The organism is Candidatus Nebulibacter yamunensis, from assembly GCF_024208055.1.
GTDB classification, from domain to species: Bacteria; Pseudomonadota; Gammaproteobacteria; order Francisellales; family Francisellaceae; genus Caedibacter; species Caedibacter lacustris.
Map to the genome: position 1 here is coordinate 1 of NZ_JAMBMW010000006.1, position 102,377 is coordinate 102,377.

Below are 102,377 nucleotides of genomic sequence, written 5' to 3' on the forward strand. Positions count from 1 at the left end.
CTGTTAAACGACGAAACTCATCTGCTGCTAACTTGTTTATCGTTTCCCATCTCATTGATCATATCCACCTTTAATTTTTAAATAGCTATTTTGCTAGATTAAATACGGTTTGGAAAGAACTCTAATGCTTAAAAATAAGCAACATTTTGTCCTTTTTCAATTCCTCACCTTTAAATTTAGATAGAATACAATAATAATTCTGCATGAAAATTCAAAATAATTATTTGAAATAAAAAAGGTTAATCATATGAATGATATTAAAAAAATACAAGATGAAATCAATCAAGTAGTGCACTTTCACCATAAAAAGACATACAGCAAGGATGAGGTCATCACCGGTAGTGCCTTAGTGCAGTTTAATACTTTGTGTGATAATTTAATCAAAGCAGAAAATGACTTAGAGAAAATTAAAGCGTTATATAAGGAATATTATAATAAAACAAAAGGTACCTCATCCTTTTTGACTATGAATCCCGAATCAGAAATTAGTAAGGCTATTTTAAAAATTACGGTTGATATTGCTGACAAATTTAAGATTTCGCCTTTATCGTTACTTTTACCTAATACGCAAATACACTTTGTCTCTGACGATCGGTACAATATAGAGGATAAAAAGAATTGGGATGAATATGTTTCTTATAAAGGATATAAAAATTCTTTACAAACACTTATCGCATTTTATCAACAGCATTTTTATGGTGCGGACAATTTAGTAAACGTTGATAACATAATAAGTTTCCCTATTAAGAATTTGAAACAAGTATATGAGTATAAAGAAACCTATGATCCGAAAAGGATTACAGTTAATTCAGATTTTTTTGAGCGTATCTTGAACTCAAACTCTTTAATCAGAGAAGCATATAATTTAGAAAACGAGATAAAAGAAGTAGAGGAAAGTGGGCACTCTCTAAAAGCAGAGCTTATTAAACTTGCAAATGCTTTATTTGATAATGGTGTAAATGGTAGATATGGTTCAGAAGGGTATGCAGGAGTTGGTGCATCGATTGCAATTGGTGAATTTAGAGGAAAGTGGGAGAGTTATTATAAGGACGATTTTTTAAATTTAATAAGCATTGGAACTAGTGAAAATAGGCAGGCGATGGAAAAACTTGTAACGCAAATACGCCAACTTGATGATGGTAGTTGTGTTGATTTAAAATCAAAAGCGCTCAAGGCAGTTATTAAAGAATTAGAATCTATTTTAGATAAAGAGTTTATAGAAACAAAAGATTCTAAAAGGAATGAGGAGACGTTAAAAAAACTTAATAATCGATATAAAGAAATAACAGCGGAAATAGGAAAACTACAAAATGAAGGAAAAATAAAAACAATAGACGCCCTTCCCTTGGACCTTACATGCTTTTTCCAAAATGGAAAATTAATAATGAAGTCTGTTTATGACAATGCGGAAAGTATTAATATTTCTGACTTAGAAACTATATTGCAGCAAGTTTCTGATATATCTGTTGATGAAATGAATCAAGAAGATATATTTGGCAATATATTGTTGTACCCAAAACATTTTTTAGCGATTTGGAATAGGTTGAGTGATGAGGCGAAACAGGAAATCCAGAAGCATATAAAAGAAGATGAAAATATATATAAAGCGATTGCTAATCAAATAAACGATCCACATACCACTGGTGACCTAAAAGAAAGATTATTAAATATAACTATAAACGTTCTTACTAAAGATGGAGATAGTTTTTACAAGATTTATAGCAATTTAGATGATAGTAATAAAAACAATTATTTCGAAGCTGTTAAGACCAAACTACCTTCCATAACTAATACTGGAGATGACTTTAAAAATATTTATAAACTTTTAGATACTTTTTTTTGGAAATCAGAGCGAAACAGCTATTTTGAGGCTGTTAAGACCAAACTACCTTCCATAACTAATACTGGAGATGACTTTAAAAAAATTTATGATCTTTTAGATACTTTCTTTTCGAAATCAGAGCTGATTAGTTATTTTCAAACTACTAAATGTAGGTTACCTTCTATAACCAATACTGGAGACGACTTTAAAAAAATTTATAATACCTTATCTGATGGTGTAGATTTATCTAGTATCTTTAATGGTCAGCTGCCCACCAGTGATAGAAATCGTTATTTTAATGCTGTTAACAATAACTTAGCATCTATAACTAATACAAGAAATGACTTTGAGGATATTTATAAACTTTTAGATAGCTTTCTTTTTAATAGCTATACAAACAATTATGTCGATGCCATTAAAGATAAACTGCCATCTCTAACTAAGACAAGGTTTGACTTTTGCCGCTTTTATGAAACATTGGATGTTAGGTATAGGAACAACTATGTCAACGCTATTAAAGATAAATTGCCATCGCTAACTAAGACCAGGGTCGACTGTTATAACATTTATAGTACTTTAGAGGCTGAGTATAGGAAAGAGTATCTTCGCACCTTAACCTTAACTACACTGAAAGATAGTAATTGGTTTGAAAGTGTTCTACAGGATATAGAGTTGCTAGATAAGAAAACAGCTTTATTGGAATCTTTGTGTAATAAGTCATCTCAAAATGTGAAGAAAATATTTGGCTATGGTGGTACAAATATTCAGTTTAATGGTCAGGTTTATAACGTTACAGACGAAGTTGCAGAAACATTAAATCAAGATTTTTTAAACCTTGTTAAAAACAAAGACGTCAGTTATGAGGCATTTCAGGGTTGTCTAAGGGCTCGTTTAAAGGAGTGTGCAAGTAATCAATGTACACTTAAGTCATCCGTTTTGAGATCCTCGGAAGATGAAATGCTGTATCAGGCTCTTGAAAGAGACGAAAATCAACATAATCCAATGAATAGCTATCTTCGTGTAAGCTAAGAGAATTAGTTTGTGTTTGAGTTCCATGAACCAATTTTTTTACCGTAACTATATCAAACTTCCAGCAATTTCGTACCCTGCTCCAGGAAAATAAAACTTAAGGTGATCTAGAAAACATTATCGTAGTGTGGTAGACATTATTACTCAAACCTATCAGGAATTTATAATCAAGGAAAAAATTATGAAACTGTATTTAGTTCAGTTAGGTTTTTATGATGACAGATATAGTGTATAAAATTCATATTAATAAATTTGACAATAATATTAGTCAATATTATTGTTGCCCTCCAATAGAGTTAAATCAGAAGGTTCAAAAAAATGCCTATTAGGCATAGTTTTTTTTATCTTCCAACATTTAATGGCGGTTGCTTTACTCCTATCAGGATATGCATTAAAAAAATCACGAATATAAGTCATGTATTTAAACTGAGGAGAAATGTTTTCATTTTTCATATTTACCAATTGATGATACATAGCAATCGCTTCTTTATAGGTTTTAATCCCCTTATTTTCTTTCATCCAAGCATTAAAACGAATATTGTATTTAAAAGCTGGAATATATTTTGCAAAAAAACCTCTTTCCCGGAAACCTATTTTAAAATTAGGAGAAATGATTGCTTCTAATTTTAAAGGAAAATCACCGGCTATTTTATTTGTCTTTCGTCTTATATCTAGTACCTTCCCTGTTTGTGCAAAATGTTTTAAAACATATTCTAATTCAAGTTTGGAAAGATTCATATAAGGAATATTTGCCTGCTTACAAAATTCAATCAATTCCACTTTATGATAATAAATTCCTTCTTGAAACATTTTATTCCTTCCAATTACCACATTCTACTTGTATTTCCATTCTAAGTTTATACAATTTTAATTTTCAAGGAAAAAGCTCTGTTTGATAGGCATTAGCAATCATGTCGAAGCCATAACGAAAATAGCTAAACTCTTTTTACACTATCTTGGCGTCTTTGTATTCACCAACTTTATGAACCGACACAACGCCGACAGTAAGCAGTGCCATTAACTTTGAAATCTTATTGAAGTCGTTCAAATGCGTATCTTCAAAATTAAAACCTCTGCCTTTAAGTGCCTGAAAAAGATTCTCGATTTTTCAGTGCATTTAGAGTTACTTTTATACGGTAGCATTTCCCAAAACAGTGGGATAGCCAAGGCAAGAAAAACTATCTATTTCTCAAAAAGTGAACTAATGCATAATACTGTAATTGGTCTTTATCTCAACCGAATTGAATGGGGTCGGACATATAAAATGATAAAGTAAAACACTACCTAGATTTCTTTTTCAGATGATTGTTATGCACATACAGTATTATTGGATTTGAGAAGAAGGTTTCATTACTTTGCGTTTTGCCAAAAATAGTGATTTTGTTTTTGCCTGGGTATTCTGGTCGTGGTATGTTCCATGTGTTGTTTTGATAGACTGCATAAAATTGGTTGTCATTAATGGTGACATAAACTTGATCGTTTTTAGATAAAGTTGGAGTGGTAGTTAAAGAGATAATGGAATTAAAGTTATGAATGTGGGCATTATCCTCTGGGGATATGATAGTAATATTGATGGTTTTAAGGTTTTCATGATCTTCTTGTTTTGGTTTATCTATTAATATAGAACTTGTCCTAAGCTCAATATCATTCATTTTATTTTTATTGTCACCTTTGCTACTGTTTTTTGAGGGCTTTTGGGGAGAGATAATGTTTAAATCATCAGTAAAAACCGTATGGTGTGGTTGGTCTTCAGTAGGCGGGGAGTTTGAGAAAACAACATTGCCACCGCTGTCGTGCCATTGATAGATTTCACCATGACTTAAAATGCTGAAAAAAAGCAAAAATAGCATAAAAAAATACTGGTAAAATCTGTGTTTCTTCGTATATACTTGCACCCGTCTTAACTGCTTAAGTTATTCAAATCCGGTGCATACAATTATAGGAAAAAAAATCGATGAAAAAAAGTTGATTTTTAAAAACTAAACCCCTATGATTGGTCCCAGCACGCTGGAGGGGTTCCCGAGCGGCCAAAGGGATCAGACTGTAAATCTGACGGCTCAGCCTTCGCAGGTTCGAATCCTGCCCCCTCCACCACGAATTTCTTCCCATTTGCGGGTGTAGTTCAATGGTAGAACTTCGGCCTTCCAAGCCGATAGTGTGGGTTCGATTCCCATCACCCGCTCCAAAGGGATTTGTAAGGTGTATAGTTAATTAAATTAAAAAATATTGAAGCTCGCATAGCTCAGTCGGTAGAGCACTCCCTTGGTAAGGGAGAGGTCACCAGTTCAAGTCTGGTTGTGAGCACCATGTTGGGTTTGTTAATAAAACGTTGGAGTAAATAATGGCTAAAGAAAAATTTGAACGTAAAAAGCCGCACTTGAATGTTGGTACAATTGGTCATGTTGATCATGGTAAAACAACATTGACCGCTGCGATCACAAAAGTGCTTGCAGATGCTTATGGTGGTCAAGCTAAAGCATTTGATGAAATCGATAATGCTCCAGAAGAAAAAGCACGTGGTATTACTATTTCAACTTCTCACGTTGAATACGAAACACCAAACCGTCACTATGCACACGTAGACTGTCCAGGTCACGCAGACTATGTTAAAAACATGATCACTGGTGCCGCTCAGATGGACGGTGCAATTTTAGTATGTTCAGCTGCTGATGGTCCAATGCCACAAACACGTGAGCACATTTTGTTATCACGCCAAGTAGGTGTGCCATACATCGTTGTATTTTTGAATAAGTGCGATATGGTCGATGACGAAGAATTGCTTGAGCTAGTTGAGATGGAAGTGCGTGAGCTTTTAGATCAATATGAATTTCCAGGTGATGCGACGCCAATCATTAAAGGTTCTGCAACGGGTGCTTTGGCTGGTGAGAAGAAGTGGGTTGATGCTATTCTTGAGTTAGGCAAAACACTTGATGAATACATTCCTGAGCCTCAACGTGAAACAGATAAGCCATTCTTGTTACCGATTGAAGATGTGTTCTCGATTTCTGGTCGTGGTACCGTGGTGACTGGTCGTGTTGAGCGCGGTATTGTTAAGGTTGGTGATGCGGTAGAAATCGTTGGTATTAAGTCAACTCAAACTACTACTGTAACTGGTGTTGAAATGTTCCGTAAGCTTCTTGATGAAGGTAAAGCGGGTGAAAACGTTGGTATCTTGATTCGTGGGATCAAGCGTGAAGAAGTTGAGCGTGGTCAAGTTTTATGTAAACCAGGTTCAATTACACCGCATACTAAATTTGAAGCTGAAGTGTATGTTCTATCTAAGGAAGAAGGTGGGCGTCATACGCCATTCTTCAAGGGTTATAGACCACAGTTCTATTTCCGTACAACTGATGTAACGGGTTCTTGTGAATTGCCAGAAGGAGTTGAGATGGTCATGCCTGGTGATAACATCAAGATGACTGTTACGTTGATCAATTCTATCGCGATGGAAGAAGGCTTGCGCTTTGCTATCCGTGAAGGTGGTCGTACAGTAGGTGCGGGTGTTGTGGCTAAAATTCTTGCCTAATATCAACACTTCAAAGGTCTTGTAGGTCAGTAGTTCAATTGGTAGAGCAGCGGTCTCCAAAACCGCAAGTTGGGGGTTCGAGTCCCTCCTGGCCTGCCAAATAAATTGACTTGAACGGCGTGTTAATCTGTGTTAAGATTGCACGCCGTTTTTGTTTGTAGTAAAAGATGAGACGATTAAATGAAGGATCCCGTAACGAAAAAAGTGTGGACAACCACGACAAAAAAAGCTGGTTTGCGTGAGATTAGCAGTACTGCAAATAAGTTATTGTGGTTGATAATGATTGTTATTGCCGCAATCATCGTTTTTTCGAGTATGTATTTCTCGCTATTCAAGGATTCATCAGCGTTGATGGCAGTGCTTATTATCGTTGGTATAGTCGTGCTGTTGGTGATTGCTAAGCAGACAAATCAAGGTGCAAAGGGTTGGCAATTTTTGCTTGAAGCACGCTTAGAGATGCGAAAAGTTGTGTGGCCAACGCGTCAAGAGACAATTAACTCGACGTTGGTGGTGCTGGTTATTGTTGCCATTGCTTCCATTATTATTTATTTTGTTGGGTTGCTGTTTATGCGCCTGATCCAAACAGTTTTAAGTTAAGAGGTTATTATGTCTGCTGATGATAAAGATTTTCACAGTGAAAATGCCGAGATGAATAAATCGCAAGCGATTAACGAAACTTCAGCAAAAAATGCTATTGACTCAAAAAAAAGATGGTATGTGATTCAGGCGTATTCAGGATATGAAAAGCGTGTTAAAGCTCAGATTGAAGAACGTATTAAATTGGAAGGTTTAGATCATTTTTTTGGCAAGATATTAGTGCCAACTGAAGAAGTGGTTGAGATGAAAGCTGGCCAAAAGCGCAAAAGTGAGCGTAAGTTTTTCCCAGGTTATGTCTTGATTCAGATGGAAATGAGTGAACAAGCATGGCAGTTGGTGCGTAGAACTCCAAGAGTCAGTGGCTTTATAGGAGGTACAAGTGAGCGTCCAATGCCAATTAGTGATAAAGAAGCAGAAAGAATCTTGGGTTCACTTAAGGTGGGTGCAGATAAGACAGCGCCAAAACCAAGGACAACTTTTCAAGTTGGTCAGGTTGTGCGTGTGCTTGAAGGCCCATTTGCTGATTTTACAGGTGTTGTCGAGGAAATTAATTACGAGAAATCGCGTGTACACGTTGCAGTTTCTATTTTTGGGCGTCCAACGCCTGTTGAGCTTGAGTTTTCTCAAGTAGAGAAAGATGCTTAAACGGTTTGCTGTTTAAGTTTTAGGTGTCTAGCAGTTAGTTAGATGTGAGTAACGGGGAGCTATTAAAAATAGCGTTATACCCAAAAAGGAGTAAATAATGGCTAAGAAAGTGCAGGCTTATATTAAGCTTCAAGTTAAAGCTGGACAGGCAAACCCAAGTCCACCGATTGGACCGGCGTTAGGTCAGCATGGTGTTAACATTATGGAGTTTTGTAAGGCGTTTAATGCGCAAACACAGAAGATGGAGCAAGGTGCGCCAGTGCCTGTTGTTATTACTGTATATAGCGATAGAAGTTTTACATTCACTATGAAAACACCCCCTGCTTCATTCTTGCTGAAGAAAGCAGCAAAAATTAAATCTGGCAGCTCTAAGCCCTCTAAAGAAGTTGTTGGTACAGTGACTCGTGAACAATTAGAAGAAATTGCTAAAACAAAAGAACCCGACTTAACGGCAGCAAATATGGATGCTGCTGTTAGAACGATCGCAGGATCTGCGCGCAGTATGGGGCTTAAAGTTGAGGGGGTTGTGAGTAATGGCTAAGTTATCAAAAAGAATGAAAGGTTTATCTGAAAAAGTAAATAGATTACAGGTTTATCCTGTAACTGAAGCCTTTAAGCTTTTGAAAGACCTTTCAAAAGTTAAATTTAGAGAGTCAATTGATGTTGCTGTTAATTTAGGTGTTGATCCACGTAAATCAGATCAAGTTGTGCGCGGTGCTTCTGTGTTACCAAACGGTACTGGTAAGGTTGTGCGTGTTGCGGTATTTACTCAAGGTGATAACGTAACAAAAGCAACTGAAGTAGGTGCTGATGTTGTTGGCATGGATGATTTGGCAGCTGAAGTTAAAAAAGGCAATATAGATTTTGACGTTGTAATCGCTACCCCTGATGCGATGCGTGTTGTTGGTCAGTTGGGTCAAATCTTGGGACCTAAGGGTTTAATGCCTAACCCTAAGGTTGGCACTGTAACAACTGATGTAGCGCAAGCGGTTAAAGATGCAAAAGCAGGTCAGGTACGTTACCGCGTTGATAAAGCTGGTATTATTCACACCACCATTGGTAAGGCTGACTTTGCACCACAAGCGTTACAGCAAAACTTAGAAACGCTTTTAACTGACTTGAAAAAGCTAAAGCCAGCAAATGCAAAAGGCGTGTACATCAAAAAAGTGACAGTTTCTAGTACAATGGGTCCTGGTCTTATGCTTGACATGAGCACAATTGAGGTTTAAGATAAGCAGCCTTTTTCTCATCAGGCAGAATGTATGCGTGTGCAGAAGCTTTGCTTGAATATTAAGTTTCTTTGGGTCAACTGCTTAATATCTATTGAGTTAGTGATGTCAAAGACCGTAGGTGTAACTGAAAGGTTGCTTAATTTCCTACGCAGACGGTGAATGTGACCTAAAAGAGAAATTTTTATTTGGTTTCAAACATCGTATTAAATAACGTAGACAAAAACAAGAGGATTAGCTAATGGCGCTAAAGCTTGAAGATAAGAAAGCGATTGTGGCAGAAGTTGCTGAACAAGCATCCTTGGCATTGTCTGCAGCGGTGGCTGATTACCGTGGTTTGACTGTGAATCAAATGAGTGATTTACGTAAGCAAGCTCGTGAATCAGGTGTTTATTTAAAAGTTGTTCGCAATAATTTAGCAAGAATCGCGATCAAAGGAACTGAGTTTGAGTGCATGAGCAATGCACTTGTGGGTCCTTTGGTTTTGGCTTTCTCGAAAGAAGAGCCAGGTGCGGCTGCTAAATTATTCAAAAATTTTATGAAGAACAATAAAACTTTTGAAGTGAAGAACTTAGCAATGGGTGGCGAATTATTCGGCGCCAACAAGTTGGAAGAAATGTCTAAGCTTCCAAGTCGCAACGATGCACTTGCATTGTTGTGCAATGTATTGCAAGCACCTGTTACCAAGTTTGTGCGTACGCTTAATGAAATTCCAGCGCAAGCTGTTCGCGTATTTGCTGCTGTTGGTGATGCAAAATAACCACTTTTCGTTTTTGAAATAAATTATTTAATAGGAGTTATATAATGGCTATTACTAAAGAAGACATTCTAAATGCAGTTGCTGAAATGAGCGTTATGGATGTTTGTGAGTTAGTTAAAATGATGGAAGAGAAATTTGGTGTTTCTGCTCAAGCTGCTATTGCAGTTGCAGCTCCAGTTGCAGGCGAAGCTGCTGCTGTTGAAGAGAAAACTGAGTTTGACGTTGTTTTAGTTGATGCAGGTGCTAATAAAGTTGGTGCGATTAAAGCAGTTCGCGCAGCAACTGGTTTAGGCTTGAAAGAAGCAAAAGACGCAGTTGAAGGCGTTCCTTTTACAATCAAAGAAGGTGCTTCTAAGGCAGATGCTGAAGCACTTAAAAAGCAGCTTGAAGAAGCTGGTGCTAAGGTTGAGCTTAAGTAATTTTTCGATTACATTAAGTTAAAGCAAAAGGCTAACAGGTATATTTTACTTGTTGGCCTTTTCTGCTATGTGATAAATATGATTTGTGGCTGAATCTGTGGTCGCAGATAAATAAAGTTTTTTCAAACTTTTGGCATGGTTTAGTGGTTAAAATGAATGTGATCAGAGGAAGTGCCTGATGCCGTACTCATACGCTGAGAAGAAAAGAATCCGTAAAGAATTTGGGAATCTTCCTAATATTCTAGATGTTCCATATTTGCTTGCCATTCAAGTAAATTCATACAAAGAATTTTTACAACAAGAAGTTAAGCCGCAAGTGCGTAAAAATATTGGCTTAGAAGCAGCGTTTAAATCTGTTTTTCCGATTGCTAGCGCTTCTGGCTATTCCGAACTTCATTATGTAAGCTACCGTTTAGGTGAATCTACATTTGATGAAAATGAGTGTAGCATTCGAGGGGTAACTTATGCTGCGCCCTTGCGTGTAAAATTACGATTGGTTGTTTACGATAAAGATGCACCGGTAGATAGTAAGGCGGTGAAAGATGTTCGTGAACAGGAAGTTTACATGGGTGAAATTCCGCTTATGACGGAAAATGGGACCTTTATCATCAATGGTACTGAGCGTGTTGTGGTGTCTCAGTTGCACCGCTCACCAGGGGTATTTTTTGATCACGATAAAGGCAAGACCCATTCCTCAGGTAAGATATTGCATTCAGCACGTGTTATTCCATATCGTGGTTCATGGCTAGACTTTGAGTTTGACCCAAAAGACTTGCTTTATGTGCGTATAGATAGACGTCGTAAGTTACCAGCAACAGTTTTGTTAAAGGCTTTGGGTTATACTAACGAAGCATTATTAAAGATTTTTTATGAGCCAGTTGACTTTGAAGTCCAGGATGGTGTGTTAATGATGACGTTTGACCCTAATTCATTAAAAGGCACAACGGCATCGTTTGATATTTTAGACCAAGACAATAAGGTGCTCGTTTCTGAAGGCAAGCGCATCACAGCGCGTCATACTAAGGTCATGAAAGAGCAAGGGCTTGACCGAATGGAAGTCCCTGTTTCTTACGTAATTGGCAAAGTATTATATGGTCGTATTGTAGATGAAACTTCAGGTGAGTTGTTGGCTGAAGCAAACGAAGAAATTACTCCGGTATTGTTAGACAAATTGTCTGATCGTGGCGTTAATAAATTCCAAACGCTCAACACCAATGATTTAGATCGTGGGGCTTATATTGCCGATACATTGCGTAGTGATATTTGTCGCAATCGTGATGAAGCGCTTGTTGAAATTTACCGTATGATGCGCCCAGGTGAACCCCCAACAAAAGAATCTGCTGAAAACTTATTTCAAGGTTTATTCTTTTCTGAAGAGCGTTATGATTTATCAGCAGTTGGTCGGATGAAATTTAACAATCGTTTGGGACGTAAATCCGACAAAGGTGAAGGGATATTAAGCAAAGAAGATATTATCGACGTTGTAAAAACCTTGATTGATATTCGAGATGGTCGTGGTGAAGTTGATGATATCGACCACCTAGGTAATCGTCGTATTCGTGCGGTAGGTGAGATGACTGAAAATCAATTTAGGGTAGGCTTGGTGCGTGTTGAGCGTTCCGTGCGTGAGCGTTTATCTTTAGTTGATCGTGAGAGTGCAATGCCACAAGATCTGGTCAATGCTAAACCAATTACCGCCGCGATTAAAGAATTCTTTAGTTCGGGTGCGTTATCACAATTTATGGATCAAGATAACCCGCTATCAGAAGTTACGCATAAACGTCGTATATCTGCATTGGGCCCTGGTGGTTTATCAAGAGATCGCGCTGGTTTTGAAGTGCGTGACGTACACACTACACATTATGGTCGTTTGTGTCCAATTGAAACGCCAGAAGGTCCAAACATTGGTTTGATTAATTCTTTAGCGTGTTATGCGCGTACCAACCATTATGGTTTCTTAGAAGCCCCATATCGTAAAGTAATGGATGGTGTTGCAACGGATGAAATTGAATACTTGTCTGCAATTGATGAAGGCAATTATGTGATTGCGCAAGCATCTGCTTCAATGGATGATAAAGGTCGTTTAACAGATGAGCTTATTCAATGTCGCTCAAAAGGTGAGGCAATTTTTACAACAGCAGATCAAGTACAATATATGGATGTATCTGCCAAACAAATGGTATCCGTGGCGGCAGCGCTTATCCCATTTTTGGAACACGATGATGCTAACCGTGCACTCATGGGATCAAACATGCAACGCCAAGCTGTACCTACATTAAAAGCTGAAAAGCCACTCGTTGGTACTGGAATGGAGCGTATCGTTGCAAGTGATTCAGGTACTTGTATTGTTGCTAAACGCTCAGGTGTTGTTGATTCAGTAGATGGTGGTCGTATCGTTGTTTGTGTGAACAATGATGAAATTGGTGAAAGTGATTCTGTCGTTGATATTTATAATTTGACCAAATTCCGTCGTTCTAATAAAAATACGTGTATTAACCAGCGCCCAATTGTAGAACCTGGTGATGTAATCAGAAAAGGTGATATCTTAGCAGATGGTTCTTCAACGGATATGGGCGAATTAGCACTAGGTCAAAACCTACTTGTTGCATTTATGCCTTGGAATGGTTTTAACTTTGAAGATTCTATTCTTTTATCTGAGCGTGTTGTAGAGGATGATCGTTATACTTCTATTCATATCGAAGAGTTAACTTGTATTGCACGTGACACTAAGCTTGGGGCAGAAGAAATTACAGCCGATATTCCAAATGTAAGTGAGTATGCACTTAATAAACTTGATGCCTCAGGTATTATTCATATTGGTGCAAACGTTGTTCCAGGGGATATTTTGGTTGCTAAAATTACACCCAAAGCAGAGCAACAGTTAACTCCTGAAGAGAAGTTATTACGCGCTATTTTTGGTGAGAAGGCTTCTGATGTTAAAGATAGTTCATTGAGAATGCCAACTGGCATGTACGGTACGATTATTAATGTGCAAGTCTTCACTCGTGATGGTGTCGAAAAAGATGCACGTTCAGTTGAAATTGAAAAAGAGGAACTGGTACGCATTCGTAAAGACTTGCGTGACGAATATCGTATTGTTGAAGGTGCTGTACGCTCTTATCTATTTGAACAGTTAAGTGGTAAAAAAGCATTAGCTGGTCCAAATAACTTAAGGCGTGGTCAAGAAATCACAAAAGAATATTTGAAAACCATTGAGTTTATGCAATGGTTAGATCTTCGTGTTGAAGATGAAGCGACAACCGAAGCTATCGCTCGTTGTAAAGCGCAAATTGAACAGGCTCGCAAAGATTTTGAGGTAAAGTTTGAAGTTAAGCGGAAAAAGCTAACTCAAGGAGATGATCTATCGCCTGGAGTACTTAAAATTGTTAAGGTGTTTGTTGCCGTTAAACGTCGTATTCAGCCAGGTGACAAGATGGCAGGGCGTCATGGTAACAAAGGTGTAGTATCTCGTATTCTACCTATTGAAGATATGCCATACCTTGCAGATGGCACGCCAATGGATATCGTTCTAAATCCGTTAGGTGTTCCTTCTCGTATGAATATTGGTCAGGTGCTGGAAACACATATGGGGTTAGCTGCACGTTCTCTAGGACACAAAATAAGTGATGCGTTAGAAGCTAGCCAAAAAGTACAAGATATCCGCAAAGTTTTAGAGGAAGTCTACAACACCATTGGTCATAAAAAAGTGGATTTCAAGCAATTAGATGATGATCAAATCGTTGAGATGGCATATAACTTAAAAGCAGGTGTACCTATTGCAACGCCTGTGTTTGATGGTGCAAAAGAGAAAGACATCAAAGATCTTTTAAAACTTTGTGATATCAACGAAAGCGGTCAGATGCAGCTATTTGACGGTCGTACTGGTTTGGCATTTGATCGACCTGTAACCGTGGGATACATGTACATGCTGAAACTAGATCACTTAGTAGACGATAAGATGCACGCACGTTCGACAGGTTCGTATAGTCTGGTAACACAACAGCCGCTAGGTGGTAAAGCCCAGTTTGGTGGTCAGCGTTTTGGTGAGATGGAGGTGTGGGCGCTACAAGCGTATGGTGCAGCATATACATTGCGTGAAATGTTAACCGTGAAGTCAGATGATGTGAATGGTCGTACCAAGATGTATAAGAACATCGTTGATGGTAATTTCAGGATGGATGCAAGTATTCCAGAATCGTTTAACGTACTAATGAAAGAAGTACGTGCATTAGCTATCGATATTGATCTTGAGTCTGACTTGAATAATTAATCTTATTGAGTCGCAATTCATTAAATCGTTGCAGAAAGCATCTCTGTAACATGTAATCAAACTTTGCAAAGAATAGGAGTAGAAGCCTTGAAAAACTTACTAGGCGGTATGAAACAGCAAGGTAAAGATTTAGAGTTTGACCGTATTCGAGTCGCTCTTGCTTCCCCTGAAATGATCCATTCATGGTCATATGGTGAAGTGAAAAAGCCAGAAACAATTAATTATCGTACTTTTAAGCCAGAAAGAGATGGTTTATTTTGTGCTAAAATTTTTGGTCCAATTAAGGATTATGAATGTTTGTGTGGCAAATATAAGCGTTTAAAGCATCGCGGGATTATCTGTGAAAAGTGTGGCGTTGAAGTAACGCAAGCGCGTGTACGACGTGACAGAATGGGGCATATTGACCTTGCTTGTCCAGTGGCACACATATGGTATTTGAAGTCATTACCATCTCGTATAGGGTTACTGTTGGATATGACCTTGCGTGATATTGAGCGCATTTTATATTTTGAAGCCTATGCCGTAACAGATCCTGGGATGACACCATTTGAAAAGGGTCAGCTGCTAAATGAAGAAACGTATTTGGATGCCTTAGAAGAATACGGTGATGAATTTGAAGCACAAATGGGTGCCGAAGCGATTCAAAAACTATTGATGGATACAGACTTAAATCATGAGATTGAAGTGATTCGAGAAGAGATTCCAACAACAAACTCAGAAACCAAGCTTAAGAAACTCACTAAGCGTTTAAAATTATTAGAATCATTCCGTGATTCGGGTAATAAGCCTGAGTGGATGATTATGACGGTTTTACCAGTATTACCCCCTGATTTACGCCCATTGGTGCCACTTGATGGTGGACGTTTTGCAACCTCAGACTTAAACGACTTATATCGTCGTGTCATTAACCGTAACAATCGTTTAAAACGTTTATTAGAGTTAAGTGCACCTGATATTATCGTTAGAAACGAAAAACGTATGTTACAAGAAGCGGTGGACGCGCTATTAGATAATGGGCGCAGAGGGCGCGCAGTTACCGGTTCAAATAAGCGTGCGCTTAAATCACTTGCTGATATGATTAAAGGTAAGCAAGGCCGTTTCCGTCAAAATCTTCTTGGTAAACGTGTAGACTACTCTGGTCGCTCTGTGATTACAGTGGGACCAACTTTGCGGTTGCACCAATGTGGTTTGCCAAAGAAAATGGCATTAGAATTATTTAAGCCATTTATTTATTCTAAACTTGAACACTATGGTCATGCGTCAACAATTAAAGCAGCCAAAAAAATGGTTGAGCGGGAAGAAGCTTTAGTTTGGGATATTTTGGAAGAAGTGATTCGTGAGCATCCGGTGCTTCTAAACCGTGCGCCAACTTTGCATAGATTAGGTATTCAAGCATTTGAACCGACACTGATCGAGGGTAAAGCAATTCAGTTACATCCATTAGTGTGTACGGCATTTAATGCAGACTTTGACGGGGATCAAATGGCAGTTCACGTGCCATTAACGTTAGAAGCTCAGCTTGAAGCGCGTGTGCTGATGATGTCAACCAATAACATTTTGTCTCCTGCTAGTGGTACGCCTGTGATTGCACCAACACAAGATATTGTGCTTGGTCTTTATTACATCACACGTGAGCGGGTAAATGCCAAAGGTGAAGGTAAATTATTCGCTGATCTATTGCACGTTCAGCGTGCATATGATGCGGCAGTGGTTGATGTGCATGCTAAAATAAAGGTGCGTTTGAATCATAAAGTATTGCTTGAATCTGGCAAATATATCGATGAAAAGGGTGTCGTGGAAACAACCGTAGGACGTGCACTATTATCCAGTATTTTACCAGAAGGTTTGCCATTTTCGTTGATTAATCAATCTTTAACTAAGAAGGTAATTGCCAAAATTATTGATCAGTGTTATCGTCGTTTAGGCACAAAGGCAACAGTTATTTTTGCTGACCAGCTAATGTATGCTGGTTATAAGTACTCAACGAAATCAGGCATTTCGATTGGGATCGATGATATGATCATTCCTGATGCCAAAGAAATGATCCTCACTGAAGCAGAAAGTCAAGTCAAAGAAATTTCTGAGCAGTATGCCAGTGGTTTAGTGACTGCGGGTGAGCGTTATAATAAGGTTATCGATATTTGGTCGCGTGCTAATGAAAAAGTTGCTAAGTCGATGATGGAAGTGATCGCAAAAGAAAAAGTCCAGGATAAAGTAGGAAATGAAGTTGAACAAGAGTCTTTCAACTCTGTATATATGATGGCAGATTCAGGTGCAAGGGGCTCTGCAGCTCAAATTAGACAGCTTGCAGGGATGCGTGGACTCATGGCAAAACCAGATGGTTCCATTATTGAAACGCCAATTACTGCAAACTTCCGTGAAGGTTTGTCAGTATTGCAATACTTTACTTCAACCCACGGTGCGCGTAAAGGGCTTGCCGATACAGCATTAAAAACAGCAAACTCAGGGTACTTGACACGTCGTTTGGTTGATGTCGCTCAAGATTTGGTTATCGTTGAAGAAGATTGTGGTACAAACAAGGGTCTGACAGTATCAGCGCTGATTGAAGGAGGAGACGTTGTTGTTCCATTGGGGGAACGTTTATTAGGTCGAGTCAATGCAGAGGATATTTATAACCCAGGTGAAGATGAGGTCTTGGTTGAAGCTGGCACCTTGCTTGATGAAAAAACTGTAGAATTGATTGAGCAACATGGCGTCGATCAAGTCGTTATTCGCTCATCTATTACTTGTGAAACTCGTCGTGGTTTATGTGCTAAATGCTATGGTAGAGATTTGGCAAGAGGTCACTTGGTCAATATGGGTGAATCTGTTGGTGTTGTAGCGGCACAATCCATCGGTGAACCAGGAACGCAGTTGACGATGCGTACCTTCCATATTGGAGGTGCGGCATCTCAAGATACGGCTGAAAATAATGTTCAGATCAAGAATGGTGGCAGAATCAAGTTCAACAACATTAAAACAGTTAAGAATCGTGAAGGTAACCATGTGGTGGTGTCACGCTCAGGTGAAATCGGTATTATCGATAAGTTTGGTCGTGAGCGCGAAAAATATAAAGTGCCATACGGTGCAGTGTTACCAGTCAATGATGACACTCAAGTAAAAGCTGGTGCTATCGTTGCAACCTGGGATCCACATACCCATCCCGTTGTTGCCGAGGTTGCAGGTCATATCAATTTCGTTGACTTTATTGATGGTGTGACCATGAAGCATCAAGCGGATGAAATGACTGGTTTGTCTAGTATTGTTATTACATCTGATTCACAGAAGAGTGGTAATAGAGATATAAGACCACTTGTACGCTTGATCAATGAGGTTGGTGAGGAGCTATGCTTTCCTAATACCAATATTCCTGCAAGTTATTTTATGCCGATTGGTGCGATTTTAAATATTGAAAATGGCACGCAAATTGAAGTGGGTGATGTTATTGCACGTATTCCACAAGAAGGCTCAAAAAACAAGGATATTACCGGAGGTCTTCCACGCGTAGCTGACTTGTTTGAAGCTCGCCGTCCAAAAGATGCCGCTATTTTGGCAGAAGTTTCTGGAGTGGTGAGTTTTGGTAAAGAAACAAAAGGCAAGCGTCGCTTGATTATTTTGCCTGAAGAAGGTGAGCCAATTGAGATTATGATTCCTAAATGGCGTCATATTAACGTATTTGAAGGTGAGCATGTTTCACAAGGGGAAATTATCTGTGATGGTCCGTTTGATCCGCATGAAATCCTACGCTTGAAAGGTGTACATGCGCTTGCTGAATATATTATCAATGAAATTCAAGAAGTTTATCGCTTACAAGGTGTCGGCATTAATGATAAGCATATTGAAACCGTTACCCGTCAAATGTTGCGTAAGGTAAACATCCTCGCCTCAGGAGATAGTAAATTTGTTGATGGTGAACCGGTTGAGCTTGTGCAAGTACTGGAAGAAAATGATAAGCTTCTTGCAGAAGGCAAGCTTGTAGCAGTTTATGAGCCTATTTTATTAGGCATCACGAAAGCTTCATTGTCAACGGAGTCATTCTTATCAGCAGCATCTTTCCAAGAAACAACACGTGTCTTAACAGAAGCTTCGGTGAGTGGTCAGCAAGACTATTTACGTGGCTTAAAAGAAAATGTTCTCATCGGTCGTTTGATTCCATCTGGAACAGGACTTGCTTATCACCAAGAGCGTAAGCGTAAGCACATCGAAGAAATGGAAACATTGGAATCAGGACCATCTATGGATGAGTTGGAAATGGCACTAAGTGCTGCGTTAAATGCAGATAACGAGGAAAACAGCGTTGACTTGGAGGATCTGTTTGTCATAAGTGACGATGATTTTAATGTAGCCGAGTCAGAAGATGATGAAGATGATGAATAAGTGGGTACATTAAAATAACTGTGTAAATTTTTTCGTAGGTTATAATGGGTACAATGTATAATCTACGAATGAAAGATGAAACAGGAACAACAAACTGAAGTACTAGGATAAGGACTTGATTTTACTATCAAATCAAATGCTGATTTATCAAACTTGTTTAAATCTGCTTTTCTATTAAAGCAATTAACAAAAGGATTAGTTTAACCTGCTTTACAGGCTGAAATAAAAGATTATCTAATCTGAATTAAATGCTTACATTTTAATATGGGATAGATAATAGTAAAGAAAGGACAAATAGGGATATGGAAAAAATTATTTTTGGACAACGTTAGCGTTTTTAAGTAGCCCCTAAAAAGGGAGAGCCGCGGTAATGTAGCTCTCTTATCCAACTAACATTTAATTTCAAGGAGAAAAATGAATACGATTACTCATTTTGTAACGAGCATAAGTATTTTTAAGCAGTCACAACCTATTGAAATTCACAAGGAGTAGTGTCCCATGATTCGTAAGTTCTTATTCAACTGTCTTTTGGTCCTGACTGGCATCATAGTCCTGCTGGGAGGTATTTTCTCACTATATGCTCATAATACTGACGAGGTTGACGCTGATCCTGCCTTGGTTTTGACCAATAAGGGTGCTGTACGGGGCGTCATCCGCAATGGTGTGCGGGAGTTTAAGGGTATCCCCTATGCCAGACCTCCAGTTGGTGATTTGCGTTGGGCTATGCCGCAACCTGCAGAGGCGTGGAGTGGCGTACTGGATGTCTCTCAATATAAGAGCATCTGTCCGCAGGTTGAGCGCTATGGCATCCCCGAATCCAGTGAGAACGAGGATTGCTTATATATCAATGTCACAGCGCCTTACAAGGAAGCATCGGATCTGTCCCGTAAGCGCCCAGTAATCGTCTGGCTGCATGGCGGGGCGTTTGTGGGCGGATCAAGTACCCTCTATCCGCTGGATTATATGTCTAAGAGCGGTGACGTGGTCATGGTTTCGATGAACTACCGGATCGGCGTGTTCGGATTTATGGCTCATCCCTCCTTAGAGGCGGATCACAACGGCGGTTACGGTCTAGAGGATCAGCGCGCTGCGCTGCGCTGGGTGAAGGCGAATATCGCTGCCTTCGGAGGAGACCCTGATAACGTGACAATCGCCGGCGAATCGGCCGGCGGTGCTGGCGTCTGTATGCACATCCTAGCGCCAGATGAAACCTCCGGCTTATTCCACAAGGCTATTATTGAGAGTGCCGGCTGCGCTACCCCACTGCCGAGTGTCGAGGACGCCAACAAGATTGGTCTGCAAGTAGCCCAACAGGTTGGCTGTACGGATGAGGCAACAGCACTGTCTTGTTTGCGCAACAAGCCGGTCAAGGATCTTCTCAACGGGGCGGTGAAAGTTTCGGGCTCGAATATCCTTACTTATATGCCGATCATCGGTACCAAAACGAACCCGCTACCAGGGGCGGAGGCATTCCCTGCAGGCAAGTTCGTCAAGGTGCCTGTGATGTATGGTGGCACGCGTGATGAGTTGCGTCTGTACGTTGCCTATGCCATGCAGGCTGGGCAAAGCATTACGGCAGATAACTACGCCGAACTATTGAAACAGACCTATGGCGACAAAACCGACGCTATTGTGAAACAGTATCCGGCAAGCAATTATTCCTCGGTTGCTTCTGCGCTGGGCACTGTTTGGTCAGATTTCCGCCCGGATGTTGGTATCAATCACTGTATCTACCTGGAAAGTGCCAAGTTGATGCGCAAGTTCGTACCAGTTTATCAGTTCGTGTTTGCCGATCGCACCGCACCGCCGGTAACAACCAATCCCGGTTTCGAGATGGGCGCGGTCCACTCTTCCGAACTGATCTATCAATTCCCTCATTACGATAACACTCGTATGCTTGCAGGTCCCAATCTCTCACCCACCTCGCAAAAGCTCTCTGAACAGATGGTAGCCTACTTCACGAGCTTTGCCAGAACTGGTAAGCCAAGCGCACAGGACGCACCGGTCTGGGGTATTTTTGATCGAGAAGACAGGGTCATGAACTTCGAACCGGGCAAGCTTGGTTATTTCAATTCAGGTGTTTCGCACCACTGTGAGTTTTGGAAGACTCAGTATCCGTCTATCCTAACCCAGTGATATTCTGTACGGGGTGGAATTGGAGGCATCGTCTGTCTGTACGCATAAGGATGAGCGATTTATCAGGTTTTAAAGAATTGGAAAACTCCTAATGAACAAATCAATTACGAGTTTTTTTGGACTTGAATTTGCTTTATCCTCATTTCTAGCCATGCTCAACAAAATAATATGTTATGACAGAAAAGTAGTGATTAGGTTTTGCTTAATGACAACATATAGCTCAAAATAAGCATACTTTAAACGAAAAAAAATAAGTGATTTTATGCTTGTAACAAATGAAGATATAGCTATGAAAAAGCATAAGGACTTGTATTCAAGACGTGAAGAATTATTGAACACGTTAACTCATGCGATTGGAGCAGGATTTAGTATCATTGCACTTATTTTGATGATCTTGCGTGCAGCAGATACGGGGTACATGGTCAATGTCATAGCAGTTACTATTTTTGGCTTAACGCTTATTTCAATGTATGCTGCATCAAGCTTATATCATGGTATTACTCATCCAAAATGGAAAAAAGTGTTACGAAAAGTTGATCATTTAAATATTTATTTACTTATTGCTGGTACTTATACTCCTATTGCACTTATCGCTTTATCAGGCGTTAATAGTTGGTTGATTCTTGCTATTTTATGGGGATCTGTGATTGCTGGTTTTATTTATAAAATATTATTTTTTGGTGATGGTTGGTTATCTACTGCGTTATATGTCATTATGGGCTGGACGGCACTAGGATTTATTGTGCAGATTGTAGAAGCATTACCAGGAGGTTGTCTCATGTGGATTGTGCTAGGAGGGGCGTTATATACCAGTGGCGTTGTCTTTTATATGCTGGATGAAAAAATTGAGTTTTGTCACTTCTTGTGGCATTTATTCGTTTTTGCTGGCAGTCTAGCCCATTTTTTTGCAATCTATTTATACGTTGCTAGGATGGACTAGAAATCGGAAATAAAGTACTTTTATCTGCGTAAGTGATATCAAAAATGAACAACATTAATCTAAAAAACAATATGAAAAAACAGGATAACAAGCATAATATCAGTGCGATGATTTTAGCAGCAGGGCGTGGGCGTAGAATGCAATCACTTACGGATCATACCCCTAAGCCCTTAATAGAAGTAAATGGCAAGGCATTGATTGAGCATCAAATAGAAAATTTGGCTGATACGGGTATAAGCCGTATCATTATCAACGTTGCGTATCTTTCTGAACTGATTGTTAAGCGCATTGGCTTTGGTGAGCGTTGGGGTATTACAATTCGGTATTTGTATGAACCACTGGGTGCTTATGATACAGGTGGTGGGATTATACGGGCATTACCTTGGTTAAGCGATCCTTTTATCGTTGTAAATGCAGATATAATAAGCAATTACAACTTTCATTCAATAGTGGAACATAGTAAATTGATGAGTGAATTAGCACATTTAGTGCTTGTGCTTAATCCAGTGCATAATCTAAAAGGAGATTTTTGTTTAACAAGCGACAAGAAAATTATAGTGATTAATGATAATTGCCAAAGTTACACTTATACGGGCATTAGTGTGTATAAAAAAGCATTATTTAAAGGTATCCCTGTCGGTTCTAAAATTTCTTTACCACGGATTTGGCAACCTTTTATTAAACAAAAGCTAATTAGTGGGGAATTATTTCATGCGAATTGGTGTGACGTAGGAACTCCTGAGCGTTGGCAAGAAATCAACCGTGCCTAGATCTTGGTGCTTGTAAAGATTGTGTTTTTCAAGCCGATAAAAAGGGTGATAACAATAAACAATAAGCTCAGGAATAAAATTGGCAAAAGACCATATTTCATCCAGGGGGTATTGCCTTGTATGGCTTTGATATTACCCTTTAATACTGCTTGCTTGTTTCTTGGTAAGCTTACAATAGTTTGACCTTTTGGGTTAATGATTGAAGTGACACCATTGTTGGTTGCTTGAATAACAAAGCGACCTGTTTCAATAGCGCGCATTTGTGAAATCTCTTCATGTTGCCAAGGTGCCAGCGAATCACCAAACCAAGCGTCATCACTGATAACGGTGATTAAGTCAGCATTTTGTAATTGTGCACGTACTTCAGAGGGATAAGCGATTTCATAACAGATAAACAAAGCAATGCTGACGCCATTCATATTTAATAGCGGTTGTACTTTAGCACCTTTAGTAAAACTAGACATAGGAATGTTGAAATAAGCCATAAATGGCTCAAGAAAATAAGAAAAAGGATAATATTCTCCAAAGGGAACCAAATGACGTTTATGGTAGTAACCAGAACCTAAACCATAAACAAATGCTGAGTTAAAGTATTGATCTTTGTGATTAAGTGCCACGGTTCCAACTAAGATTGCACTTTCTTGATTTTTTCCTAAATCATTAATTTGTGCTAAAAAAGGCTCAATAAAAGGTTTGAAGGTTGGAATAGCGTTTTCTGGCCAAAAGACTAAGTCTGCAGGGTTGTTACGAGTTATTTTGTAGTAATGATCGATAATTGTTTGTAACGTGCTTGGATCCCATTTTTGATCCTGAATATAATTGCCTTGAATAATGGTGACAGTTTTATCAATGCCATCACTATGTGTCCATTTTATTTGCCTGAGACCCAAGGCACTAATAAAGCACAGCGTAATAAGCAACAACATGCTGATAACGGTTTTAAAATGACGTAGATTTAACAAAATTTCTGTTAAACAAAGTGACATAAAACATACAATAAATCCTACTAAGAAGACACTTCCAACTGGTGCAAAAGCTGAAAAAATGGTATGGGTTTGTGAGTAGCCTAATAAGACCCAAGGGAAGCCAGTAAATAAGTAGGTACGTAACAACTCAAGTAGAAACCAGCAAACTGGGAGAATCAACAGGCGATAACTCAAGTGTTTATTATTTAGTTTGCCAAAACAATAGCCAAAAATAAGGAAAAAAGTGCTTAAAAATAGAATAAATATCGTCGTTAAGCTGATACTCAAGAAAATCGATTGACTAAAGGCATAAATGCTCACATAGACCCAAGATATACTGGTACTAAAAAATCCCACACCATAGCAGTAACCTAACCATAACTGTTTTTTTATTGTTTTCTCTTGAGCAATGAGATAAAAAAAACCTACGAGTGAGACGAATGCAAGGCTGGCAATTCCAATAGGTGAAAAGGATAAGGTTAGAATCGCGCCACACAAAAGAGCTGAGAAATTAATCAGAAATAAGCGCATGTGAATTAAGCATTGTTTTTGCGTATAACGTGCAAGGTACGTACACGACGTTTATCAGCAGCAGTAACACGGAAGGTAAAATCACCAAATACGATTTCTTCGCCAACATCAGGTAAATGCTCAAGTTGATTGATTACTAAACCACCGATTGTGTCAACTTCATTATCATCAATCGCACAGTCAAAATAATCATTGAAATCTTCGATTTCAGTAAGTGCATCAACACTAAATTCATTATCATTAATTCGCGTGATTTGTGTATTTTCTTCATCAAATTCATCTTCAATGTTGCCAACGATTTCTTCAAGAATATCCTCAATAGTGACTAGCCCCGAAATAACGCCATATTCATCAACAACGATTGCAAGGTGATTATGGCTTGATTTAAACTCTCGCAATAGTGAATCCAATTTTTTGCTTTCAGGTACAAAGATAGCAGGGCGCAGTGCTGATTTTAATTGCTCAAGGCTTAAGTCTGTGTATTGAACGACAATTTTTAATAAATCTTTTGTATGTAGGATCCCCAAGACATCTTCACGATTTTCCGAAAAAAGTGGTAAGCGTGTGTGGCTTGAATTAATGACAGTTTGAATGATTTCTTTACTTGTCATCCCCGCATGAATTGTTGCCATTTGCGTGCGTGGAATCATAATATTACCCACTGAAGAGGAAGCAACATTTAAAACCCCTTTAATCATATCGCGTGAATCTGTATCAATCGTACCTTTTTTAACAGCAAGATTAACAAGACCAAGAAAATCGGAAGGGCTATGTGGCATTAAGATAGTAGCAGCAATTTTTTCTAACCAGGTTTGCCCCTGTCCTAAGTTTTCATTCTTTGTCTGTTTTTCGTCCATTGTCCATTATTTCTCAACATAAGGATTATCAATACCAAGCTGTGCTAACAAAGAAATTTCAAGGTTCTCCATTTTGTCAGCATCGGCCTTTTCAATGTGGTCATAGCCGAGTAAATGCAGTATGCCATGTATTAATATATGACACCAGTGATGATCGAGCAATTTACTCTGCTGTGTTGCTTCACTTTCTAAAACAATAGGGCAAATAATTAAATCCCCTAGAAAACTCTCCATATCTGCCTCTTGTGGTAAGCCTGGTGGCTGTTCAAAAGGAAAAGATAAGATATTCGTAGGCTTATCTTTATGGCGATAGGTACGATTGAAATACTGCATATCGTCCGTATTGACAATCTGTATGCTGATCATAGCTTGTTTAATATCAAGTGTATTAAGTACAACTTTGCACCAAACAGATAGTGTTCTTTCATCTGGGACGTTTAAACTATCAGGGTTATTAATATCCAGTATCAGCATTGTTCTAGTAATCTTGGCTATGGCTTTGCTCATAGAAATCATATGCAGCAACAACCCGTTGCACAATTGGGTGACGCACAACGTCCGCAGTTTCAAAGAAGGTCATACTAATCCCTTCAACTCCTGCTAAGACTTCAATTGCATGACGAAGCCCTGGAGTAATCCCCTTGGGCAAGTCTACTTGCGTGATGTCGCCTGTGACGATTGCAGTTGAGTTAAATCCAATGCGTGTTAGGAACATTTTCATTTGTTCTTTGGTCGTGTTTTGGCTTTCATCTAAAATGATGAATGAATCATTGATTGTGCGCCCACGCATGTAGGCTAAAGGTGCAATTTCAATAACTTGTTTTTCGATTAATTTGGTTACTCGCTCAACACCCATCAAATCATATAAAGCATCATACATAGGACGCAAATAAGGGTCTACTTTTTGTGCCAAATCGCCTGGTAGAAACCCAAGCTTTTCCCCAGCTTCAACTGCAGGGCGAACAAGTACCAAGCGCTTAACTAGTCCTTTTTCAAAAGCAGCAACAGCACAAGCCATTGCAAGGTAGGTTTTACCGGTTCCAGCCGGTCCTATGCCAAAATTAATATCATTTTCATGAATACGCTTTAAATAACGTTCTTGATTTATTGTGCGAGGATTGATCGGACGTGGACCAATCATAACAATAAACTCAGGAATAAATTTTTCTTTTTTGTCGTTTGGATTGCTCTTTGACATTTCATTTAATGCAATATTAAGTTCTTTGTTATTAAGTTCAAAATTTAGATCGTTAACCAGCTTTTGATATATCTCTTCTAAAAATGCTTTAGCGTCTTTAACGGCTGTTTTGGGTCCGACGATGCGAAAATTATTGCCTCGTTGGATAATTTCAACTGCTAAGTATTTTTCAATTAAATGTAAATTTTCATTTAGATTGCCACAAAGCTTTACCAGCATTTGGGCGCTATCTGGCTCAAGTTCGAATTGTATGGTTCTCATGAAGTTAAATTATCTCTCCGCGTAGTGAGTGTGGCAGGGCTTCAACGATTTTAACATCAATTAATTGTCCAATTAAACTAGAATCGCCAGCAAAGTTAACGATACGATTATTCTCTGTGCGCCCGGCAAGGATGTGTCGATCTTTCTTAGATATCCCTTCAACTAAAATGCGCTGAGTTGCCCCAACCATTTGACGGCTGATAATCATTGCATTGTGATTTAATTGATCTTGTAAACGCTTTAGACGTCCTTTTTTAATTTCCAGTGGAGTATCGTCTAACAAGTTAGCAGCGGGTGTGCCAGGGCGTTTGCTATAAATAAAGCTAAATGACTGATCAAAGTGAACATCTTTAACCAAATCCATTAATTTTTCAAAATCTTCTTCAGTTTCACCAGGAAAGCCAACAATAAAATCAGATGAAATCGTGATATCTGGACGCACTTTTCTAAGCTTACGGATTTTTTGTTTAAACTCTAGAATCGTATGATTACGTTTCATAGCGGCTAAGATACGATCAGAACCATGCTGAACTGGCAGATGTAAATGGTTGGCAAGTTGTGGTACTTCAGCATAAGCATTGATGAGATTATCCGAAAATTCAACAGGATGAGAAGTTGTGAAACGAATGCGTTCAACACCATCAATATCGGCAATAAAATGAATAAGAAGTGCAAGATCTGCGGTGTCACCCGAGGACATTTTACCAAGGTAGTGATTCACATTTTGACCTAAAAGTGTAATTTCTTTAACCCCTTGTTCGGCAAGAATGGCGCATTCAGCTAATACATCTTCAAACGGGCGGTTTACCTCAGGACCACGTGTATAAGGTACAACACAATATGAACAGTACTTGTCACAGCCTTCCATTATTGAAACAAAGGCCTTAGCACCTTCTGCTTTAGGTGCAGGAAGGTGATCAAACTTTTCAATTTCAGGAAAGGAAATATCAACTTGTGCAGTTTGCGTGATTTGTTTTTGTTTAATGAGCTCAGGCAAACGGTGAATGGTTTGTGGCCCAAAAACAATATCAACAAATGGTGCCCGCTTAATAATATTTTCACCTTCTTGTGAAGCAACACAGCCGCCTACGCCAATCACAAGGTTAGGATTTTTGTTTTTCAGGTATTTCCAGCGACCTAGTTCGTGAAAAACCTTTTCCTGTGCTTTTTCGCGAATTGAACAAGTGTTGATCAAGATAATATCTGCTTTACTGTAATCATCTGTTTTTGTTGTATTAAAGTGTTCACTTAGTACTTCATTCATGCGTGATGAATCATATTCATTCATCTGGCAACCCAGTGTTTTAATAAAAACTTTTTTATTCTGCTTTATTTCAAGTGCAGGTGTTTCAATCACAGTTGCTGTCATAGTTATTACCTAAGGTTTATTGAATTTCTTTTTTTTGCGTATGTATCTTTATCTTTTCAATGGTAAGTAAGCATATGGAGATAACCTACGTCATACCATCTATTTAAGAATAAAGAATACCAAGGCTAAAAACTGGCATTAGGGTAACGGGTTTTACAAAAAAATGCTAGTAAAATGTACAGCCATTCATAGGCTGTGTGCAATGCAATAAGTTAGTGAAAAATATTTTTTCTTAGTGCTTGACAAGGGTATCAAAGACCAATAGAATGCGCTCTCAGTTTTGAGATGAAATTCAAAAAACAGTAAAATTTTCCTTGTCCCCATCGTCTAGAGGCCTAGGACATCGCCCTTTCACGGCGGTAACAGGGGTTCGAATCCCCTTGGGGACGCCAAATTTACTCTCGACCAATCACTTCAAATTATCCTTTCTCTTGTTAAGAGAGAAGTTCACAGAGTCTAGGTGGAAAAATTGGTTTTGAAAGTATAGTTGGGCATGGCACAAAGTTTTGGGTAATATTACCGTTTCATAAATATGAATATTTAATCTGACACTCAGTTATATTCCATTTGATATCTACTACCAACCCTCTTTTGTCAGGATGGTTATAAATTTCTAAGTGAGCATTATTATGCTCTACAATTTCTTTAACGATAGATAAACCTAAGCCAAATCCTGGTAAATTATGACTTCTTGCTTGATCCATACGAAAAAATGGATCACATAGTTTCTCTATGAATTGTGGATCTACACCTGGTCCTTCATCTGTAAACCTTACACAAAGCACATTTTCGTTTGGTATCTTTGTTACTATAACTGTTACACCATTTGCATACTTAATTGCATTGTCAATAAGGTTTTGAACAGCTCGCTTAAATGCTTTTCTTTGTAAAGGAAGTACGACAGAAGTAAATTCAGACTCAAATTTAACGTTAAAAAAATTAATTTGATACTCATGACAAGTTGCATCGATAAAATTGACTAACTCAACAAGTTGAGTTTTTTCAATTTTATGTGCCTTTTCATTGTACACATTCATTTGGTTAAGCAAATATTCCATATCCGCATAATATTTCAGTAATTCTTGATGATAGACTTCCGGAATAGAGTTTTGCATATAAAGTTTTGCTTTTGTCAGTGGAGTTTTTAAATCATGTGACAACGCTGCTAAAGTATGAACAGCTTCATCTAACATCGTTTGTACTTTATCACTTACTTGTACCATAAGATCTGCTGTATCTTGCATAAAGAAAGGGGTAAATAGTGAATGTTTCTTTACTTTTAAACCTAAATTTTCAGCTAATTTTTGCATTTTGATATATGGTTTTAATAGCTTTTGAGTATAAGCAAAATAAATTGGAATCATGAAAGCGATAAATAATAATGAAACAACAAGTAGAAGATATAAGTAAATTCTATTTGTGTTTTCAACAACAAAATCAACGCAAAAGTCTATATCTTGATAACAAATCGACACCCCATTTTTTCCATATCCATATTCTGACTTTGGTAAAAGTTCTTGTATCCTTTTACGAACTTCTCGATAAGTTTGTGACTTATAGCCTTGCTGTAGCTCAGCTATGTTAAGCATTAGTTTTTTACTAAATATACCATTATCGGATAAATTATATTTTATGTAATCTGGCCAGGTATTAAGATATGATGATTGCTTATTTTCTGCATTAGGTAAGGCATTATAATGTAAATTGAATACGGCATTCGTTAATGAATAAATCGTTTGAGAATATCTGTTATCGTAGTAGTTAAAATATGAAATAATAATAAAAGTCGCATTGAGCAATAAAAAAACAATAAATAACTTGGGGATAATCCAGAAGTAAATCTTTGTTTTAACTTTTATTTTCATCGTAGGTATTTTGCCTTAAAATTGTGTCTGAGTAATGCACATCAGCAACCATAATATATCCAACTCCATGAATTGTTTTTATGATTTTGGGGTTAGCCGTGTCTTTTTCTACCTTTTTCCTGAGTCTACCAATAACAACGTCAACTGCGCGATCACAACCGTCATACTCACGATTATAAATTGCCCTTGTCACGTCATCCCGGGAAATAATATTTCGATTATTTTCTATTAGTATTTTAAGTAAGTCATACTCAGAATTCGACAGTTCAATACTAATGCCATTTTGATCTATTAATACGCGGTCAAAGAAGTCTAAAACTAAATTTTCAAAGTGTATATATCTTTTGTTAGAAGCATCTTTATAGTCAACAGAATATGTTCTCAATGCGCTTTTAATTTGCGCAAGTAACACCTCTGCATTAAACGGCTTAGTAATATATTGACACGCTCCAAATTCATATGAAAGTATCTTTTTCGTATCGCTATCAATCGCTGTGAGCATTATGATTGGGATATTGTGTTGACTGCGAATTTGACGGCAGATATCAATTCCATTACCATCAGGCAACATTACATCAAGAATAATAATATCAGGTATTTTTTTTAATAAAATTGATAATGCTTCTGATAAACTCTTTGCTGTATCAACAAGGTAGGCGTTGTTGATCAGTAAATTTTTTAATAACGTTATCATTTCATTATCATCATCAACTATAAGCACATTTTTTTTAGCAATTTTTGTTAACTCATTTAACTTATCTAGCATAGTAATTTGCCTTCTTTTTTCCAAATCTTATTTACATCTGATACCTATTGCAAATCGTTTTATGGGTTTTATAACACAGAAATTTATACTGATTTTGAGCGAATTGAATTGCAAACGATAGTATTCCTCTTATCAAAATTTAATCGGTGAAAAACATATAAAACTCAATGTCAGCAAGTTTGCAAAATGATTCACAATATTTATATAACATATCTATGACAGCAAACTCAATATTGCTAGTCACTTTAATACAATTGGATACATATTAATAAATAATGCCAGAATAATTATTCTTGATGTTCTAATATTACATTCCCTAACTTAGGCTTGTATGTGTTCATAAGAAACACGTACAGGCTTTAAATCATGTTGCTTAAGAAGTTGTTTAATTTCTTTAAGTAGTTTTTCCTTTTGTTCTTCTTTTGAAATATCAAGACGAATTTCACCTGTTTTATGATTAATACTGGTGTTATATGCATGTAACTCATTAGCAATTTCAGGTGTACTAAAAAGAACTTTACCTAGCGCAACATAGGCTTTATGTGAAACGTTTTCACTGGTTGCCGAAGTAAAAACAATGTTGAGTTGGTTCTTAGCTGAGCACGCTAAAGTGAAACTAGCTGCCAACATAAGCGATGTGAACGTAATAGTTTTTTTCATAATGGATTTCCTTTTGGTGAGATAAAGGCATAATTCGGTAGAATTATAAATGCATAATTATCTAATAGCATCCATTTTTGGTATTCAAGATATAAGGTGATTAAATATATAGGTATGGATTTACATAACACAGCTAACTGTATTTTTGCTTAATATCATCAAGGTGTCTGAAAGTCTGCTAAAAGATTGTAGTCTTGAAATTAATCTAATAAAGTAAATTTTATAAAATCACAAGAGATACAAATATCAAGTTTTAAAGGTTAATAGGTGAAGAATATGCCAGATGTTTATATTCAGAATTTAACAAAACGGAAAGAGACACAAGAAGTAGCATTAAAGACTTTACGGAAAAATGGTATAGATGTTCAACTAAATGGTAGTGAAGTAACGTCTATAAGCGTTATTAATAAAGCTAAAATGAAAAATCATTGCTTTGTTTTTGAGGAAAGTTTATTGCAAGATTCATTTTTTATTAGACTTTTAAAGGAGTTGATCAACTGTGGTATTAATTGTGCATTACAAGTGGGAGACTTTATTTACGAATACGTTTTGAAGCCATTTAGGCGTGAGGAAAACAATAAGGTAAGTGACCCTGTTGAGAATAAAAACAATCAAAATGAATGGGAAACTTTGTCTAAAGCTAATTCAATAATCAACTTAGAAGAAATTGAAGCAAGTGAGGTCAATAGTAAGATTGAAGTAAATAAGGTGAATAACGAAGACGATGAGTTTTGCATTATTAATAAAACTGATTGCGAAGGTATGAATAAAGAATTCTCAATTAAAAAATCTGAGGTGAATAGCTTTGAAGATACGTTAACAAGTAAAGTAAATCTTGCTAAATTTATTAAAGATAAAATATTAGGGCATTTACCTCAAACTGTTCGTAATGGAGGTCTTGGTGGTGGATTTGAAAGAGGAACAATATTAATAAAGGGGTTAACTCAGCAAGAAGCTTGTGCAATATATGAGTTTCTTAAGCCTAATGGAGCAGCAGCTTCATACCAACGTTTATCGACACATGGCGATTTGGTTTGGGGAGTGGACTTAGATCAAAATCAGTATATCTTAACCAAAGATGGTCGTAAGTTTAGACATCTCTTATTTTCTATGCCACAACCATATGAAGGAGAGATTCATGATGCCAGTGAAGCACCTATACTAGAAAAAGTTCAACATTATGTCACAGATTCAGAGTATAAAGATAAGCCTTTTTATATTCGGCTTAAACCAGAGTCCTATGGAATGAATGATGTATTGAGCATAATAGGACATTCTGTAGGTTACCTTCATACCAGAATATTTTCAGGTTATAAGCAAAAGCCTGGTTATTATGGTGAAGGTGAAAAGAGTAAAAATGGTGAGTTTGTAATTGACCTTAGAAACCCAGCAAAACAGGAAATGATTGAGCCTATATTTAATAAAAATAAAAGTAATTTAAAAGTACAGAATCTAGATATAAAAAATAGTTAAATCATTTAGGAATTAATTTATAAAGTGTGATGAAAGCCACACTACAGAACATTAGTGCCTCATTATAATAATTAAAAGGGGTGGAGCTATGCCAGATCATCAAGAATTACTAAATCAGCTAGAAGAGATAAAAAGTAAGACACTACTTATCGAGATTTCAAAGGATAGAGGGAATCTTAGCTTATTGCAACGTTATGTTGATTCCCGACGTTTAGAAAAAGATCGTGATGCACGAGGTAATTTTAATGACTATCTTCAAACGAAAATAGCAAAAGGGGAATTACAGCTATATAAAGAAAATGGTAGTTTGGTCGTTAAAGAGAAAAATGCTCAGCCCTCTTCTTTAGAAGCTTATCCATACCAAAACGGTGAACTTGTTGTTGCTAATATTTGTAATGTACAGATAGGTTTAGATCCTGAACACCCTTCTTCAGAGTATGATGAGGAAAACATAGACATTGCCGATGGAGATTTTTCTGGTAGTACATTTTCAAGTGTTTATTTTTATCCTGGTTGGAAACAAGAGTGGCAAGTAGATAAAAACGAATATCGTATTGATACTCAAACTCAAAGTAGCCTTCAAAATGTAGTATTACGTGATTGCCTTTTTGATAAGGTTACCTTTAAAAATGTAGATTTGAGTAAAGTTGATTTTCGTGGTACAAAATTGAAAAATTGTTCTTTTTATGGTTATGAACGAAATAGCCGATTATTAGATCATTTATATCTAGATTATTATGATCCACAATTTGTACATAAGCTTGGTATATTTACAATCAAACAGGAAGCATCACTAAAATGGTATAGTGAGCATGAGCAAATTGAAAATAAGTTCAAAAAAGAGCTAAATCAGAAAGTTCAAACCTTAGAAAGTGAACAGGCAAAAAATAAGAGCTTTTGGGATAAGGCTGCCAATAAATTCGTAGGTATATTTTGGGAAACTGAAGAAAACCGAAAATTCAAGGAGAAAATAAAACACGAAACACAAGAAATTGAAAAACAAAAACAAATAGCATTGCACGCACATGAGCAAAAGTTACTAATTAATTTAAAGGAGAGAGTACAGTCTGATCCATGTTATATCCCTATGGACACTAAAGTTGTTAACAGTAAAAAGGTGTTATTAAAAGCGACAAAAGAAGATTTGCAATCTTATGTAAATGCTTGTAAACATTCTGAATCAGTTATCCCTTTAAACAATTTTATTTTGGAGCAGCACAAAGAGAAGTCTAACGGTAATCCTTTAGGTGGTTCGCAGGAAAAGTTGACTTATCACGCTAATTTTAGTGATGAAAACTTGGTTATTGAAAATATGGACTTTTCTGGTCTTGATCTTTCTGGTGTGATTTTCGCTAAAGTGACATTTAAAAATTGCAAGTTTGATCATGCTAATTTAAGTGCAAGTTGTTTTGAAGGGGTAAAATTTGATGGTGATAATTCATTTAAAGATGCCACATTGAATGATGCTAATTTAATTGGAGCTCGAGCTATCAATGGTGCAAAAGTCGATTTTGAAAATGTCAAAATGATTAGAGCACGTATGATGAAAAGTGAATTCCAGGGTAGTAATTTTAATGGCGCTATAGCTTATGCTGCTGATTTCACCCATGCGAATATTGATAAAGCAACTTTAGATAAAATAAATTTGAATTATGGTGATCTTGAGCATGCTAATTTAAGAGCTGTGACAGCTCGTTTACAAGCACAATTTAAAAACGCAAATTTGACTCATGCGATATTAGATCGTGGTAAGTTTGATGGTGCTGACTTTAAAAATGCAGTTATGCGATATACGCATGCTGTTCATACTGTGTTTGATGGTGCAAACATGCCAAACGTCAATGCAGAAAACGGTAATTTTTCTTATGCTCACCTAAACAAAATAAAGGGCAAGAATATCAACTTTAGGGGTACGAAGTTGATTTATGCCTATCTGCGTGATAGCGATCTAGAAAATGTCAAATTTAATAAAAACACTCTTCTGTTAGGAGTAGATCTAAAAGATGCAATAGGTGTAGAAGGTTTACGTGAGTTGCTAAGGGAACAAGAAAAGATTCAAAAGCGATTTTTGGGTAGAAGTCGTTATGCAATATGCCAAAATAATGAAGATGGGAGCAATGATCGTTATACATGCCAAAAGCTTGGTGCAGCAGTATTATCTACTGTTTTGGCAGGGGGGAGTGCTTATTCATTTGCAGGAATATTTGCAGGTCTATCAGCAGGAGCACTTGCTGGCTATATTAGTCAAACTGGTTTAGAGCGGATTAAAGAATCTTATTTCAAAGAAAGAGGGTACATCGACAATATTTTGGGTGATAAATTGGCAGAGCTAGGTGCAATTGCCTGTGCAGCAGGTGTGAATAGTTTAGATAAGGCGGTGATCACGTTGCCTTTGGCCGTTGCATTGTGTACTGGTATAAGTATATTGTCACCAGGTGCGAATATGGCTTGGCTTGTAGGAGGGGGTGCTGCTCTGTATACAGGTGCAAACTTATATACAGGGCAACAAGAAGGAAATCGGTTTAAGTATCTTATCAGTAAAGGGTTAACTTGGTTAGGAGGTGCTGCAACCTTTGTTGGGCTAAGCTCAATGGGTAATTGGTTTAACCAAGTGTCAAATATGATATATTATGGGGCAATTTATGGCGCTGTGAGTGGAGCATATAAGGCTTATCAACGATTGTTTAATGAAGAAAACATCACCCCTGAACAGATATATTGTGAATCTCGGGATCAGTTAGAGCAAGTTAAAGGAAAGATTCAAGGAACAGGGCAAATATGGTCTAATACACGTGAATTTGTGCTGCAAAAGTTCTATGAATGGAAGCGCACGTTAATCATTGGATTGGCTGCGTTGTTAGCAATTTTAGCAACACCATTACTTGGAGAGTTGATAGGTGTAGCTATTGCAACTAATGTCTTAATTGGTTTGGCATTAGTAACAGCAACATTGGCGATAGGATATTTATTTTTTTATGATTCATTGTTTTTCTCAAACTTAAAAACAAAATTGATAAATCTTACAACAGATAAGCCAGATAATGAAAAGCATTTTGATATTGAGCAAGAGCAAGATACAAAAGATAAAAATCCTGGGAAAAATAATTCCTTAGAGATTCAAAATTCAAGTGAAAAAGGGAATAGTTTAAACGTTATACAATTACCAAAAACATCTAACCTGCCAGTTCAAGAAACAAAACAAAATATAAGTTTTACTGAAGGAAACTTGATATTTAATAATGAAAATACTCAGTCAGCAGGATTAAATAAAGAGCTTTAGCTAGGCTGAATTTGTATTGTTCAAAACTAACTAAAATTTACTATTCGTAAAGTCTATTTATTTAAGGCATAAATATTAAGCAGATTGTGTCATTTGAGTGTGTTTGATTTGAACATAAATAGTACTTAACTAGACATCTATTAACATTTCAGTACATTTTATACAGTGATAAGAATTTTTTTTATTTAGATAATGTCATCCAAGCTTAATTTTGAGTCCAATGAGTTAGTTCAGTAAAGATTTCTCTAGCTAAATTCTTGATTAATAATCTATCAAGCTAAAGATGAGAAGAGATAGAAAGAAAATAAGGAGTACTGAGCGGAGCATTGTAAGTTTTCTATTGTTTGTCTTACTGATCAGCTATTGCAGCTCAAATTCTTCTTAAGGAATTATCTTGCAGCAGACCATATCGATGTCTAGCTCATGGGGGATAGAGAGTTGGTTAAAAATAATATCTTAATAGTGGGGGTTGATAAATATTATGTTAATCAATTAAGTAATCATTTAAAAAATTGCCAAATTATTAAATGTAACAATGTTTTACAACTAGATAAGTTTTTGATAACTCAAAAAGTTGATCTATTAGTTCTTTCAAGTGTTATCAATGGAGCATTGACTAATACATTATGCTATGAAGTTTACCAAAGCCGATCTGAGCTGCCTATTATTGTGATTAGCGATAAGTCAGATATTCAGTTAGAGGTAATGTTTTACCAATCTGGTATTATAGATTACGTTGACAAGGGAACAGATATAAAGATTGTATCAGCAAAAATAAGTGCAATATTGAGAATCCTCAACAACAAAGATGAAAAATATAAGCATATTTTTTTTAATGATATTTGTTTGGATATAGATCAAAAATGCCTAATTGATGTGAGAAAACATCCTCATAAACTTTCTTTGTCTGAGTTTTTAGCATTAAGTTTTTTTCTAAAACAGTCAAATAAAATTGTCTCAAGAGATGAGCTTTCTTGGTGTGTATATGATCGACCATATGATGGTATGGATCGAACGATTGATGTATTAATTAGCAAGCTTAGAAAAAAGTTGAGTATAGCAACAACTAATGGTTCGTTGATTAAAACGGTTAATAGAGCGGGTTATATGTTTTGTGCAGATAATCATTCTGATCGGTAATCCAATTTCTGTATTAATAAACAATAAGTTATATTAAAACATAAATTGTAAGCTTGACATACAGACTGTTACCTTATAAAGAATGACATGAATTACTTCCTATGGTTTAATTTTGGACATCTTTAAGTTAAAGATGTTTTGCAAAAATGGGGAATAAATTGAAAATGTTCATATTGAGCGTTCCATAGCTCATATTCGTTAATCTATCAGCATGTTGATAAATTTAAAAGCATAAGAAGTTGATGCAGGTTGTGCGTTTCTGATGTGTAAGGTCATGCAAAGTTTTAGAAATCTTTTTTGCCACTAATAATATAAGCCTTATACAGGCTTATGGATGGGTTTGTCTATGTCAAAAAGATTAAATGGGGGAGTGTCTACATGGAATAATATTAAAGAGTTTTTATGGGGTAATCGCCAATCAATTTGTCCGATAAAAGTGCTAAATATTGTGACCTAAAATTAAATCCTGTAATTTTGTCTCAAAGCATCAGGTTAAATACTTAATGCTGTAATAAACAATAAAAAAGCAATAAACAACAAAAAATCAAACCAACGTAATAAACAACAAAAAAGGAGAAAAAATATGAAGAAAATAAATACATCAGCAAAACAAAAAGGGTTTTCATTAATTGAGTTGATGGTAGTACTCGTTATTATTGGGGTGTTAACAGCGATTGTGATTTCACAGTTTGCTAAAGCTGCGCAAAAAAACCGTATTCTAGAAACAACGGGTTTAATAGGTACCGTTCAGTCAGCCATACATGATGTGACTCAAATGGATTTAGGACGAGCAATTGACGCTAAGTTGTTAATAGACAGTGATCGTGTTGCAAAGAAATATATCAATCAGGATAAACTTGTTACGCCATTTGGAGGTGAATTTAAGGTTAATGGGATAGCTAATGGGACTGAGTATACTATCGAATTTGACAGTATGTCCCAGCAAGCGTGTGATTCATTGGCAAATGCAGTAGCTATGTCTGATGCCCTAAAAATAAAAATAGGAGCACAGGCAGAAAGAAACTCTCCAATTACTTCTACTGAAGTAGCGGCAGATTGTGTAAAAGAGACTGCAACTGTTGGGACTAAATATGCGTTGAAGATTATATTCAAACGCTAATATGGTTCCACATGAGTGTGTTTACTAAATAACTATTAAAAAATAACTTCAACAACACTATGTGTAACACCCTCTTTGACCTTGTTTTGTCAAAGGGAAGGTAAAAAACAAAAAATCAACTTAATATTTTTGTGTTTATTGCTAAAAAAATAATAGAAATTTAAGTTAGGAAAAACCAAATGTATATATTCTCAAAAAAACTAAATTGCGTCCGCGTAAGGCATAAAGAGCAAGGCTATATCTTAATTTCATTAATGGCATCATTAGTAATTTTGGGTCTTATTGCAATTAGTGAATATATGCAATTGGTCAAAAAGCAACAGCTTGAGAGAGCCGAGACTGCTGCCAACAATATTATACACATTGCTTACACAATTGGTGATGCGATTTATGAGCCAATGCAACTTTTTGAAGAGAGTAAAAAGGACCCATCTAGCAGAAAACATAGTGATCTAGCTCGGCAAGTTAAAGATGTAAGTAAAGAATGGTCAGATCAATACGGGTATAATGGTGAGATAAGTTTAGCGAGGTTTTATCATACAGATAAGTTGTTTGCAGTGTGTGGAATAACCCACCCGTTAGATCAGAAGACAAAGCTTTTCAGTGAATCATGTGTAGAACATAATCGTGCAAGGAGTGATGATAAAAGTTGGGCGTGTCAATGTGCAAGTCAACGTATTGAAAATTTCCCATTTTCTAACATGAATAAAAGTGACATTATTGTTATGCAGCCACTAGGATTAGCTAAGGATGAAACACCGAAATCCGTGTTATTACGTGTGCCTTATCCTAAGCTTGGCGGTAAAGTGGACACAGGACTCGCTCTAAAAATGGTGGCATCTTTAAAGAAAAACCTAATCAATACGCCAGTATCTCAATTTGCAATTTGCGCAGGAAAATTTAAAAGCCATGGTATAACACTTACCAGATTTAGTTGTGAAAGAGATATTGATTCAAATGATGCACTCGATCCTAGCGCTTCCAATCAGTTTATTTATATCGATATTGCAAGAAGGTAAAAACAATATGAATAAGAAAATTAATTATAAGCTAAAGTGTTTTATTAGCTTCCCAGTACTTTTATGCACGGCTATGTTGCCTTATCAACTTGCTGTGGCAAATAAATTAGCAGTAGATGATCACTTTAAGCTGTTAAATCCTTATTGTATTTCAGATAAAGCTTGTGCTGATGCTGATCTTACGAAAACACATGGCATGGCTAAGATTTCTTCTGATGATGAATATAATGGTTTTGCACTCATCGTGGCTGACAATTTATTAGATCAGACGTTTTCTAGCAAACAGGTATATCAGATTTTTAGCCAAGAAAACAATGATTATGCCATAAGTATTAATCTAGACGATAAAACAGTTGCGATTGCTAAAACACAAAAAGAAGCTGATTTACTAGCAATGCGCCCAAGACAATTATTTTATGCTGAACAAGGGCAAACTTTAAAACAGACAGTTGAACGATGGGCCTCTTATCAAGGTATTAAAGTGATATGGGAAGCATCTGTTGATTATAAGCTTGCCGCTTCGGCACAGTTTGAGGGACAACTGTTAGCAAAAAATGGAGCATTAAACAATTTGCTAAAAGCATTTGAAGATGCTGATCATCCACTGGAAGCACAGTTAAAGACAAATAACGTTTTGCTAATTAAAGCAAAATCATATTCTGCAAACATGGTCGTCATGCAAAAGTAGTTAAGGTTGTGGATAATGAAAAACAATAAAAAGATATTACGTGTGTCGCTGTTGAGTAGCTTGGTGCTATCGATGGCTGGTTGTAGCACTGCTATATATAAAACTGTTGATGAAAATGCAGATGCGAATATTGAGAAAACTAAGGCAATGATGTCAAACTTGAAAAAGCCAGAATCAGAGAGTTTTGTGACGATTAGTGATGAGCCTTACGTTCAAGGAGATTTAATTGATATTCAAGCACAAAACGCCTTGCCTGAAATATTTCAACGGTCATTTGCTTATAACAATACAGCAACAGGAGTAACACTTGAAACGCTGATAGCAAAAATACAGCGAATTACTCAATCTAAGGTTGTTTTTTCGGAAGGTGCTATTGAGTATATTTCTCAGCGAGAACATCTAGCGATGCCAGAGTCTGATATGCTAAAAAAAGAGCAGGTAGCGTATGAGATGTCGGATATTCATGATGTGATGATTCATTGTGACTATGATGGCAATATTGCCGGATTTTTAGATTACTTTGCTTTTAAGCTTGGCATTTTTTGGAAGTATGATCAAAGTAGAAATACAGTTGAATTTTTTAGAATGGAAACAAAGACATTCCATGTTGATATTTTGACTGACAAGATTAAGACAACAGCGAAAGTCGGTAGTAACTCCAATACAGGGGTTAATCAATCTGCATCACTTCAAACTGAAAACCAAGCAGAATATGACAATCCTTGGGCAGCAGTGATTAAAACTATTAAATCTATTATTGGTAAATTGGGTACTGTGGATGAAAACTCGACACTTAACCTAATCACGGTAAAGACAACGCCACTATTAATGCGTCAAGTATCTCAGTATTTAGAAGAAATTAACCGTACAGCCAGAAAGAAAGTAGTGATTAGACTAGATGTCTATGATGTAGATCAGAAAAATTCTTCTGGTTATGGTTTTAATTGGGATGCTGTATATAAAGCAACAAGTGGTAAAATTTCTTGGAACACTCCGACATTAACCGATAACATTACTGGAATTAGTAATTATGGTACCCTAACAGGTGCTATTTCTTCAGGACCTTGGAGTGATTCGAAATTAATTATCAACGCTTTGCAAACGATTGGTAAAACAACACACGTGACAGGAACAACGCTTTATACGGTTAGTGGTCGTCCTGTGCCTATTCAAGTATCAACGACAACGGCTTATATTAAAAAAGTGGATGTTGTGGTCACGGCAAGTGGCAGTGGACCAGGAGCTGTGCAACGATCAGTAACGCCTGGTGAATACACTGAAGGTTATGAAATCAAAGTCTTGCCGATTGTTGTCAAAGGCAATGAAGTACTGGTTGATTTAAGTGTTAATTTAACGAATTTGGTACGTATGGATGAATCACAAGTTCCTGTGGATGGTAGTACACAGCCACAGACGATTAAATTGCCGTCAATACGTAATAAAAGTTTTATGCAATCTGTGCCGCTAAAGTCCGGACAAACCGTGATTTTGGCTGGTTTTGAAGACACTAAAGATAACGCACAAACCGATAGCATTGGACCTAAAAGTACTTGGATGTTAGGTGGTTCACAAGCAGCTATAAACAACTCGACGATTACCGTTATTGTTGTAACGCCTTATTTAATACGTTAGGGGCTATGGAGAAGTTAATATGATCATTCATATAAATAATAACCATTATTTGATAGGACTGACGTGGCTGATGCTTGAAACAGAAAGTGCAATGATGCAAGAGTTTGAGCGTATGCATTGTGATGGCTTTCTTGTCGATACTAAGCGCGGAATTGCTGCGGGGGTGTCGCCTGATTTATCTTTAAACAAAAATGATGTAATTGGTGCTATATCACTTGCTGCTGTGGTAAGTGAGTTATCAAAAGATGCTATTTATGTTTTCCCTTTGACGAGTAAAAGTGGCGAATATACAGGAAAATATTGGTTGTGTTCTATTAAAAATGGCATTGTTTTGCCAACAGCATTACTTCCCGTTACTAAAGAAATAGAGTCTAAGATCTCTACTGTTAACCAATCACACGACCATATTCAACTATCAGGGGATATGATCGTTGATGAGGGGTCTTTGCATAGATTTTTGTTATATTTAGAGAAAGTTTTTTCATCAAATATATTTAGGCAAGTTTTACATTGTGATAAGGATAGTAGTGCCTTTTTTATCAATAAAATAGAATCAGATTTTGGAATTGACAGAACAGCTATTAAAAAAAGCTCTTTAACTGAACTGCTTCTTAATGTGCCAGATCAACAACGATTTTGTATTAAGCCATTGCTTAAAAATATTAAAAAGATAGCGCCAAAAAAAGGCACTGCTAATAAAAAAAGTCTTCCTATGTCACGGCGTAAGCTGATTGGATATGGAGTTTTATTATTATCATTGATGGTAGGTGGTTACATGTATTTTTTTAATGATTCGCCTTCCCAGCTTTCAGCTATAAAAGGAGAAGATAAGATTAAAAAGCAGCAAGAAAAAGAAGAATTTTTTAACAAAATAAATAGTGAAATTAACAATAAGAATGCATATCCACTTATTATTAAATTTATTAATGCTATTAGCAATTTGCCTGTTTCTATTTTACAGTGGCATATCCAGAAAGTTTATTATGATGCTAGTGTATCGGATACTGTTGATGCTACTTATGTTTTATCTAGTAAAGATCATATTGTTTCACTGACTCAAGCGTCATTTAACAGTATTCAATCATTGCAAGTAGCCTCAGTAACCGCTATAGCTGATAATATAACCAGTGCTCGTTTTAAGTTTATTTCTGATAAAAATACTTCAAAAGATCAATCAACGTTTAACTTAAACAGTGCGGGACCCAAAGGTCGTTATCGTTTTGATAAATTTATTGAAGAACTAAAACTCAGGGGGATGAACTTTAACTTGGCAAAAGCTCAGGTGTTGTCTTATGAGCTTCGCAAACACCCATTAACCATTTTAGGTCAGGGAATGCGGGAGCTTTTGTCGATAGCAGCAATGGCAAAAGAGCTTAATACATTTGTTTTAGTAAGTGTTGAAATACAAAATCATCAAAATACACCCATATCATGGGTTGTTAAAGGAGAGGTATATGAAGCATAGAATGATACGCTGTGCGTTGTTTTTTGTTGCACTAAACTCGGCAGTAGCAATGGCTTATACACAAACAAATTCATCGCAAACGTATGCAATTGATTCAACACAGGAATATTATAAGAGTATTCAAGCGCAAGATCATTTGCATGCACAGATTGAACAGCAAGCACTTGAGAATAAAGCCATGCAGCAAAAGATAGATAGTTATAAATTGCAAAGGCAGCTTGCTGCCATTGGCAAATCGAAAGCATCATTAAGTGGAGCTTCGGCTAAGCAAGGTGACTATAGTATTGAAGTTGCTGAAGTATCAAAAGAAGATGGCATTTGGGAAGCAGTGATTTGGTATCATGCCAAAAAACATGAGCTTAAGGTTGGTGATATGCTGGAGGGTCGTTATAAAGTCGCTTCAATTAATGCCAATAAAGTGATACTCCTTGATGCTACAAGTCTTGATAAAGAGAGATACTTGACGATTGATGTTGGCTAAATTTAGTTAGGATGTAAAAGTATTTATGAGTAGCAAATATCAAACAGTAGGCGATATTTACGGCAATATCTATCAGCCACAAAGTACCGGTGCGTATAAGCATATTGGTTCACTAAATGAGTTAGACTTTAGTATTCAAAAAGTAATTAGTGAGTCGATTAGAAAAGAACAATACGTTTTTGCTAAGGCACTCAAAGATGGTCGTCAAGAGATTATCGTAGCCTTTATTTCAACAGACGTACCTGAAGCACGCTATGAACATATTAAAAAACAAGTAAAGAGTTACGTTAAAGGCGATATACCGATTGTTGTCCAGCCAGTTTCCCCCCTATTGTTAGATGATGTTATTGCGTTAGCATCAGAAGATGAAATTGATACAGGCATTTTAAGTGAATTTTATAACATTGTGAAAGAGGCGGTAGACAACCATGCCTCAGATATCCATATTGAAGCAACTGCCACAAAGGTTGAATTAAAGCATCGCATTAATGGTTTGGTATATTTACATAAAGAATATGATGCGGATGTGATGCTTAAGGTGCTTCGTGCTATTTATAACACCAAAGGACATTATGGTACAGTTGATAAACAACTAGATTTATACAATAAAGCACAGCAAGCAGTAATTGATCAAAATATTGCTGGCATGGTATATCGACTAAGGTTCCAAAGTACTCCTTTATATCCTTATGGTTATAATGTTGTTATGCGTGTATTATCGATGGGTAAAAAACAAAGCCAAACGATAAATTCATTAGGTTATTCCTCTCAACAAGTTGAATTAATAGATAAAGCCTTGACTGCACCGGAAGGAGTGATTATTTTTTCTGGTGAAATTGGTTCGGGGAAAAGTACCTCTTTGTCAGTGGTATTGAAATTAATGGTTGATCGCAGTCGTCGACAGAAAAAAATCCTTACAATCGAGTCACCTCCTGAGTATATTATTGATGGTGCTTGCCAAATTCCTGTTCATGAAACGGCAGATGATACAAGTCAGATGACATTAGAAAAGTTTAATCATACTTTTAAAGCAGCAATGCGGCTTGATCCTGATGTTATTATGGCAGGAGAAATTCGTGATCGCTCATCTGCGGCATTGTTGCAACAGGCAGTGCAATCGGGGCATAAGGTGCTAACAACATTACATGCGCAAAATGCTTTTTTATGTATTGATCGTTTAATGGGAATTGGTATTGATAGAGATGTTTTATTATCACCTAAATTTTTATCGCTGATTGTTCACCAAACCCTTATTCCAATTGTATGTCCTCGGTGTGCTTGGAGTTATGATAAATATCAATCCATATATCCTGATTGTCAGATATTGCAAAGGTTGCAAAATATTAATCGCTATTATGGTAATGATGACCATCGGTTAGCCGATGTGCATTTTGCCAACCCAGATGGATGTATTCACTGTGATCATAAAGCGGCGATTGGTCGCGAGGTGGTGGCTGAAATATTAGCACCAACGGAGAAAATATTAGAAAAAATTAATTTAGGTAAGCATCAACAAGCAAGAGAAATATGGCATCAAAATGGTGGTAAAACGATTAGCTACCATGCCTTTGAAAAAGTGTTATCAGGTTTGCTTTGCCCTGTTATTTATGAGTATAAAATGGGTCGCTTAGATCAGTTGGAGGGGGTTTTATGATAATATCTTCATTAAAATCAATGATTTTACGCTTGCGTGGAGTGCGTGAAAGTAAAAAGCAGGATACCTCCAAAAAGTACAATATGTTAATGGTTTTTGTTTTACGTCTATTTTTTTCTAACCGTGTGCGTGCATCATTGTATCAAAATATTATTTTGGTGATGAGTAACAGCAGCTTGAGTATCTATGGAACACTGGTGGCATTAAAGGAAAAATATCAATATTATCGATCATTTAACAATAAAGTTTTGGCAACAATTTTACAAGATTGGATTACTAAAATTGAATACGATGGTATGACGTTTGATGAAGCGATTAAGCCTTATATTCCAGAAAATGAACATATGATGATTAAGGCAAACTTTGATAATCCGATCAATGCGCTTGATTATGCTAGCTCACTCACTCAAAAGTTTGCCTTGTTAGCCAAGAAAATTGCCATCGGTATGATTATGCCAACAATTTCAATATTAGTTTTAATTGGTGTTATTGTTGGTTGTTCATTGAAGGTAATTCCGATGTTATTGGAATCGTTACCAAAAGAGAACTTATCAGGAAACATAGCAGATTTTATTGCGTTAAACGATTATATTACAGGTCATACTTGGCATATTATTTTGCTTGCTATTGTACTTTTTATTATGCTTCCTATTATTGTTAAGCGTTGGACTTTTAATATACGTTACCATTTGTTTGATAAATTATGGGGATTTGCTGAGTATAAAAGAATACAGGCAACAAGTGTCCTTATTTCCTTAGCATCATTACTTAGCTCAGGAAAGAGCTTTAACATGGCATTTATGTTAATTGAAAATAACTGCTCTCATTACTTAAAGCAATATATTAGCAAGATTAGATTGATGATGTCACAAGATGGAGTTTCTGCTGGACGTGCTTTAGCAAGTGTTAACCTTTTTAACAACAATACATCATTGCTTTTGGATATTTACACCGATACAGGTGCAATTGAACAAGGGTTACTTGCATTAAGTGAGCGTGTATTGGAAACGGAGATTGAAGCAATTGTAACAAAAATGAAGATGATTGGTTTTATTATCTTAAGTTTATCAATGAGCTATATTGGCTTTTTTTATTTCTCAGTTGCTACTTTGTCAGACAGCATGAAATAAATTAGATTTTGGATACAAAACGGAATGCACGCTAACGCTTGGTCTAGGCATTAAATTGACTGTTTAGAGGGTATACAAATAACAAATTTGTTGTCCTTTCTAAGGAGTTTCATTTTTTGCATAATTGTACATTTTACCGACTTTCGTTTGCATGATGGTACTATAGTCTGAAACATATATTCCATCTTTTCGCTCATTCTTACTCCATTGACCGATAATTGTCTTTAATTGTTGTTGTCCATTTGGCGTGTTTGTCCATATTTCAGCAATAGGAGTATCAAACCACTTGATTGCATAGTTTTTAAATATCCAAGAATTTTTAAGGTTATCCTTTAACCACTCTTGCCACCGTGAGTGTTTTATCCATCGTTGTCCCTCTATTGTGGTAATCCAGATACTACCAGCTTTTGAAGATAGAAAATTAGCAAACTCTGAATCGAAATACCAGTTTGAGAAGTCATGGTTATCCATGATGATAACATAATCAAAAATTAAACGCTGTAATTCCGCACTTTGCTTTATTGCTTGTAAACCTACATCTTTATTTAACCAATTGATGAAAATTGGTTTCATTCTACCATTCCTATCCGATTGCCATAGTTTGCCTTGTGGAGTTTGTAGCCACTTAATTCCAGTTTCAGTGGCTAACCAGACACCCCCCACATAAGATGATAAAAACTGATCTAAGTCGGAATCGTACCACCAGCCAGATATGTGATTAGCATTTTCTACTTTTTGAAGAAAAACTTTCTCCATTTTGTTTGCTATATCATGTGCTTGATTGAGATTCTCTTTATGAATAAGAGATTTTGCAATGGTATAACCATTTTTGTTTCCTTGGAAAAAATGTAAGTAATCCTGACCTTCAGAAAACTCTAACCACTTAAGTCCAGATGGCGTTAATAACCATTTAATTCCAGATTCTGTATACAGCCAGGTATTTCCTGCTTTCGTGCTTAATAGTTTATCTATAGGGGATTGAAAACTGGTAAAAGAATAAGCAATACCTTGAAGGATATTTGCCGCCATAACAGAAATAGTCAGTACAGCAGGTATTGTTAATACATATTTAAATCCATTTTCATTAGTGGGAGTGCTTTTCTCTGGGAGCGGTTCTTTCGCCTTTGGGTTATTATTGGCTCCGGCATTAGCAACCGTCTCTTCTGTCTTCACGGAATCAATGTTGCGACCAAGAACAATAACGATCGCAGTTAGTGTTGTATAGGCAAAAAGACTCGATATGCCGGGCCAGCTAAAATTATTTGTTAAGGTTAGTATTTTGTTATCTGAAAGGGAATTTGCTGCAAGTAACATTGCTTGCTCACCTTGAGGACTAAGCACCCAAGCTTGTGCATTGTCTGTGCTCAACCATTGACGAACAATGGATGAATCCGACTGAAGCCAATTTTTCCCTTCATTTGATGCTAACCAGGTTTTACCTTTATTTGACTTTAACCATAATAAACCTTGATCACTTGATAGCAACTCACTCACGTTTTCTTCACGGTAAATGGCATTTTGGATTTTGTCGTAAAATTTTTTATCTATGATTTGTTCATACGGATCATTAAATTGACTTGTAATATTTAGGTTATTTTCAATGTCAGCTTGTTGTAAGTTTTTAGGATTGGCTATTACAACTTCAATAACCGTTTGCTGTGAATGTATAGAAGGAATGGTTATGATATTTTCAGTAACTTGTTGTGGATTTGTAGATTGAGAGGTTCTGATATCTTCAGAGTCTATGTGCTGTCGAGTTAGAGGTGAGACGTTTAGCTCGTTTTCAGCCACTGGTTGCTCTAGATTAATAGAGTTCTCTAACTCGTTTTCAATTTGAATATTGGGTTGTTCCTCTGTTTGTGCATAGCTTAGGTTAACGTTACTTATGAATACAGCAAGAAGATAAACGATAATTTTTTTAGAAATCACTTTTGATTGAGTTTTATTGATTTGAACATTACTTCGTCGTGTAATATTTTCTAATTCCATATTTATTTACTCCTTAAGTTTAATCAACCAATTCCTTTCCGATAGTATTCAAAATATGTTATTACTCATCGCAAATCTGTAAAACTATCTGGGACAAGTTAGTTAACTTCATTATGAACACAAGTTGATTATCAAAACCAAATGATAAAAAATCACTGGTTTTTGTTGTATAAGAGTATAAATATGAAACAACTATTGAATGTTTTTAAAGATCTTGATTTATATGTGAAACAGACAGCATGACGTAGAGAATGCACGAAATGTTATTGTTGAACATTAACATAGGCAATCCATTGCCTATGTTAAATGTATTTTTTTACTGTTTACTTTGTTGCAGCTGAGTATTATAGGTTTTTCCTGCTAGAGTACGCTGCAACACAACACAATCAGAACTGTAAACTTTCTGTATGAAGTGACGATTATCTTCTTGTCCACACCCTTTACTGTTCAACAAATCTTGAAATTGTTTTTTGCCAGCATCCTTTTGCACCCATTCTTTAGCAGCACTGCTATTAAGCCATGTTATAGCAGTGTTTTCCCATAGCCACGTATTATAAGCATTCTGGGTTAGCCATTCTCCCCATTTACTTGTTTTCATCCATTGTTGACCTACTTCTGTTGCTAGCCATACACCACCTGCTTTTGAGGCTATAAACTGAGAAAATTCTGAACTAGAATACCATAAATCGCTATTATCCATTATATTCACATAACCAAGGATAAAATCTTGCAAGATACTTTCATTTTTAATCGATTGTAAGCCTGCATTTGTATTGAGCCAATTGATAAAAACTTTACGCATTTTACCTTGCTCATTAACTTGCCATTCTTTACCTTCATAACTTTTTAGCCACTCTATACCTGTATCACTAGCTAGCCATAAACCACCTAAATAAGATGATAAGAATTGATCTAAATCAGAAGCATACCAATACCCTGCTATCGTATTTGCATTTTTGACCTTTTCAAGTAACACTTTTTCCATTTTTTTTGCTACTTGATCGATTGCATTAAGGTTTTTGCTATGAATAATATCCCTTGCAATACTATGGCCATTTTTATTTCCTTCCAAAAAGCTAAGCCTGTCTTGCCCTTCTGAAGATTCTAACCATTTAAGACCGCTAGGACTTAATAGCCATTGAACACCTGATTCTGTATACAGCCAAGCTTGCCCTGCTTTGGTAATTAATACTTTATCTAAAGGAGATTGAAAACTGGTAGAAGAGTTAATAGCCCATTGCCCTATATTTGCAGTTGCCAGCCCAACAATAGCTAGAGCTGTTGTAGTGACAGCTCTGTTTGCTACGTTTTTGTAACCGACTATGCCTGCGCCTATAACTACTGCATGTACACCAATATTTGTAAAACTTGGCCATTCAAGACGATTGTGATAGGTCAATTCTTTGTTGTCTGAAAGAGACTGGACTTTTAAAAAGAGTGTTTTTTCTCCTTCAGGAGTTAATGCCCAGCTTTTTGCATCTTCAGTATTAAGCCACTCATTTACAATAGACGAGTCTGATCGAAACCAGTTTTGTCCAACGTGACTTGTTAGCCAGTTTTTTCCTTCTGTTGACCTTAACCATAAAAAGCCTTTATCGCTTGATAATAAGTTATCCAATGTGTTCTTATGGTAAGACTCTTGTGTTATTTTTTTATCAAGATCGCGATCTAACGCTGTATTATGCAACGTATAATTTGTTGGGATCTGGATATCTGTATTGTCAGTTATATTTTCCGCATAGCTTACATTGGTAACACCTACCAGCCCTGCTAGCAAACAAATAAACGAGGTTTTTATAGAATATTTCAATTGATTTTTCTCCTTTTTAGTTTCAAGGCTTTGTTTTATACATTTTATTGTCATGTGATTAACTCCTTATTATTGTTGGTTGATTAATTGAATAAGAATTTACTTAAAAATATATTTCCGCACGATTAAAATTTAAGGTTTCTATATTTTATTTTTAATATATCGATGCAATTTGATGATCATAAATTATACAAAACATAGATCACTTTAAAAAATTAAAAAGAGGCAGTAAAGGTTATGCTAAAACTTCCATTAAACTTTTCATTCTGATTGCTTGGTATAATAGAGTCATTCCCATCACCTTTGATATAAACCTCAAAACCTATAATACCTTTATTCTGACTAATTGTGATATCACGACCAACACCATCATTTTCACATATTGGTTGTTGTAAATTGACCTCTATACACATTTTATATTGGATAGTACATGCAGGGCACGCCCCACCTGTATTTACAGCAGATAGAATACAATTTCCTTGTTGATCTTTATTATTACATTGAAGTGAAGCTGTAAGCTTATCAGTATTATCCCAATTGACCTTTCCTGATAGTTTGTCAGACTCAAATCTTGGAAGACGATTATTTTTATCAAGCTTAAGTTGTGGGACTGTCAAATTTGTATTTAGCATATCAAGTTTGACTGTTGGGCTGTTAGTTATATCAAGCTGTAAGTCAAACTGAAGGTTTTGTGGTGTAGGTGTTGTGGCAAAACAAGAAAGTGTTACCAGTAAACCCATTAAAAAAGTTGTTACTTGTCTTATCATTACTTTCACCTAAATTAGGACTAAAAATTAACCGAAACTGTGCAAATAAGTTGACCACGATATTGACCCTGTGGATACGCAGTGCCGCTTTTTTGCTTGACCAAAAGCAAGAGATTAAACTTTTGGTTTGGTACTTGAGGGGGGAGGCGTACAGGTGCAGTACCTAATGCTTGTGCCGTGCCATTTATACAAAGATAACTTTCTGGGATAATTTGTTGTGAAGTTGTAGAACCACTTAATGTCATCATGCCTTTATTACATTTTATTGTGTACTGTGGGTTAGCAATGTTACTCAAGAATCCTACTTCTTGAGATTTCCCTGCATATATATAATCATGATTATTATTAATCCCTGTTATGCCTGAGAGCACCGAACTAACGTCATTCCTAAATACGATATTATGATCATTAGCATTAACCTCAATAGAAAACCAAGGCTTTACCACAAGGGTGGCGTCAATTTCAACCTCGACATTTTCTCCGGTACTTGAGGCAAAGCTGATCACACTATATAAAGCAAGTAGTAAGGAGGACAAAAATTTTAACATAACTATTCCTTCTCTAATTAAAAGATGCCGTTAACAAAAGGATAACCTTACTCTTATAAGTGCCCGGTTTTGCGTGTTTGACTGTATTTTCATCTGCACTTAAATTAACGTTAATCTCATTGGACTGTTGTGTTATAGCAATAGGTTGTTCTTGTCCGATTGTTGTAACCAATTGTTGATTTATTTTTAACTGAAACGGAATTGTGTTACTTCCATCTCTTTCATCTTGTAAAACACAAGCACTATTCGATTGTGTACAGCTTTTAAGTTTTACTTTAATATTATTTGCATTGGTAGCATAGGGAATGGTTACTATTGCGCCATAATCATTACCAAAATGATTATTCTTAGTTAGTGTGGCTTGGTAATTTGCTTGTCCTGTTAGTTTGATATAAGGATCAAAGTTAAGTGTTATATTCAAGTTATTATTAATGGGAATATCTATATCATTTCTTATTGACCGCGGTGTTTTTGGATCATATTGAGTAAGCCAATATACCCCCTGTATATTAACACTACCTGTACAATTTGAAATACCAATTGTATCAGCAAGATTAATGCTATCAAATGTGAAACTCAACTGCCTAATATGATATCTATCAGAAGATTTGATATTAAAACGAAAAGGACTGCTTGTTGATGAAGGAATGGAGGAATTGTTAAGATGGAAATTATTTCTATCCCCTGCCACAGTAACAGAGCCTTTCAAGCTAATACTATTAGTGCACTGTAAAGTAAAAGGCGATACAATATAGTTTACATTATCTCTGTTACAGTAGTAGTTCAAATAGCCACAATAGTAAGTGAAGTTACCAGTTAATGTTTTTCCTATCGCTCCAGTTAAATCAATTCCACTAACATTAAAATTTAATTTATTGTTAGCGATCAAATTATTTGTAAAGTCAATGTTGTTAATCAATCCCCTTGATGATTTAATCGTTTTATTAGCTAAATCTACCTTAAAAGTTAAATCAGTTGTCTCTGCATAACTAAGTGTAATTGAGATATATCCAATTAAAATTGTTAACCATTTTTTCATTTTATACCCCTTCACATTTTAGCGTGCCAACCCAATACCCAGGCTGTGCATTTTTAATTTCTGTTGCATCAAAGTTATAAATACAGCTTTGATCGTTTGTTGTAATTTTTAATGTGGGTTTTGTTTTACTAATACTTACAACAAAAAAGCCAGACTCATCGCTATAGCTTGTAGTTTCCACATGGTTTTGCACTTTGGCATGTGCAATAGGATTGCCCTTACTATCAATAATTTGTCCAATGACATCAATGATTGGGAAAGCTTCGCGTGTCATATAGTAAACAGAGCCAGGATATAGGCTTACGAATTCACTTTTATCTAAGTATTGCAATAACTGTGCTTCATCGGGATGATCGCTTAAAGAAACGCTATATTGCTTGTAATGAGGTAATGAGATAAAGTTATCCCCTTTGTAAATCGGATAACGTACCCCATTGATTTGTGTGGACATTTTATGCTTTTTATCTTCCGTATCTAAATGAATAACCACACCTGATTTGCTACGGTGATCGTTATGAGCTGTGATGCTTTGAGGTGTTAAGCTTATGCCACCATATAAGCTACCAGAAGCACCATAATTTTCTTGATTGTTTTGACTAACCACTGATGTTGATAAATCACCTTGCATGTAATCCGATTTAACACTAGTCGAGAATAGACCATTAACATAGTCTTTACGATAATCTACATTGGCATTTACATACCGTATATAAGGATGATCTAAGTTTGGTCTAAAGCTTAGACCATTAGAGACTTGCTTATCTGTTGGTGAATAGCGTAGATAATCACTTAATGTATTACCATTGCCAAAAGTATAAGAAATATTGAGCATAAAGGCGTAGTTGTTTTGTTTATCTTCATTGCCTGAGAAAGTTTTGTTGTAACTAACAGAAGCACTAACATTCCAGTTGTTCCGATAATACAAATTATGAAAATAAGATGTACTTAGGCTATCTCTGCTGTTATGAAAACTATAGCTATAAGTGGCAGAAATTGAACCAAGTTTAATTGGGCTTAAGTTTAAGTAAGATGAAATCCCTATCCTATTATAACGTGATTTAAATGGGCTATATGGGTTGTCACTTTTACTGTTGGTGTTATACCAAACGTTGGTAGAAAAATAGTTAAACCACATATTGGATAGCTGCAAGTTATAGCCATAATTTAAGCGTGAATCTAGCGCAACAGTTTGAGTAATTTGTGTATTTAACGGTAAATAAACTTCCGTATCCCATTCACCAAGGGCTAAATTATCAACACCATAGCCCCCAAAATTCATGACTGTTTGTTTGTTTATTACGCTAGCAAAGTTACCACCAAGGTAAGGAGCTTTAATTGCTGAATTTTGATCTTTAGCAACCATTCCTAACCAAAGCCGGTAATTCCTATTATTATCGTGCAACTTTCCTAATGATGAAGGTTTATTAATCATGGCGGTTTCTGTATTAACCACTTGACCACCTTGGGGAATTTTAATTTGAATTGGATAAATACCATCAGGAAAGCTCTCAGTTTGTAATATATGATTACCCGCACTAAAATTTTGTACCGAAATTAACCGCCCATCTTTATAAACGTTGACAACTGAATTTGCATTAATAAATAAAGGAATAGGAATCAGGGATGCTTTTTGCGAAGATAAAGATAGGTTATCTGAACTACCTAATTCCGCAATAATACCTTTTCCATTAAAAGCATAATTTAAATTATAAGTATTCTGTCCACTGTAAAAATTGGCATTATTAAAATAGCCTAACCGTGAATACAGCTTTTCTTGATCATATTGCCAATAAACGTTATTAATACGAATATCTTTTTGGTAACGACTTTGTTGTAAAAAAACACTACTATTTAGATGATTTCGTCCAAAACCAGTCACATTATCCAACTCTAAATAGTAGTTTGTATCTCGTCGATCTGCATAATCAAAGTTAAATCGATAGCCTAAAAAAGAGCTAATATGACTAACATTTGGTGCACTGAGATATTTATAACTTTGTTGAGATTGATAGTTAAATGCTTCACTGGGTAACCATAATTTTAAGCGCATACTGTTTAAATCTAATTGGATCATAAAAAAAGGCACATCAGCTTGGCAAAGCCCATTTTTTTCCCACTCTGGCAGACACTCAATAATTTGATTTGGATCAACGCCTTGACTAAATAGTTCATTTAGAATCTTTCGAGCGTTGTCTTTTAATTCAATTTTACTATGTTGAAATACCTCGACAACATCTAAAAAAACCTTACTACCACGCAAACTAATGATATGTTGCCCTAATTCAATACCCAAAAGAGAGACTTCAACTTCAATGGCATCAGATAATTGTGGTATAAAATCTTCAGGAATACTCTCTAAGCCTTCAACACCTGGTTTAAGTTTTGGATCAGTTGCAATGGATGAAATAGCTTCTATTGGCATACAGAGCAAATTCATCCACAAAAGTGGTAAAAGCTTTTTTAGCTTTTTTGATTTCATAAATAATACCTAAATTTCATCGTAGCATTTAACTGGAACAATTTGACTTTGTCTGATCTTTATATAACTAAATTCTTCGTGATCTCATTCTCGATATGACAAGAATGAGATTAAAAACTTACTTTAATTTAGCTGGACGGTTGAGTTATCAAGACCGACCATACTTGAGATGCTGGCACTTTTCTGCATGTTTAAGAAAAGTTTTCTTTCTAAACGGATTCCCATGAAGTGTTTAGACTTATCGTGAAAATCCCGCCAGCGGCAGTATTCAACTTCGCATGGCAAGTGATTTGCCATAATAATTCTTAGCGTAGGATAAAGTTCTACACTTTAATTATTAATTAAACTAAAAGGTTGCTTCAATCTTAAAGTCAAAATCGCCTGTATAGTTTCCTGATGGATAGCTATTGCTTCCATCACCATAGATTATTTTTAAATCTTTTTTATCATTAGCGTTTAGGTTATCAATGGTGAAATTTGAGTTGGGAGAGATTTTTTGACCACCAATCTCAAACTCTATTGGCATTGTGTCACTACTTGATTTGATTACATATGTACCACTTTCTTGTGTTCCAGTAACAGAGATGTCCAGTTTCCCTGTAGCACCATCACTCCACTCTAAGAAGTCGTGAATTTCAGAAGTTCCTTTACTAGTATCTAATGCTGCTCTTTTTGTCGCTTTTGTTGATGTATCTGGTGTCAACTTTAATACATCTTTTAACACTTTTGCTCCTACTTCTATTTCAACTTTAACTGTTTTTGTATCAGTTACAGTAGCAGCATAGGAAGCCGCAATACCGCCCAATAAGCTTGCCATTACGGTTGTAGCTAAAATTTTTTTACTTTTTATCATTACATACTCCTTTTTTGGTTGTTGACTTGAGTTTCAATTACTAATTGGCTTAAATTTGTGTCGAAATAGGTTCTTAGAAGTAAATAATTTGTAACCTTTCCTAGCTCAATCTAAACAAGAAATAATTAAATCATTTAGCTATTCGCATTTTTATTTTTGTCTTTTTTTGTAAATTTAGGTTTAACTTTTTACTTTTTGGTTACGCAAGGAAATAGCGCTGTTTTTGGGTATTCTTACCATTTTCAAAAACTTGAATTTCAATGTTCTCTTTAAGAAAGGATGTATCTATGACACGATTTTTTTGTGGATAAACTTTATATTTTTGTTCAAACACACCTTGTTGGTTACAATATGAATGATTGACAGTAACACCGCCTGTTTTCAATGAGTCATTTGTTTTACATTTTGCTTTAACTTCTGTTTCAATAACGGCATTACCATTGTTGTAAATATAAATAGCCTCATCTTTTTGCGAAACGGTTGTTTTGTAAAAGGCGTTTTGTGGTTGAACGGCTAAAATACTGGAAAAACCTATCGTAATTCCTACACCTGCGGATATTCCGTCATTATCTGAAAGTTCTTTATCTGAAAGCGCAAAACCATCTTCTTTTTTTGGTGCAACAGGTGTCATATTGACACGATAATAAGAAACCTCATCTTTATTTCTGCCTTTTGGATAGTAAAAACGAATATTTTTTGACTGTCCAGGTGGAATAATTAACCTACTTGGTGTCACGAATAATGATTCTGACATTTCTTTTGGCAGAAGTGTTTTTTCAGTTTTATTATCAGATAGTGGATTTTTTACTTCCACTAGTTCAATTTTGACATAAGCTGTTTTATTGGGATCATCATTATGAATTGTTTTAGAAAAAGTGACTTTATCTTCAGATCAAATATCATAAAGATCATCAATAGCAATATTTGCCATTGATAAGCTGTAAAAACCACATAACATCGTAATTGTTAGTGTTATAACACCCTTCACTTTGTTCTCCTTCTTCAATCTCACCCCAACAAGTAAATCATACGAGTTTATTGATGTCATGGTTTATAATGTACCCATTTGTTAACATTAGAAATAATCTTCTTTATGGATTGATGTCTCCCTTGTTAAAGATGTCAATGCAGGAGTGTTATAGATCTGGCTAAATATGAAATCAAAGTATACAGCAGACTTAACTTGACTTAGCGGGAACTGCTAATGTTGTTTTGATATTCGTGAGTACGTATGAAACAATTTTCTAGTTCTTTAGCATTAATCTTACAAGGAATATGCCCATTTACTGCGTCATGTAATTCCTTAGGATTAAGGTTTTTTAGATTTTTAAGCTGATGGGTGTTTAGATTATTGTAATACTCCTGTCCATCGTCATTTAAATGTAAATTTTTTTCTTTAAGGTATTTGTCAATATAAGAAGCTCTATTTTCAGGATTATTAATTGGCATGTCTTTAATCATAGTAAATAATATATCTTCATTTTTATTTGCTGGAGAATTAAAAACTTCTTTTTTGCTTTCCAAAAGGGTATTCATTTTATTAAGCATTTTTGAAGAATTAGTTTCCATTGAAAACGCTGCTTTGAAATTGCCATTTAAAACGTTTCTAAAAAATTTAATAATTTGATAATGTGAATCAACAGTATTCCTGTGCTTGATAAATTCCTTATTATTACTTAAGACGTCTAATTCTTTTATTGCATTTTCTCTAAAATTTGAGAGTATATATTCGATTTGATATTTAGGTTCAGCTTTAAACTGGGATAATTCGCCCTCTGTTCTAGTTACTATCTTTTTTAGATTATCTATAGTATTGAGTTTGTTATTTGCAAGTAATGAATTTTGAGATTTTAAATTCTGTATATATGATTTTAATAGATTTTCGAATAAATAAAATTTTTCTATTTCAATAAGATAATGAGGATGCGTCTTTAAATAATTTTGATTACTACATAAATAATTAGGTAGTTCATCCATGGAACGATTTAAGAAAGTAGACTTCGACATGTAAATATTCTCTTTTTTATCTTTCTTACAATTATGCTGGTCAAATTATAACAATCCAGTCCAACATAAAATTTAGGACAAATAGGCTGATTTATTGTCAAAAATTGGGTTTTATCGCAAACTTTACAATAATTAATGAAACTAATATTGTTTTTGCATTCAAACTCAAACATTTGATCAAATGTTGAATTTTATCGGTTGCGATTATTCAAAAGAGATCATTATGCAAGCTTTACAATTGTACCTATCCTATCCATTAAGCTATAGGCATGTATAAAATAACTTACTAAAACTGTTGACAGTATCTATGCCAATCTCTTTACAAACGGCGATATTTACTTTTTGATAAGGTGGAGAGCATACCGACTCATACTGCTTTGATTTTAGTGATTTTTAAAATCTCTAACTCGTATCCCAAGCAGAAAAATAGACATAAAATAACAGGCAATCCCTAGTATGATAAGCCAAACTAAACGGGTGACGCGTTGCATAAAATCGGCATGAAGCCAAAGTGAGGACTCTCCTTTAACAAGGTAAAGTACAGCTGACATAATAAGGCTTGCTAGTAGAACTTTAATAATAAGCGCGAAAAAAGCTGGCTCAAGTTGGAAATGGCTATAGCGATATAAGGCATAAAATAGTAAAGCTGCATTAATAACTGCAGTTAGTGTAGTTGAAATGGCAAGTGCTAAATAGCCAAGCTCATGTGTATTTAAAATAGAAATTAAAATGATATTGCTGATAACATTGAATAAAATGCAAAACACTCCAATTTTTAATGCAACTTTTGTGTGATGTTTGGCATATAAAGCCGAAATAAGTACTTTAATTAACACAAAGGTAATGAGTCCAATGCCAAAAGAAATAAAAGCCCTTTGAGATTGGATGACATCAAAAGCTGTAAATTTACCATATTGAAAGAGGGTAGTAAGGATGGGATAGGATAAAACGCACATTCCACATGCTGCTGGAATGGTGATAACTAAGCTTAGCTTAATTCCCCAGTTGACAATTTGCTTAAATTGAACATGAGTAATGGAGCGATTACTCAGTTTAGGTAGGATAGCAATAGCTAAAGCAATCCCCAAAATTCCTAATGGGAATTGATTCAAGCGGTCTGGATAATAAAGCCATGAAAGGCTACCGGTTTTTAAAAATGACGCAAATATCGTATCCAATAGTAAACTTATTTGTACAACGGAAGCCCCAATAATGCCTGGCAATAAGCGTTTGAGAATACGTTTAATGCAGTAAGAAGGTTTGCGAATAAGAGGGATGAGACTTATTTTTAAATACAAAATAGCTGGAATAAATAGTAACGTTTGGAGGATGCCAGCAATGAGCACACTCCAAGCAATTGCATAAATGGGTGAATTAAAGTAAGAAGCGTAGAGTATAAAAAGAATCATACAAAGGTTGAGCACTATCGGCATAAACGCTGGCAGGAAAAAACGCTCGAATCGGTTTAAAAGCGCAGAAAATAGAGCGCTTAACGATATAAAGAACACATAAGGAAACATCACTTGCAATAATGATTTTGATAGTGCAAATTTGCTGGGTTCGTTGTAAAAACCAGGTGCGAATATGCTGATCCAAATGCTGGCAAAAATAAAGCCTAAAAACGCAACAATAAGGCTTATGCCACCAATAAGGGTAATCAGTTGACGAAATAAATAATTTAAACGTTGATGTGTACTTTGCTTACTTAAACTAGGTACAAGCACTTGGCTTATTGAACCCTCAATAAAAAGTCTACGCATGAAATTAGGGACACGAAAAGCAACAATAAAAGCTTCCATTGCGCTAGTAGTACCAAAATATTTGGCAAATAACATATCGCGAGCAAATCCAAGTATGCGTGATAAAAAAGTGATGAATCCAAGTATTAAGGTTGATTTAAAGAGATCTTTTTTGTCTAATTGCGCAGACATTTATGCGCTTAAAATTTAGCGTTGCCAGGTGTGCGTGGAAAAGGGATTAAATCACGAATATTTGGCACACCTGTAATATAGCCTAACAAACGTTCAAATCCTAAGCCAAAACCACTATGTGGCACACTACCATAACGGCGAAGATCACGATACCAATATAAACCTTCTGCATCAACACCCGTTTCGGCAATGCGCTTATCCAGGATTTCAAGTCGATCTTCACGTTGACTGCCACCAATGATTTCACCGATGCCAGGGACGAGTATATCCATTGCGGCAACTGTTTTTTGATCATCGTTTAAACGCATATAAAATGCTTTAATATCCTTAGGGTAGTTCATGAGTACTACTGGGCTTTTGAAATGTTCTTCACATAAATAACGTTCATGCTCTGATTGTAGATCCAAACCCCATTCCACAGGATACTCAAATTTCTTGCCACAGGTTTTTAGAATCTTGATTGCATCAGTGTATTGGACACGGACAAAATCGTTATTAATGACGGAATTTAATTTATTGATTAGATTTTTTTCGATAAACTGCTCAAAGAACGCAATATCGTCTTTGCGCTCATCAATAACGGTTTTAATAACAGATTTTAAGAGTTTTTCAGCAAGGTGCGCGTCATCATTTAAATCAGCAAATGCAATCTCTGGTTCTACCATCCAAAATTCAGCCAAATGTCTAGAAGTATTCGAATTTTCGGCTCTAAAAGTAGGACCAAAAGTATATACTTTGGATAGTGCCATACAGTAAGTTTCAACGTTTAACTGTCCTGATACGGTTAAAAAGGTTTCACCACCAAAAAAATCTTGACTGTAATCTATGTCCCCTTTGTCCGTTTTAGGTAAATTCAATTGATCCAAAGTGGAAACACGGAAGAGCTCGCCTGCACCTTCGCAATCGTTAGAGGTTAAGATAGGGGTGTTAACCCAGAAAAAACCTTCATGGTGAAAGAAATTATGAATTGCATTGGCAAGGCTGTGACGCATACGTGCAACTGCTCCGATAAGGTTGGTGCGCACACGCAGATGAGCATGCTCACGAAGATACTCCATCGTATGGCGTTTGGGTGAAACAGGATAAGTCTCAGGATTATCGATCCAGCCGTGAACAATCACTTTATTGGCTTGGATTTCAACGCTTTGCCCCTTGCCCTCTGAGGCAACAAGTTTTCCACAGACTTCAACTGCACAATCTTTGGTAAGACTTAAAATTTCATTTTGATAATTGGGAAGAGTGTTTTCGACAATCGCTTGGATGGGATCAAAGCACGAACCATCATGAATGGTTAGGAATGAAATCCCAGCTTTTGAGTCACGACGGCTTCGAATCCAGCCTTTAACGGTAATCTGTTGATCAATTAAATCAGCACGTGAAAAAAGTTCTTTTGCCGTATACGTTTGTGACATAGTGATACTTACCTATTTGTTTTATAGTTTTTGGGGGGTATTGATATAGGTGAGAGATTATAACGAGATTTATAAATAAGCGATAGAATAAGATTGCAAGTTAGATTAACTGTGTTTTTTGTGCGCCATATAAATTTGAGGTACTCTAAATTGACTCTATATAATCAAAAGCGCGTGAACTTATCCAAAAAAAATGGTCTGCAAAGTTTTGAAAAGCCTATGTGAATCTTGCTGAAAGAAAATAAGATGTTAACCGTTCCCCCTAAACTTTTTGTTTCAGTACTTACTTTTTGTTTCAGTACTTCAAGTGTGTTATACAAAGAAAAGGCAAATGTCAAAAATATTGATTAATTATTTAAAAACTTGAACTTAAGACTTGCAATTTAAAAAAGAATTGTTAATATGTCTCGCAGTTGACGCGGGGTGGAGCAGCCTGGTAGCTCGTCGGGCTCATAACCCGAAGGTCGTTGGTTCGAACCCAGCCCCCGCTACCAACCAAATAAATATCGAGATTTTCGGGCCCTGTTGGGCCTTTTTGTTTTGTAGATAAAAAGGACTCGTAGTGGTCCTTTTTTTATATCCAAGGAGTATATTGGGGAATGTTAATCGATCAATTAAAGAACCTTGTAGAGCCAGAAGTACAAGCGCTAGGTTTTATTCTGTGGGGAATCGAGATGGATGCGTATTCTGTTGATACAGGTGCGGTGACTTTGCGTATATTTATTGATCATGAGGAAGGTATTTCAATAGATGATTGCCAAGAGGTTAGCCAAGCAGTAAGTGCGATTTTGGATGTTGAAGATCCAATCAGTGGAACCTATTCTTTAGAGGTGTCTTCTCCTGGTATGAATCGCCGAGTGTTTAACGCCAAACAGGCAGGAGCATTAGAAGGGTTTAAGGTAAAAGTACAGTTGCACCAGCCAACTGAAAATAATCGCCGCCGTTTTGAAGGTGCTATTACTGAAGTAAATGGTGAGTTGGTGACGATTAAAACAGAAGAGGGTGAAGTGATTGGCTTCGATTTTGCTAACGTTGACAAAATGCGTGTTGTGCCAAAGTTTTAAATTGAAAGTGAAAAGGTGGACGTGATGAGTAAAGAATTACTGTTAGTAATTGAAACCGTAGCCAACGAAAAAGAGGTTTCAAGAGATTTGCTTTTTTCAGCAATGGAAGAAGCTTTGGCAATGGCGACAAAAAAACGCTTTGAAGAAGGTGCTGAAATCATTGTTAGAATAGATAAAAAAACAGGTAATTATGAAACTTTCCGCCAATGGCAAATCGTTGATGAAGATCATGAAATTGAGAATTATGCCGCAGAGCTTTACGTAGATGTGGCATGTGAAAAAGGTCATAATGTTAAAGTTGGTGATATATTAGAAGAAGCTGTTGAATCGGTTGAATTTGGACGTATTGCTGCAATGACAGCAAAACAGATCATCATGCAGAAAGTGCGTGATGAAGAACGTAGACAAATGGTTTCGAAGTTCCGTGATAAAGTTGGTAGAATTGTTTACGGTGAAGTTAAACGTGTGACACGTGATTTTTTAATTGTTGATTTGGGTGATGATGCTGAAGGTGTATTACCACGTAAAGAGTTGGTATCTAAAGAAAATTATCGTTTAAATGATAAGTTAAGAGCTTGTATTTTAAGGATCGATGAAGATGTCAAGGGTCAACAAATCATTTTAACACGTGCGCACAAAAAAATGCTACATGCGTTATTGATATTAGAAGTACCTGAAGTAGCAGAAGAACTAATGGATATTGTCGGTATTGCCCGGGATCCTGGTTCGCGTGCTAAAGTTGCGGTAAAGTCAAATGATAAACGGATTGATCCTGTCGGTGCATGTGTTGGTATGCGTGGTTCACGTATTCAAGCTATTACCAATGAGTTGCAAGGTGAGCGAGTGGACATTGTGTTATGGGATGAGAATCCTGCACAATTTGTGATTAACGCATTGGCTCCTGCTGAGGTAACTTCTATTGTGCAAGATGAAGATAGGCAATCGATGCAAGTAGCAGTCAAAGAAGATCAATTATCACAAGCAATTGGTAAAAGTGGTCAGAATGTGCGCTTAGCAACGGCATTAACAGGTTGGCATATCAATGTGATTGCCGATACAGTTGCGGAAAAAACACATCAGGCAGAGTTGCAAAAAAGCATGCAATTATTTATCGAAGCACTTGATATTGATCAAGGTGTTGCTGAAGCTTTGGTTGAAGAAGGATTTTCAACATTGGAAGAAGTCGCCTATGTTGCACGCGATGAAATGTTAGCGATAGAGGGCTTTGATAATGAAATTTGTGAAGAGTTGCAAGAGCGTGCTAAAACCGCGCTTATTTCACAAGCACTTGCCGGCAATAAGCCAGCAGAAGATTTGTTAAAAATGGAAGGAATGACACCAGAGTGGGCGCAAGTTTTAGCAGATAATAATGTGATCACAATGGAAGACTTAGCAGAGTTGGCAGTAGATGATCTAAGAGAGTTTATTACTATATCGGAAGATCAGGCTGCAGCTTTGATTATGACTGCACGTGCGCCTTGGTTTGATGAAGATAAGAAAAAGTAGGGGGTAGTCATGGCAGAAATTACAGTGGCTCAGTTAGCCAAGCTAATCAAAATTGATGAAAAAGTGCTGCTAGAAAAATTGGAGCAATCTGGGGTGCACAAAAAAAGTGTAAGCGACGTAGTTAGTGATGCAGAAAAAAATCAGTTACTTGTGTTTATTCAAAGCGGCAGTGCAGTTCAAGCCAAATCAGTTACTTTACAACGCAAAACCACCAAGCAGTTAAAAGTTTCAGGTAATCGCAAGGTGAATATTGAAGTCCGCAAAAAGAAAACATTTGCAGCCCCCACTTTGGATGGGCATGAGTCCCATAAAAGTAAGCATGATGAGGAGATTGAGTTAGAAAAAGTCACTCAAGATGATCATCAGCCAGATTCAGGGCTTGAAAGTTATGCTGAAACAGCTAAAACTGAGTACCAAAATATGGATGCTAGTGAAGTGAAATTTGAACACGATGCTGTAGCGCATCAAGTTAAACGGCAAGCTCAAAAAGAAAATAAAGCAAAAGAATCGATTGAAGATAAGCGACAAGAATTAAAGTCAAGTGTTGAAAAGGCTATTCCTAAACCTAAGATGCCTGCTAAAGTTGATAAAAAAACAGTCATGCCAGGAGCTGCTGACCAAATTTTCGACGAGGAGTTAGCTACTCTTTTACCCGCTGCTAAAGTAGAGAAAGTAGAAAAACCTAGCAGTGGTGGCTTTAAAATTACATCAAGACCAGAGTCCGTTACTCCTATAGTGGAAAATGAGGATGAGTCTAAAGTTAAAACCCCTCCCAAGAAGCAAGTAGAAAAACCTAAACGTAAGCAAAGTGAAGAAGAGGATGAAGCGGTACACAAGCTAAACAAAAAATCAAAGGTTAGTAAAAAGTCGTCAAGAAGTATTTATGACGAAGAAGAAGACTATGAAACATTTGTACGTAAATCCTCTAAACCTAAGAAGTTACAAGTTAATAAAGTCAAAACTCAGCAATTTACAAAACCTGTCGAGAAGGTAACAAAGCAGGTTGTGATTTTTGAAGGTATGACAGTTAATGAGTTAGCACAAAAGATGGCGGTTAAGGCTGCTGAGCTTATTAAGATACTGTTTAAAATGGGTCTAATGGCAACTATTAATCAGCCATTAGATCAAGAAACAGCAATCTTCATTGTTGAAGAGTTGGGGCATGAGTATACTTTGCACAAAGGAGACGTGATTGAGGATACTGTGTTAATTGACTCATCCGATCAAGAGGCATTACCAAGAGCGCCAGTTGTTACAATCATGGGGCATGTGGATCACGGTAAAACCTCTCTTTTAGACTATATTCGCAAAACACGGGTTGCTATTGGCGAAGCAGGTGGCATTACTCAACACATTGGTGCTTATGCAGTAAAAACACTAAAAGGTCAAATTACTTTCTTAGATACACCTGGACACGAAGCCTTTACAGCTATGCGTGCACGTGGTGCAAGCAGTACCGATATCGTTATTCTTGTTGTCGCAGCAGATGATGGTGTGATGCCACAGACAAAAGAAGCAATCCAGCATGCGCGTGCAGCTGGAGTGCCAATCGTTGTAGCCGTTAATAAAATGGATAAACCTGAGGCTGATCCAGATCGTATTAAAACAGAGTTATCTCAGTTGGATGTTATTGCTGAAGACTGGGGTGGCGATGTCATGTTTGCCTATGTTTCAGCAAAGTCTGGTCAAGGTATTGATGATTTATTAGATGCAGTGTTATTGCAAGCTGAAGTGCTTGAACTTAAAGCTGTTCAAAAAGGTTTTGCTAAAGGTATAGTCATTGAGTCACGCTTAGATAAAGGGCATGGTGCAGTTGCTTCTGTGCTTGTTCAAAGTGGGGAATTAAATCAGGGTGATATTGTGCTTTGTGGAACGGAATATGGTCGCATTCGCATGATGATGAATGATTTAGGGCAAAAAATTGATCGAGCCACGCCATCGATGCCTGTTGAAATTTTAGGGCTCTCAAACGTGCCAAATGCAGGGGATGAGATGGTTGCGGTTAAAGATGAGAAAACAGCGCGTGAAGTAGCAGAATTTAGGGCTCATAAGAAAAAGGATGAACGTTTAAAACAACAACAAGCAAGCAAACTTTCAAGCTTATTTGATCGCATGGGCGAGTCCAGTGGCGAACGTCAAACGCTCAATGTAATTGTAAAAGCAGACGTTCAAGGTTCAGTTGAAGCGATTCGAGAATCACTTGTGAAGTTATCAAATGATGATATCAAGGTAGAGGTTATTGCTTCAGGCATAGGTGGAATCACGATTTCAGATGTTTCACTTGCAGTTGCTTCACAAGCTGTTTTGTTTGGTTTTAATGTTCGTGCTGATGCAGTAGCACGAAAGCAAGCTGAGATAGATGGTATTGAGCTTCGTTATTACGGTATCATTTATGATTTGATTGATGATGTGAGGCAAGCAATGTCTGGGATGTTGTCGCCTGAGCTTCGTGAACAAATCATTGGCATTGCTGAAGTGCGTGATGTCTTTAGGTCATCTAAGTATGGTGCGATTGCAGGATGTATGGTTGTTGATGGTGTGATTAAGCGCCATAACCCAATTCGTGTGTTGCGTGATCAAGTGGTGATTTATGAAGGCTCTCTTGAGTCGTTAAAGCGCTTTAAAGATGATGCGTCTGAAGTCAAAAAAGGTTTTGAATGTGGTATTGGTGTTAGAAATTATAATGATGTTAAAGTTGGCGACCAAATCGAAGTATTTGAGACAGTTGAAGTCAAAAGAGAGCTTTAATTATGGCAAGTAGTTCGCGTGTGGCACGTGTCGCTGATGAAATTCAAAAAATTATTGTTTCTCTTTTGGTGACAAAAGTTAGAGATCCTCGTTTAAAATGGGTTTCAATAACAGCTGTTGACGTTTCCAAAGACTTATCTTATGCCAAGGTTTTTTTCTCATCTTTAAATAAAGAAGTAAAACCTGAAGATATCGTTAAGGCATTTAAATCAGCAACAGGTTTTTTTCGCACAAGTTTGGCTAAAGAGTTACACTTACGCGTAGCACCTGCGCTATGCTTTTTCTATGACGATTCATTGATTTATGGTAACAAAATGAATGAATTGATTGAAAAAGCACGCAAAGAAGATGCTGATTTTATCAAGGAGGAAGATGATGGTGTGAGGGATGAGAAAAAAACTGATCAGAATGACAGTAGTCCAAGAGAGCGGTTGCGTTAAAAGAATATTTTTTCGCTTGCACCTTCGGCTGTCGCTCTATATACTTCATGGCGTAAAATTAAGGGATAGAAACAAAATATGCTTGCAAATAGAAAACTTTACAAAAGACACTTTTTTGCTTTCCAGATCTTATTGGTGATTGTTGGGAGCTTAATGTGTTTTTTGTGGGGTAAGAGCTATGCCTTTGGTTTTTTATTAGGCTCGCTTTTGATGTTTTTTGCGAACGTTATCTTTCTCTTGCGTCTTTTTTTACGCAAGGCGCAATACCATCCATTTAAGGAGGTTTGCATTTTATATGCATGTGAGTTTGCCAAACTGATGATGGTGGCAGTGGGCACGATATTGATTGCTATTTATGTCCAGCCAAAGTTTTTGCCATATATTGTAGGACTTTTGGTATTACAGCTGGCGATGTGGGTTATGCCACTTTTTATGAAATTAACCCACCTTAATAACTTAAAAACGAAAGAGTAAGAGAAGAGAATATGGCAGGAGAATCTTTAACTTCTTCAGAATATGTGCAGCATCATTTGCAGAATTGGCAGTTAAGTCTGGGTAAGGGTTCTTTTTGGACGCTTAATTTAGATACTTTACTTATTAGTATTGTGTTGGGCATTATTTTTTTGGCTTTGATGTACCTTACAGCAAGGAAAGCAACTTCTGATGTGCCTGGTGCCTTTCAGAATTTTATTGAGCTTTTTTGCGAATGGATTGATAATTCGGTTGCTGAAAATTATCATCATAAGCGTAGTTTTGTAACACCACTTGCGATTACTATCTTTGTTTGGGTGTTATTAATGAATTTCATGGATCTAATTCCTGTAGACTTGGCTGGATCAGTTATCAGCTTGTTTACTGGTCATTACGATGCTTATTTTAGACTTGTTCCTACAACAGATCCTAACTTAACCTTTGGATTGTCAATTACCGTCTTTCTTTTGATTATTGTTTTTAATTTCAAGTCAAAAGGTGGTTTAGGGGTTGTAAAGGAAATTTTTACTGCTCCTTTTGGTATTTGGCTGTTCCCAGTCAATGTTGCACTAAGAATAATTGATGAGTTTGTAAAGCCGCTTTCGCTTTCGTTGCGATTATACGGTAACCTTTTTGCCGGAGAATTAATATTTATCCTAATTGCATTACTGCCATGGTGGATTCAGTGGACGCTGGGCGGTATATGGGCAATATTTCATATTTTAATCATTTTTATTCAGGCATTTGTTTTTATGATGTTAACCGTCGTCTATTTGAATATGGCGCAAGACAAGCATTAAAGACAAAGCGTTTGTTTAAACCCACTTCACATTCAAACATAAAAAAATAGAGGAGAAAAAAATGGAAATGTCACTACAAGTACTTGGTCAGTTGAATGGTTTAGCGCTTATTGCAGTAGCAATGATGATCGCAATTCCAGCATTTGGAACTGCAATTGGTTTTGGTATGCTTGGAGGGAAGTTTTTAGAAGGTGTTGCGCGTCAGCCTGAGCTAAGTGGTATGTTGTTGGGTCGTATGTTTATTGTGGCCGCTTTTGTGGATGCGTTTGCTGCAATTTCAATTGCTATTGGTTTCTTGGTACTTTATGCAAATCCATTGGCAATAAATGGTTTGGCAGAAGCTGCGGCAAAAGCATTAGGTGCTTAATTCAAAATAGGTCCTGAACATATCCACAAAGGAGAACTCATGGATATAAATATTACTCTAATTGGGCAGATGATTACTTTTATCATCTTTGTCAGCTTTACAATGAAATTCGTTTGGCCACCGCTTAAAAAAGCGATGGATGATCGTAGAGCAAAAATTGCTGACGGTTTGGCTTCAGTTGATCGTGCTGAAAAAGAGCTAGAAGTTGCTCGTAGAAAAGCAAATGAGTTGGTTAAAGAAGCGAAAGCACAAGCAACGAAAATTATTGAGCAAGCAAATATGCGTGCGATAAAAATTGATGAAGAAGCAAAAGAAACAGCAAGGTTTGATGCTGAACGTATTCGCAAAGCAGCACATGATGAAGCAGAGGCTCATATGCGTGCAATGAAGCAAAAGCTCCGTAAAGAAGTTGTTGGCATCGCTGTTGCAGGTGCTGAAAAACTCATTGGTAAGAACATTGATATGGTCGCCAATAATCACTTATTGGAAGAGATGGCGGCAGAGCTTTAAACAATTAAGAGGTGACAAATGGCAGACTTAATCCCTATTGCAAGACCTTACGCGCAAGCTGCATATGAATATGCTAAGGCGCATAATTCACTTGCAAAGTGGAACAGCATGCTCTTGAACTTGTCTGAGTGCATAGTGAATGATGAGATTGTATTGCTACTGGATAATCCTGCCTACTCTCAAAAAGAAGTTTCAACGCTGATATTGGATGTTCTTGCAAGTGGGTTAGACGAGCATGGTAAAAATTTTGTTATGATCGCTGCTGAACATAATCGTTTGGCGATTATTCCAACCATCTATAATTTGTTTTTGTTATATAAAGCAGAAGATGAAAAGGCAAAGAAAGCAAAGTTTACGACTGCGTTTCCAGTCTTAGAAGTGGAAATAGAGAAACTAAAAAAGAGGCTTGAGCAAAAATATCAGTGTGCAATTGAGGTAGAAATGGCAGTTGACTCAAGCTTGATTGGTGGCGCCATAATTGTAATTGGCGATCAAGTGATCGATGGTTCGATTAAAGGCAAACTGCAAAAGCTGAAGTATGAACTACAAGCTTAATAAAAGATTAATAGGAAGATAGTGTATGCAACTTACTCCAGCAGAAATTAGTGAATTAATAAAAGAACGAATTGCGAAATTTAACAATGCTCCACAGACAAAAACAGAAGGAACAATTGTCTCTGTTTCAGATGGCATTATTCGCATTCATGGTTTAAATGAAGTTGCCGCAGGCGAAATGATAGAGTTACCAGGAAGTGTTTATGGTTTGGCGCTTAACCTGGAGCAAGACTCAGTTGGTGCTGTTGTGCTTGGTGACTATGAACATATTCAAGAAGGGCAAAAAGCGTATTGTACAGGTCGTATTTTAGAGGTCCCAGTCGGTGAAGCACTCTTAGGACGTGTAGTGGACGCGCTTGGCAACCCAATTGATGGTAAAGGTGATATCAAAACAACAGCCACTTCACCTGTTGAAAAAGTTGCTCCTGGTGTGATTTGGCGTCAATCAGTTGATCAACCAGTGCAAACAGGTATTAAAGCGATTGATGCAATGGTACCAATTGGGCGTGGTCAGCGTGAACTTATTATTGGAGATAGACAAACAGGTAAAACAGCTGTTGCAATTGATACTATCATTAATCAAAAAAGTACAGGCGTTAAATGCGTTTATGTAGCGATTGGTCAAAAAGCCTCTTCTGTTGCAGATGTTGTGCGTAAACTAGAAGAGCATGAGGCACTAGCACATACGATTGTTGTTGCTGCTAATGCTGCAGATTCAGCAGCACTTCAATATTTAGCACCATATGCAGGATGCGCAATGGGAGAGTATTTCCGTGATCGTGGTGAAGATGCGCTTATTATTTATGATGATTTAACCAAACAAGCTTGGGCATATCGTCAAATTTCATTGTTATTGCGTCGTCCACCTGGACGCGAAGCTTATCCAGGGGATGTATTCTATCTACATTCACGTCTATTGGAGCGTGCAGCGCGCGTTAATGCTGAATACGTTAGAAAAGCAACAAATGATGAGGTACACGGTAAAACGGGTTCATTGACGGCATTGCCAATTATTGAAACTCAAGCAGGTGATATTTCTGCATTTGTCCCTACTAACGTCATCTCAATTACTGATGGTCAGATCTTTTTGGAAACCGACTTATTCAATGCGGGTATGCGTCCTGCAATTAATGCTGGAAATTCAGTGTCTCGTGTTGGAGGTTCAGCGCAAACAAAAATTATTAAGAAATTAGGTGGTGGTGTACGTTTGGCATTGGCTCAATACCGTGAACTTGAGGCCTTTTCGCAATTTGCATCTGATCTGGATGATGCCACGCGTGCACAGTTAAAACGTGGTCAGCGAGTAATGGAGTTGATGAAGCAAAAGCAGTTTTCCCCGCTTAGCATTGCTAAAATGGCATTGTCCTTATATGCAGCTGAAAAAGGTCATTTGGATGAGCTTGAATTGAATAAAGTGGGTTCATTTGAAGCAGTTTTACATGCGTTTGCTGAAAGCCAGTATAAGCCTTTAATGGATGAAATTAATACCCATTGTAATTACAATGATGAGATTGCTGCTCAACTTGAAAAAGTGATCACAGAGTGTAAGCAAACGCAGTCTTGGTAATAGGAGAGTGTCATGTCTGGTAGTCGTGAAATACGCACCAAAATCAATAGCGTTAAGAATACCCAAAAGATTACCCGTGCAATGGAACTTGTTGCTGCCAGTAAAATGCGTAAAGCACGTGATCGTATGGAGCATGCTCGCCCTTATGCTCATTATGCTTTAAATATTATTCATCATGTTGTTCGTGCGAGTATGGAATATATGCATCCATATTTTCAAACGCGTGAAGTTAAACGTGTTGGTATGGTGATTATTGCGACTGATCGTGGATTGTGCGGTGGGCTAAATATCAATTTATTTAAAGAAGTCCTAAAATCAATTAAACACTATCAACAACAAAAAATTGAAATGGATCTTTGTTTAATTGGGTTAAAAGCAGAGAGTTTTTTTAAACGCTTGAAAGGCGTAAATGTTGTGTCTGTCGCTAATTTTCACGGTGGCGATACATTCGCATCTATCACGGGTGCAGTATCTGTTATGATTAAAGCATTTGATGAAAATAAAATTGATAGTTTGTTGTTATTTAGTAATAAGTTTGTCAACACAATTAAGCAAAAACCTACTCGCAACCAATTGTTGCCTATTGTAAAACCTGAAAAAGTATCACAAGTAGATGAAGGATCTGTTTCAGGTCATTGGGATTACTTATATGAACCAGACGCTAAATATGTGTTAGATGTGCTTTTGGTGCGCTATATTGAATCACAAGTCTATCGTGGTGTAGTTGAGAATTTGGCTTGTGAGCAAGCAGCAAGGATGCTTGCAATGAAGAACGCTACTGATAATGCTGGTGAGATTATTGACTCATTGAAGCTTCAATATAATAAAGCACGTCAAGCAATGATTACTCAAGAATTGGCAGAAATTGTTTCAGGTGCGGCAGCTGTATAGTGATGGGTAAAAGTATTGAGAATGTAAAAGAGGACATAAAAATGAGTATGGGCAAAATTAGCCAGATTATTGGTGCGGTGATCGATGTTACGTTCCCACGTGATAATGTACCAAAAGTTTATGATGCGCTAATTGTTAAACAAACAGATTTAACGTTAGAAGTTCAGCAAGAAATTGGTGATGGTGTGGTACGCTGTATCGCTATGGGCTCATCTGATGGCTTAAAGCGTGGATTAGAAGTAAAAAACACCAATGCTCCGATTTCTGTGCCTGTCGGTCATGGTACATTGGGTCGCATTATGGATGTATTGGGTAATCCAATTGATGAATGTGGTCCAATTCAGTGTGATGAAAAACATCCGATTCACAAAAAAGCACCAGCTTTTGAAGATCAAGCATTAAGCGCAGAGATTTTAGAAACGGGTATTAAAGTCATCGATCTGATTTGTCCATTTGCTAAAGGTGGTAAAGTTGGTTTGTTCGGTGGTGCGGGTGTCGGTAAAACCGTGACGATGATGGAACTTATTAACAATATTGCAAAAGAGCATAGTGGTTTTTCTGTGTTTGCTGGTGTGGGTGAGCGTACGCGTGAGGGCAATGACTTTTATCATGAAATGAAAGATTCTAACGTGTTGGATAAGGTATCTCTCGTATATGGTCAGATGAATGAGCCTCCAGGGAACCGTTTACGCGTAGCGTTGACAGGATTGACAATCGCTGAGAATTTCCGTGATGAAAATCGTGATGTACTGATGTTTATCGATAATATCTACCGCTATACGTTAGCAGGTACGGAAGTATCAGCACTATTAGGTCGTATGCCTTCGGCAGTGGGTTATCAGCCAACGTTAGCTTATGAAATGGGGGTGCTTCAAGAGCGCATTACATCGACTAAAACAGGCTCAATTACTTCTGTGCAAGCAGTATATGTACCAGCAGACGACTTAACAGATCCATCACCTGCAACAACCTTTTCACATTTGGATGCAACAATTGTATTATCTCGTCAAATTGCAGAGTTAGGTATTTATCCTGCGGTTGATCCACTTGATTCAACTTCACGTCAGCTTGATCCGCTTGTAGTTGGTCAAGAACACTATGATGTTGCACGTAAAGTACAACAAACGTTGCAGCGTTATAAAGAGTTAAAGGATATTATTGCAATTCTTGGTATGGATGAGCTTTCAGAAGATGATAAGCTTGTTGTGACGCGTGCGCGTAAGATTCAGCGCTTTCTATCCCAGCCTTTTCATGTGGCAGAAGTCTTTACTGGGAATCCCGGTAAATACGTACCATTAAAGGACACAATTGCAAGCTTTAAAGCGATTGTGGATGGTGAATATGATCATTTGCCTGAACAAGCTTTCTATATGGTTGGTACGATTGAAGAAGCGATTGAAAAAGCTAAATCTATCTAAAGGTGGATGCTATGAATAATAAACTCATCCATGTTAATGTGGTTAGTCAAGAAGGCTCTGTTTATAAAGCCGAGGCTAAAATGGTTAGCTTACGTGGTTCAGAGGGTGAAATGGGTATTGCTTATGGACATACTCAGCTTTTGTCGACTCTACCACCAGGTGTCGTCCGCATTGAACGTGAAAATGATGAAAGAGACACACTTTACATTTCTGGTGGTGTGCTTGAAGTTCAGCCTCACCAGGTCATCATTCTTGCTGATGTGATGGAGCGTGCTAAAGATTTAAATGAAGCAGCTGCTGAGAAAGCACGTCAACAAGCACAAGAAGTATTAAATAAAGCCAAAGATATGGATAAGCTTGAAGTGGAGGAGGCACGTCAAATGCTAGCTGAAGCGGAAGCACGTTTAAAAGCACTTAAAATCTTGAAAGGTGTTAATGCTTACTACAACGACTCTGATCGTTAATGTTGTGAGAGTATTTATAAGGTAGTAGGTATTAAAACGCTTTATCTAAAAAGCGTCGATGTGTTAAGAGAGTCTGCAAAATCTTGAAACGAATGCTAATAAACCGAGCTTATTAGCATGATGCCTGCTGTAATATCAAGATGTCGAGCAAGGTGTTTGGTTGCGGTCTATCTGCAAACTGCGTATGCAAAGTGCCGACACTTGTGTAATTATCACTGTTGAGTTTACCAATCTGAAAGGTCAGACAATGTGCTTTTGCCCATAGGATTGCTTGCGTTTGAATGACTTGAGTAGCTTTATCTTTTGCACAATCATAAGTAAGACTTTCAAAACGTATTGCCTTAGGATGTTTATTAGGATCAAGATCATATACTCCATCGACATCTTTTAATAAAATACAACATTTAGCTTTAAGCTTATGAGCAATAAAAAGTGCGCTTAAATCAGAGCCGCCGCGACCCAGTAAACATGGTTCGTTTTTATCGTTATTTGCAATAAAACCAGGAACGACAATGACTTGTTGTAAAGCCAAAAGTGTGTTGAATGCTTTGGAATTTATGAACTTTGGTGTGGCATCGTTGTAGTCACCTTCAGCGATAATAGGGTTAGTAATGAAATCTGCTGGAATTGTTTGTTGTTGAAGTTTCTGAGTCAGATAAGCAACAGATTGCAATTCTCCAGTTGAGAGCAAAAGAGCATGTGCTTTGGTACTTACTTGAGTTTTTGTGCATACAAAAGTTTGCTCGGATCTAATCAGGTTGTCAGTGGTATTGCCGATAGCAGAAACAACGGCAATAACTTTATATTTTCTATCGAGAAAACGTTTAATTTCTGTTACTGCATTACAAAAACAGTCAAGTGATTTTAAAATAGAGCTGCCAAACTTTAAAACGACGATTTCAGGTGGGAAACTGCTACAGCGATATTGAGTCATGTCTTTAAACCTTTTGTTTGTATGTTGCAACTGCCAAAACTTGATCTAAATTCTGAATGATATTAAAAGGATCTTCAAGCCCAACAGACAAATGAGCAAGTCAGTAATCAATATCAAGTTTTTTGTGTCCTTTCTCGAAATGGGTTCATGTATCATTGTGGCAGCTAAAGTTCAAAACTAGAAAGTCTTGAAAATGGTTCAAGTTGGGTATATTAAAATATAGGCATATGATAACATGCCGTGGATGAATTTAATTAAACCTAAAGGTGAAATATGGCTAAAGGTACAATCAATAAAGTAATATTATTAGGGCGTTTAGGAGCGGACCCAGAAATTCGTTATATGCCAAGTGGGATGTCGGTTGCAAATTTACGCTTAGCAACAAATGATGGCTATAAGGATCGCCAAACAGGTCAGTTTATTGAAAACACTGAATGGCATCGTGTTGTTGTATTTGGTAAGCAAGCAGAAGTAATTTCGCAGTATACACAAAAAGGCTCAATCATTTATATTGAAGGTCGAATTCGCACTAACAAGTGGCAAGATCAAAATGGTCAAGATCGTTATACAACTGAAATTGTTGCAACTGAAATACAATTAATTGGTGGTCGTGGAGATGGTCAAATTCAAGATTCAGCACCTGCTCAACCACAGCAGTCTCAAGCACAATTTGCTCAGCCATCAGCGCAACCAGCAGCACCTGCATATAACCAACAGGCAGCTCAGAATCAAACGCCACCAGATATCAATCAATTAAATGATTTTGATGATGACGAGATCCCATTTTAATTATGCTAAATGAATTTATCACGCTAACAGCAACAGATTCCATTTATTGGGATATTAAATATAGTCATAATGGGAATATTGTTGGACGCAAAATTAGCGGTTATTATGCAAATAAGTGTATGATGACGAAAAGTTGCTTTAGTGCACTGCAAAAAGTCACGGCTTCAGCTAAACGCTTAGGATATAGTTTATTAATTTGGGATGCCTATCGCCCTAAAAAAGCGGTAATCGATTTTTGGCACTGGTCTCAGAATTTAAGTGATAATGGTACTAAAGCACAATATTATCCTAATTTGTCTAAGGGTGAGTTATTTGCCAAAGGCTATTTCAATAAAACCTCAAACCATTGTAGTGGTAGCACAGTCGATTTAACATTAATAGACAAAAGTGGTAAAGAGCTTGATATGGGAACGTGCTTTGATTTTATGGATCCATTGTCACATCCACATAACTTGTGTGTTTCTAAAGTTGTGCAAGGTAATCGTAAACTTTTGCAAGGCATGATGATAGATGCAGGTTTTGAGCCAATAGACACTGAATGGTGGCATTTTCGCTTATCTGATGAGCCTTTTGAAAATCAAATGTTTGATTTTGATATTATTTAAATTAGTATTGATCCATTAATTTGCTGATCAAAATAAGGATGTGAATCAGGATGGGTAACAATGTTGAAATTAAAAAAAGCAAAGATTATCTGGAAGCGGTGTTGATGGACCAAGACAATTCAGCACTAGCTGAATTTTTGTTGCCAAATTGTTTGGCGTTAACCGACTATGGCATTGCCTTTGGTCAAGAAGAAATTGCAATGGATTTGAATTTTTTCTTCCAATCAATAGATGTTAAATCGATTAAATTCTCCGAACAAATGCATTGTGCTGATACTACTATCATTACATTTTCGGAGCGCTGTCAACACATTGGTGAATTTTGCGGAGTGGAAGCCACAGGTAAAGATTTTATTTTTAATGCAACGATTGCACTTCGTTGGCAAGAAGGCAAGATTCGAGAATATTCATTAACTCCAGATGTGAATGGTATGCTCAATCAATTAACGGACAATAATACAGCCACTAAAATTATGTTAGCTTTATCTGAATCAAATAATCGCTGTTACACCTTGTTGACCAAGTTGTATGCCTTCGTGCATGAAAAAGGACTGTGCTTAACCAAACAGCAACTCAAGTGCTTAGCATTACATTTTGAGGGCTATAGTGCTGTGGTCAGTGCACGTATTTTAAATTGTTCGATTGAGACGGTTAGAACGCACATGAAAAATATTCGTGAGTTGTATCGAAACGGCTTTTTAGGTAATATTGAAAATTGGTTTAAACAGCAAGGTTTGTACAGCTATATGCGCCGCTACGCTAAGCTTATGCGTTAATTGTAAGAAGTTTCTTACTCTGAATGAAGTATGCCGCCAAACTAGGTAAAAACTTGCATCTTCGACACTTTAGTCCTGAGTGTAAACTCCTTTTAGGAAAAGCAGGTAATATGGTTGAAGCTAATGTTTTAGAGGATCCAGATTATCATGTCGCTTCTAATAAATTGGGATAAAATATTTTGTAAATAACTTTAACATTACTTTAACATAAACATTATTTTTTTTAGGGACTCTGCTTTATATTCCTTATAAGATAAATCTCGGGTTAACAAAAATAAGGAACTTTTATATGCTGATCAAAAATAAACCGGTCACACTCACTTTCTTCATAACTCTCTTTCAAACTATGAGTACAGGAGTGATGTTTAGCTTAACTGTTTTGTATTTAACTTTATCACTTAATGTCAGTGAGGCAGAGGCATATATGCTTAACACTGCTTTATTCTCGCTATTTTACTGCTTACCGCTTATCTCTGGGATGGTTGCTGACAAGTTTTTAGATGCCAAACGTACACTTATTATTGGACAACTTTTTAGTATCGTTGGTTTTTTCACTTTAGCGAGCATGGGCACCAATATGCTTGTTGTGAGTTTAAGCTGTATTGCCATTGGTGGGGCTTTTTACTTACCTAGCATCTGGAAGCTTTTGCATAGCTGCTTTCCTGAACACAATAGTAAGCGATCATATTATTTTACCGTTGCCTACATCAGCCTTGCAACAGGAGGGATGATTTCAACTTTTAGCTCTGGATTTATTGCGGATCATTTTGGTTATCATACCGCTTTTTATATTGGTGGAATTTATAATGTCATCGCTTTAGTTTTGTTTATTTTATTTCACCGAATTTACCCACGCTCGTCCTATCAGTTTTCTTTAGCTAAAATCGGCTATAGCGTTTGTATACTTATCCTTACCTTTGCGGCTGTTCATTACCTTATTCAAAGACCAAACACTGCTGCGATGGTTATTTACATTGCTGCAATTGCACTATTTTTTTACTTTTTATATCTTGCCAAAACTGCCGATAATGCCAATCAAACAAAGGGGATTCTTAAGTTTGTAATTTTATGTTTAATCTGTGTGACTTACTGGAGCATTGCCACACTGTCGCAAACTAACATTACCTTATTCTCTCAATATAACCTTAATCGTTATATTTTTGGAATTATTTATCCAGCTGGTTCTGTTATTACTTTTTGGTATATCAGTATGTTTATCTGTGCCATTGCGGTCAGTACGCTATGGTATCGCAATATCAAGCACAATGCCTTTGATTTGAAATTTTTTATTGGACTTGTTGTCACTGCTATAGCAGGTATCACCATTCCTATCTCGATTGGCTTATCAGCCTCAGGCGCACAGGTTGCATTTTTCTGGATCATTATATTTTTCTTTTTCTTGGGTTTTGGAGAAATTCTTATTCATCCAAATGGCAGTGCTGCCGCTGGAGAATATATCACAGAAAAAAACAGGGGATTTGCACTTGGTGCTTGGGAGTTTTCAAGTGGTTTAGGTGTTGCTATTTCAGGGAAGCTCTCAATACTTACTATTACTGATGATAAGCAAACAAATCTCTTGCTGAGTAATCAAGCTTATAGTCGCACTTTCCTGTATATCGCGATTATTTGCTTTGCTTTTGGGGTTGTGACATATCTTGTTAATCGGCTACTCAAAACGCACTAAGCGATACTTTATATGGATTTTTTATCAGCAGGAATCCCCTTCCTTTAGGGAGGGAGGATGTCAAATCTGAGTATTGCGCGATTTTTACTAATATCCACCAATATCCCCCGATATCCCCCAATATTTTGGTATTACATTATATTTATGTTTTGCTATCATAGACCCAATAGCAGATGCTAGTAAATGTTGTTTTTGCGATGGGGGTCGACAAAGTACAGCGTTTCTGAGAATATGCAATAGCATGTTTTCAGAAGCTGTCTGTGCTTTATGTATATGTTTGTAGATTATACGTATTTTTAAAGATAAAATTATAAGAATATGTTATACAATTTTATAAAAATTAAAAATACAGATGGAGTGACTAAATGGCCACGATTCACACACCTAAACAATATGCCGAAATTTATAAAATCTTGCAAAAACATGACAACTCCAAGCAAATTATAACCCATATCCAAAACACTATTTTGCCCTATATTGAAAAGCAGTATTTTCTTGATATTGGTGCAGGAGAAGGCAAAATAACTCAGCATTTTATTTCACAATTTCAAAATAATACAGCGATTGAACCTAACTCTAACTATACAAAAATACTACAAAATTTTCCCCAATTGACTGTCATCAACGATATCTTTCAAAACACTTTTCTGTCACACAAGTATAACTTTATTTTATGTTCTCACGTTATGTACCACGTTGCAGAGCAAGAATGGGAAAGGTTTGTTTTAAAAGCCTATGATCAACTTGAAGAAAAAGGTAGATTGATGTTTGTAGTACCCTCTGACCAAGGTGTGCATTATGATAAATGTATCAGCTATAACCCGTATTACAAATGCTATAAATTATTGAAAAATATTGCACACAAATATGAGATCCCCTATCAGGTTACAATTGATAAAGCATTTTATAATACAGAAACCTTGGAAGAAATGTATCAAATTTGTCGCTTTTCTATCGTTGAAGATAGCTTTAATTATGACATGTACCAACAGTTGCTTAACAATGGCATAGCTGAATTTGATAGAGATGTGCTAAATTATGCAAAAAGTACAAAAATTAACGATACACTTTATTCACTTGTCATTCATCCTGCTTTTGTTACCTTATACAAAAGTTAGCCCATCAATATTGAGAGTCGTTACAAGTCAATTTTCGTTATATTTTACTCTTGTTTTCAACTACCTTGTTAATCCCTATTGAAATCAAAACCTCTTGTCTCACACCGTTAACCACGTTAGCCAACAAAACCGTTAGAATGACCCGTTTTAATGACTTGTTGATAGTAAATTTAGTGCAAAGGCTGTTATGGCTTGTAAAAGGAGAGCAAATAGAAACCAGTAATTTTAGTTAAATTATTACGGTTACTAAGGTGTATAAAATTAATTTATACTATCGCTGGATTAAATTTTAACATGGATTATGGAAATGGTTATAAAAAAGTATTTTGCATATTTATTGGGGTGGGTTTTTCTTTTATCAGGCTGCGGTGGTAGCGGTGGCGGCAGTGAGGATGTATCTGCAATTAAAATAAAGCAAGGTATAGCTTTGCCAGATGTGATAAAACAAGATAGTGAAGCGATTGGTATTGTTGAGATAGGTTATGAAACAAATCGTGATCAATTTACGATTGCAACCAAGAGTGACAGTCAGCGTCTTATGATTGATAAGGATAAGATTAAACTGGAAGGCGAAGGAGTCAGAATAGCTTGGGACTTGGTTAATGATTCATCCTGTGTTAACAAGGAAAGGCAGTATGTTGAGCGCAATGGTAGTTGTAATTTACCTATTCAGATTAACAGTCAAAAGCTCGGTGTTCATTCGATTAACTTACAGGTGACCACGCGTGATGGCAAGACAGCAGAGCAATCATTTAAGATAGAGGTGGTAGAGCCATTTTCACCTAAGCTTGGTAGCAGTGCTATGATAGTCAATTATCTTGATCCTGTCCTAAATGGTATATATGGTCATAGTGATAGATCCGTTTTGCTATACAATGCGGGGAATAAATTAAACAATGTGCGCGTTCTGGATAAAAAAACTAAATTAGTGTTACATAGGGCAGTTGAATTAAAAGCCGGTGAATTAAGTAAATTACGATTTGATGGACAACTGGAGTTACCTTTTGGTCTGTCTCCTTCATTAGATATTATGGCAGCAAACTTGCGTGAGAATTTCAAAGTGAATTATTTGCCGCATGATTGGCTAGCAACGCGTGTTAATCACCTTGAAATTACCAAACCTGGGCAAAGTAAGCTTGCTTTTGAAGTTTTGCAACCAGGTTTTGAAGTGGTGAAAATAAGTTTTGACTTTGAAGGTGAGGGTGTAGCGTTAGCTGATAAGCCCTTCAATGAAGGCGACCCATTAGAGTCCACATTATATAATTTTACTTTTTCAGTAGCAGATGATGCTTATGGAGCGGGGGACTTGACAGTTACATTGCGTCGTGATGGGCACGATGTGGAATATAAAAGTAAAGTTACTGTTCAACCGATTAGTTTAAAAGTTGAAGCAGCAGATGAAGTATTACGCGAAGCTGGACAACTTTATACAATAAAGGTTACCAATCAATCGGCATTTAACTGGTCAATTTCACAGGATAAATTTGAGCTTGGTGGATTAGCACCTCATGCAATGTGGGATAATACAGTTCTTGATAATTGTCGTGATCTATCTTACTTGGCAGCAGGTGGAAGTTGTAATTTACAACTAAAATATACTCCTGATGTTAATAACTTGCGTACAGGCAATTATGCGTTGAAGATAAAAGATGATATAAGACTTCCGAAAACGCAAAGTGTAGATATCAAGGTGATTCAAGGGAATCAGAAGTTGCATGTCTATGCACCTGTAAAGCTGTCTGAAAATGATTATAAACTGGAGATTTTTAATAATGACAGTAAGAATGTTGATGTCACATTAATTGGTAATAATCTTGATTTTATCACGGCTCAAAATTGTGGTCTTATAAAACAAGATGATAGTGTTAAGGTAACAGTGTCTCAAACAAGCTTATGTACAGTTGAGCTTAGAAAGTCAGATGTCAACACTGAAGCAACATTAGAGTATGACAGTGAAAATGGTAGAGGTAAGTACTATTTCTTACAATCAGAGCAGTTATTGTATATCTATGGTAAGGCAGTTGTTGTTTATGATGTCAATAAATATGGAGAATTTATAAGGATTGATGAAAATCAATATCCTGTGAAAATTCAGAAAGTACAAGATATTGTGGCAAAAGAAGATGAGCTATATATTGCAACAGATGTTCCGGGTGTGTTGTATCGCTATAAGGATAATACGATAACTGAGTTTATCCATATTCCAGACAATAGTTTTATTCAGCATATTGAAAAGGGTGCAGCAGATGATGTTTTAGTGGCAGTATCTTTTAACCCGTTTGAGGAGCAAAACAATTTCTGGCAGATTAATTTGCAGACTCGAAACGTTGAGCTAATTGCCAGCTTTTCAGGATATATCAATCGTATTAAAGGAATTGAAGCAAATGAGTTTCATATTGTTGGTACGGATCTTATCTATAACAATCAGACATCAAATATACTGGTTTTAAAGGTTGATAAAGACAGTAGTAAAAGTGGTGTAATGATTCCTCCGCTTCCGGTTATTATGCAGAGCGGACCGATATTTGATGTTGCTCACACGAAGGATACTTATTATGCAGCCAGTATTTTTGGTGAGCATTCTGGATTGATCGAGCTTCCTTATCCTTTGGATGCCAATAATACTGTGAAAGCGCAAACGGTGGTGATGGACGATACATTTTATAAGGAAGGAGGATATGTATCACAAGTAGATGCAAGTATTGAAGGAGATGCTGTTTATGCCTATGGCTGGCTGAAAGACAATCAATACGTTTTGATGCAAAAGAAACAAGGTCAAGTTAAGCCTATCCCATTGAGTAGCTATATAAGATACATTGTGCCTATGTCAGATGGGCTATATTACAGTGCAACTGAAAGTAGTGGGAATAATCATTTTATTTCTCGCTGGAAGAATAAGGAAGAAGAACAAAAAATTATGAGTCAAAACTTTACTATTTCAACAACAGAAAATGTGTTGAAATTGAAAAGACACCATCAGGAAGTTGTTTCTTCGAATGCATTTTCGGTATTATTGCCTGCGTCGTTGGAGATAACAGAGCGTAAAGAGCATCTATTACAAGCAAAAGAATTTGTATCTAGAAATATGGATAGTCATGCAATAGATTATGTTTGGTCAGGAGAGGTGGGGGTGTTTAACCCAGATGCAACAAATCAAGCAAGCATTAACTTGACTGCACCAGCTTTTAACCCAAGAGAGAACAATCAATATAATGTTAAGCTTTTAGCAACTTTGGATAATGAACAGCAAGCGCTAGAGACAATAGTAGAAGTACTTGTGGATCCAAATCTTAAAGGCAGTGTAGCGATTAGTGGAGATACTGAGGTTACAGAGAATAACGAAGTGACATTGAGCGCAAGCTATAGTGCCCCGAGTGATTCACCTGCACGTTTACCGAAAGCGGATGGATATAGCTGGACTGTACCAGCGGGTTGGAGCGTGGTAGGCGCAAGCAATCAAGCGACGCTTACAGTAAAAGCGCCGAACTGGAGTGCGACTCTTACAGCGGGATCGTTTAGTGTGACTGCGACGGATGATGCGAATATTACAACGGATAGCTCAGTAGCGCATGGTGTAACGGTTAAGCATGATACGAACTTAAAAGGCAGTGTAGCGATTAGTGGCGCGGCTGAGGTGATTGAAAATAACACGGTGACATTAACCGCGAATGTAACAAATCTTCCTGCTGGTAGAGAGATTCAAGTGGATGGATATGACTGGAACTTACCAAGTACCTGGAGTGTTGTGGGAGATAAGAATAAAAAGGACATTACTATAAAAGCTCCACGCATGACTTTAGATCAAAATATAAGCAATATAAATGTTGTAGTAGACGCAACGGATAATGCAGGTGTAAGAACATCTTTGGCTGTGAAGCGAATGACTATCAAGCCAGATCACAACCTTTTGACGGTAGATGCAGGTTTTGGTGATAATGCAATAGAAGGAAGTACGAAGAATTTGGCTGCAACGGTGAGTGGAAGCGGTACTGCGCCGTATAGCTATCTTTGGACAAACAATCAAGGTATTACTATTACAAATGCAAATCGAGCGTTCTTTGCGATGTTTACAGTGCCTATCCTTACAGCTCCCAATGAAGACTACACCTTTACGGTGACGGTAACAGATGCGGTAGGTAGACAAAAGAGTGCAAATGTAACTTACATAGTAACGCCAGATAACAACCGCTTGCAGGTAAGTGCAGGTACTAATGGTTTTGTACAGGAAGAAATGGAACAAGCGTTGAGTGCAAGCGCAAGTAATGGTACTGCACCGTATCAATACAAGTGGACGACAACAGATGGGGTTAGCATTACAAATCAGAACGCCCAAAATGCGACATTTAAGGCACCTACATATAATGCAACTGGTAATAATCGCTACACATTTAATGTGGAAGTGACTGATGGAGTTGGTAGGAAAAGAACCGCTGTGGTGACTTATGATGTTGAGAAAGTCACAATTAATATCACCAAGGTAGTAGCGCTTCCAAGCGTTATGATGAAGGGTGTTAGCTATCCTTTTACTTATGAATTTAAAAATACCTCAAAGGTTGCTATAAAAGGAGTCCACGTAGAGTATGATGGTAGTTCGGGCGCTGTTACTAATACTGTTTCACATGGCTGTAGAGGGGAGATGGCTATAGGTGGATATTGTGAAGTAACTGGTGTATTCACACCACGAAATTTACGTACAGCGATGACACGTTTTAGATTGGGATACAATCAAGGTATGGGTAGAAAGTTTGTTTCTTCACTTGATCTAAGTGCTGTCTACGGTTTAACCACCCCAGTTGCCCCTGTATCAGGCAGTGTCACTTCATCCAGTCAGCAATGGCCGGCTAGACGATTTGAAGAGGCGACTAACAGTATTGGTCAAGCTTGTAATGATGCGGTATATGATAAATTAACAGGATTGATGTGGAGAAAAGATGGTCGCAATGGCTCGACATCATGGAATGCAACTTGGCCTACTGGGACAAGTGAAGGATCCACGTGTGGTTATACTGACTGGCGTCAACCTAATCTAAATGAACTGCGTAGTTTGGTGAATTATGGTCATCCAGGAACCCCCGCATCATGGTTAAATGCCAATGGGTTTAATAATATTCAAAGTGAGTATTGGACAACTACGGAATATGGTCCTGACAATACTAAAGTGTGGTGGATAGATATGACTAACGGTCAATTAAGTGTAGCCGCTAAGAGCAATAGATCTTATGTGATGGCTGTTCGTGAAGAGCGCCCTCCGGTTACAGTTACGACAGTAACGCCAATTCCAGAGCAAACGGTTGTGGGTGAGAGCTATCCTTTTAGGTATGTTGTTACTAACTCTGGTGTATCTTTTGCAGTTGGTGCACCTGTATCAGCTTTAAGTATAACAGGGCAGCATACTGATAATGGGACTGTACAATTAAATTCTGGCAATGGAACATGTGAAGATAATATGGTATTAAACTTCAATCAATCTTGTGAGGTAAGTGGTGTATTTACGCCATCCACCCCGGGTGTGCAGAATGTCGGCTTTTTAGTAAAATATAATTTGGGTCTAGGTGGTAGGTATAAAAAGACGACTAGTACAGTCACCACGGCTAAATCTAAAACCTCCCCAATTGCGCCTCAACCAGATGCAGCTACTTTCCCGAATCATCAATGGCCTGAGGGAAGGATTAAATACTTGGGTTTCTGTACTATGATGGGCTCTGGAGGAATCCCTGTATATAGATGGTATGATAACTTAACAGGTTTAACGTGGCACGTGAGTTTTAGGTCGATTATGTGGCAGGAGAGCAATAATATTAGTAGTATTAGTACTGAGAATAATTGTGGTGCGATGACAGGTTTGCGGTTACCTACCGTAAATGAGCTACAAAGTTTAGGGAACTTTGGTTATGCGGGAACTCCTTTTGTATGGTTAACTGATGTCGGGGGCAGTGGTTTGGTTGGGACTTATTGGACAAGTAGCCCTGTTGCGCTCTCAAATACTTATGTGTGGGCAGTTGATATGACGAATGGTAAAGTAGTTGAGAAGCTAAAAACTGATTCTGCTTACGTAATACTTGTTAAGGCTTAATAAAAATTAATAAATGCTAGGAATATAATATGAAAAACATTCAGCATAGAATAATAAAAAAAATTGGCTTGCTTTCAACCCTGCTTATTTTCTTGGGAGTGGCAAGTCAAAGCTTCGCTTATGATGTTGTGATCCAAGCGGATGATGCAGCATTTCGCGGTGATGGACAATGGCCAACCCCTAGGTTTGTAGAGGCAATTGGAGCAGATGGTGTGCCTTGCTCTAGTTTACTACGTGATAAATTAACGGGTTTGACATGGCGAAAGAATGCTTATGAGGGTCGCACAAATTGGCAGGGTGCAATGAATTTTGCAGCGAACTTTGCAAAGGATCATCCTATTTCTGCGTGTGGTTATACGGACTGGCGCGTGCCCAATATTAATGAGCTTCGAAGCCTAGTGAATTATGGCGCTCAAGAGCCAAACATATGGTTAAATGCCAATGGGTTTAATAACTTTCAAGATACTGCTGGTTATTGGACAAGTACGGAATATGGACCTGACAAAGATCAAGCCTGGCTCGTGGATATGGGAGAGGGTGGCACTTTTTTCGCTCCTAAGCGCAATGGACGAGCTTATGTAGTGATTATTCGTTGATTAACAACGGTCATTGAGTCATTTGATGATTTATTTTAATTGCTTTGTAAGTAAAAATTGAAACAGAATAAATAGGTACAAAAATCGATAGAGTTTTTAAGGAATATGCGATGAAAAGCATTCAGCACAAAATAATAAAAAAAATCGGGATTGTTATGACCTTGTCCATGACCTTAGGCATTGGTGAGTATAGCTTTGCGGCGGCTATCGTTCAAGATGTCAAGCCAGGTGGTATGGGTTTTGGAGGATGGCCAAATCCCAGATTTGAAGATGCAGTTAAGGCAGATAGTACACGTTGTGCTGACGCAAAAATAGATAACTTAACGGGGTTGATGTGGCAACATAATGCTAGAAATGGTGGACATACTTGGCATCATTTAACGAACGCTGCTACAGGTGCCAAAACATGTGGTTATACTGATTGGCGTTTACCTGACTTAGGTGAAATGTTAAGTTTAGTGAATTATGGAAGCGCTGGTACACCAAGAGATTGGTTATTGGGTCAAGGATTTTTTTATGACATTCCAGGGGATGCTTATTATTGGACAAGTACAGCAAATTCGCAAAACAGTAATCAGGCGTGGCTTGTTGATATCATGAATGGCAGTACACGAGTACACAATAAGGGTAGTTATGAAGTCGCTACTTCTCCAACAACAAGGTACACCTTTGCCTGGTATGTTCGTGGACCCAAGAATCCGCATTTGATTTTGTAATTATGTTTATGACGTTTTTTGTATTTAAAGAAGGGGAATATGATCGATAAATGCACACTAGTGATTTGTTTTGCATACTTTTTACACAACTATAAACATTTAACAGCATTATTTAGCATAAGCCACCTGATTTACCTAAAATGAACCGCGTATTTACCGATATTGGTCATTATAGGAACTTTATAAAGGACAGCTGACATGACAGATAAAATACCAACAGAAATAAATGCTTCAAAATCTGATATGCTTTCATCAGAAGGCACAATTGATTTATTTCATGACGTTACCAAACTTATTGAAGAAGCTCGTAATCATGTTGCCAGAGAGTATAATTCAGCTCAAGTGCTACTTTGCTGGCTGATTGGCGAGCGCATCAATGATCGTTTACTACAGTCCGATCGAGCTGACTATGGTGAAATGGTAGTAAGTTCTTTAGCCGACCAACTTAAAGTGAAGTATGGTAAAGGTTATAGTCGAGCAAACTTATTTCGTATGATCAAATTTGCTAAGTTATATCCTGATCGCAAGATTGTCTCAACGCTGTCGCGACAATTATCCTGGTCTCACTTTGTGCTTATTTGCGGTATTGATGATTACTTAAAACGAGACTTTTTTGCTGAAATGTGCCGTGTACAGAAATGGAGCGTTCGAGCATTGCAAAAGCAGATTAATGGAATGCTTTATGAGCGTGTTGGTTTAAGCAAGCAACCAGAGGGGGTAATTAAAGCTCAAATTAGCCAACTTAAAAATAACGATGAAATGACGCCAGAGATGACATTTAAAGAACCTTACTTTTTGGATTTCATTGGTGCTCATTCTTATGCTTCAGAGCAAGAACTCGAAGATTTGATTTTGCAAAATATCACTGAATTCCTGCAAGAGATTGGAACTGATTTTTGCTTTGTTTCTAGACAAAAACGTATGAGTACTGGCAAAAAGGATCGGTATCTGGATTTATTATTTTTTAATCGTCGACTGCGCCGCCTTATTGCCATCGATCTTAAACTCGGTGATTTTGATCCAGCTTATAAAGGGCAGATGGAATGGTATTTGAACTGGCTGGATAAAAATGAACGTCTTGACTACGAAGAAAAGCCTATGGGCATTATTTTATGTGCAGGCAAAGATCATGATGATATTGAATATCTTGAAATGGATAAAACCGGCATTCATGTTGCTCAATACCTAACAGAATTACCACCTAAAGAAATCTTAGAAGAGAGTCTACGCAAAGCGATTTCAACCGCAAGAGAAACCCATATTAAGCGTCTATTACTAGAGGATAGGCGTGATGATTAAATTAAACTCTTACCTTAGTGTGTAATAAGTCTCAAATTCTTGACTATCCATTTTCTCCTCAATATGAGAATTAATGCTTTGACCAATGTATTTATTGCTCATTTAAAACCTCCATCATACGTTTCTCGCTGATTCCACGATCATTGTTTTTTGTATTTTGAGTTGGGTAGGGATTATTGCTTCAGCGAGTGTTTAACACATCCTGTATTACTTCCTCTGCACCGAGTCTAACCCTTTAAGCAGCGATGATTCAGATAGAGAGTTTACTATTGTTAGATTAAGGGGTATTACGACAATATTACCTTAGAAATTTTGAGGACCTCATCAAGGCATGTTTTGGGGCACGTTTCTATTTTTTCAGCATTTCTTGATTTAAAATCCATTGAGCGAATCTGAAATGTTAAAATACTGCCTTTTGTTTTACATTTTCCGGGAAGTGTAACTTCAAATTTATTGCTCCGTTGCACACTTGTAATTGGAGCAACAAAGGTAAACCCCGTGTGATCGTTAAAAACAGCTTTTGTTAAAACAAGTGCTGGTCTGCGTTTCATTATTTCACGACCAAGGCTTGGATCAAAATCAAGCCAGATAATATCTCCTTGGTCTGGAATATATTTTTTCAAATCTCTTTTCCTTTTGGCTTGGCTTGAACCCACTCTTTATCTTCGTCAAGAAGCTTAAAACTATCTTTTGGGCTTTCAGCAAGCATTTTTTCTAGACTTAATTCTTCTTTTTTAGGTATCAAAATGATTTTATTATCTTCAACATGGATATCAAGCTTATCACCCGTATGCAAGTTGAGAATTTGAAGTATTTTTTTAGGGATGCTCACAATACTCGCACCACCTGATTGTCTAAGTGATAGTGATGACATTGTATTTATTCTCCAAGTTTTTTTGTTATATAAAAGTATAACTCAGATTCATACTACTTTCATTCGTTATTTTATAAAACACTGCCGACATTGTTTGAATATCCAATGCGATAAGTTTAGAATAAGCCGCAGGAAAAAAAGCTACGTTAAGCTACTAGGCGCGTGTAAACGGTATCCTAAACAATAGATGCGACATAGTGGCAATAAAGGTCTCTAATATGAATATTGAGCTTGCAAAAGAAAACATGATAAAACAGCAAATCCGTCCCTTGGGTGTGCCATATGGGGATTTATTGAGCACAATTATCGATACGCCAAGAGAAATATTTGTACCAAAAAGTTTTAAAGAATTGGCTTATTCTGAGGTCGAAATTTTGCTTAATCACGGTCAAAAAGAGCTTACGCCTCAAACGGTAATTAAGATGTTGCAACAACTTGCCCCTAAAAGGCATGAAAGGGCTTTGGAACTAGGTTGTGGTTGTGGCTATTTAACCGCTTTATTGGCTAAACTCACTAAGCTTATCGATGTGGTAAGTGAACACGAAGATATGTTAAATCACGTTAAAAATGCTTTAAAGACGATTGGGGTATACAATGCAAAATATCACCTTGGTGTGACAAAAGATGCTAAAACATTGACTGAACTTGTTGGATTGGATGTAAAATTTGATGTTATAGTGGTGCATAAATATCTTACTGTATCGCCTGAGAATTATCTAAAATACTTAGCAGGAAATGGGCGAATGCTATACTTTTTAGCCAAAGGTGGCTATGCTAAGGCGGTTTTGATTCATAAAAACGTAGATGGTTCATATCATCAAACATCAACGTTTGATGTTTATGAAAATGTAGATAAGAAAATGCAAGCAAAAAAAGCAGTATTTAAATTTTAATAATGGATCACGATAGGTTAGCGGATGAAAAGAATTACAATACTATTAAGTGGATTATTAATGACTGGATTAGCGTTAGCTAAGATAGACACGATGGATGCTGATGTAGAAAAAACAGCTTCTCTACCACAAAATTTGTCACAGATTTATGCACTTGCACAACAACATAATGCACAATATTTAGCAGCAGAAGCGACATTTAAATCAACTGAGCAAAACGTACCACAAGCTTTAGGTAAGCTATTGCCAAATATTACCGCAAGCTATAATGCACAGAGTAACTACAGCCAAACTGTGGATGAGTCAACGGGTGCTAAAAACAAATATTTTACTCAAGCGCCTAGCTTAACAGCAACACAAGCACTCTTTAATTGGGGAGCGTGGGGAGGATATAACTATGCAAGTTATCAAGCTAAAGCAGATGCGATTACTTTTGTGATTGCGCAAGCAAATTTAATTATTTTTGTTACAAGTGCATATTTTGCGGTATTACAAGCAGAAGACAACCTTGCTTATGCACAAGCAAATGAATCTTGGAATAAAGAATTGCTCAATCAAACGCAAGAAAAATATAAAGTGGGATTATCGGCTATTACCGATGTCCAAGCAATTAAAGCACAATATGAACAATCAGTAGCGGTAACTGTGCAAGCTAAAAACAACTTAGCGACAGCGTTTTCGCAAATCAGTCAAATTATCGGTGAACAGGTGACATCGATTGAAAATTTAAGTGACAAATTCCCATTCGACAAACCACAGCCAGACAATATGGATAAGTGGCTGCAAATTGCATTAAAGCAAAATAATAATATTGTACAAAATCAATTTTTAGTGGAGGCAGCTCAAGCGGGTGTAAGTGGTTTATGGGGAGCATTTTTGCCTGCGGCAGAGTTAAATGCTTCTTTGTCACGTAACTTAAATTACCAAAATAAAAACTATACGTCAGGGAGCACAACTTCAGCAGCTGGTGTTGGGGTGAGCTGGAATCTTGTCAATGGTGGCAGTGACTATGCGGCATTAAAATCTCAACAATATACAGCAACAGCGACCAAATATACTTTGCAAGAAACACAGCGTGCAACGGAAAGTAAGCTAAAAACAGCTTACCTAACCGTGTTATCCGACATTGCTCAAGTAGAGGCCTACAAGCAAGCAGTTATTGCAGCAGAAGCTTCTGTTAAAGCGATGAAAGCAGGTTATGATGTAGGAACGCACACTATTGTCGATCTGTTACAACAACAGCAACAACTCTTCCAAGCCCAAAGGCAATATGCTCAGGCAAAATATGCTTATATCAATGATTTATTGACTTTGAAAAATACAGCTGGGGTATTGAGCTATAAAGACGTTGATGCAATCAACAAATGGTTAACTGCTGAGAAAGTATCAACACAAAGTAGCAGTATGATTTAATGACAAAGAGAGTATATAAAGAAAAGAGAAATAAATGTTAAAACGAAGTGCTGATAAACTCAGTAAGCTTGAAGTTTTTCTTGAGCGTGCCATTTTTGCAAGTCGCTGGATTCAAGCGCCAATTTACCTTATTTTAGTATTGGTTTTGCTTGCTTTTGTTTATCAAATGGCAAGCGAAGTTTTACACCTTTTTATGACGATAAAGAGCTTAGCACCGCATGAGCTGATTGTGCTTGGTTTGACTTTGTGTGATACCGTTTTGGTGGCAAACTTAATCGTGATTGTAATTATCAGTGGCTATGAGAATTTTGTCTCAAAAATCGACGTTGAACACAAATCAGGTGAACCTATTTGGATTAAACGCTTGTCACATACGGGTGTTAAGCTTAAAATTGCAGGATCAATTGTGGCAATTTCCTCTATTTCATTACTTAAGCAATTTTTGGATATTCCACAGTTATCGAACCGTGATTTGATGTGGTATGTATTATTGCACTTAACTTTTTTAGTTTCAGCGTTAATATTGGTATTTGTAGGTCTGTTAGAGAAAAAAATAAAAGAATAGTTTAGACGGTTAATAAACCCTCTATCACCTAAAGAAAATAAAAAGCATTCCGTTTGTGCTTTGACCGCTATCATTCTATAAGCTATAAGCATAGCTTTATATGAAGTCACTATAAGTAACATTGATTAAATGATTAAGCGTACATAATAAGTAAACGTTATTGCCAATGTGCCTTACATAATAAACACGAGTGAAAATATGAATATAATGGAACGACAACAGGCTTTGATTGATGACTTTAATTTTTTTGACGATTGGAGTGATAAATATGCCTATTTGATTGGTTTAGGCAAGAATTTAGAACCTTTCCCAGAGAGTAAAAAAGATGAAGCACACATGGTTAAAGGTTGTCAGTCACAAGTGTGGTTTGATGCGCAGTTGCAACAAGGCAAGCTTATGTTTCATGGTATCAGTGATGCCGCAATTGTATCGGGTTTAATTGGATTGCTATTGCAAGTTTATAGCGATGCCTTTCCTCATGAAATTCTTGATTCTACTACTGATTTTATGACAGAAATTGGATTGGCTAAACACCTAAGTCCAACACGTAATAATGGATTATATGCCATGATCAACTATATCTATAGTACGGCACAAAAATATGTCGATGCAACAACCCCCTAAAGTTATTGTCTGCCGACCTGAGCCCAAAGCAACTGAACTTGTGGAGCAATTAAATAAATGTGATATAAGTGCAGTTGTTATTGAGCCTTTTATAATCAATTATTTGCCTTTTGAGCTTAATGCAATTGATAGGGTGACAGATATGATCTTTACGAGTACCTTTGCTGTTGAAGCTTTCTTCCACCAAATGGTGCCTGTTGATATGCTTGACGACAAAAAAATATGGGCGATTGGTGAGGCGACCAAGGCTAAGCTTAAAGCGTTTGGGTTAAGTGCAATCGCGCCGCAACATGCTGACTCAGAGGGACTACTTGAAGTGATGGATTATAGCGCAGATGTATTATCTAAAGGGCACTTTTTGATTGTGAAAGGCGAAGGAGGACGCGAGTATTTAGCATATGCTTTAGCAAACAAAGTCAAAAAATTAACAATGGTGGACTGTTATCGGCGCGTATTCGTGAGTAAGCATGATTTAGTGCAACAATTGCAATCTATCGACTCTCAAACAGCGCCTTGCGTTATTCTCTATACTAGCTTTGATGCCATGCAAGCAACGATGGCGATGTTTGATCTGTACCCTAGTTGGCGCAATGAATCTATCGTTACTGTAACAAATACCCGAATGTTAAGCTGGGCTAAATGCCAAGGTTTTGTTAAATTATATTTGTTAGAGAAATTGAGCAACGATGCGCTTATAAACACACTTATGACACTGCTCAAAAAAGGGATGGTAAGATGGTAAATGAAACGACTAAGCATGATGAGGATCCAACAGCGCAACAAACACAAAACACTGATGTGCCATTAACACATATTAAAGAGCGGCAAGCGCTTTTAATAGAGGAACCTGATGTGTCCAAACTTATAAAAGATAAGCTCTATAGATCAAGCGGGCGAGGATATACTTTTATTGTGTTATTAGCCATTGGTATTGCGCTATGTGGATTGGGGGTAGGTCTATTTGCATTGTATAAGCAGCAAAGTTATAACGCGGTATTGCAAGAATTCGTCAGTGTCGAACAAATGCCAACCAAGATAGATGATAGTGTTGTTAAAGCTTTGCAAAATAAGCTTAATACTCAAGATATGCTGATGAATAAGCAGCAAGACGCATTAACTGTATTACAAGCACAACAAACAAAGCAAAAATCAGAAATAGATAATGCATTAAAAGCAAACGATCTTAATCAGGTCGAGCTTGCACAAAAACTTAGCCAATTACAGCAAAGCTATTTATTGCCAACTACTGAGTTAAGTAAGCAAATTCAGCTTATGCGCAAACAAACACTCATCCTAAACCTAGCGTTTGCTAAACAAGCATGGCAAGTTCTAGGCAGCACAACACAAACTCTATTTTTCATTAATCAAGCAAAATCGATACTTATTAACATCGATCAAGCTGGTGGATGGTTTCCCAAACTTGATGCCATTGCCACAGAATTACAAAATAGTGTAAGTATTGAAGATAACTTCATCAAGATCTCTACTTTGCAAGCTCTACTTCTAAAATTAAAATCGTTACCACCTATTGCTCTAGATCAAACTAATAAAGCAACTGCTGTAGTGCAATCAAATGCAGCTGATGAAAGTTGGAGCAAGGCGATTGATGTTTTATGGCAGCAAGTAAAATCGCTTATTCAAGTACAAAAACTCACAAATGACAATAGCGTTTTACTTGCTCAAAATGCGCATTTTAAAATACTGGCAAATTTATATGAATTATTACTTGAGCTTAAAATTGCACTTCTGAATAACGATGCCCCATTGTTGCAAACCATTAAAGAAACATTGGATAAAAATATCCTCAGTTACTTTGCTGATGATCAAACAAGGCAAGCTGCACTTGCGCTAATTGCACAAATTAAAGTTACACCTGCTAAGATAAATGATGAAATTGATCAATTAATCACATCCATTCAACAAAACTCGGTTGAAACGACTACACCACAAATGAATTTTCCACAAGAACCACAAGGTAAGCTATCATGAAAAAGGTAGCATGGTTAATATTGATTTGTGCTTTAGCAGTACTTGGCAGTCTGTCGGTATTGTATCATCCTGGTGTGGTTGCTTTTTTTGTCGATGATACTTTGATTAAACTGCCGTTATGGTTATTCATCGTTATTATTGTTGTGGGACTTACTATTTTAGGTTTTGTTTATCATTTACTTAAGGTAGTTGTGTTTACGCCAAGACATTGGTGGCAAACCTTGCACATGCGTAAAAAAAAGAAACTCAATATATTACTTGTTGAAATGCAAAAAGCCTATTTATTACAAGATCAACGCTATATTGATAAACATAAAGCGCAAGCTAAGCTTGATACTCCCGAGGTTGGTGAAGGGTTGACCATGCTCTATTGGCAAAGTCTTTACGATGCAGGTAAATATAAAGAATTACAAAGTATTTTACTTGCGCTAAAAAGACAGATGGAACTTGAGTTTATTTGGCGTTATTATCAAGCGATGATTTTCGTTAAGGTTGCTGAATATGGCGAAGCGTTGGCACTGTTGCAGGGTTTAATCGAACAAGAACCACGTAGCAAAAGCCTTATTCATACACTTATCATCTGTCAGATTGAACAAAAACAATCTATCATTGCTCGAAATACGATTGTTAAATATCAACATTTATTCAGCTTGGATGAGCTTAATCACTATTTTGAACAGATTTTAATGTCTGTGGTAAGCTACAATGATTTAAGTGAAATTTGGCAAGGCTTGCCAAAACGTTGTCGTATAACGAGTGGGCTTGACTGTGTATACTTTAAACGACTAGCAGCTTTTGTACCTCTTGCTGATTTTAGAGAGCAAATTCAAAAGGAGCTAACACATCGACTTAGATTTGAACTGGTATTGCTTTATTTAAATAAACTAAAAGATCAAAGAGCGTATGAATTTATAAAAGCATGTTGGCTTAAACAAAATGATGGTGATTTAGATCAATTAAATTTGTTGTTGCTAACACAAGCGCTTGTTTATCAGGATTGGGAATTTATGGAAACACATATAGATCGACTACAACGCACAAAGCTTACGACTCAAGAGGAGGTAAAATATTTACTGTTACGCTCAAAATTTTGTGAGCATCAATCTATGCCAAATCAAGCACATAAGCTTTTAGCTGAAGTAGAACAGCTATTATTGGAGTTAAAATGATCTATGTTAAACGTTGGTATTTAAACAATTCGCTGAGAAATTATAATTATTCGTTGGTAAATGATGTCAGTCAAACAGCTTTAATTATTGATCCTACTTTGGTTGATCATTTTGTTCAATTTTGTGAACAAAATGCACTTAAACCAGAGGCGATTTTATTGACACATGAACATGGTGATCACGTTGGCGCTGCTGTTTCTTTGAAAGAAAAATATCAGCTTCCAATTTATGCCCATTTCTATGAGTTTAGGGGAGTTCGGGTTGATTATGTTATAACAGACGGTGAAAACTTAAGCTTTTCAACCGCAGACTGCACGGTGATGGCATGTCCTGGGCATACGGCATCACACGTAAGTTTTTATGTTCAGGAACAAGGGCTTTTGTTTTGTGGTGATACGATTTTTACAGCGGGGGTAGGGAATCTAAAAGATAGTACAGCTGATGTGAATGCGCTTTATGAGAGTATTTTGCGCTTGGTGAGTTTACCAGGTTTAGTGAAGCTTTATCCAGCACACGATTATTTTGAAAATAATTTGTTATTTGCTCAAAGTATTGATGCTCATGATCAAGCATTTCAAATCTGGTATAAAAAAGTAAAGGATGTTCCAGCTGAAGACAAGCCGATCACCAGTATTCAAGATGAAAAATCGATGAATATCTTTTTGCGTACGCATGAACCCAATTTACAGCATATTTTACAGCGATCTAATAGAAAAGTGATAGATGCTAAATCAGCTTTTTGTGAATTAAGGGCACGTAAAGATGTCTTCTGATTACTATCCGTTATCGGATTTACTTCATGTCATGCAGGTGATGCGTGATGAAGAAAAAGGATGTGCTTGGACAAGGTCACAAACTTGGTATTCATTAACGGAACACACCTTAGAAGAAGCATATGAATTGGTCGATGCGATTGAGCACAAAAATGCAATTGACGTTAAATACGAGCTTGCTGATCTATTAAATCAAGTAATTTTTTATGCCCAAATTGCGAAAGAGCAAAAACTATTTGATTTTAATGATATCGTTCATGTTTTAACGGATAAACTCATTCGACGTCATCCGGATGTTTTTGGCGATGGTCAAATACGAGAAATTGAACTATTGGAAAAACAATGGCAACAAATCAAGCAAAAAGAGCGTGGTGAGCGCCAAAGTGAACTTGATGAGATTGCACTTAACTTACCTGCGTTAAGTATGGCAAAAAAATTACAGATGAGAGCTTCAGCTGTAGGTTTTGACTGGGATAATATTGAGGATGTCTTTGATAAACTGGTCAGTGAAGTCAATGAACTTAAACAAGTACTAAAAGTAGATGAAAAAAAAGCACAAGAAGAATTGGGAGATTTAATGTTTAGTTGTGTAAATTTAGCACGCCATTTAAAAGCAGATCCCGAAATGCTTTTGCGTGGGGCAAATAAAAAATTCGAACGGCGTTTTCGCGGTATTGAAATTGCTTTAAAAGAAAAAAAACGCCATATACGTGATGTAAGTCTTGATGAGTTAAATGCACTGTGGGAAGCTCAAAAAAAGTGATAAGTAGCAGATAATGAAGAATATTAATTATTTCACTTTTTTAAACAATCGACTGTCAATTCAGAAATTTTTGAGTATTTGTCTTATTTTATTGATTACTTGTTCAATCTTTATTTTAGGGATTTTCAATTATTATAAAATGCGTCAACAAAATGAAGATTTGTTTAAAATGCAGATGGTTAATAGTGCGAATGCAATTGATGCTTTGTTATCTGCAGCAGTAAAAGATAGTTCTAAGCGTCAACTTAGTGATTTGTTGAAATCTAATTCATTGACCATGCTTGATAACATCGCTGATAACCTAAAGCCAAAAGTTGCGCAATTTGATAATGTTTATCAAGACTCATTTGCTTTTCAAGTTTATGATCGACGCAATGGTAATCTATTGTTGCATTCTACTGGCTCGCCAGAGATGTCAACTTTTCAAAAAGGTACATTAGATACTTTTCAAACCATGAACTTAAAAACAGCAAAAGGTATGCAAGCATGGAATATGTTTAGTATCAATAGTCGTTACCAACCTTATCGTATTGTGGTTTTGGTGAGCTCTGACTTCAAGCATCAGATGTTTTTAAATCTATTTCGTAGTGCGATATGGGATTTAGTTATCTTGTACGTATTTTTATTGTTTTCGATATTTGTTATTGTGCAATTAGCCTTGCGTCCACTATCGGATATTCGTCGTGCTATTGCGGTAAAAGATCCACGTAAACCGGAACCCATTGCCATTAAAACTGCACCACCTGAAGTGCTACCACTTTTAAATCAGCTGAATACTTTGTTTCAAAAAATTAGCAAGGTACTAGACCGTGAAAAGCGCTTTGCTAGTGATGCTGCACATGAGCTTAAAACACCGCTTGCTGCACTTAAAACTCAGGCAGAAGTAGCTCTAAACTTAAATGATATAGATGAAATCAAAAAAAAGATTGCGAATATCATCAGTGGAGCAGATCGCTATTTTTATATTATTGATCAACTTTTAACCTTAAGTCGCTTAGAACCACAACAAGACTTACCCAATAAACAGCAAGTCAATGCAAATATTGTAGCTGAGAATCAACTAGCAGATTTAGCGTTGTTAGCGCTGCATAAAAACATTGATTTACAATTTATGCCAAGCAAAGAGTCTGCCTATGTTTTTGCTAGCGAAGCACTACTTGGTGTCCTTTTTCGAAACCTCATTGATAATGCAATTCGCTATACGCAAGCCTCAGGTAAGGTGACCTTATATAGTTATGTCACTAAAGACACAGTGATTTTTGAAGTCGTCGATAATGGCATAGGTATAGCAGAAGATAAGCAAAAAAGGATTTTTGATCGATTTTATCGAGAAGTCGGGACAGGTCAGGCTGGAAGTGGTTTAGGCTTATCAATTGCAAAGGAAATTGTGCGTTTACATGATGGTCAAATTAGTGCCCGCACATCAGAAGGTGGGCAGGGATTGACTCTAATGGTAAGCTTTCCTTATTGCAAGGTTACAACACTAATATCTACATAAGGGCGAAGCGTTGGGCAAGTAGCAAGGGTCGCGTGTATGGGATGACGATAGACTTGGCTTAAGGTTGAAAGCACTTATTAATCAATGTTAGGATGGTTTTTATGAATCAGGATAGAAAAGAGAAATAAGCACGATGAAAAACACGAGTTTTAAGATTTGTGATGTTAATGTATCTCCTGGGGAAAAAGCAACTTTGGCACTCCCATTACCAGAGCAGTATTCCTGTTCCCCGATGTATATGCCAATAAAAGTGATCAATGGACAACAAAAAGGTGAGTGCTTGTTGGTGTTTGCGATGACAGATGGCAATGAGTTTAACGGTTTGGAAATCGTTAACCAGTTGTTTGATGATATATCAGCGAATGAAATAGCAGGAACACTCATTACCATTCCAGTATTAAACGTTTATGGTTTAGCGCATTTTCCTGAGTTCACACCAAATGGTATGAAGCTAAGTGACTGCTTTCCAGGAGATGAAAATGGTAATTTTGGTGAACGCATTGCACATGTATTCACTCATGAAATACTAAAAAAAGTGAATTATTGTATAGAGCTGCAAACTGGCTCACTTAATCATGAAATTTTGCCGCAAGTATATTGTAATTTTGATAGTAAAGAAGCAAGAAAACTTGCTCGAGCTTTCCAAGCGCCCGTTATTACTGAAGTGGAAACAAAAATAAGTAGCCTAAGAATGACAGCAGAGAACCTAAACATTCCAGTATTAGTATATGAAGCAGGTGAAGCCATGCGTTTTGATCAGCAAGCAATTCAAGTCGGTTTAGTGGGTGTGAAAAATGTTATGCGTACACTTAAAATGCTAGAGGGAGCAGTGAGTGAGAGTATTGCTTTAGTCTTCTCTAAGGATGATGATTGGATTATTTCCTCCTCATCTGGCGTGTTGCATAGCGATGTGTCTCTTGGTGAGTCGATTACAAAAGGAGAAAAAATTGGTAGACTGTCTGACCCATTTAGTAATGAAAATGCAACGATTATCAAATCCGACCTGGATGGTGTGATCGTTGGAATTAACCGTTCACCTTTGATACGGGAAGGCACGTCTATTTTTAAAGTTGCATCTTTCGTCGACAATGAAAAAGCCAAAGCCATATTGGAAGAATGGCAGGAGACAAAATTTGAGGGAGATGGGTAGAGCAAATGAATCATAATCAGAAAATGAGCCTTATTGGCGTAATTATTTGGATTGTGTGTGCGTTATTTTTTATGTATGAGTTCTTGCTCAGAACGATCTTAGGAACCTTTGAACATACGATTGTTCAAGATTTAAATTTAAATTTGATAAGTTTTGCTATTTTAAGCTCAACAGCATATCAAATGGCATATGGTTTGATGCAGCTTCCTGTTGGTTTTATCACTGATCGCTTTGGTCTTAAGAGAACCTTGTTTTTTGCAACAGTATTTTGCGCTTTTGCGGTGATTGGATTTGGCATGAGCTTAGGCTTTAATAGTGCTTTGATTTTTCGAGTATTAATGGGTATCGGCTCTTCTTTTGGTTTTATCTGTTTGTTAGTTGCAGTTTATGACTGGATGCCGCGCCAACATATTGCTTTATGTATTGGTCTATCACAATTTATCGGAACCATGGGTCCTATGCTTGCAGCCGGTCCTTTAAATGCTTTATCGACACACTCTGAACTCTCTTGGCGATTTATTTTTTATATGCTGGGGGTGGTGGGGCTTATCATTGCAATTATTGCGTTATTAATTGTTCGCAATAATAATGACTATACAGCCAGTTTCCGTATTTTAAAGCGCCCTGAGCCACTTACAAATAGTTTGTTATTGTTAGTGCGTGAACCACAGGTTTGGTATATTGCTCTTTATTCTTCGTGTGTTTACTTTGCAATTGAATATTTTTCTGAAAATAGTGGCAAGGCTTTTTTAATGTTAAATGGCTATAGTTCGACTATTTCTTCGTATATGCTGACAATATCGTGGTTAGGTTATGCAATTGGTTGCCCATTATTAGGATTCTTTTCAGATCGAATGAGTAAGCGTAAGCTTATTATGAATATTGCTGCAATTTGTGTTTTGTCCTCAGCAATTTTTATTACTTATTTCCCATTTAATACAGTTATTACCAGTATTGCATTTTTTTGTTTAGGGGTAGGTGCCAGTGGGCAAAGTATTGGTTTTGCGATTATGGCTGAGCAATGCAATAATAATTACCTGGCTGCGGGATTAGGATTAAATAACGGTATGGTTATGTTGGTTACGTCATTAATGGCACCAGTTATTGGTGGTATGCTATCATGGCTAGCACAAGGGAATGAACTTAGCGTTCAGAATTATCAAACTGGATTCTTGTTGATTCTGATTTTGATGCTAAGCGCTCTCCTTATATCAGTTTTTTTAATTAAAGAGACATTTTGTAAGTCAACCAAAGAAACAACAAAACTCCACTTGAAATGAATATCGATAAAATTGAAATTAAATCTTCACGCTTAAAAACTATCTTGATTGCATTTCTGTTTATAAGTTGTGCACTTATGATTGTTGTACTTTTTCGGCATAGCCTTTTGTATTTAGCTCTGATATTATGGTGGATTGCACTTATTGGTTTTTTGATCGATTGGCGTTATCGTCCAAGGATTAGTTGTCTGACTTTAACAGAGACACAATCACATAAAAAAATGAATATACTCTACGGTCAAAGCTGGATAAATGACGTGAGAATAAAGCGCTATTTGTTTTTGGCTGGTAACATTTACCTTGAATGTGAAATGGGGTTCAAAAACAAGTCTTGCAAAAAAGTAAGTATATGGTTGTTTAAAGATAATTTTTATTCTGCTCAAGATAATTATGCCTTGGTGAGGTTTTTAATGTTAAGTTAATTTCATTAACTGTAAGTTACTTATATGTTAATTTTATTTTAATTTAAATGAATTATTCTTAATGAATTAACATACAAAAAATTGTAATATCGTCGATGAGTATTTTAAAAAGGTTTTTATTTTCAGCCTCATTGTTAATATTATCGAATTTCGTATTTGCTGATTCATATAGTCATATTACTATCAAAATTTATAATAATTCTTATGGCAACTTCGAAGTTGATCAACCACATTTTTATAATGGGCATTTAGATTCGAATCAACCAGAGAAAGGAAATGCATTAATGGCATTTTCTGCAACTTCGCCTGATGGTAGAGGTGGAAACAGCAGAGTATCTGGATTCATTAATATAACATTAAATGGATCAGTTGCATTTAGTTGCGATTTTAATAGGGATATTCATGCAAGCCCAGAGCATTTAGAAGTTAACTGTGATAAAAAGATATCTGATGAAACATATAAAATTAGTGTTGCGGGTGGTGGAAGCGGTGATATAACAATTAGTTACCCAGATACAATTATTCCATTTCATTTTTATTAGAGTTCTTTCCAAACCTCAATTAGTCAATTCAAAGTTGTAAATTCCCGTTATTAAATTAAATCGAAGTCCAAACCTTTTTCGTCTATTCCGATATTTGTCGGCAATAATTTTAAAACGTTTTA

At 36.7% G+C, this 102,377-nt stretch carries 84 protein-coding genes, 6 tRNA genes and 1 pseudogene; 66 read left to right on the forward strand and 25 right to left on the reverse strand.

Annotation, left to right across the window (positions count from 1 at the left end):
* Nucleotides 1–247 precede the first annotated feature (247 nt).
* On the forward strand, nt 248–2,851 hold the full coding sequence (locus M1V25_RS03945; RefSeq protein ID WP_498842501.1) for a hypothetical protein: 2,604 nt from the start codon (nt 248–250) through the stop codon (nt 2,849–2,851).
* Nucleotides 2,852–3,115: 264 nt separating this feature from the next.
* Here M1V25_RS03945 and M1V25_RS03950 read toward each other — a convergent pair whose 3' ends face one another.
* The gene (locus M1V25_RS03950; protein WP_498842502.1) at nt 3,116–3,661 is read right to left on the reverse strand and encodes a DUF6434 domain-containing protein; all 546 of its coding nucleotides are present in this window, start codon (nt 3,659–3,661) and stop codon (nt 3,116–3,118) included.
* A gap of 470 nt (nt 3,662–4,131) precedes the next feature.
* On the reverse strand, nt 4,132–4,701 hold the full coding sequence (locus M1V25_RS03955; protein ID WP_498842503.1) for a DUF4124 domain-containing protein: 570 nt from the start codon (nt 4,699–4,701) through the stop codon (nt 4,132–4,134).
* 159 nt (nt 4,702–4,860) lie between these two features.
* On the opposite strand from M1V25_RS03955, the gene M1V25_RS03960 reads away from it, so the two are divergent.
* The 16 genes from M1V25_RS03960 to M1V25_RS04035 all read left to right on the forward strand — a co-directional run bounded on the left by M1V25_RS03960 (nt 4,861) and on the right by M1V25_RS04035 (nt 22,520).
* Nucleotides 4,861–4,945: transfer RNA gene (locus M1V25_RS03960), tRNA-Tyr, on the forward strand.
* 17 nt (nt 4,946–4,962) lie between these two features.
* A tRNA-Gly gene (locus M1V25_RS03965) sits at nt 4,963–5,036 on the forward strand.
* A 46-nt stretch (nt 5,037–5,082) separates the two neighbouring features.
* Nucleotides 5,083–5,158: transfer RNA gene (locus M1V25_RS03970), tRNA-Thr, on the forward strand.
* Nucleotides 5,159–5,192: 34 nt separating this feature from the next.
* Complete coding sequence (tuf, locus tag M1V25_RS03975; protein ID WP_116963556.1) at nt 5,193–6,377, forward strand: elongation factor Tu; 1,185 nt, start codon at nt 5,193–5,195, stop codon at nt 6,375–6,377.
* A gap of 23 nt (nt 6,378–6,400) precedes the next feature.
* Nucleotides 6,401–6,476 (forward strand) — tRNA-Trp (locus M1V25_RS03980).
* A gap of 81 nt (nt 6,477–6,557) precedes the next feature.
* Entirely contained in the window at nt 6,558–6,974 is a 417-nt protein-coding gene (gene secE / locus M1V25_RS03985) for a preprotein translocase subunit SecE (protein WP_116963557.1), read from the forward strand.
* 51 nt (nt 6,975–7,025) lie between these two features.
* A complete protein-coding gene (gene nusG, locus M1V25_RS03990) occupies nt 7,026–7,619 on the forward strand; it encodes a transcription termination/antitermination protein NusG (protein ID WP_116963634.1) in 594 nt (197 codons plus the stop codon).
* A gap of 97 nt (nt 7,620–7,716) precedes the next feature.
* Entirely contained in the window at nt 7,717–8,160 is a 444-nt protein-coding gene (rplK, locus tag M1V25_RS03995) for a 50S ribosomal protein L11 (protein ID WP_116963558.1), read from the forward strand.
* Nucleotides 8,153–8,848, forward strand: coding sequence for a 50S ribosomal protein L1 (rplA, locus tag M1V25_RS04000; RefSeq protein WP_116963559.1), 696 nt, complete (start codon nt 8,153–8,155; stop codon nt 8,846–8,848). The genes rplK and rplA overlap by 8 nt, the downstream gene beginning before the upstream one ends.
* A 241-nt stretch (nt 8,849–9,089) precedes the next feature.
* Nucleotides 9,090–9,608, forward strand: coding sequence for a 50S ribosomal protein L10 (rplJ, locus tag M1V25_RS04005; RefSeq protein ID WP_116963560.1), 519 nt, complete (start codon nt 9,090–9,092; stop codon nt 9,606–9,608).
* A gap of 44 nt (nt 9,609–9,652) precedes the next feature.
* Nucleotides 9,653–10,027 (forward strand): 50S ribosomal protein L7/L12, encoded by a 375-nt coding sequence (gene rplL, locus M1V25_RS04010; protein ID WP_116963561.1) that lies wholly within the window; start codon nt 9,653–9,655, stop codon nt 10,025–10,027.
* Between the two features lie 178 nt (nt 10,028–10,205).
* Entirely contained in the window at nt 10,206–14,297 is a 4,092-nt protein-coding gene (rpoB, locus tag M1V25_RS04015) for a DNA-directed RNA polymerase subunit beta (protein ID WP_498842504.1), read from the forward strand.
* Between the two features lie 87 nt (nt 14,298–14,384).
* Nucleotides 14,385–18,674, forward strand: coding sequence for a DNA-directed RNA polymerase subunit beta' (gene rpoC / locus M1V25_RS04020; protein ID WP_204723356.1), 4,290 nt, complete (start codon nt 14,385–14,387; stop codon nt 18,672–18,674).
* A 498-nt stretch (nt 18,675–19,172) separates the two neighbouring features.
* Nucleotides 19,173–20,810: a carboxylesterase/lipase family protein gene (locus M1V25_RS04025; protein WP_116963564.1), complete on the forward strand. Its 1,638-nt coding sequence runs from the start codon at nt 19,173–19,175 to the stop codon at nt 20,808–20,810.
* A gap of 262 nt (nt 20,811–21,072) precedes the next feature.
* Nucleotides 21,073–21,750 (forward strand): PAQR family membrane homeostasis protein TrhA, encoded by a 678-nt coding sequence (gene trhA, locus M1V25_RS04030; RefSeq protein ID WP_116963565.1) that lies wholly within the window; start codon nt 21,073–21,075, stop codon nt 21,748–21,750.
* A 44-nt stretch (nt 21,751–21,794) separates the two neighbouring features.
* Nucleotides 21,795–22,520, forward strand: a complete 726-nt coding sequence (locus tag M1V25_RS04035) for a nucleotidyltransferase family protein (RefSeq protein ID WP_498842505.1) — start codon at nt 21,795–21,797, stop codon at nt 22,518–22,520.
* On the opposite strand, the gene lnt is transcribed toward M1V25_RS04035, so the two are convergent.
* The 5 genes from lnt to miaB are packed head-to-tail and all read right to left on the reverse strand — an operon-like array spanning nt 22,517 to nt 27,665.
* Complete coding sequence (gene lnt, locus M1V25_RS04040; protein ID WP_498842506.1) at nt 22,517–24,016, reverse strand: apolipoprotein N-acyltransferase; 1,500 nt, start codon at nt 24,014–24,016, stop codon at nt 22,517–22,519. The two genes, M1V25_RS04035 and lnt, sit on opposite strands and share 4 nt — an antisense overlap.
* 5 nt (nt 24,017–24,021) lie before the next feature.
* Nucleotides 24,022–24,873: a CorC family transporter gene (locus M1V25_RS04045; protein WP_116963567.1), complete on the reverse strand. Its 852-nt coding sequence runs from the start codon at nt 24,871–24,873 to the stop codon at nt 24,022–24,024.
* 6 nt (nt 24,874–24,879) lie between these two features.
* Complete coding sequence (gene ybeY / locus M1V25_RS04050; protein ID WP_239986739.1) at nt 24,880–25,380, reverse strand: rRNA maturation RNase YbeY; 501 nt, start codon at nt 25,378–25,380, stop codon at nt 24,880–24,882.
* Nucleotides 25,352–26,332 carry a PhoH family protein gene (locus M1V25_RS04055; RefSeq protein WP_498842507.1) on the reverse strand — a complete coding sequence of 327 codons (981 nt, stop codon included), beginning with the start codon at nt 26,330–26,332 and terminating at the stop codon, nt 25,352–25,354. Before M1V25_RS04055 ends, ybeY begins: the two co-directional genes overlap by 29 nt.
* A gap of 4 nt (nt 26,333–26,336) precedes the next feature.
* A complete protein-coding gene (miaB, locus tag M1V25_RS04060) occupies nt 26,337–27,665 on the reverse strand; it encodes a tRNA (N6-isopentenyl adenosine(37)-C2)-methylthiotransferase MiaB (RefSeq protein WP_498842539.1) in 1,329 nt (442 codons plus the stop codon).
* 352 nt (nt 27,666–28,017) lie between these two features.
* Between miaB and M1V25_RS04065 the strand changes: the two genes are divergently transcribed.
* Nucleotides 28,018–28,093, forward strand: a tRNA-Glu gene (locus M1V25_RS04065).
* Nucleotides 28,094–28,225: 132 nt separating this feature from the next.
* Here the strand turns inward: M1V25_RS04065 and M1V25_RS04070 are convergent.
* The 3 genes from M1V25_RS04070 to M1V25_RS04080 all read right to left on the reverse strand — a co-directional run bounded on the left by M1V25_RS04070 (nt 28,226) and on the right by M1V25_RS04080 (nt 30,992).
* Nucleotides 28,226–29,566 carry a sensor histidine kinase gene (locus M1V25_RS04070; RefSeq protein ID WP_116963569.1) on the reverse strand — a complete coding sequence of 447 codons (1,341 nt, stop codon included), beginning with the start codon at nt 29,564–29,566 and terminating at the stop codon, nt 28,226–28,228.
* A complete protein-coding gene (locus tag M1V25_RS04075; protein WP_116963570.1) occupies nt 29,550–30,332 on the reverse strand; it encodes a response regulator transcription factor in 783 nt (260 codons plus the stop codon). The genes M1V25_RS04070 and M1V25_RS04075 overlap by 17 nt, the downstream gene beginning before the upstream one ends.
* A gap of 321 nt (nt 30,333–30,653) precedes the next feature.
* Nucleotides 30,654–30,992 carry a hypothetical protein gene (locus tag M1V25_RS04080; RefSeq protein ID WP_498842508.1) on the reverse strand — a complete coding sequence of 113 codons (339 nt, stop codon included), beginning with the start codon at nt 30,990–30,992 and terminating at the stop codon, nt 30,654–30,656.
* Nucleotides 30,993–31,268: 276 nt separating this feature from the next.
* On the opposite strand from M1V25_RS04080, the gene M1V25_RS04085 reads away from it, so the two are divergent.
* The 11 genes from M1V25_RS04085 to M1V25_RS04135 all read left to right on the forward strand — a co-directional run bounded on the left by M1V25_RS04085 (nt 31,269) and on the right by M1V25_RS04135 (nt 46,074).
* Nucleotides 31,269–32,465: a hypothetical protein gene (locus M1V25_RS04085; protein WP_116963572.1), complete on the forward strand. Its 1,197-nt coding sequence runs from the start codon at nt 31,269–31,271 to the stop codon at nt 32,463–32,465.
* Between the two features lie 88 nt (nt 32,466–32,553).
* Nucleotides 32,554–35,745, forward strand: coding sequence for a pentapeptide repeat-containing protein (locus tag M1V25_RS04090; RefSeq protein WP_498842509.1), 3,192 nt, complete (start codon nt 32,554–32,556; stop codon nt 35,743–35,745).
* Nucleotides 35,746–36,168: 423 nt separating this feature from the next.
* Nucleotides 36,169–36,885: a winged helix-turn-helix domain-containing protein gene (locus M1V25_RS04095; RefSeq protein ID WP_498842510.1), complete on the forward strand. Its 717-nt coding sequence runs from the start codon at nt 36,169–36,171 to the stop codon at nt 36,883–36,885.
* A 583-nt stretch (nt 36,886–37,468) separates the two neighbouring features.
* A complete protein-coding gene (locus M1V25_RS04100; protein ID WP_498842511.1) occupies nt 37,469–38,005 on the forward strand; it encodes a type 4 pilus major pilin in 537 nt (178 codons plus the stop codon).
* Between the two features lie 179 nt (nt 38,006–38,184).
* A complete protein-coding gene (locus M1V25_RS04105) occupies nt 38,185–39,024 on the forward strand; it encodes a pilus assembly FimT family protein (RefSeq protein WP_498842512.1) in 840 nt (279 codons plus the stop codon).
* Nucleotides 39,025–39,031: 7 nt separating this feature from the next.
* The gene (locus tag M1V25_RS04110) at nt 39,032–39,712 is read left to right on the forward strand and encodes a TcpQ domain-containing protein (protein WP_498842513.1); all 681 of its coding nucleotides are present in this window, start codon (nt 39,032–39,034) and stop codon (nt 39,710–39,712) included.
* A 15-nt stretch (nt 39,713–39,727) separates the two neighbouring features.
* Nucleotides 39,728–41,344, forward strand: a complete 1,617-nt coding sequence (locus M1V25_RS04115; RefSeq protein WP_498842514.1) for a secretin GspD/PilQ domain-containing protein — start codon at nt 39,728–39,730, stop codon at nt 41,342–41,344.
* A gap of 19 nt (nt 41,345–41,363) precedes the next feature.
* The gene (locus tag M1V25_RS04120) at nt 41,364–42,809 is read left to right on the forward strand and encodes a hypothetical protein (protein WP_498842515.1); all 1,446 of its coding nucleotides are present in this window, start codon (nt 41,364–41,366) and stop codon (nt 42,807–42,809) included.
* A complete protein-coding gene (locus M1V25_RS04125) occupies nt 42,799–43,290 on the forward strand; it encodes a hypothetical protein (protein ID WP_116963579.1) in 492 nt (163 codons plus the stop codon). Before M1V25_RS04120 ends, M1V25_RS04125 begins: the two co-directional genes overlap by 11 nt.
* A 25-nt stretch (nt 43,291–43,315) precedes the next feature.
* Nucleotides 43,316–44,944, forward strand: a complete 1,629-nt coding sequence (locus M1V25_RS04130) for a GspE/PulE family protein (protein WP_498842516.1) — start codon at nt 43,316–43,318, stop codon at nt 44,942–44,944.
* Nucleotides 44,941–46,074 (forward strand): type II secretion system F family protein, encoded by a 1,134-nt coding sequence (locus M1V25_RS04135; RefSeq protein ID WP_116963581.1) that lies wholly within the window; start codon nt 44,941–44,943, stop codon nt 46,072–46,074. Before M1V25_RS04130 ends, M1V25_RS04135 begins: the two co-directional genes overlap by 4 nt.
* 99 nt (nt 46,075–46,173) lie before the next feature.
* Here the strand turns inward: M1V25_RS04135 and M1V25_RS04140 are convergent, their stop codons facing one another.
* The 11 genes from M1V25_RS04140 to asnS form a co-directional block, all read right to left on the reverse strand.
* Nucleotides 46,174–48,063, reverse strand: a complete 1,890-nt coding sequence (locus tag M1V25_RS04140; RefSeq protein WP_498842517.1) for a hypothetical protein — start codon at nt 48,061–48,063, stop codon at nt 46,174–46,176.
* Between the two features lie 316 nt (nt 48,064–48,379).
* On the reverse strand, nt 48,380–49,927 hold the full coding sequence (locus M1V25_RS04145; protein ID WP_498842518.1) for a hypothetical protein: 1,548 nt from the start codon (nt 49,925–49,927) through the stop codon (nt 48,380–48,382).
* A gap of 161 nt (nt 49,928–50,088) precedes the next feature.
* Entirely contained in the window at nt 50,089–50,640 is a 552-nt protein-coding gene (locus M1V25_RS04150; RefSeq protein WP_498842519.1) for a hypothetical protein, read from the reverse strand.
* Between the two features lie 20 nt (nt 50,641–50,660).
* Complete coding sequence (locus M1V25_RS04155) at nt 50,661–51,188, reverse strand: hypothetical protein (RefSeq protein WP_498842520.1); 528 nt, start codon at nt 51,186–51,188, stop codon at nt 50,661–50,663.
* A gap of 13 nt (nt 51,189–51,201) precedes the next feature.
* Nucleotides 51,202–52,227, reverse strand: a complete 1,026-nt coding sequence (locus M1V25_RS04160) for a hypothetical protein (RefSeq protein ID WP_498842521.1) — start codon at nt 52,225–52,227, stop codon at nt 51,202–51,204.
* Between the two features lies 1 nt (nt 52,228).
* Nucleotides 52,229–54,706: a TcfC E-set like domain-containing protein gene (locus M1V25_RS04165; RefSeq protein WP_498842522.1), complete on the reverse strand. Its 2,478-nt coding sequence runs from the start codon at nt 54,704–54,706 to the stop codon at nt 52,229–52,231.
* A 346-nt stretch (nt 54,707–55,052) separates the two neighbouring features.
* Nucleotides 55,053–55,559 carry a hypothetical protein gene (locus M1V25_RS04170; protein ID WP_498842523.1) on the reverse strand — a complete coding sequence of 169 codons (507 nt, stop codon included), beginning with the start codon at nt 55,557–55,559 and terminating at the stop codon, nt 55,053–55,055.
* A 199-nt stretch (nt 55,560–55,758) separates the two neighbouring features.
* Complete coding sequence (locus M1V25_RS04175; protein ID WP_498842524.1) at nt 55,759–56,373, reverse strand: hypothetical protein; 615 nt, start codon at nt 56,371–56,373, stop codon at nt 55,759–55,761.
* Nucleotides 56,374–56,747: 374 nt separating this feature from the next.
* Complete coding sequence (locus M1V25_RS04180) at nt 56,748–57,566, reverse strand: hypothetical protein (RefSeq protein WP_498842525.1); 819 nt, start codon at nt 57,564–57,566, stop codon at nt 56,748–56,750.
* Nucleotides 57,567–57,949: 383 nt separating this feature from the next.
* A complete protein-coding gene (gene murJ / locus M1V25_RS04185; protein ID WP_498842526.1) occupies nt 57,950–59,497 on the reverse strand; it encodes a murein biosynthesis integral membrane protein MurJ in 1,548 nt (515 codons plus the stop codon).
* Nucleotides 59,498–59,505: 8 nt separating this feature from the next.
* Nucleotides 59,506–60,909, reverse strand: a complete 1,404-nt coding sequence (asnS, locus tag M1V25_RS04190) for an asparagine--tRNA ligase (RefSeq protein WP_498842527.1) — start codon at nt 60,907–60,909, stop codon at nt 59,506–59,508.
* Nucleotides 60,910–61,326: 417 nt separating this feature from the next.
* On the opposite strand from asnS, the gene M1V25_RS04195 reads away from it, so the two are divergent.
* The 14 genes from M1V25_RS04195 to M1V25_RS04260 all read left to right on the forward strand — a co-directional run bounded on the left by M1V25_RS04195 (nt 61,327) and on the right by M1V25_RS04260 (nt 73,710).
* Nucleotides 61,327–61,403: transfer RNA gene (locus M1V25_RS04195), tRNA-Met, on the forward strand.
* Nucleotides 61,404–61,508: 105 nt separating this feature from the next.
* Nucleotides 61,509–61,973: a ribosome maturation factor RimP gene (rimP, locus tag M1V25_RS04200; protein WP_116963593.1), complete on the forward strand. Its 465-nt coding sequence runs from the start codon at nt 61,509–61,511 to the stop codon at nt 61,971–61,973.
* A 24-nt stretch (nt 61,974–61,997) separates the two neighbouring features.
* Nucleotides 61,998–63,479 (forward strand): transcription termination factor NusA, encoded by a 1,482-nt coding sequence (gene nusA / locus M1V25_RS04205; RefSeq protein ID WP_498842528.1) that lies wholly within the window; start codon nt 61,998–62,000, stop codon nt 63,477–63,479.
* 9 nt (nt 63,480–63,488) lie between these two features.
* The gene (infB, locus tag M1V25_RS04210; RefSeq protein WP_498842529.1) at nt 63,489–66,227 is read left to right on the forward strand and encodes a translation initiation factor IF-2; all 2,739 of its coding nucleotides are present in this window, start codon (nt 63,489–63,491) and stop codon (nt 66,225–66,227) included.
* A gap of 2 nt (nt 66,228–66,229) precedes the next feature.
* Nucleotides 66,230–66,667 carry a 30S ribosome-binding factor RbfA gene (gene rbfA, locus M1V25_RS04215; RefSeq protein ID WP_116963596.1) on the forward strand — a complete coding sequence of 146 codons (438 nt, stop codon included), beginning with the start codon at nt 66,230–66,232 and terminating at the stop codon, nt 66,665–66,667.
* Between the two features lie 78 nt (nt 66,668–66,745).
* Nucleotides 66,746–67,141: an ATP synthase subunit I gene (locus M1V25_RS04220; protein WP_116963597.1), complete on the forward strand. Its 396-nt coding sequence runs from the start codon at nt 66,746–66,748 to the stop codon at nt 67,139–67,141.
* Between the two features lie 11 nt (nt 67,142–67,152).
* Nucleotides 67,153–67,938 (forward strand): F0F1 ATP synthase subunit A, encoded by a 786-nt coding sequence (gene atpB / locus M1V25_RS04225; protein ID WP_116963598.1) that lies wholly within the window; start codon nt 67,153–67,155, stop codon nt 67,936–67,938.
* Nucleotides 67,939–67,999: 61 nt separating this feature from the next.
* Nucleotides 68,000–68,305: a F0F1 ATP synthase subunit B gene (locus M1V25_RS04230; RefSeq protein ID WP_116963599.1), complete on the forward strand. Its 306-nt coding sequence runs from the start codon at nt 68,000–68,002 to the stop codon at nt 68,303–68,305.
* Nucleotides 68,306–68,344: 39 nt separating this feature from the next.
* Entirely contained in the window at nt 68,345–68,815 is a 471-nt protein-coding gene (locus M1V25_RS04235; protein WP_116963600.1) for a F0F1 ATP synthase subunit B, read from the forward strand.
* A gap of 18 nt (nt 68,816–68,833) precedes the next feature.
* On the forward strand, nt 68,834–69,370 hold the full coding sequence (locus M1V25_RS04240; protein ID WP_116963601.1) for a F0F1 ATP synthase subunit delta: 537 nt from the start codon (nt 68,834–68,836) through the stop codon (nt 69,368–69,370).
* 25 nt (nt 69,371–69,395) lie between these two features.
* On the forward strand, nt 69,396–70,937 hold the full coding sequence (atpA, locus tag M1V25_RS04245; protein ID WP_116963602.1) for a F0F1 ATP synthase subunit alpha: 1,542 nt from the start codon (nt 69,396–69,398) through the stop codon (nt 70,935–70,937).
* Between the two features lie 12 nt (nt 70,938–70,949).
* Nucleotides 70,950–71,828: a F0F1 ATP synthase subunit gamma gene (gene atpG, locus M1V25_RS04250; RefSeq protein ID WP_498842530.1), complete on the forward strand. Its 879-nt coding sequence runs from the start codon at nt 70,950–70,952 to the stop codon at nt 71,826–71,828.
* Nucleotides 71,829–71,869: 41 nt separating this feature from the next.
* Nucleotides 71,870–73,246: a F0F1 ATP synthase subunit beta gene (gene atpD, locus M1V25_RS04255; protein ID WP_498842540.1), complete on the forward strand. Its 1,377-nt coding sequence runs from the start codon at nt 71,870–71,872 to the stop codon at nt 73,244–73,246.
* A gap of 11 nt (nt 73,247–73,257) precedes the next feature.
* Nucleotides 73,258–73,710: a F0F1 ATP synthase subunit epsilon gene (locus tag M1V25_RS04260; RefSeq protein WP_116963604.1), complete on the forward strand. Its 453-nt coding sequence runs from the start codon at nt 73,258–73,260 to the stop codon at nt 73,708–73,710.
* Between the two features lie 112 nt (nt 73,711–73,822).
* Here the strand turns inward: M1V25_RS04260 and M1V25_RS04265 are convergent, their stop codons facing one another.
* Nucleotides 73,823–74,644, reverse strand: coding sequence for an amino acid kinase family protein (locus M1V25_RS04265; RefSeq protein ID WP_116963605.1), 822 nt, complete (start codon nt 74,642–74,644; stop codon nt 73,823–73,825).
* A 273-nt stretch (nt 74,645–74,917) separates the two neighbouring features.
* Between M1V25_RS04265 and ssb the strand changes: the two genes are divergently transcribed.
* The 9 genes from ssb (at nt 74,918) to M1V25_RS04310 (ending at nt 88,300) form a co-directional block, all read left to right on the forward strand.
* A complete protein-coding gene (gene ssb, locus M1V25_RS04270; RefSeq protein ID WP_116963606.1) occupies nt 74,918–75,433 on the forward strand; it encodes a single-stranded DNA-binding protein in 516 nt (171 codons plus the stop codon).
* 2 nt (nt 75,434–75,435) lie between these two features.
* Nucleotides 75,436–76,038, forward strand: coding sequence for a M15 family metallopeptidase (locus M1V25_RS04275; RefSeq protein ID WP_498842531.1), 603 nt, complete (start codon nt 75,436–75,438; stop codon nt 76,036–76,038).
* Nucleotides 76,039–76,088: 50 nt separating this feature from the next.
* The gene (locus tag M1V25_RS04280; RefSeq protein ID WP_498842532.1) at nt 76,089–76,814 is read left to right on the forward strand and encodes an ester cyclase; all 726 of its coding nucleotides are present in this window, start codon (nt 76,089–76,091) and stop codon (nt 76,812–76,814) included.
* A gap of 289 nt (nt 76,815–77,103) precedes the next feature.
* On the forward strand, nt 77,104–78,498 hold the full coding sequence (locus M1V25_RS04285) for an MFS transporter (protein ID WP_116963609.1): 1,395 nt from the start codon (nt 77,104–77,106) through the stop codon (nt 78,496–78,498).
* A gap of 365 nt (nt 78,499–78,863) precedes the next feature.
* Nucleotides 78,864–79,616, forward strand: a complete 753-nt coding sequence (locus M1V25_RS04290) for a class I SAM-dependent methyltransferase (protein WP_116963610.1) — start codon at nt 78,864–78,866, stop codon at nt 79,614–79,616.
* 307 nt (nt 79,617–79,923) lie between these two features.
* On the forward strand, nt 79,924–85,689 hold the full coding sequence (locus M1V25_RS04295; RefSeq protein ID WP_498842533.1) for an Lcl C-terminal domain-containing protein: 5,766 nt from the start codon (nt 79,924–79,926) through the stop codon (nt 85,687–85,689).
* A 29-nt stretch (nt 85,690–85,718) separates the two neighbouring features.
* Nucleotides 85,719–86,285: an Lcl C-terminal domain-containing protein gene (locus M1V25_RS04300; RefSeq protein ID WP_116963612.1), complete on the forward strand. Its 567-nt coding sequence runs from the start codon at nt 85,719–85,721 to the stop codon at nt 86,283–86,285.
* A 110-nt stretch (nt 86,286–86,395) separates the two neighbouring features.
* A complete protein-coding gene (locus M1V25_RS04305; RefSeq protein ID WP_116963613.1) occupies nt 86,396–87,001 on the forward strand; it encodes an Lcl C-terminal domain-containing protein in 606 nt (201 codons plus the stop codon).
* A 198-nt stretch (nt 87,002–87,199) separates the two neighbouring features.
* Nucleotides 87,200–88,300 carry a PDDEXK nuclease domain-containing protein gene (locus tag M1V25_RS04310; protein ID WP_239986740.1) on the forward strand — a complete coding sequence of 367 codons (1,101 nt, stop codon included), beginning with the start codon at nt 87,200–87,202 and terminating at the stop codon, nt 88,298–88,300.
* A 287-nt stretch (nt 88,301–88,587) separates the two neighbouring features.
* Here M1V25_RS04310 and M1V25_RS04315 read toward each other — a convergent pair whose 3' ends face one another.
* Both M1V25_RS04315 and M1V25_RS04320 read right to left on the reverse strand, forming a co-directional pair.
* Complete coding sequence (locus M1V25_RS04315; protein ID WP_498842534.1) at nt 88,588–88,923, reverse strand: type II toxin-antitoxin system PemK/MazF family toxin; 336 nt, start codon at nt 88,921–88,923, stop codon at nt 88,588–88,590.
* Nucleotides 88,920–89,174: an AbrB/MazE/SpoVT family DNA-binding domain-containing protein gene (locus M1V25_RS04320; protein WP_116963615.1), complete on the reverse strand. Its 255-nt coding sequence runs from the start codon at nt 89,172–89,174 to the stop codon at nt 88,920–88,922. The genes M1V25_RS04315 and M1V25_RS04320 overlap by 4 nt, the downstream gene beginning before the upstream one ends.
* Nucleotides 89,175–89,392: 218 nt before the next feature.
* Between M1V25_RS04320 and M1V25_RS04325 the strand changes: the two genes are divergently transcribed.
* The 14 genes from M1V25_RS04325 (at nt 89,393) to M1V25_RS04390 (ending at nt 102,255) form a co-directional block, all read left to right on the forward strand.
* Nucleotides 89,393–90,067, forward strand: a complete 675-nt coding sequence (locus M1V25_RS04325; protein ID WP_116963616.1) for a protein-L-isoaspartate O-methyltransferase family protein — start codon at nt 89,393–89,395, stop codon at nt 90,065–90,067.
* A 24-nt stretch (nt 90,068–90,091) separates the two neighbouring features.
* Nucleotides 90,092–91,480 carry a TolC family outer membrane protein gene (locus M1V25_RS04330; RefSeq protein WP_116963617.1) on the forward strand — a complete coding sequence of 463 codons (1,389 nt, stop codon included), beginning with the start codon at nt 90,092–90,094 and terminating at the stop codon, nt 91,478–91,480.
* A gap of 34 nt (nt 91,481–91,514) precedes the next feature.
* Complete coding sequence (locus M1V25_RS04335; protein ID WP_116963618.1) at nt 91,515–92,045, forward strand: TIGR00645 family protein; 531 nt, start codon at nt 91,515–91,517, stop codon at nt 92,043–92,045.
* Nucleotides 92,046–92,243: 198 nt separating this feature from the next.
* On the forward strand, nt 92,244–92,669 hold the full coding sequence (locus M1V25_RS04340; RefSeq protein WP_116963619.1) for a SufE family protein: 426 nt from the start codon (nt 92,244–92,246) through the stop codon (nt 92,667–92,669).
* Nucleotides 92,647–93,411, forward strand: a complete 765-nt coding sequence (locus M1V25_RS04345) for a uroporphyrinogen-III synthase (protein ID WP_498842535.1) — start codon at nt 92,647–92,649, stop codon at nt 93,409–93,411. Before M1V25_RS04340 ends, M1V25_RS04345 begins: the two co-directional genes overlap by 23 nt.
* A complete protein-coding gene (locus M1V25_RS04350; protein ID WP_116963621.1) occupies nt 93,405–94,658 on the forward strand; it encodes a hypothetical protein in 1,254 nt (417 codons plus the stop codon). The genes M1V25_RS04345 and M1V25_RS04350 overlap by 7 nt, the downstream gene beginning before the upstream one ends.
* Nucleotides 94,655–95,827, forward strand: coding sequence for a hypothetical protein (locus tag M1V25_RS04355; protein ID WP_116963622.1), 1,173 nt, complete (start codon nt 94,655–94,657; stop codon nt 95,825–95,827). The genes M1V25_RS04350 and M1V25_RS04355 overlap by 4 nt, the downstream gene beginning before the upstream one ends.
* Nucleotides 95,824–96,600 (forward strand): MBL fold metallo-hydrolase, encoded by a 777-nt coding sequence (locus M1V25_RS04360; RefSeq protein WP_498842536.1) that lies wholly within the window; start codon nt 95,824–95,826, stop codon nt 96,598–96,600. Before M1V25_RS04355 ends, M1V25_RS04360 begins: the two co-directional genes overlap by 4 nt.
* Nucleotides 96,590–97,363: a nucleoside triphosphate pyrophosphohydrolase gene (gene mazG / locus M1V25_RS04365; RefSeq protein WP_116963624.1), complete on the forward strand. Its 774-nt coding sequence runs from the start codon at nt 96,590–96,592 to the stop codon at nt 97,361–97,363. Before M1V25_RS04360 ends, mazG begins: the two co-directional genes overlap by 11 nt.
* A 13-nt stretch (nt 97,364–97,376) precedes the next feature.
* Nucleotides 97,377–98,861 (forward strand): ATP-binding protein, encoded by a 1,485-nt coding sequence (locus M1V25_RS04370; RefSeq protein ID WP_116963625.1) that lies wholly within the window; start codon nt 97,377–97,379, stop codon nt 98,859–98,861.
* Between the two features lie 133 nt (nt 98,862–98,994).
* Nucleotides 98,995–100,011: a succinylglutamate desuccinylase/aspartoacylase family protein gene (locus tag M1V25_RS04375; protein WP_498842537.1), complete on the forward strand. Its 1,017-nt coding sequence runs from the start codon at nt 98,995–98,997 to the stop codon at nt 100,009–100,011.
* Nucleotides 100,012–100,016: 5 nt separating this feature from the next.
* Nucleotides 100,017–101,291 carry an MFS transporter gene (locus M1V25_RS04380; protein ID WP_116963627.1) on the forward strand — a complete coding sequence of 425 codons (1,275 nt, stop codon included), beginning with the start codon at nt 100,017–100,019 and terminating at the stop codon, nt 101,289–101,291.
* Nucleotides 101,292–101,368: 77 nt separating this feature from the next.
* Entirely contained in the window at nt 101,369–101,713 is a 345-nt protein-coding gene (locus tag M1V25_RS04385) for a hypothetical protein (protein WP_157966577.1), read from the forward strand.
* Between the two features lie 95 nt (nt 101,714–101,808).
* Nucleotides 101,809–102,255 carry a hypothetical protein gene (locus M1V25_RS04390; protein WP_498842538.1) on the forward strand — a complete coding sequence of 149 codons (447 nt, stop codon included), beginning with the start codon at nt 101,809–101,811 and terminating at the stop codon, nt 102,253–102,255.
* 15 nt (nt 102,256–102,270) lie between these two features.
* On the opposite strand, the pseudogene M1V25_RS04395 reads toward M1V25_RS04390, so the two are convergent.
* Nucleotides 102,271–102,377: pseudogene (locus M1V25_RS04395) on the reverse strand (IS5/IS1182 family transposase); the annotation flags it as partial.

Coding starts and splice junctions, on each gene's coding strand:
- M1V25_RS03945 (WP_498842501.1), top strand. CDS start 248: ATGAATGATATTAAAAAAATACAAGATGAAATCAATCAAGTAGTGCAC.
- M1V25_RS03950 (WP_498842502.1), bottom strand. CDS start 3,661: ATGTTTCAAGAAGGAATTTATTATCATAAAGTGGAATTGATTGAATTT.
- M1V25_RS03955 (WP_498842503.1), bottom strand. CDS start 4,701: ATGCTATTTTTGCTTTTTTTCAGCATTTTAAGTCATGGTGAAATCTAT.
- tuf (WP_116963556.1), top strand. CDS start 5,193: ATGGCTAAAGAAAAATTTGAACGTAAAAAGCCGCACTTGAATGTTGGT.
- secE (WP_116963557.1), top strand. CDS start 6,558: ATGAAGGATCCCGTAACGAAAAAAGTGTGGACAACCACGACAAAAAAA.
- nusG (WP_116963634.1), top strand. CDS start 7,026: ATGAATAAATCGCAAGCGATTAACGAAACTTCAGCAAAAAATGCTATT.
- rplK (WP_116963558.1), top strand. CDS start 7,717: ATGGCTAAGAAAGTGCAGGCTTATATTAAGCTTCAAGTTAAAGCTGGA.
- rplA (WP_116963559.1), top strand. CDS start 8,153: ATGGCTAAGTTATCAAAAAGAATGAAAGGTTTATCTGAAAAAGTAAAT.
- rplJ (WP_116963560.1), top strand. CDS start 9,090: ATGGCGCTAAAGCTTGAAGATAAGAAAGCGATTGTGGCAGAAGTTGCT.
- rplL (WP_116963561.1), top strand. CDS start 9,653: ATGGCTATTACTAAAGAAGACATTCTAAATGCAGTTGCTGAAATGAGC.
- rpoB (WP_498842504.1), top strand. CDS start 10,206: ATGCCGTACTCATACGCTGAGAAGAAAAGAATCCGTAAAGAATTTGGG.
- M1V25_RS04025 (WP_116963564.1), top strand. CDS start 19,173: ATGATTCGTAAGTTCTTATTCAACTGTCTTTTGGTCCTGACTGGCATC.
- trhA (WP_116963565.1), top strand. CDS start 21,073: ATGCTTGTAACAAATGAAGATATAGCTATGAAAAAGCATAAGGACTTG.
- M1V25_RS04035 (WP_498842505.1), top strand. CDS start 21,795: ATGAACAACATTAATCTAAAAAACAATATGAAAAAACAGGATAACAAG.
- lnt (WP_498842506.1), bottom strand. CDS start 24,016: ATGCGCTTATTTCTGATTAATTTCTCAGCTCTTTTGTGTGGCGCGATT.
- M1V25_RS04045 (WP_116963567.1), bottom strand. CDS start 24,873: ATGGACGAAAAACAGACAAAGAATGAAAACTTAGGACAGGGGCAAACC.
- ybeY (WP_239986739.1), bottom strand. CDS start 25,380: ATGAGCAAAGCCATAGCCAAGATTACTAGAACAATGCTGATACTGGAT.
- M1V25_RS04055 (WP_498842507.1), bottom strand. CDS start 26,332: ATGAGAACCATACAATTCGAACTTGAGCCAGATAGCGCCCAAATGCTG.
- M1V25_RS04070 (WP_116963569.1), bottom strand. CDS start 29,566: ATGAAAATAAAAGTTAAAACAAAGATTTACTTCTGGATTATCCCCAAG.
- M1V25_RS04075 (WP_116963570.1), bottom strand. CDS start 30,332: ATGCTAGATAAGTTAAATGAGTTAACAAAAATTGCTAAAAAAAATGTG.
- M1V25_RS04080 (WP_498842508.1), bottom strand. CDS start 30,992: ATGAAAAAAACTATTACGTTCACATCGCTTATGTTGGCAGCTAGTTTC.
- M1V25_RS04085 (WP_116963572.1), top strand. CDS start 31,269: ATGCCAGATGTTTATATTCAGAATTTAACAAAACGGAAAGAGACACAA.
- M1V25_RS04090 (WP_498842509.1), top strand. CDS start 32,554: ATGCCAGATCATCAAGAATTACTAAATCAGCTAGAAGAGATAAAAAGT.
- M1V25_RS04095 (WP_498842510.1), top strand. CDS start 36,169: ATGGGGGATAGAGAGTTGGTTAAAAATAATATCTTAATAGTGGGGGTT.
- M1V25_RS04100 (WP_498842511.1), top strand. CDS start 37,469: ATGAAGAAAATAAATACATCAGCAAAACAAAAAGGGTTTTCATTAATT.
- M1V25_RS04105 (WP_498842512.1), top strand. CDS start 38,185: ATGTATATATTCTCAAAAAAACTAAATTGCGTCCGCGTAAGGCATAAA.
- M1V25_RS04110 (WP_498842513.1), top strand. CDS start 39,032: ATGAATAAGAAAATTAATTATAAGCTAAAGTGTTTTATTAGCTTCCCA.
- M1V25_RS04115 (WP_498842514.1), top strand. CDS start 39,728: ATGAAAAACAATAAAAAGATATTACGTGTGTCGCTGTTGAGTAGCTTG.
- M1V25_RS04120 (WP_498842515.1), top strand. CDS start 41,364: ATGATCATTCATATAAATAATAACCATTATTTGATAGGACTGACGTGG.
- M1V25_RS04125 (WP_116963579.1), top strand. CDS start 42,799: ATGAAGCATAGAATGATACGCTGTGCGTTGTTTTTTGTTGCACTAAAC.
- M1V25_RS04130 (WP_498842516.1), top strand. CDS start 43,316: ATGAGTAGCAAATATCAAACAGTAGGCGATATTTACGGCAATATCTAT.
- M1V25_RS04135 (WP_116963581.1), top strand. CDS start 44,941: ATGATAATATCTTCATTAAAATCAATGATTTTACGCTTGCGTGGAGTG.
- M1V25_RS04140 (WP_498842517.1), bottom strand. CDS start 48,063: ATGGAATTAGAAAATATTACACGACGAAGTAATGTTCAAATCAATAAA.
- M1V25_RS04145 (WP_498842518.1), bottom strand. CDS start 49,927: ATGACAATAAAATGTATAAAACAAAGCCTTGAAACTAAAAAGGAGAAA.
- M1V25_RS04150 (WP_498842519.1), bottom strand. CDS start 50,640: ATGATAAGACAAGTAACAACTTTTTTAATGGGTTTACTGGTAACACTT.
- M1V25_RS04155 (WP_498842520.1), bottom strand. CDS start 51,188: ATGTTAAAATTTTTGTCCTCCTTACTACTTGCTTTATATAGTGTGATC.
- M1V25_RS04160 (WP_498842521.1), bottom strand. CDS start 52,227: ATGAAAAAATGGTTAACAATTTTAATTGGATATATCTCAATTACACTT.
- M1V25_RS04165 (WP_498842522.1), bottom strand. CDS start 54,706: ATGAAATCAAAAAAGCTAAAAAAGCTTTTACCACTTTTGTGGATGAAT.
- M1V25_RS04170 (WP_498842523.1), bottom strand. CDS start 55,559: ATGATAAAAAGTAAAAAAATTTTAGCTACAACCGTAATGGCAAGCTTA.
- M1V25_RS04180 (WP_498842525.1), bottom strand. CDS start 57,566: ATGTCGAAGTCTACTTTCTTAAATCGTTCCATGGATGAACTACCTAAT.
- murJ (WP_498842526.1), bottom strand. CDS start 59,497: ATGTCTGCGCAATTAGACAAAAAAGATCTCTTTAAATCAACCTTAATA.
- asnS (WP_498842527.1), bottom strand. CDS start 60,909: ATGTCACAAACGTATACGGCAAAAGAACTTTTTTCACGTGCTGATTTA.
- rimP (WP_116963593.1), top strand. CDS start 61,509: ATGTTAATCGATCAATTAAAGAACCTTGTAGAGCCAGAAGTACAAGCG.
- nusA (WP_498842528.1), top strand. CDS start 61,998: ATGAGTAAAGAATTACTGTTAGTAATTGAAACCGTAGCCAACGAAAAA.
- infB (WP_498842529.1), top strand. CDS start 63,489: ATGGCAGAAATTACAGTGGCTCAGTTAGCCAAGCTAATCAAAATTGAT.
- rbfA (WP_116963596.1), top strand. CDS start 66,230: ATGGCAAGTAGTTCGCGTGTGGCACGTGTCGCTGATGAAATTCAAAAA.
- M1V25_RS04220 (WP_116963597.1), top strand. CDS start 66,746: ATGCTTGCAAATAGAAAACTTTACAAAAGACACTTTTTTGCTTTCCAG.
- atpB (WP_116963598.1), top strand. CDS start 67,153: ATGGCAGGAGAATCTTTAACTTCTTCAGAATATGTGCAGCATCATTTG.
- M1V25_RS04230 (WP_116963599.1), top strand. CDS start 68,000: ATGGAAATGTCACTACAAGTACTTGGTCAGTTGAATGGTTTAGCGCTT.
- M1V25_RS04235 (WP_116963600.1), top strand. CDS start 68,345: ATGGATATAAATATTACTCTAATTGGGCAGATGATTACTTTTATCATC.
- M1V25_RS04240 (WP_116963601.1), top strand. CDS start 68,834: ATGGCAGACTTAATCCCTATTGCAAGACCTTACGCGCAAGCTGCATAT.
- atpA (WP_116963602.1), top strand. CDS start 69,396: ATGCAACTTACTCCAGCAGAAATTAGTGAATTAATAAAAGAACGAATT.
- atpG (WP_498842530.1), top strand. CDS start 70,950: ATGTCTGGTAGTCGTGAAATACGCACCAAAATCAATAGCGTTAAGAAT.
- atpD (WP_498842540.1), top strand. CDS start 71,870: ATGAGTATGGGCAAAATTAGCCAGATTATTGGTGCGGTGATCGATGTT.
- M1V25_RS04260 (WP_116963604.1), top strand. CDS start 73,258: ATGAATAATAAACTCATCCATGTTAATGTGGTTAGTCAAGAAGGCTCT.
- M1V25_RS04265 (WP_116963605.1), bottom strand. CDS start 74,644: ATGACTCAATATCGCTGTAGCAGTTTCCCACCTGAAATCGTCGTTTTA.
- ssb (WP_116963606.1), top strand. CDS start 74,918: ATGGCTAAAGGTACAATCAATAAAGTAATATTATTAGGGCGTTTAGGA.
- M1V25_RS04275 (WP_498842531.1), top strand. CDS start 75,436: ATGCTAAATGAATTTATCACGCTAACAGCAACAGATTCCATTTATTGG.
- M1V25_RS04280 (WP_498842532.1), top strand. CDS start 76,089: ATGGGTAACAATGTTGAAATTAAAAAAAGCAAAGATTATCTGGAAGCG.
- M1V25_RS04285 (WP_116963609.1), top strand. CDS start 77,104: ATGCTGATCAAAAATAAACCGGTCACACTCACTTTCTTCATAACTCTC.
- M1V25_RS04290 (WP_116963610.1), top strand. CDS start 78,864: ATGGCCACGATTCACACACCTAAACAATATGCCGAAATTTATAAAATC.
- M1V25_RS04295 (WP_498842533.1), top strand. CDS start 79,924: ATGGTTATAAAAAAGTATTTTGCATATTTATTGGGGTGGGTTTTTCTT.
- M1V25_RS04300 (WP_116963612.1), top strand. CDS start 85,719: ATGAAAAACATTCAGCATAGAATAATAAAAAAAATTGGCTTGCTTTCA.
- M1V25_RS04305 (WP_116963613.1), top strand. CDS start 86,396: ATGAAAAGCATTCAGCACAAAATAATAAAAAAAATCGGGATTGTTATG.
- M1V25_RS04310 (WP_239986740.1), top strand. CDS start 87,200: ATGACAGATAAAATACCAACAGAAATAAATGCTTCAAAATCTGATATG.
- M1V25_RS04320 (WP_116963615.1), bottom strand. CDS start 89,174: ATGTCATCACTATCACTTAGACAATCAGGTGGTGCGAGTATTGTGAGC.
- M1V25_RS04325 (WP_116963616.1), top strand. CDS start 89,393: ATGAATATTGAGCTTGCAAAAGAAAACATGATAAAACAGCAAATCCGT.
- M1V25_RS04330 (WP_116963617.1), top strand. CDS start 90,092: ATGAAAAGAATTACAATACTATTAAGTGGATTATTAATGACTGGATTA.
- M1V25_RS04335 (WP_116963618.1), top strand. CDS start 91,515: ATGTTAAAACGAAGTGCTGATAAACTCAGTAAGCTTGAAGTTTTTCTT.
- M1V25_RS04340 (WP_116963619.1), top strand. CDS start 92,244: ATGAATATAATGGAACGACAACAGGCTTTGATTGATGACTTTAATTTT.
- M1V25_RS04345 (WP_498842535.1), top strand. CDS start 92,647: ATGTCGATGCAACAACCCCCTAAAGTTATTGTCTGCCGACCTGAGCCC.
- M1V25_RS04350 (WP_116963621.1), top strand. CDS start 93,405: ATGGTAAATGAAACGACTAAGCATGATGAGGATCCAACAGCGCAACAA.
- M1V25_RS04355 (WP_116963622.1), top strand. CDS start 94,655: ATGAAAAAGGTAGCATGGTTAATATTGATTTGTGCTTTAGCAGTACTT.
- M1V25_RS04360 (WP_498842536.1), top strand. CDS start 95,824: ATGATCTATGTTAAACGTTGGTATTTAAACAATTCGCTGAGAAATTAT.
- mazG (WP_116963624.1), top strand. CDS start 96,590: ATGTCTTCTGATTACTATCCGTTATCGGATTTACTTCATGTCATGCAG.
- M1V25_RS04370 (WP_116963625.1), top strand. CDS start 97,377: ATGAAGAATATTAATTATTTCACTTTTTTAAACAATCGACTGTCAATT.
- M1V25_RS04375 (WP_498842537.1), top strand. CDS start 98,995: ATGAAAAACACGAGTTTTAAGATTTGTGATGTTAATGTATCTCCTGGG.
- M1V25_RS04380 (WP_116963627.1), top strand. CDS start 100,017: ATGAATCATAATCAGAAAATGAGCCTTATTGGCGTAATTATTTGGATT.
- M1V25_RS04385 (WP_157966577.1), top strand. CDS start 101,369: ATGATTGTTGTACTTTTTCGGCATAGCCTTTTGTATTTAGCTCTGATA.
- M1V25_RS04390 (WP_498842538.1), top strand. CDS start 101,809: ATGAGTATTTTAAAAAGGTTTTTATTTTCAGCCTCATTGTTAATATTA.